A 115,343-nucleotide genomic window follows, 5' to 3' on the forward strand; every position below is an offset into this window, starting at 1 on the left:
TCAGCTAACTTATTACGCACTTCCGACGAGGCGGGAAGATAGATTTTACCCTCGAAGGGTCAAACCCAAACCAAGTAAATACCCCACCAAAAAGAAAAATACCAGTCAGCTTAACTGACTGGCATTAAGCTTAAGCTCCTTTTTATACGTTATAAGCTAATCAATGCGCTTAGTCGGAATAGGCATTGCGCACACATCAACATAATTATGGGCATATACAAACCAAGGTTCGGTACGATTTTTTCGCGCCTCAATCAATTCTCTAAATGATTGCGAGTCTGTTTTCATAACATTAAAGGTGCTTTTATCACGCTTAATATCGGCTAACACCTCAATGTTTTTAATTGGGTTAAATGGCGTGTTAGGAACAGGCTTACGCTGTAAACGATTAAAGTGCTCCATACCTTCAAGCACTCTTCCAAATACAGTAATATTTTTATCAAGGTAGCGCGGACCTTGGCCAATGGTGACAAAAAATTCAGTGCTTGCACTGTTTATCTCATTGCCACGCGCCATGGCAAACACACCGTGGCAATGTACCTGCCAAGTTTGTGTATTAGAGGCGCTTTGTGCGACAGCAAAACCGTTTAAGAACCCCGTTACAGGCGCGTACCCATCACCTTGCAGCTCTGTAATTTTAAGTGGCTGTGTGGTGCTATGGTAAAACTCTGCAGGCACAGTTTTATTAGCCGTTTTAATTGCTTTATTGCCTGAACTGTCGCCACCTTGTGCTACAAACCCTTCAACAAAACGATAAACACGGGTATTTTTATAAAAGCCTTCTCGTGCAAGTTGTTTTATGTGCGCAGTATGTTTAGCTGCAAGCTGTGGGTTAAGCTCAACATAAGCCGCCCCTGTAGGCAGCGTAATTTTTAAAACATTTTGCCTGTCTACATTTCGCCATTCGTGCGCTTTAGCGTGCTTTATTACCTCACTTGCGCTACGGGTTGGGGTTTGTTGAGTGCCCGCGTGTTGCTCTGTGTATTGGGCGCAGCCAGTTAATCCTGTTATTAGTGCTGCTAAATATAATCCTTTCATATAATCCTTATACTGCCTATTTAGTCCCAATCAAACTTATAGAGTAAATCAACATTTTGATTTAAACCACTGGTGATCTCTACATAAAACTGCGAAAGCAGCTGATAGCGAATAGCGACCTCGCTGAGCGAGTCAAATACCCCAACGCTGTATTTAACTTGTAAGCTAGGCGCTACATAGCCCGATATTTCAAGCTTAGTGTTATCGCCAGAGCCCGTTGAACTTAAGCTTACATCAGATAAACCAATGGTTTCGCCAACTTTAGATACAACGCCTTCACTGCGGCTCACCCCTTGTGAGAGCAATAACTGAGTAAGCATAGCATCGCTTGAACTGTCGCCCTCGCCTAGCGGCTGCCCATTAAGTAAATAGGCCAGCGCTTGTGCTTGATCCATTGCCGGCTCAGAAAATACTTTTAAGGTAGGTTGTTCAACGTTACCAGTAAGCGTAACACCAGCCACAACATCGTTTGCTGTGGTGTCTGGATTACGGATGGCTTTAATATTTAAAAATGGTTGCTCAATCGAGCCACTAAACCCTATTTGCCCAGTACTAATAATTAAATCTTGGCCAAAAGCTAAATACGTACCATCGATTAAATTTAGCTCGCCGGTGGCAATTATAGGGGCGCCCTGGCTCATTTTGATGGCTAGATCACCCGCTATTTTCGACTCAAGACCAAACGATTCTATTTTTACATCGTTTTTAACAATCACTTTTAAATTTACATCGTAATCAAACGGCACGTTTTCTGCCGTTTCAGTTTGTTGATCAACAATAATCTCATCGTCACTCACTTGAACGGCGCCCTCTGGCAGCTCTTCAATCATTACCCTGCCATAAGGCACAATCACTTCGCCAGACAGCTTTAATGCATTATTTGCAAGTCCAATGGTTAAATCAGGCGATACTTTAAACGTAACGCCTTGCTGCGCACGTACAAAAAACTGCTCGCCGTTAACGCTTACATTTACCTCAGGCTGCGCACCTTGCCAATCTACGTCGCCAGTTAGGTTGATTTTACCGCCTTGGGTGTCGTTTAAATTACCTTTAATTGTGGCGGTGGTTTTATCAAATAAAATATTTACATTAGATTTTTGCAATACCACCGGCAACTGCTCACCTTCTAAATTGATATCACTGACATTTAGCTCACCATTTAATAGTGGGTCTTGCAAAGTGCCGGCAACTGCCACGTTACCTGTTATATCGCCTTTTAATTGCTCAAGGGTTTCGAGAAATGGATGTAAGTCTGATAGCAATATTTTATCTATATTAAGGTGACCGTTTAATATTTGCTGATTTTGAATATCATCAATATTAATTTCGGTGGCTATTTTACCTAGCACACTTGAGCGTAAATCGGCCTCTAGCTTACCCGTTTGAGAATCAGTGTAAGCACTGACTTTTAGCGTTTCGATGGGTAATCTAAACCGGTCTTCCTCTGAGGTAAGAACAGCAACAAGGTCATCCGCATTTAAATTAGCGCGAAGTGTTTTTAATGCGCCCTCGTTCCAATTTGCAGCAAAGTCGCCGCTTATATCGCCACGCGTACGCATGTTATCTGGTAAAAAGTGTTTAAGCTCTTCAAGCGCTAAATTGCTCAACGTAGCATTAAATTGACCCAAGTTTTTAGTTTGCGCTAGGGTGTTAATACATAGCTCACTTTTGTTTGAGCGCCAGCAATGTGCACTCACATCAAAATCGCTGGTTTGGATATTAAACATCACCGCAATTTTTTTGCTATTACTAAAGCTGAGCTTTTTGTCACTTAGCGTTATATTACTGAGCGAGCCATTCCACACGTCATTATTGAGCTTACCGGTTACTTCAAGCTCAGCAGCGCCTTGCTCTGCATCTATGGCGGCAACCAGCTGATGGTCGGTTTTATCGCCAGTGGCAGTTAGCTCAACACTATTAATTACCTGATCAGCAACCATTGCTGAGCCTACGTTTAAGCTCACATCGGTTTGCCAATCTGCGGCTGTATCGAGCTGGCCTTTAAGGGTGAGTTTATTAACGTTTATGTCGTTATAAATAAAGTTATCGAGTAATAACGATAAATCAACGGCGGGGGTTAAACGGGGTCCTCTAACTTTTAAATCGGCCTTACCGTTTGCAACGAATGGCAGATTAGTTTGCTCATTTCCGGTAAGTGTTACTTTTCCGTCAACCTGCCAGGTGTCGTCAACTTGCCCGCTCAAGGTTAATTTATTGGCCCCGCTACTTAAATACAGGCTGTCTATGTTGGCTTTTAGCGTATTGTTAAGTGTAAAGTTTGAGGCAAATTCAAGCGGTGTTTGGTTCAGTGTACCTGCAAGTTGTGTATTATCCATTTGCAAGTGCCAGTTTTGCCCTTCGCTGTTAAAGCGCCCTTCTAGCTGGCCAGAAATATTACTTGTAAGCGCATCTGTTAAGTATTGTGCTTTTAAGCTATTTAACGAACCGCTGAAATCGGCTTGTATGCCCTTTTGCCAATTAACATTACCTTTAAATGTTGCACTACTGTCATTTGCTTTTAGGCTTAAGGTACTTAACTGCGCTTGGCTAAGCGAGCCGTTTAATTGCGTGTTTAATACTACCGCTGGATAGGCACCTAATTGGCTATGCGCTTTTAAACTTAGCGTGTAATCATCCGCATTACCCGAGGCTGATAAATCAACATTATTTACTTTTAGCTCGTTACTTTGAGCGTCAATCAACCATTGCTCAACTTTACCAGTAAGTTCAAACGGATAATTTTTTTGTTTTAGATTAGCCGTTGCCGTTAGATTTAATGGGTACTGACCAATCGTATGTAAATTTATATTTAAATCAGATAGGTCACCACTTAACGCTAAATTCGCTTGGTGCAAGTCGCTGTTTAACGCTACTTTAGCGTTTAATGGTAAATTACCTGCAAGCTCACTAGTTAACTCTGTATTTAATTGCCATTGTTGGTACTGCGCGCTAAGCGTTTGTAAGTTAACTTTTTCATCTTCTACATTTAATACAAGCGCTATATTTTCGATTGTGTGAGTTTGCTCACCTTGCTCAATATCCACCTTTTTAACGTCAAACTGCTCTACCCGTAAATTAAGGGGCGATGTAAATTCTATATCTGGTAACGCAGGTAGCGCTGTTAGCGCCTGGCCTTGATTAGCCGTTGCTTGATTAGATGAGGCGGGTTGCTCTTTAAGCTTTACCAATACATCACTAATAGTTAGGCTTTTTATTGCTAAGATTGCATCTTCAGCTTTCGCTGCAAGGGTAAAGTTATTTACGGTTACATCAGCACTGGGATGATTTAATACAAATTCGTTTATTGCTACATTTTTAACGGCAATATTAAAGGGAAACGTAATTTTAGCTAATGGCTCTGAGGTGCTCTGTTGTGTGGCTTCGGGTGCATTGCCAAGGGCAAGTCTGATTGACCGCGCACTTACATTTTCAATACATAGGCCATCGCACTGCCACCAAAATAAATCTATTTTAAGCTGCTGCGCTTTAAAATCTGTACTTTGGTTTTTAAAGCTCACATTAAACGGGTTGTTATATAAAAAGCGCCCTTTTTTAATCTCGATATGTAAGCCATCCACCATTTTATTGGCACTATAAGCAATAAATTGATTACCGGGCGCAGTAAATAACAAACAAAATATAATAACGGCAAGCGTGATTAAAACGCCGATGACGGCGGCGGATATTTTTTTAAATACTGACATTAAATTTCTGGCCCTATGGTAATGCTTAAACGTGTGCTTTTACTTTCTTTAGTAAGCCCCCATGCATGGTCTACTTTTACGGGGCCAATGGGTGTTAAATAACGAAAGCCAAAGCCTGCGCCCACTTCAAAGTCGTCCGAAAAATCATTTGTGGCAGTACCGCCATCAACAAATAAAGCGGCGCGCCAATTTTGTGCAAATTGGTAATTGTATTCAATAGTACTGGTTAGTAAGTATTTACCACCAATTAAATCACCGTCTTCATCTTGTGGAGAAATAGACTGATAAGCAAAACCACGTACACTTTGGTCACCACCGGCATAAAAGCGCAGTGAGTAAGGGACGTTTTCAATATTATCGACCAGCATAGCGCCCACGTTTGCTTTTAAAAAAACTAAGTGTTTATCTAAATAGGTTCGCAGCCACGCATGCTGCAGCTGCACCCGCACTAAGTTTGTGGTTGAAAGTACATCATCTAAACCAAACTCGGCCGAAATTAGCCACTGCTCACCCCAATAAGGCGTTGTGCCTCCTTTTGACTTTTTACGGGCATAGCTAATACCGGGCATAAGCATTTCGGTGCTTTCTTCTGGTTCATCACCAATTCGGTATGTTTCTTGGTCACGACGTAAAAAGGCCGTGCGTACCCATTTATCTTCAGTTAACCATTGGCGTTGCAGTTGTCCGGTCAGTATTTCACTGTATATGTCATCGGCAAGTTCATCTTCTAACTTGTAACCCACTGATAAACGCCATAAATCGTCGTTAGGGTCATCTACCGGAATGGTGTACGCCATAGAAATATCTTGCTGTTTCTCAGCTACATTTAAATTGCTTTCGAGGTAATGCCCGTCTTCTGTGATCCAGGGTTTACTCCATTTAAAACGCACTTTCGGGCCCAGCTCGGTATTAAAGCCACCGCCTACTTCGTAGCTATTAGCAGGTTTGTGTAGCACATCAATATTTATAGGCACTTGTCCGTTGGCTCTTGCTGGTATATCGGCATAAATACGCACGCTTGCAAAATACGGTGTGCTTGAGAGCTCAAGGTTATAATCGGCAATTTGTGTGGCTTTATAAGCTTGCCCTTGGGTAAAAGGTGCCAGTGAACGAATGTATTTTTCTGCGGGGGTTTCGCTGGCAATGATTATATTGCCATACGTGTAGCGCACGCCGGTATCTATATTAAATGTAATAACGGCACTGTTTTTTTGCACTGATACCGCAAGCTTTCGGGCTGGCCATTTAGCATCAAAATAGCCTAGCTCTAATAGCATTGACTCTATTTTTTTATGAGCTGAGTCGTACCTGCCATGATTAAGAATATCGCCCTGGGTTAAATTTAAGTTTTTAATAACGTTTTGTAATTGCGAGTCGTTTTTACCCTCACCATTAAGCGTTATATTAATAGCTTCTATGCGCGTTGCAGGGCCGCGCTCTACTTTAACGATAAGCTCTTTATCGTCTTTATCAAACTCAATGTCTACCGTTGGGTTGTAATACCCCAGCGCTTTAATACTGCTTTGCACTTGCTTTTTAGCATAGCGGCGCAAGGTTCTGGTGGGTTTTTCGCCAACCAGTTGTTTTAAATATAGCTCAACGTTACTTTCTAACTCGCCACTAATCCCTTTAATTTCGTAATCTTCAATTACCCTTTGCTCAGCGCTGGCTTGAGTGTTTATAAAAAAAGCTAAAAAAAACACAAAACGTAATAACTGTTTGAACAAGTAAATATCCTTACTTTTTATTCTTTAAAATTTAACCACCAATGAGTTGCATACTACCATAGCCATAATGAGCAACACATTAACTTAATGGTAATCTTGCACCAAATTTCACTCCCTTTTAAAGCCTATAAAGTTAAAATTAATACGCTTTAAAGCAATATTTTGGTTACAATAGTGGCTACGAATACAAAATTAATTTTAAATGAGTTTTTAATGCAATTCCCTGATGATGATAACGGCCAACTTTTAGCCGAAATAGCCGCTGCTGGCGTTGATTTAAGCAAAATGCACCAAATCGATTTTTTCATTTTATTTGAACAACAAGCTGATGCTGAAAAATTTGCCAAAGAAATAATCTCTGATGCATTAGTACAAAGCGCAAACGTTGAAAAATGTAAAGACACAGGCGTGTGGGAAGTGATTACTCATGTACAAATGGTGCCAGAGCACACATTGCTTGGCCAAGCAGAGCAATACCTTGAAAGTATTGCTAACAGTTACAATGGCTATGGCGATGGCTGGGGTTTAATGGACGAAGACGCCGCTTAACAAAAATCAGTTAAGCTTAACCGCTTAACTGATTAGCTTTTCTAAAGTTGCCAGTGTAATCAAATAATTTATCAGATACCTTCCAGCCATACTTTTTACTTTTACGCGCGATAACAAAATCAGGGGGCACTAAATCAAACTGTGCCTTAATAACCTGCTCAGCACTTTTAAATTCAACAGGCGCTTGCCCCTGCCCTAGGCGTTTACCAAACTGTTTATTAAAAATATACTGCCCGCCTTTACTAGCAAGGTTATAGACCTCATCGCAACTTGCACCATCTTCATCAAAGTAGGTTATTTTAATTAAATCATCTTTAAGTTTTACCACTGATAACCCACTACAGCGCAGTACTAACGCATCTTTTAAATTAAGGGCGTTACGTAGCTTGTCGTCGGGGTCGGCCATTACTGCGCCGCAATCATAGCATTTACGAGCTGCTATATCGTTTTGAGCGCCGCATTGTTCGCACTCTTTAAACCTAAACCGATAATCGCATTGCTCTTTATGGCCTTCGTCATCTTCTAATAAACCTTGGCAGCGCCTGCCAAAATGCTCAACTACTTTGCCATCAGCATCGGTTTTTCCCCAAAAAATATTTGCAAACCCACACCCAGGGCAAAGCACTTGAACGGGCTCATTATCGCTATCACCTTTTTTATCGCCCACCTCAGGGTGAAATAAATCAAAGCCGTTGCCTGCGTAATCTATAACTAAGCAGTCTGTTTTTCCTTCATTTAGCCTAAGCCCACGGCCAACAATTTGCTGGTATAAGCTAACCGATTCGGTGGGACGTAAAATAGCGATAAAATCGACATGCGGCGCATCAAATCCGGTGGTTAAAACAGAAATATTAACGAGGTATTTTATGTTTTTTTGTTTAAATTGATTTATTAATTTATCGCGTTCTGCATTGGGAGTATCGCCAGTTATAAGGGCACTTTGCTCTGAGGGTAAATAAGTTAAAATTTCTTGCGCGTGCATCACCGTTGCCGCAAATATCATCACGCCTTGGCGGGTTTCACTGTATTGTATTACCTGCTTCAGTATAGCTTGCGTTGCGCGCTCACTATTTTTTAAAAGCGCATTCATGTCATCAGTCGTATATTGACCAAACGCATTAGTAGCCAAGGAAGAAAAATCATAATGACTAATTGCCGCGTCCACTTCATTTGGCGGCGTTAAGTAATTATGTTTGATCATATACCTGAGCGGTAATTCAAATATACAGTTTTTAAATGGACTTTCTTTATTACCTTTTACAAAACCATGGTAATGATGATGGTATATCCACCCCATTCCTAATCTATAAGGTGTGGCCGTTAAACCCAATACTTTTAACTGAGGATTATATTCTTTGAGCGTATTTATAACCTTTCCATATTGACTTTTTTTATCACCATTTACTCTGTGGCACTCATCAATAATAAGCAAAGAATAATGCTCATTTAATTTATTTAAATTACGCGATAAAGACTGAACACTGGCAAAAGTAACTTGGTGGCTGAGTGATTTTTCTTTTAACCCTGCTGAAAATATACTCGCTTCTAAACCAAAACTTTTATATTTTTGTGCGTTTTGTTCTACCAACTCTTTAACATGTGCAAGCACCAAAATTTTTTGCTTAGCAATTCGCGCAAGCTCTGCAATAACAAGGCTTTTTCCCGCACCGGTAGGCAGTACAATCACGGCAGGATCATTTGTTTTTCGAAAATGTAAAACAGTGCGCTCTACGGCCTCTTGCTGATACGGCCTTAATTTATAGCTCATGAAAATAGTAAATAGAATAACCAGAAATGCAGTTTAACAAATACTAAGCGACTGCGGGGAGTTTAAGGTAAGTTTTGGTCAATTAAATCTCGCGTACAAAGCGTAAGCCTTAGCCTAAGGTTTAGTTATTAAGTTATACGCCATTAAAAAGAGAAGCCGTGGCTTCTCTGTTACTTTATTAAGCTAGGTGCTTTTGTAAATCAACACCTTCAAACGCTTTAGGGCGACGACCACGACCGGTCCATTCAATCACTTCGCCATCTACTTCAATACGATACTTAGCTTTTACTTTAGTACGTTTATCTGCAGTACCGTCTTGTAAATCTTCTAACGTAAGTCCTTTTTCTTTTAAAAGATCCAACACTTCCTGTTTAGCTTGTAGCTGCTCAGTATATTTTGCAATTGCATCAGTGATTAATTGTTGTGCTTTTTCTAGTTCAGTTAATGATGCTGTTTTAATAAAAGATCGAACTTCTTTCATTTATATCTCTCTTGCTTGTTGGAGTTAACTTTTTAGTATCAAAGCAAGTATAAACCCAACAATATATTTTTACCATGAGCAATTTTACTCCATAGCAAAAGGTATAAAAGCAAATACTTTAGCATGAGAAATCAGCATAGAATAAGTATAGTAATGGACTTTAATATCAAATAAAAAATATTTAACCTCTATTAATTTTTTAATAGAGGTTAATAAACTTATAAAGTTAAAGTCTATTTATCAATTTTTACACTACCACGGGTCATCTCTCTCATTGCCTCTTGGCTTAATTTTTCTTGGTAAGCAATTTGTTCAGGTGTTCTACACACTCTTGTTGCAATGTTGCTACCTGTGGTTTTTTCGAGTTTACATATTTTGCCATCGCTTTCACTGGCTTTAAGTGCTGTTGCACTAGTGCAACCTGAAGCTAAAATTACTAATAATACGGTACAAAGATGTTTCATTGTTTATCCTTAATTTAAGTGTGTTGAGGGAGTATGTCATAAGCAATTGTTACTCGTTCCATTTCACTATTTAGGGTATTAGTCCCATGCCAAAAATAGGATGGAAATTGAATAAGTTTGCCTTCCTCTGGTTTTAATGTTGTCTCAGGTAAAAGCTTAGTGTGCATATTAAATCCTGGCTCACCTAGCTTTAACCACCCTTCTTGGTTGGTTGATTCAGATATCAGCGTGGGTATAGATACATAAAATGGTGAACTCATCCAACCTTGGCTGTGATAATGATTTTTATGAAAACCTTTATCTTTCAGAATTACCGACCATGAATCAGTTACTTTAAAATCACCAACATTTCTTTTTAAAAAAGGGTGTTGATTATCTTTTGGAAGCCTTGATAAAAAGCATGACGTTAACTCGTATAGCTCCTGCTTTAGTATTTTTAGTATCGGCAGTTGATAATCAAATAACTTTTCTGCGGTTTGAGAACCATTCACTAAAGATTGCTCTAAAGGATGGTTTTGATAATAATGATACTGTTTTAACGTACCTTTAAGCTCAGTTAAAAAATCATCTATAGAAGCAAAGCCAGAAGGTGTTGCTATTTTCTCCTGCATAACAAATAAATCATAATTGCAGTAATATGAGTACAGCTCGCTTTTTAGTAATCTCAATGCTGTATTTTTAATACACAAGTACTCTTGGTTATATTCGTCTTGATTTAATAACTTATTTATAATGTTCAATGCGTGATCTGGTTTATCTATCGCAATATAGCTTTTGGCTAATTCTATGTACGCGTGATTATTCTTAAACCTATTACTGGCAGCTAAATGGGTCTCTAAAGATTCATCAAATAAGCTGTTTTCACGTTCGTAATCACCCACTATAGAAAACGCTTTTTGTGGGCAATTGCTTTGAGAGAGTATTTGCTTTGCTATTTTGTAAGCCTCAGTTTGCTTACCCGATGTATAAAGCTTTTGTGCAAGCTCAGCTTCCAGTGCAGTATTTTTTCCAGTTATTTTTAAAGCATGGTTATATGAGGATAAAAAACCAGAGTCTGCAGTTTCCCATAGCATTTGGTTTAGCCAATGATGACTGTCTAAATCTAGCGGGTTGATAGTTGTTAGTTCTGTATATATTGCTTTGGCTTTTTTAAACTTCCCGGCTAAGTGATAGCAGCTGGCCATATTTTTTTTAGCTTCAACTAAACCAGGGCTTAATTTTAAGCTTTGCTCAAAAGTTATAATTGCTTTATCCCAAAAGCATAAAGCTTTTAAAGCCAACCCTTTACTATTGAGAATACTAGCATCAGCACCAAAATTGCGAATATAATCATCTGTGAGCCTATCGACCTCAGTAAACTTCTCAAGCTTTAAGTCTGTTTTTATTTTTGCACTGAGAATAACTGCATTTTGAGGGGATAGTGTAAATGCTTTATCAATGTATTCTTTTGCTTTAGTAAATTCATTCTTTTTAAAGTATAAAACAGAGATGTTATAAAGTGCTTCTATATCGTCACTATATATAGTCAATACATTTAAATATTGTTTTATTGACTTATCAGGTTCACCCAACAAGTTATATAATTTTGCTTTATTTACATTTAAATGAAAATGACGTGGACTTAGTTTAATGCCTTTTTCAATCTCGGCTAAACATAATATATAATCTTTTTTCTTTTGGTATGCTATAGATTTTAAGTGATGAAGGTGCGCTACAATACTCGATTCATTACTTTTAATCGAATTAGCAATTTTTAATGCCTTAAGGAAATTATTATTATTAATTTCCTTAAGGATTAAGTTGCTTACATCTTGAAATGACATGCCTTGGCTTTGCATATGTTCTCTTAAATAATAAAAAGGCCGATAATATACCGGCCTTAGCATTAAAGCTTATGCTTAGAATGAAATAGTTGTACCTACAAAGAAGTTACGACCGATGTACTTATACAACGTAGTATCTGTATTGGCATCATCATAATCGCTGTAATATGGAGGCTCTTCATCTGTTAGGTTATCTATACCACCACGTAACGAAACATGCTCGTTAAGTTGGTAAGTACCACTTAGTGTATGTGATACAAACGAGTCAGCTTCTGGTGAATAGTAATCCGCAGGGTCTCCATCAAATAATGCAACTGATTCTGTAACAAGCGAATCTACGTACATCACTTTGTATGAAACAGTCCAATCATCACCGGCTGCGCGTAAGCTTACATTATGTTTCCACTCAGGAATTGAGCCAGAACCACTTGATGCAACACCTACGTAATCTTGAATAGGCTCACCAGCAAACTCTTGTACTTCCCATTTAGAGATGTAAGAAGCTTCCCAATCAGCTCTCCACGCTAAGCCAGCAGCGTCAAAGCTATATTGAGCGTTGAAATCTACGCCCGATAGGTTCCAAGTAGAAAGGTTTTGATCAAGTGATGGAGTACCATCAAAGTTACCCGTTGCATCACGTACAACACCTTCACAAAGTGCAAAAGAACCACCTTGTCCACCTTCTTCACCCGCGCTATAACATTTATCTAGCTTAGTCGTAATACCAACAGAGCTTATTACGTTATCTACTTCAATATCGTAGTAATCAACAGTAAAGCTTAGCCCTTCAATTGGCTCAACAACAAGACCAACTGTAAATGTATCAGCAGTTTCAGGACCTAGGTCTGGGTTACCGCCAACAACCGCACGAAGTTGACCACTGTTTTGTGCAAACGTACCATCTGAAGGAATTAGGCCGGCTGCTGCATCAGAAGCACAGGCTGTTTGGTATCTAGAATCAAAGCCAGCACCACCAAAACCAGTACAAGGGTCTGTATAATTGGTGAAGCTATCTGACTGACCACCGTAAAGCTCACTTACACTTGGTGCGCGAAATGCTGTTGATAATACAGAGCGAAGCATAACTTCATCTGTCATACGCCAAGTTAGACCTAACTTATAAGTAGTATCTGATCCAAACGTATCGTAGTCAAAGTAGCGAAGCGCAGCTTCTAAATCTAAAGACTGAACCAGTGGTAAATCATTCAATAGTGGAACAACAAGCTCTACATATGCTTCGTCAACTTTATAGCCACCAGAAGTTGGCTGTACGGCATTACCTGAACCGATACCTGATGAAGAGAATGCATCTGGTTGATTAAATGCTGATTCTTCACGGTGCTCTAGACCAAATGCAAAGCCAACAACACCAGAAGGCATTTCAAATAAATCACCCGAAATTGAAGCGCCTAAGTGGTGCATTTCTGTACCTGAAGTACCCTGATCGGTGTAACGCAAGTAATCGGCATCTGACTGTGAAAGCGCGCCTTCACCGAAGTAGTTAATACATGGAGCAGATGCATCGTTGCCTGTAACCGTGTAATCACTAGGCGAACCTGTAACCGAGACACCTTCACAGTTTTCATTTACTGACGCTATCATTTTGTCTACGTTAATGTAGTTTTTAGAACGGTCAATAGCGCTATTTCGACCATATGTATAGAACACATTCCAAGCGTATTGATCAGCGATAAAGCCCTCTAAACCAGTTGTAAATTGTGCTGTATTTACTTCTTGCTCAAATACACGGCCACCCATTTCTGACATACGACGCAGTGGTAACATGTCTACATTGTCGCCAGGAGTTGCAAAATCATACAAGCCTGAGAATGGGTAAACTTCTGGATTTTGACTTAATACCCAACTACGACCATCTACACTGTATGTGTAGTTGATAGGTGCTGGTGCCATTTGTTGCGTTGAGGTACGGTTTGTATAGTACGCTTCTGCAAAAAAGTTTAAGTTATCTGCTAATTCATAATTACCTAACACGCTCACATTATAACGAGTTGCAGGCGTAGATAAGTATGAAGCAGAAGAGTAGTTATAGGTATCGTTGCCTTCGCCACTACCCACATATGTGTGATAGCCAGTATCAGTTGATGAACCGTTACCGCCAGGCTCAAACTGAACTCTTCTACCATCATCTAAGATTGCATTCATACCTAAAGAGTTACCAGAACCGGCACAAAAACGCTCACCGCCACTTTCAGCGTATGGACATGCTGAATAATCTCGGTCGCTGGCACGTACAGTACCACGGTCGTAAAAACCAACGTTTACAACAACATTACCTTTATCACTGCTCACACCAAAGGTGCTACTTAAGCTAGCTTCTTCACCGTCACCTTCACCTGTCTCTGCATAGCTGGCATCTAGCTCAAAGCCTTCAAAGTCATCGCGCATGATAATATTAACCACACCAGCAAGAGCATCGGAGCCGTAAACAGCCGATGCACCGTCTTTTAAAACTTCTATGCGTTTTACAGCGCTAAAAGGAATGGCATTAAGATCCACGGTAGAAGATGCACCAGTACCTGAGGCAATCATACGGCGTCCATTAACAAGTACCAATGTACGTGATGAACCCATACCTCTTAAGTTAACAGTTGCATTACCATTACCGCCATTATTTACAGCAGCAGTTAATCCGCCCGACTGAGCGGTAAGGTTTTGTAACGCATCGGAAATATTTGAAATACCCTGAACTTTCATATCTTCAGTAGTAATAATGCTCACTGGAGAAGCGCTTTCAAGATCTGCACGTTTAATTCGTGAACCGGTAACCTCTATACGCTCTACCTTTTCAACTCCCTCTTCAGCAGCAATTGAACTTGCTGAAAATACAGCTGTAGATGCCGTACCAAAAGCAATCGCTAAGCGCACCGCTTTTGAAACTTGGTTATTTAACATTGGATTCTCCCTGAAATAATTTTATTTATATATTTATTATTTTAGCCATTAAATAAATAGCTTAAGAAGTGAAAGTATCGCTTCTTTTGTTAATGTTAGTATCAATATATAAACATAGTCAACATATTAAAAAACAATAATTCACATCAATTTAAATATAATTAATATTAGTTTATTTCGATAAATGGGACAAAAATCAAAATATGAATATACCAATAATCGGCACAATGCATTTTTGAAAATAAACCGTAAAATACCTCTACTTATTTACATTTTTAAAGGTGTTAACAAGATAATTTAAAATTTATAAATGACAAGGTGACCAAGAACAATGTTTAACAAGTCACCAAAAAGTAGAGGAGTCGGGAGCTGCAGCTCGTATGGCCTTTGGAATACCATCAAAGCTGCTAGATTATTAATGTGCAGAACAGAATAAATTTTAGTGATGGGGCTAGCTATTTGCGTCCTTTGTAAAGCGTTCCGATATATTCATTATTAGAGTCAACTAAAGCCTCTTTAAATGTTTTATCCCCTAACAATAACAACTGGCTAATATCCTGAGAGTTTAATGCCGCTTGCTTTAAGTCACTTAACCTAAAGATCAGCCCTTCGAGCTCTTGAGTAAATAATTGATAAGCGCGTTCTAAATCAATTTTTTTATTATTCAAAATAAACTGAAAAAAGTCGGGATACCGTGTTCCATTAACTGCGTGAGAGTGTACTTGCCTTTCAAGCTGGATAAGGTTATTTATTGTTTTTATCAAGCTATTGACCTGAGCATTATCATCTTTTTTCAGCTCATCAATTAGCTGCTTTAAAGGAGTTAACAAGTCACTACGTACACGTACAGCAGACTCCAATATAAGCATATTTGGTTTAACTATATCTGAATCTATTTCGTGGCAAACAATTTGATATAACCCACCTGGTTTTAATACCCTAAATAATTCAGAAATGCTCTTCGAAAGCTCACTGTATTCAATTGCAAATTGAGCCACTATCGCATCAAATTCATTATTTTCAAAAGGTAAGGTCTCTGCACTTACATCTGATAAAATACTAGAGTCAGGCACGCCTGTAACGCTCTTTGCCACTGTTGCTTTATCAATTCCAATAAAGTTCAGCTGATCTTTACTACTATCGTGTATAAGCTGTATCAGTGCGCCATTGCCAGTCCCTATGTCTAATATCTTACACTGTGGACTAAGCTCGCTAGCAAAACCTATCCAGCTCTGCTTGAGCTTGCCTGTATAGTTTTTTTTAATATCCTGCCCAAATGAAGTTAAATACCCTTGAGACCAATACTCACTCCAATAATTTTCCATAAAAAATCCCCATAAAAAAAGGGCTGAATAAATTCAGCCCTATATATCAACCTGTTTCTAATTAATATTAGAAGCTAATTGAGTAGTTTACACGGTAATCACGACCAAAGTTGTTGTAAAGGTCTTGGTTATCCCATGTACCAGCTGAAGAAAGAACTGGGTCTTCATCAGTTAAGTTACTTACTGTAAATGTTACAGCGCCGTAAACACCTGCATTGTAGCTGTAAGTTAAGTTATGGATTAACCAGCTGTCTAAGTCACCTGATTGCTCGTAGAAACCATCACCATCTTCATCAACTTCAGTTTCAGACGTACTTGCTGTGTAAGTAGAGTTCCAAGATACTGTGTGATCATCAAGTGACCAAGAAATTGTTGCTACTGACTTAAGATCAGGTTGGCCAGACCAACCAGCAGTGTCTTGTACAACACCACCCACTTCAGAATCGTATGAAAGTGTTACACTGTTAACATTGTTAAAGCGGAAATCACCAAAATCAGTCTCTACGTTTGCATTAATAGTGAAGTCAAAACCTTCAATTTCAAAACCAGCACCGTTAAAGTAAGAAGTACCCGCTTCAAGTAGCGTACCTGAAGCAGAACGCTTAAGGTAGAAAGTTTCGTTAGACGTATCTGTATCAGCGCCTACTGCAGTGATTAGGCCAGCTGCCTCATCAGATAATAAGCCCTGTAGAGATTTAGACTGTATAACGTTATCAATAGAAAGTTGGAAGTAATCTAACTTAAAGCTTAAGTTGTCGTTTACATCCCACGCCACACCTAAGTTGATGTAATCTGACTCTTCCGCTTCAAGCTCTGAGTTTGCTGTGTAGTACGTATCGTACTGACGTGATGTAGTAGAACCGTTATTATAATCGATTGCAGATTCAGCTGAGAATGTACGTGCTGCGTTAAGTAAATCTAGGCCTGGCGCGCGGAAAGACTCAGAGTATGAACCACGAATCACTACGTTATCAGCAACCTGCCAACGAGCAGATACTGCAGGAGCAAGGTTATCACCGAAGTCAGAGTAATCATCGTAACGAGCTTTTAAGTTTACTTCTACTGTATCAGAAACTGGTAGTACTGATTCGAAGAAGATAGCAGTAACATCACGGTCACCCATTGAAGAGTTACCAGCAGAGCCACCGATTAGGCCAGCTTCAGATTGACCATCGTAAATATCTTCGTAAGTTTGTTCAAAGTACTCAACACCTACGTAGTGAGCAACAGCGCCCCCTGGTAGTTCAAATAAGTCAAAACCTAAACCAGCAAAGTATTGGTCAAAAGTAGAAGCAGAGCTTTGTAACGTAGTCGATTTCATGTTGGCAATGCCTTCATCAGAGCCTAAATCGATATCGTTAGCTTCGTTGTATGCTAAACCGCTGTAAGAAAGGTAGTACTCGCCTACAGATTTGTTATCTGCTTTATTGTGGTGGTAGTAAACTTCCCAAGAAGCGTTGTTCCAATCTAAATCACCACGTAAACCAGCTGTTAAATCTTGGTTGTAATCATCTACGTTACCATCACGTGTACCAATACCTACCCAACGGAATAAACCATATGCACCGTCTTCACCGTATGGGTTATGCGGGTTATCAGCTGCCATGTTTTCCCATGCTGCAGCCGGTGGAGCGTAACGACCAAATGAAGAGTTTTGTACAAACATTGTTTGAGCAAAGAACTCAATGTCGTCTGTTAGCTCGTAGTTAGCACTAACATATAATGTGTTACGGTCAATTGAAGCCGTGTTGTAAGATACATTAGCAAATGCATACATACAGTATTCAGAGCCAGGACCCCAATCTTCGTTTGCATCAACGCGGCGGAAAGTATCTTCACCGTATTCAGAGATTAAATCGTCACATAAAAGTGAAGCTGACGCTGTAGCAAAATCAGGTGAAAGTACAGTAGCGCCGTAGTAAGACCAACCTACAGTATCTGCAGTGTAAGCCTCAATGTCGCCATCACCGTCTAAATCACCAATTTGCGCTTTAGTGTAGTCACGGTCAGCATCTGAAATGCCTTTACGAGATTGGTGGTCAAAAGAGAATGTAATGTTACCTTTATCGCTAGATACACCACCTGTTACAGAAAACTCTGTAGAAGTAGTACCTTCGTCTTGGTCACGGTGACCTGCACCGATGTTAAACGTTAGGCCTTCAAAGTTTTCTTTTAAAATTACGTTAACAACACCTGCCATTGCATCAGAACCATAAATAGAAGATGCACCTTCAGTCATGATATCGATACGTTCAACAGCAGCCATTGGAATAGCATTAAGGTTAGCAGAAGCACCACCTAATGTTGGTGAACCTGGGAAACGGCGGCCATTTAAAAGTACTAAAGTACGACGTGAGCCAGCACCACGTAAATTGATAGTTGCTTGAGATTGTGCTGAGCTACCAGAACGCTCTGAGAACGAACCGAATGAGTTTAATGAACTAGAACGTAGTGCATCTGCAACTGTGTAGTCACCTTCTAGCTTGATATCAGCAGAAGTAATAGATACTACCGGAGAAGCACCCTCTAAATCTGTACGTTTGATACGTGAACCAGTTACTTGGATGCGTTCTACTTTTTCAGCAGACTCTTCTTCTGCAGCAAATGAACTTGACGAAAATGCAGCTGTTGATACTGCACCAAATGCAATCGCTAAGCGAACTGCCTTTGAAACTTTATTATTTAACATTTGATTCTCCCTGGGTCACCACTTGTTAGAAGCGACTATTATTTAATTATTTTTTGTTGTCACAGTTTGTTAACAGCGACTAAACCAAATACTAAACAAAAAATATCTAAAAGCCAACCACTGTTAACCAAATATTAATTAAAAAAGGGTTTTTTATTGTTTTTTAGCTTAGATGAGGAATAACTGTACAAAAATGAAGCTAAAGCGTGGATTGTGCAATCAAAAATTGCATTAATAGGTACAAGTTAGAATAGTTCGAACTGTTTTAGCTCGAAACTATTTACGTTAACGTTAACAAATTGCGTAATCATTTCTAATAGAGGTACAATTTGTTTGTCTATATACAATGGGTAGTCGTAGCTATGCAGCCCTTGATACAGCTCAACACCGTGCGTTGTGTAAACAAATGTAACAAATTCACCTCTTTTTAGCGTAAATTCACTATTTTGTTTCTGAAACTTTTTTACTGCTTGTACATGGGGAGGGATATTTTTTTGATAGTCGGTTAAGTTTTGACCTAAACGTTTTTTAAAAACCAGCAAATGATCAAATTCGCCACGTAAAAGTTTACTAATGTAATCATTTACAAGGTCATTAATTTGCTCTGGTTGCTTAAAAAGGAGGGTAAATAAATCAAATTGAAACTGTTGAGCCAGTTTAGTCCAGTCACTTCTTACGGTTTCTAAGCCTTTAAAAACCAATTTTGATTCATCCGGCTTTATTAACTGCCCCACATAGCGTTTTTTAGACCCCACGCTTTTACCTCTTATGGTGGGTAAAAAGAAGGGGCTATAAAGCGATTCAAACTCTATTTCTAAATGGCTAGTTAAATTATGTTTAGCGTGTATGTTTTGCTGCCACAATGTGTTTATGTGTTTAGCTAACTGTTTACCTATTTTATTACACGCCTCAACACTTAAATCATCCGTTAGTTTTACAAAGGTCGAATCGGTATCTCCGTAAATAACACTATAACCTTGCTCTTCAATCCACTTTTTAGTTTGCAGCATTATCTCATGGCCACGCAAAGTAATAGAGCTTGAGAGTCGAGGGTCATAAAAACGACAGCCTTGTGAGCCTAATACACCATATAAACTGTTCATTATTATTTTAATCGCTTGAGATAGCATTAAATCGTGATTATCTTTTGCCCTTTGGCGCTGTAGCGCTAGGCTTTTTATAAGCGCTGGTAAATGGTGCTGCTCTCTTGAAAATAATGCGTTATTAAACCCTTCAATACTGTTTTCAGGGTTTTCAATTCCTTCTATTAGTCCAAGCGGGTCTATATAAAAGGTTTGCATAATACTGGGATACAGGCTTTTAAAATCAAGCACTATGACATTTTTATACAGCCCCGGTACCGACTCCATAACATAACCACCTGGGCTTTCAAACGTCAGCCCATGGTCGCCCATATTAGGTGCTACATAACCGCTGCGATGTAATAAAGGCAAATACATGTTTACAAAAGCCGCCACTGAGCCGCCGCGTTTTTCCAGCTCAAGGCCTGTTAATTGTGTGCGAATAACAGCAAAATCGAGAAGTTTTAGCTTATCGAATATTTTATTAACGAGTATGCAGTCTTGCCGATTGTAGTTAGCGAGCGCGAGTTTATCCTCATTAAATTGACGAATAATTTCTTGTAAGCTGTTACTAGATTCAATTAATTTAGACTCGCCTAAAATTTCTTTAGCTACATTAGCAAGTGAAAAAGTTTCAAAACTATAAGTGGCATTTTTTAGAGTATCAATGCCATCAATTACACAGCGCCCGGGAATAGAAACCCGTGTAAAATGGCCTTTTCGAACATATAAAGGAAGGTTTCCTCTTCCTAGTAATAGTTTTACCCCCAGTGCCACAGAGCGCTCATAAATAACTGCAAAATCAAACTCAATAACATTCCACCCAATAATAATATCTGGGTCGCACTGCTTAATAAGTGTTACAAGTTGCTGTAATAGTGCAACCTCGTCTGCGCACCATATAATAGTATAACCAATCACTGGTTCGTGATGCTCGGGCTCTCCAATCATAATTACGCAATCTAAACCACAGCCTACCAAGCCAATAGAAAACAACACCCCACTTTCATTGCACTCTATATCAAGTGACAACTTAGAAAGCTCGGGCGTATAATCGGCATTGGTTTTTAATTTAGCATCTAAAATTTCAGTGTAATGTGCATGATCCACTCGTTTACCCGTGATCCACGCCCCGCCTTTAATAAAGCGCTCCATTAAATAGCGCTCAATGGGCCTTATATCATCTTCATAAAGTGTAATACCGCGACTTTTTAACGCTTTGCTCGCGCTATAAAAGTGTTTGAGTGAGTAAAAGTAACAGCCACACATATCTTGCTGCTGAAAATTTTTAAGTGAAAGAGGTTTAATTAAAAAGTTTAGTGATTCGGCAGATAAAATGGCTTGAGCTGCTTTTGTATCTGAGTTTTTTATAAAAAATAGTGCGGTTTCATTCTCAGAAATTGTCTTTATTGGTCCATTATCGGTAGCAAACCAAATTTCATATTGTAAACCCTGAGCGCTATCGTGCGCTTGTGCAGAAAGTACAAAACCAGATGTTAAATACACTATCAATAAACCTTACTTATATTTTGTTTTTCTACTTTAGGGCCATGAACGTTAAGGATTGAAAATTGTTCAACCTCAAAATATAAACAGGCCATAATAGGGAGTAATTTATAAACTTAAAAAATCGCCGCATTAATTTACTAAATTAATTTCATCCTTGCTTGTAGTTACACGGTTATAACTCTAAAATCCATACACTGTAATTATATACATATTTTAGGTTTATCTCCCCATGCTTTCTGACCAACTAAAAAAAACAATTAGGCAAGTACACCAGCATGTGGCTAGTAACCTTACTGATTACCGCCCACGCAGTAGCCAAAACTACCTTGTTGCCGAAATAGCAAAAACACTGGCTGGCGAATACCATAAAAAACAGCGAATATGTGTTATTGAGGCTGGCACAGGGACTGGTAAATCACTTGCTTATTGTTTGGGCGCGTTACCGCTTGCCCTTGCTCAAAAAAAGAAGCTGGTTATATCTACTGCTACCGTGGCCCTACAAGAGCAATTAATAGCAAAAGAGCTGCCTTTTTTTAAAAAACACTCAGGGCTCGACTTTAAGTTTGACCTAGTAAAAGGTAGGCAACGCTATATATGTGCCCATAAATTACATAACGCTGTTAATGGCGATAGCCAAACCCAAATGGAGTTTATGCCCACACTTACCTCGCCGCTAAGTGATATGGAAACGAAATGCTTAAAAGGCCTTTACGATGCCTATGTAAATAAAAAATGGCAAGGCGACAGAGATAGTTGGGCCGACACCATACCCGATAGAGTGTGGAACTTAATCGCATGCGATAAACAAACTTGCCAACGCCAAATGAAAGCCCATCAAACCTGCCCGTTTCAGCTTGCTCGTAATCAGCTTATGCAAATGGATGTGCTTGTTATTAACCATTCACTGCTACTGGCAGATTTGGATTTAGGGGGCGGTAAAATTTTACCCGAACCTGATAACACCATTTATGTAATAGATGAAGCGCACCACCTTGCGCATATTACCCGCGACTTTTCATCGGCAGCGGCCACTATTAAAGGCACCATTGATTGGCTCGATAAGCTCACCAAATTTAGTGGCAAAATGTCTAAGGTATTAGTGGGTCAAAAAGCCATTGGTCAAAATTTCAAATTGTGCGATAGCATTAACGATGCTAATAAAGACTTAAAAGTGGTGCGTGATATTCTCGATAACGCCGACTTTGAATACTCAAAAGACGATACATATCGTTTTGAGCATGGCGAAATACCAAAATCATTGCACAACAAAGCTAAAGATATAAGTGACGCCACACTAGATGCACTACGCTGCTTAAACAAAATGCACGATACCCTCACTCAAGATGTAAGTGATGGCGATATAAAACCTTACGTTGCCGACCCTGTTTTGGCCGAAAGCGGACACTATATAAACCGCTTAGAGCAATTAAATAAGCTGTGGTATAGCTATGCAAATAAAGGCGAAGGCACACCTCACGCAAGGTGGATCAAACGTTTAGAATATAAAAACCATCACGATCACCTATTAAGTGATTGCCCTATCGAAGTTGGCTACTACTTAAAAGACAAACTATGGAATGAATGCGCAGGAGCGGTACTATGCTCGGCAACTTTAAGTGCTCTCGGTTCGTTTGACCACTTTGCCTATGAAAGCGGCTTAGCAAAAGAAGAAGGCGTTAAATTTATTAAAGTGCCCTCACCTTTTGATTACCCTAAACAAGCAACCTTGCGTATCCCGGTAAGTAAAATTGAGCCAACCGACAAAGCATTTAGTGACCATATAGCGCAAACTTTGCCTGAGTACTTAAACACAAAAAAAGCTAATTTGGTGTTGTTTGCCTCGTACTGGCAAATGGACCATGTGGCTAAGTTTCTTAGAACAAAAGGTTTTAACTTATTAGTGCAAGGCGAAATGTCGCGCGAGGCATTATTAAAAAAACACACCCAAAATATTGATAGCGGTAAAGGTAGTATTTTATTTGGTACACAAAGCCTCTCAGAAGGGCTTGATTTACCAGGTAAATATTTAGAAAACTTAATAATTACAAAAATACCGTTTGCAGTACCTACATCACCAATAGAAGAAGCCCAAGCCGAATTTGTACAAAGTAAAGGCGGTAATCCATTTTTGTCTATAACGGTGCCCGATGCAGCAAAGAAATTGGTACAAAGCTGTGGTAGACTGCTGCGAAAAGAGAGCGATGAAGGCCGTATAACCATTCTCGATAGACGCTTAGTTACCAAGCGCTACGGCAAGGCCATGCTCGACACCTTACCACCTTTTAAAAGACAAATAGATTATTAATGTTTGAACTTGCTTTAGATCCCACAACACTGGCAATTTTATGTGCCGCGGCCCTTGCTGCTGGCTTTATTGACGCAATTGCTGGCGGCGGTGGCTTATTAACAGTCCCTGCACTACTCACCGCTGGCTTGCCACCGCATGTAACGCTTGGCACCAACAAGCTTGCGGCAAGCTTTGGCTCATTAACGGCCAGCTACACGTATTATAAAAAAAATCTATTTAGTCCTAAATTTTGGGCAAACTCCATTTTTGCTACAGCCATAGGCGCTGTGATTGGTACGTTAATAGTCGATCACTTAAGTATTGAATTTTTAAATAAGCTTTTGCCTATCATTATTATTATGGTGGCCTGTTATAGCTTGTTTGGTAGTTTAAGCACCACACAGGGCGATGATTTACCAAAAGTAACACCAATACTTAAACTAAAGCAGTGGTTACAGGGCTTAGCGTTAGGTTTTTTTGATGGCGTAGCAGGCCCAGGCGCCGGTACTTTTTGGACCGCATCTAATAGTTTATTTTATAAAATGAGCTTACTGCTTAACTGTGGTTTAGCCCGTTCAATGAACTTTGTATCTAATTTTATATCGCTTATTACCTTTGTGGCACTTGGTCATGTAAACTTTTTATTAGGCCTTATCATGGGCTTTTTTATTATGTTAGGTGCTTGGATTGGCGCTCACTCAGCCATTCGCTTTGGCGGTAAGTTTATTCGGCCTGTTTTTAACACTATGGTTATACTGCTAGCATTAAAACTGATTTACGAGGCTTATTTGTAAATGCAAACACACGCGTTAGATAAATTACGCCAACAAGTTGCTACGCTTAAACAACAAGCTGAGCAATTTGATAGCGCAAAGTTGTTTTCTAAAAACCGCTATATGCAGGCGCAGCCTAGTTTATTTGACCGCGGCGTATTTAGTACTAAAAGCATGAACTTAACTGACTACGTAACAGAAATTGAAGACGAAATTACCAGCTTACCACCCAGTGATCATCGCCATGCTTATGCTTATGCACTCGAGCGCATAGGTAATCAAGTACAAGCTGTATTTAGTGTTATTAAATCGACCCCCATCTGGGCAAAAGAAAACAAAAGCCAGTACAAACCTAGACCCAAAAATACGGTTTATAAGCAAGCCGTAAAAAAAATAATGCAATCGTCGCACGAGCTATACGACGAGCTTAAACAAAACCACGAGTTTGAACGACGCTTAGTGTTAATGATTGAAGAGCGTAAACTACAAATGGAAAAAGCCAGCCCAGCGCAAGCACAAAAACTTAATATGGAAATTTTAACCACGCATGCGCGTTTAGGCCGCTGCCGTAAAGCTATTTCGGCCACCGAAGATAAAATTCAACAAGTCGAAAAACAACAATTACGCTAATGCAGCTTTTTTACCACCCGCTTTACAGTGATTTAACGCTTCCTGAGCGCCACCGTTTTCCTATTCAAAAATACCAAATGCTAAAAGCAGAAATAGAAGGCTTGGGCTTTGGGGCTACACAGTTTAGTACACCAACCAAAGCAACGCCCGAGCAGCTTGCACTGTGCCATAGCCAAGGCTACATAAATGATTTTTTAAACGCCACGCTCAGTAATAAAGCAATTAAAAAAATGGGTTTCCCGTATTCATGCGAATTAGTAGAGCGTACGCTACTTTCAGTTGGGGCAAGTATTCAAGGTAGCGAATACGCACTAAAACATGGTTTTTGCGCTAATTTAAGTGGTGGCTATCATCATGCATATAGCGATTACGGCAGTGGCTTTTGTATTTTTAACGACTTAGCTGTGGCTGGCGCGCATTTAATCAATACAAACCAAGCCGATACCATATTAATATTTGATTGTGATGTACACCAAGGCGATGGCACAGCACAAATTACGCAACATAATAACGCTATAGTTACTTGCTCTATTCACTGCGAGCAAAATTTTCCGCGCTTAAAGCAACACTCCGATTACGACTTCGCCCTACCTGCCAACACATTAGATACCGAGTACTTAATAACGCTAAAACAAGCCCTCGAATTTTGCGTGCGTATTCATAACCCCGACATTATTTTATATAACGCAGGGGCTGATATTTACGAAAAAGACGAGCTAGGGTTATTTAACGTATCGCTTGAAGGGGTTTATGCGCGCGATCATTTTATTGTTAACTACTGCAAAGCCCATAACATCCCGCTCATGTGCGCTTTAGGTGGCGGTTATCAACGTAATTTAAATGCGTTAATTAATGTTCATAAACAACTATTTAAAGCTGCTATCGATTTATTTTAGTGCTTAGTATACACTCAAATAAACGGACTCTATAAAAGGCGCTAGCACGATGCGACTGCACGACGACATACATAACTTTTACGAAAAAATTGTGGTTGAAGAAATCATTAAACGTAAACTAGATAAAGTTTACAGTGAAGATGTAATGGCCGATTTTTGTTGCACGGTACTTAATCAATTGCCGCCACGTTATATTAGATACGATGTAGATATGGCCTTTTATTTACCACAAAGTGAACGTATTCACATGGAAGAGCGCGTACAAACCGCTATAGACGTTGCTATTAGCCAAATTTCAAAAAAGAAAGATTTAGATGACCAGCCCACTTGATAACGCCCCTACACATGTAAAACTGGCAGTAGATTTAATTATGCTTTTGGAGCAGCACGAGGTTGCTCCAGAGGATGTATTAAAAGCGCTCGAAATTGTAAAAAGTGACTTTGAACAAAAACAAGCCACCGCTTAGCATTACTCTTTTGTTTGCACTTCGTATTTAGTCACAGTGCCATCGTGTTTGTTGCAATCAATTTTAATCTCGCCAAACGTGCGTCTTGGGGTTGTTGAGCGACGGCACGTCATTTTTTGTGCTTTACTACCATATTGGCTTATGTACAACGCAACGGTTTCGTCTATTTTAAGCTGTTGCGCCGAAGTGGCCGCGTTATAAAAGGTATTGTATTGCGCCTGCCAACTTTCAACTCCAGCCTCTTTTGCAACGCCTAGCCACCCCATACCCATGTTAGTAGATTGTGTTAAGTACTGCCCTTTTAAAAACATAAACGACAATGTGTATTGCGCGCTTTTATACCCAAGTGCTGCAGGGTCTTTTAGATACATAAAAGCTTGTTTATAATCACCTTTTTTATACGCTTTTATGCCATTGTACTCATGTTTTTTCATGGTTATATCATCGTATAAATTAATAGGCGTAGACCCACAACCACTTAATAAACCCACTCCCATAATTGCTGTGATCAGTAAATATCGGCTCATGACTATTCCTTTTTTATTATTTTTATATGCGAGTACCGAATCTGGCTTACAGTTAATGCAAAGCCTGTTACTCTGTAAATTAATTTGTATAATTAAAATACTATCATGAGCTTAGCAAGTTTACTTCGGTTATTTTTTCTGGCTGCAATTTGGGGCGCGTCATTTTTATTTATGCGAATGGCAGCAAACAGCTTAGGCCCAGCGGTGTTAATAGAGTTTAGAGTTGGCTTTGCCGCACTCACCCTCTTTATTGTGGCGCTGTACTTAAAACGCCGCTTGGCGTTTACTGCGCACACAAAGCACTTTTTTATAATTGGTGCACTTAACTCCGCCCTACCCTTTTTACTGTTTGCTTATGCCGCGCAAACGATTAGCGCCTCTACTTTATCTATTTTAAATTCTACAACGCCCATATGGGGCGCGGTGGTGGGCATTATTTGGAGCAAAACCAAACCGACTAAAAGCATGGTGTTAGGTTTGCTGTTAGGTTTAATAGGCGTGGCCATTTTAGTTGGGCAAAATCATTTTGTATTAAATAGTCAGTCACTTATTGCTATTGCAGCAGCGCTAAGCGCCTCACTGTGTTATGCCATTGCATCCCATTATACAAAAAATGCCCCTAAGCTTGCCCCATTCGATAACGCACACGGCTCTATGTGGGCAGCCAGTTTTATAGTACTGCCCCTTATACTTTTTATGCCAATGCGCGAAGTACCTAGTACCAACGTTATGCTCGGCGTATTAGCACTTGGCGTGGTGTGTACCGCACTTGCTTATATTTTATTTTTTAAACTTATTGACGATATAGGCCCAACCTCAGCTTTAACGGTTACGTTTTTAATTCCGCTATTTGGCATTTTTTGGGGGCATTTAATTTTAGATGAGCAAATAGGGCCAAATACGTTACTCGGCGCATTATTTGTAATTGTGGGCACTATGCTGGTTACTGGTTTTTTACCACGAAAAAAGCACTTAGCTAAAACAAGCTAAGTACTTATATCAAGTGCTTTTACCAAACGCTTACTTTTGAGTCTTTTTGCTTAAGTTTTCAATTAAGTCTTGTGCGCTATAGCTGTTGTCGCTGGGTTTAATGCCTTTGCCCATTTTAATGTCAATCAGGGTGTGTACTTCTTTGCGTTTATCATTGTTGCTCACTTGTACGCCTACGCTATTGCTCGGGCGTACGCGTGTTTCGCAGGTTAATAAACCGCAGTTTCGCTCATATTGCTGGCTGTGTGATGCACTAATAGATGACGCGGGCGCTTGCGATTTAGACTCAACAAAGGTTTCTTTATTTGTTAAAATAAACCAGTCGTAGCCTTGCGCTTGGGTAAGTTCAGCCGCGCGTAACAATGCATAGTCACCGGCATCGGCTACGTTGTTTGACACACTTTTAAACTCGACGCGGTATTGAACGTCACTAATTTTTTGCTCGCTATAACCTTGTGAGCCATTATTAGCTGGGCGGTAGTCGGGTTTAGATGCGCAACCCGCCATAAGTAAAATACTGATAATTAAAATAGATGTTTTCATTATTCACCTCGTTTTATAAAAACTATTATTGGTTTAACTGCCACTTTGCACTAATTGCTTGCTGCTCTTGCGCTCTATCTAGTGGTGCGCCGCTGATCATACTATCTATAACAGCATCTAACTCACTGTTATTAGACGCCGTTTGATATTGCGCGCCATTATCACTTTGCTGCGCGGCTGTTTGCGCTTTAATTTGCCAACCGCTTTGCGCTTTACAAGCAATGCTTGTTTGCGTGGTATTGTTTGAGCTTAGCGCATACTGCCTACAAAGCTCACCTTGCTGATTGTTAAAGCTAAGCTGCGCGCTAAATACTGAGCCATCACTTTGCTTATACTCACCACTACTTAGCTGTGTATCAAGGGCAGAGGCTATGTTACTGGCTACTAAATTTTGCGACTCATTGGGTTGTAAATAACTAGTCATTGCAATACCAAATACCACGGCAACGCTTGCAGCTATTGCTAAGCTTTTATTAGCCGACTGCTTAACCCTTTGCCAAGGCGTTAACGTTACTACATTGCTATTTAACGTGTTTTTTGTCGTTGCTGTATCAAGCTTTGCCACCGTTTTAGCTAATGAGTCACTAAGGGGTGCGTCTTCAATACTTGTTGCGTGCTCTTTTACTCGCATGTCTACTTCGCTTAGCTCTGCAAGTCGCATTACTAGTTCATCATCGGTTTCAAGGGCTTTGCGCACTTGCTCCATTTCGTGCTCGCTTAGCTCTGAGTCTAAAAAGGCGCTAAGTGTTTCGTCGTTAATGTTCATACTTGCTCCTTTTTAAAGTCGGGTTTTATTAAATTATAAAGTGTACTGCGTGCTCGCGATAATTTACTCATTACACTGCCTATAGGTATATCGAGTGTATGTGCTACTTCTTTATAGGCCATGCCCTGCACTGCCACCAGCGATACAATGGCGCGTTGCTCTTCGGGTAATTGCCCAAGTGCTGTATTTACATTTTTAAGCATTTGTTTGTTTTCGAGTGTTTGGTGCTCATTACTTTTAATTGGCTCTGGTAAAACATCGGCCTGGGCCGAATTTTGCCTTACCTTGCGTGAGCGGTATTCGTCTATCCACACATTGCGGCAAATTTTAAACGCCCATTTAGCAGGCTCAACGTCATCCGGAATGCCTTTTACTAATAGTTTTTCAATTGTTATTTGCACTACATCGTCTGCATCTGCTTTACTACCCGTTAGCGAATAGGCAAAACGCCTAAGCATGGGCAATAAGGTTTTTAATGTTTCGTTCATTGATTTTTACCCCTTTTATAAAGAAGACGATTCAAAAAAACATTTATTCCCAAATAATCAAAATAATTTGAATAATGAAATATTTCTATGTGTTAAACGTTAACTACAAGCATGATAAATTTAATAGAAGTAACCCACTATGAATATTAAAAACACACGCGTTAAACACATAATAGCCGCTTCGCTTTGCATATTTAGCGCAACGAGCCCTGCCAAGATAGTGAGAGTCGATCAAGTGCTTGGGCAGTTAAACCCAATAGAGCAGCGTATTGAGCAAACAATAGAGCGAGCACAACGCCTGCCGCTTCCGCCGCCTGTACCACAAGTTTCGATTGATGAACTAAAAGCGCAAATGAGTGAGCCAATTAGCAGCTTACCCAATGTGCTTAACATTAATATAAATAGCCAAAACACCGCATTTGTTGAAGTAGAGCTAGAAAACGGCTTTAGAGCAATAGAGCGCCAATGGTTATTAATGGCCAATAGCCAACAACTTAATACCCTAAAGCAGCAAAATGTAACCATTGTGTCGGTAAAAAATTACAACGCACTTAACATGAGTTTAGTTCGCTTTAACGTGCCCCAAGGTGTTAATTCTAAAAGTGAGTTATTAAAAGCACTTAACTTAGATGAGTCTGCAATACTTGACCGAAACCACATATACCAAGCGCAAAAAGGCGAGCCTACCGCAAAAGTAACATCAAATAACTCTATTGCCTCCTACTGCACACAAAGCGTAAAAATTGGCATGATCGACAGCGCCATTAATACCAAACACAGTGCTTTTAAAAGCACAAATATCACCACGCAAAGCTTTTTACCACAAGGGTTAAGCTCGCCTAATTTACACGGCACCGCCATTGCAGGGCTAATTACAGGTAAAGGCACAAAACTTAACCCGCTTTTAAGCAATGCCAAGCTTTACAGTGCCGAGGTGTTTTATAGGCAATCTGAATATGCACAAGGGGCTACATTATTTGCCATAGTAGAAGCACTTAACTGGCTAGTCAGTAATAAAATACCCGTAATAAATATGAGCCTAACAGGGCCAAATAACGCAGTTTTAGAAGCAAGTATTACTGCAGCAATAAAACAAAACGTGTTAATTGTAGCTGCTGTAGGTAACCAAGGGCCGGCGTCGCAGCCGTTATACCCAGGTGCGTATAAAAGCGTGATAGCGGTAAGTGCTATTGATTCACAAAACCAAATTTATAGATGGTCAAATAAAGGCGATTACATAGACTTTGCAGCCCTTGGTGTAAATGTTGTTACAAGCCAAGGCAATGGAAAATTTGGAAGGGAGTCGGGTACGTCAATGGCAGCGCCGCATGTAAGCGCGGCATTAAGTTGTTTATTGTTAAAACATGGTAATAATAAAACCAAAGCACTTAACGAGCTTACATCGCTGGCCGTCGACTTAGGCGAGCAAGGCAAAGACAACACCTTTGGTTATGGTGCCATTTACCCACCTAAAAGTGCACTTTAACTGATGCCGATAAAACCGATTGCGTATAGGTATTGCTACTAAGCTTTGATTGATAATCGCCATATTCAGCCTCGGCTATGAGTGTTACGTGCTCAAATAAAGCTAGATTATAAAACGCATTAACGACATTTCTTTGCTCATCTCGCGACGGTATTTGCTCAAAAAAATCATCCGTTGTTTGCTCATCGTAATCTTTATTTTGATAACGCCAGCCTGCGCCCACTTTATTCGCTACATTAAAGGCCGTAAATTTGTGCGTAACTTTAGTAGTAAAACCGTAGCCGTTAAAGTCGTATTGGTTGTCGTCGGCGTTTTCTTTATCGGCACTTAGCGCTGCCATTAGCATGGTTTGGCCGTTATTTATAAAATGATAAAGCGCTACATCGCCGCCTACGCCGTCGGCATTACGTGCTTTTGCAGTAGCAAAACGTTTAGCTTTGGTTTTTACACTCATACGCAAGTACGTATGCGGGTTTAAAAAATGGCCATAGTAGGCGCTGGCTTGATTAAAATGTAAAAATGTATCGCCATCTTCATTTGCTTTTGCGCCATCGTAACGAACCCCTAGCTCATGGCTATTAAAGCTATAACTGCCATCTAAACCATATTGATGCAGGTCTAAATCGTATTGATCAAATTCATCGTAGTCTTGTTGTTCAAACTTATAGCTTGAGGTTAATTTAGCGCTTTTGGTTACTTGCCATTTAGCATTAACACCGGCTGCGGTTTTGATGCCGCTGTCGCTTTGCGAGGAAATATCGTCAAGCTCTTGAACAGAGAGCGCCGAGTTACTTAATACCCCAACTTCAGCATCAGCATTTAGCTCAAAGCTACTTTTAAAGGGCTTATTTTGCTCAGCTGTTTTAATGTGGTTAGTTTGTGCAAGCACCGCTTGAGCACTAAAAACACACAATGTGGCGGTTATAACTGCTTTCATATTTATTCTCCAACAGGCCGAATAGGTTTCCCCATTCGGCATTTTGCAAATACGCTTAGGGCGTGTTGATCTTTGATGGTTGAATTTGCAGCAGCATGTTTGGTTTTTAGGCAAGGCAGAGCCTATGAAGTGTGGTTATTCCCCATAAATAGGCGATAACGCAGCATAAATGCCAAACATGCGCTGTCCTTCGGGTTCTGTCTAGGGGCGATAAGCTATTTGTTGCCTACATGGATGCAGATAAAGAGCGAGAGCAAGATGCGGAAGCTTTGCTCAGTTTAATCGCCCCTAGATTGAACAAATTTCAATCTGCAAAGTTCAACACGCTCTAAAGGCCTAGGTCTAAATCGTTAGTAATGTTGGTTACTACTTCACTTGCGGTGCTAAGTGCTACATCGTTACTAATTTGATCAGTAACCACTGCACTCACCTGCCCGCTAACACTTTGCTGTACCGTGCTTTGTAAACTACTAACCGTACTGTCTTGCACACTGGCAATTAAAGATTGCTGAACACTGGTTACTACTTCATTACTGGTATTAATTGCATCACCTACTTGCAGTGCAGAGCTTACTGAGTTTGCAGCCGTATTAGTAATTGCTAATTGGTTTGTAAGCTCACCGGCATTAAGCGCATTATTTGCATCAGCTTGTGTAACTGAATCGGTAGCGCTGCCCACATTTGAAAGTAAAGAGGCATCGGCTGGTGTGTCGGTAGTATCTGGCTGAGCGCCTTGCTCAGAGGTAACAGAAAGTAATGACGACTGGCTCACAGCGGTTGTTAAATTACCCGCCGATGAGGTTAACTGCGTTGTTGTATCAAGCGCTGTATTGGCTGTGGTAGTGCTTGTGGTATTTAAAGACGCGGCCGATGCATTTAATGCTATTTAAAGATGAGCTGGCAGATGCAACTAATGTATTTGCAGGCTCTGCGGCTTCGCTGCTTTCTTGCGCTGGAGTTTGCGTGTTATTCGCCGTCGAATCTGTGTTTTGCGAATCATCAGCCGTTACTTGTGTATCGTTAGATACGTTTGACTCGTTGCTACCACTGGCTGTTAAACCATTTTGTGAAAGCGCAATAGATGTAGATGTTTGTTGCTGCGCCGACGTTGACTGAGATAGTTCAATATCAGCGGCTTGCACTGCACCTGTAAAAGTACACACACCGCTTAACATCATTACGCTTACAATTTTATTTAATTTAGTCATTGTTTTGTCCTCTAGTTTGTCGGATTGACATAAGAAGACGATTTACAAAAACACTTTATTCCAAAAATAAATAAAAAATTATAATAACGTTACTTAATTATTTAAGTTTCATACTCTTAAATATAAATTACTCGTTTACTGCGTAAGCGTTTCACTGTTTTGGATCAGCAGTAACAGCTCGGCAGTGGCGGTAGCATCAGCCAATGCGCGGTGATGGCTGGTTAAATTTAAATTAAAATGCGTACTAAGGTTACCAAGCGAATACGACTTTAAGCCTTTAAACGCTCTGCGCGATTCAACCACGGTGCACATTTTTGGCATTTTAAAAAAGTGCCCTGCAACCTCGCATTCTTTTTTTATAAAACCGTAATCAAAGTTTACGTTATGGGCTACAAAAATACTGCCTGCAAGTTTATCTAGTAGTGGCTTGGCTATATCGGCAAATACAGGCGCGTTGTAAACCATGCCATCGCTTATGCCGGTCAATTTAGTAATAAAGCTTGGGATATGGCGCTGCGGATTAATAAGTGTCGTCCAGGTATCAATTACTTTACCGTGCTGCACTTTAACAATGCCAATTTCGGTAATGCGGTTACCCCCTTTTAAGCCACCCGTGGTTTCTATATCAACCACGCTGTAAATACGGTTAGGATCTACAAACCACTTAACAGCAGCAATATGTACTGTAAAACCTACATTTTTTAAATTATCAATGGTGGTTAATTGGTTGCGCCTAAGCTTATCGCCTGGGGCTTTTACCTCTTCAAAATGTACTTGGCCATTATTAATAACCATTAAGTCGGGGTAGCCGTCTTTTAGCTGTAAATAGTGTTTGCTCATAGCCGTTAAGTGCGCAATTAACGCTTCAAGCGGGCTGTTTAAAATAAGTGCCTCTAGTGGATCTAATAAATTGCTGCGCCATCTAAATAAACCATTGGGCTGCTCAAAATACTGCGCGGCATGTTTACATACCAAATTAAGCAGCGCCTGATTAGTGCTACAGCTTTTTAAACGTGCGTCAATTTGCGTGCTTTGTGCTTCATAAAAATTACCAAGCTGTAAAACTTGCGGGTAAATATCAAATTCATTACACGGCGGGTATGGCGATTCAATAAATAACTCGTGCCAAAATACTAAGCCAAACAAGCTTTGCCATAAGGTGTTTTCGGTATTAAAAACCGTTAACCCTTTTGCACTGTAATGCTCATTTACGCCTTGCTCTACATCGCCTCGGTAAATTTCGTCAATTTCAAGCACACACTGGGTGTCGGCCAGCATGGTACTTAAGCGCGAACGCGTTTGTTTATTAAACTTACGCATTAAAAAGTCATCAGCAAAATACAGTAAATCGTCGGTGAGCGGGTTTTCTATAATTTGCTCTAGCTGCGCTTTAACCCACGCTTTATTACCTAGGCGGTATTGCTCTCTTATTTGAATTTCTTGGGCTTCGGCGTAATCGGTGCAGCCTTCAAGTAAGCTAAAAGCAAGTTCGCTATCGGTATTTTTAAGTTGTTTATACAGCCTAACCAGCAGTTTGTTTTTAATGTCGTGCGCTTGTGCGCCATGCGCCGGTTGCGCCAATACTAAATACGCAAGCTCGGTGTAAGGGGCTTTGTCATCAAAGGTTTCATCTTTTGTATTACCGGCTGTTTTGCCAATGTTTTTAAACGCTAAACGGTAACGATTTAAAACGTAATTAGATTGCGCCTCAGCGAGTGTAATAAAGCGCGATAAGCTCTCGCTGTGCCCTTCGCGGGTAGCGGTTAACCCTAAATCGCGCATAACAAAGCGGTTTTGATGGTTTACATCGCCACTACTTAAGCGCCCTGCAAATAAAAACTCAAAATACTCGTAATAAACTTCACGGTTATTTATCACATATTGGCTATATAAAGGGGCTAAATCATCTGCGCGATCACTAAAAAACTGACACGCAATAGTGACCAACTCCCCTTTAGCTGCGCTTTTCTTAAAGCTTACTTGCTCACTGTAATTACTGAGTAACTCCACCAACATGGGCTTGGTTAAATGCGCTATAAGCTGCTTGTAATGCTGTGCGTTTGGCTCATATAAAATACCCGCTGTTTTTAGCGTATAAATAGCCTGATGCGGCGAAGTTATTTCTTCATAATTGAGCGATTGCGCCTGCACTAAATAAGGCTTGCGCGAATACACACGCGCCAACATGCATTGGCTTTGCTCATCTAGTTGGTTAATTTTACTAATAAATTCACTATGTTTAGGCTCAAGTAAATGCATACATTTACTTGTTACAAACTCAATAAGCTCTCTAAAATGCGCTAAATAGTATTTTGCTGGTAATTCTTTTTTCATAACAACGCCACAACTGTATATAAAAACAGTATCTAGCATTTGTGCTTATTATTCAATCTTAAACTTGTAACTAAAACACGCTATAGTGAGCGTATAAAAGTAAATTTATTAAAAATAAAGGACTTACCATGAGCGCGCCCCCATACGATGTTTTATCACTCAATAACGGCGCAAAAATTATTTTTACGCCCTGCCCTGGTACAAAAACGCAAAACCTAGCGGATTCAATCGCTACATTAAAGGCCGCTGGCACTCACATGCTGTTATCGCTTATGCCGCAAAAGGAGCTTGAAAAAAACAACGTAGAAACAATTAATAGTGAGTGCAATAAGCACGATATAACCTGGCTTCATTTACCAATAAATGACGACGAAGCACCCAAACAGCCTTTTACATCAAGCTGGAACACCCACAAAACCGACATATTACAGGCCATACAACACAAACAAACCATTGCCATACATTGTAAAGGCGGTACAGGCCGCACAGGGTTGGTCGCTGCGCTTATTTTAAATTCGGCAGGTTACACAAAAGAAGAGGTATATAACTTAGTACAAGGCATTCGCTCTAAAGCGCTTACTATAGAGCTGCAAAAAGAATACTTTAATAACTTTGAGGTGTGAGGGAAAAACAGGGGAATATGTTAAAGCTCATTCTTAGTTACCCTTTATAAGCTTAGCCACTTATTAACGGTAACTAATCGTAATTATGTAAACCAAAAAACCTCCAAATAGGAATGAGCCAAAACCTGCAGGCCTAAATCTACTTTTAAATTTTTGAGCAGACCACACAGCAATTAAATACACCTAACTCTCCTAAAAACTAATACCTGCATAGGGTAATACAGTCGGACTTGACTAAAGTTAGCTAAAGAGTAGTGCAACCAAGTACTTTACGCCTCTTAATACTGTTGCTATTAGACTCGCAAGCTCATGTAGTAGAAACGATCATCTTTTCTATCGACTGCAAATCCAATACGGCTATATAACTTAAATGCTGGGCTTAGCTGAAATACTTTGAGGTCTATGAATTTGACGCTGTGTTGTCGAGCTATATCAACTACTTTAGCAATAACGTGAGCACCATAACCTTTGTTTTGATAAGCAGTTTCAATCTGAATATCGCGAAGTTGGCAACGCCCTTCTTCAAACGATAAGCGCACGACACCTATGAGTTGACTCTTACACAAAATATCAAAATTTTTAAGGTTTTTGGTAGCTTGGTAAATGTTTTCTACATCCCAATCTACCGCATACATTTCGTAATAGGGTTTCATATTGTTAAACGTAAACTGTGCGGCAGCCTTTAAGTCTTCAGTAGCAACAATCTCTAGCATCCATCTAGCCTCAAAAAGAATTAATACTCAATAAACTAATTAGCCACTTTAATTGAATAAGCTAAACTGCGCTATAAATTACGCGTGCTAATTGGTTAATTAGTTTTAACCAGCTTTCAGGGGACATATTCAACTTTTAACTTAAAAGAATACTTTGAAAGTTTGAGCAGTTAATAAAAAGCTAACGTAAAACAGCAAAGCTACTAATAGTTAAACGCCCATTAATTGGATCGCGTGCATAATCGTTAGCCGCATTTATATTACCAGAATGCAATAAGTTGCTTGGGTATATAACAACCCGATTTAACTTTGCTTCTACACTGTAAACTTGCTCAAACAAAGATGTACTGCCATTTATATAATGTGGGTTTTTGTGAAGCTTTTGCGCCATGGCTTGCTGCTTAATAGTTTGCCTATATGGCATAAGTCGCTCTTTTGTTATGCGTTCATACCCTAGGGCTCTATGCTTATAAAATGAAGTGCCACCATGCGTTTCATCACATAAAAAGTGCACCATAGCAAGTTGATTCATATTTGGTGTATCAAAATGAGGGAGCATTTGTATTGGCCTTAGCTCATCAGGTTCAGTGCATGCAATTGAAAAAGCAGAAAGTATTACATCAAACTCGCTTTTATCTGTCATATCAAAGTGTGAATTAATAATTGGCGCAAGGTCTTTTAACCGCTCGATATAACTAAGCGGTGCTGCTTTTCTTACTCCTGGATAAAAATCACTTTCTTGTGCGCAAAATGTTTCTCTAGCGTTTTGAGAAAACACAGCAAAATTAATAAGTGCATCTACATTATTTACAAAATCATCAATAACAATAATTGGGGTTTGCTCTTCCCCAACAGTGTGTATCTGTAACACCATATTTTTGTTAAGTGTAAAATCAATCATCGGCTAAATTAAGCACCGCATTTTTACGCTCAATCAATGGGTATATTTGGCCAAGTGAGGTTATAACAGTATAAATAGCGGGTAATAAAGCGCGTTGATGTAAAAGCGTAATTTGATCACTATCAAGTTGTGCGAGTCTTTCTTGATTAATAGTGTATAAGCCGTTTAACTTTGTTTTTTGACTGTTCTGAAACGTTACCTCAAGCGATAATGGCTGCAGTAGCTCATGCTGTAACAAGGTATCTATTAACTTTTTATTGTCTATTTCGCCTTGTAGTAAATGCCCTAAACACTGCTTTATTTTTTTAAAATAACCACTTTCTTCTGCGTTTTGGGTATAAATTGGTTCTAAATCATTCTGGCTTTGCGCTTGGTTATTAATGACTGCTGGGCTATTTAAATTAATACACACAGGGTATTGAGTTTGCTTTGCATGAGTATCACCAACAAAAAATGGCTGACGCTGTAACTGAAGCGGTAAATATACTCCCTGCCACTGCGAGTGCTGATAAAACAAGTTCTCATGTTGCTCAAAGCCTAATAAAGCATTGAGTGTAAACTCCCCTGTTTCTGAATTTTTTGCAAAAACTATAGGCTGCTGAACGGCAATTTGATTAAGTTCTGCCATAACAACAGGGATCATATTAATGTTTTCAGCGTGTGATTGTGCTTTTTGTGTGTCTATTTTTATATGCTGATGAGCACTTTGCTCTAATGCGACTAAATTTTCCATGCGTGTCTCTTTATTGTTTTTATGTGTAAATTTTTAAGCTAAATAGTGCTAAAGCCATGACTCTTAATTTTATTTAACAATTCTCGGTTACTAGGTAAGTTAGTGACTGCTTGGTTTATCATGCTTTTATTTTTATCAAACTGACTTTTAGCAAAATCAGTGTCTTTAAGCATATAGGAAGTTGTGCTGTAGTCACTTTTAAAGCCCATACCATATAAAACATATTGATAACTCGCCGCTGGAAACACCTCATTGTTACTTGTAAAGTCGTGGTCAGCAGGGGCGCGGTATTGCCATAATTTCATTAGATCTTGTAGGCTTTGAGGAATCGTTTTTGGGTCTCTGTTATCACGCCAAAATGCGTTATCGTCACGGGTTGATAAAATATAGTGTAACTTTAAAAAGTCGATTATTTTTTCCCACCTGTAGCTAAACGTCTCATTAAAGCGCTTGGCGGTAATATCCATAATATCGCGGGTGTGGGGGAGTTGTTCGCTTATCATTTGCGCTGACATTTCTACTAATACCAATGCAGAAGCTTCAAGCGGTTCCAAAAAGCCAGCCGAAAGCCCTACCGCAACACAGTTGTTCTGCCAAAAGTGTGAGCGATGGCCACTTTTAATAGGGATTTTTCTAATTGTTAACGACTCTATTTTATCGCCAACATACTCTTTAAGCTTTTCTCGTGCTTGTGCTTCGCTACTGTATTTACTCGAATACACATAACCTATCCCACGGCGGTGTTGTAACCCTATATCCCATATCCAGCCTGCTTCTTGCGCTGTTGAAATTGTGTGAGACGCAATGCTCTCATCTTCATTCTCATAGGGGACTTGCACTGCTAAGGCGGTATCGATAAACAGCACATCATCGCAAGGCATAAAAGGAACCTTATAATGCTCGCCTAATAACAATGATGAAAAACCGGTACAATCGACAAATAAATCACCGCTAATTTCACCTTGTTGCTTTGTGGTAACACTTGCAATATCGCCATTTTTAGCACTATTGACCTGTGTTACATCAGCTAAAAAATGTTTAACGCCAAGCTCCTGCGTACAATGTTTTTGTAAAAAAACGGCAAATTTTGCCGAGTCTAAGTGGTAGGCATAATTGGCTAAGGCAGCATATTCTGGGGTGCGAATTGTTTTAGGAGCAAGCCCTTGCTCACAAATAGCTTCTTGGTAACATACTGCATTAGAAAAAGACGTTGACTCAGCGGTATTATTTAACCAATGCCCTGCCATATCTGTTTTTGAAAAGCCCTGTGGCAAAACTAATGGGTGATAATAAAAATCATCATTGCTGCCATCCACCCATTTGGCAAATTTTGCACCTTGTTTAAAGCTTGCTTCGCACTCACGTATAAAGTCGGTTTCGCTAATACCAAGTGCTATTAATGTACTACGCATGGTAGGCCAAGTGCCTTCACCAACACCTATAATTGGTACATTTGGAGATTCAACTAGCACAACATTAAGGCCATCGGGGGGATTACTTTTATGGTGCGCCGCTAACCGTCCGGCTGTTAGCCAGCCCGCTATACCACCACCAACGACAACCACTGTTTTTATTTTTTTATTTTGCTGGTTCATACTTGTTACCTATAAAGGCATATTTAAAAAGTGGCTATTACTAAATGTAAAAGCCACTTTATTAATTAAAGTTAAAAACTACCGCGAATACCTAACGCAAAACGTCGTCCGCTATCTTCAACCAATAATAATTGATTAGAAAAACGACCACGCTTGTGCACATATTCTTCGGTTAAGTTAATACCTTCAAAAAATACCGATACATTTTCGGTAATGTCATAGCTGCCGCTAGCATCAAGTTGTGCGTAATCTTCCACAATTGTCACACCATCACCATTTAGCTGTGTAAGTGACTGTACGAAGCTATCGCGCCAGTTATAGGCTAAACGCGCTTGAAATGGTCCATTCTCATAAAAGCCAACCACATTATAAGAGTCGCTTAAGCCTGTTAATGCAAATACTTGAGTTATATCTGCAGGGTCTAGCTCTGCATCACTGTCTACAAATGTTGCATTAACCATAAAACCAAAGCCACTGTCAAAACTATGCTGTAAGGCTATTTCCCAGCCATCAACAATCGCAGATTCGCTATTATTTGGTAAGGTGTTTGTAAATACAGCCGTTGAGTCGGCTGCATCAGGGTTATCTACATCGTTACCTGTTGAAGGGTCAGTCAACAATCCGCCACCAGACAATTCAAAGGTTAAATCTTCAGTGGTATTGATAATGAAGTTAGCAACATTCTTTCTAAAGTAACCAGCGGATAAATAACTGGCATCAGCGTAATACCACTCTAATGATAAATCTAAGTTATCAGAGGTAAACGGTTCAAGTTCAGGGTTACCAGAGCTTGATGTTAAATTGCCCCCCTGCCGAGTTGTTTCGATTACAGTTACAGGCGACATACTATCGAGTGTTGGTCGTGTAATTGTTTGTGATACAGCAGCACGTGCTATTAGCTCATCGCTTATTTCAAGCTTTACACTAAAGTTAGGTAAAATCGCTTCGTAATCTGAACTTGCTGAAATATTTTCTACGGCGCCAAAGTTTGCGAGCATTTCCGTTTTATCTAAGATCGTTAAAGCACTAACTGGCTCGTCTGTGCCTTTTACTTCTACATCGGTGCTTTCGTATCTAAAGCCGGCTGTTGCGTATAAAGGCATGCCTGCAAGTTCAGCTTCAAAATCAAATTCTGTATAAAACGAGAAAGTATCTTCAGTTATCTCAAACGACTTATTACGCTTAACTGCATCAAAACTAATAGGCTGACCATTCGCTGCAGCTATTTGCTCAAGGTACGCAAAGTTTGCCTCACCATCATGTGCAAGCCATGACGTTGGCATACGACCGCTGCCGCTCACATCAGATAAAAAGTCATCTCCTGCGTCAAATACAAATTGCGCTAAGCCTTCCATACTTGGGTCATCTGGGTAACCACAAAAAGTACAGTGAATACCAACACCTTCGTTATCCCAACGATCAAGATTTTTTGTTTCAGTTGAATACATAGCACCAAATTTGACCGAAACTAGGCCTGATGTACCATCGTTATGCCAAATGCTATCCCAACGAAACTGATCCACGGTATCTTCTACAGCCCAACCACGGCGTAGCATTACATGTGCTCGGCTATTGGCTGTATCTAAATGGTTTGATACGCCATCAGGTGTAACTGCAGGGTTATAAGCAACACCGTCCAGCTCTTGCTGGCCGCTATAAATGTTAGGGTTAGCAGAGGCAAACTCACTCGCATAAGGTAAAATACCGCCATCCACTTCAAATCGAACTCGGTTAGCATAGCCAATCAACGATAACTGATCCCCGCCACCATTATTAGCCTCACGCTCAGCTTTTGAGTGGCTTAAATCAAACTTCATATTTAAGTTATCGTTTACATGCCAATCAAAGTTTAAACCTAATGCGCTAGAGTTAGTTAAACGATCAAACTTTTTAGCGTGCATATCGGTGGCAAGGCCTACCTCTTGATATAAATCAACCACAGTGCCATTTTCATCAACAGTTGGCCCTGCAGCGCCGCCAAAGCCTTCTAAGTTTGGCGCTGTAAACCAATGCCCATAAGACGTTGTGTCTGCTTCTACATCAAAATCAGAATAGAGCGCATCAGCAGTGATAACTAAATCATCTGAAGGTGCGTACTGTATTACTAAGTTTGCATTGGTACGTGTACGTGTTTCTGTTGTTACTTTATGATCGTAATTACGCGGCGAAAAAATATTACCGGTGTATGCTTGCCCGCTTTGAGTTTGCGGGTTTGGGACGCCCACATTTTCTAACCAGCCGTCTACCTGCGCCTGGTTTAAGCGTGTTTCGCGCTCTTGGCGAGAAACAGCGAACAAAACACCCAATGTGTCATCATTAAATGTATTACTAATTAATCCAGAAATTTCAGGTGTAGTTTCTTCGCTATTTTCATCGTAAATACCCTTAACGCTACCTGCCACTTTAAAACCGCTAATCGCAAATGGTCGCGCAGTATTTACATTTACTGTTGAGCCAATACCACCAGATTGCATAGTGGCTGTTGAGGTTTTAAATACATCTAAGCTTTTAACTAGCTCTGATGCAATAGTATCAAAGCTAAACGCACGGCTTTGATTTTCAGAGGCCATTTGGCGACCATTTACAAGCACAGTATTAAACTGCGGGCCAAAACCACGCACCGTAATAAGCTGCCCTTCACCGCCTGAACGGTCTATTGAAACCCCCGTAATTCGCTGTAAAGACTCAGCTAAATTTGTGTCAGGAAATTTACCAATATCTTCTGCTGAAATGGAGTCGACCACGCCGCCCGCTTCTCTTTTGGCATCCATAGCTCGGCCAAGCGAGCCTCTGATCCCGCGTACTTCAATTATTTCTGGTTCTTGTGCTGCTGTCTCTGCGACTGCAGGGAGCGTTGCCATTGTGCTTAGTACAGCTAGTACAGCACTGGACACGCCATTTTTTTTATAGTTAGCCATGTTGTCAGTTCTCTCGAAACTTGGGTCTATTAAAATAGATATTTGCCCATCTTCGCTAACATGCGGTTGCAACCCTGTGCCATCGAGTAAAATCTGTAATGCGTTTATTATTGAATACTCGCCAGCAATAGTATTTGTTTGTAACTGCTGAATTTTATCCAGCGGAAAAAGCAAAGTAATATCGGCTTGCTCGGCAAAATTTATTAGCGATAAATCGGCCCTTTGTCTTGGAATATTAAACACAGCTTTATCGTTTACAGCGCTCGCTTTTACCTCGGTGGTGAGTAAGCTAAAAACCAGCGCATAAAGCGGTAAACAAAGCGGCAAATGTAAATATTCCTTGTGTATAGTTTTTGTCCACACACAGAACAAAGACGAGTGACTTTTTATTTTCCTCCATAAATTTTTTTTATTTTTTTTTAATAAATTATTTTTTTGACTAGCCATGCTAATTTTTTTATGCCTTTATTATTTTTATTGTTTGCGCTTTTAACTGTATTTTTAAACAATTAAAAATACAGTCCACATTGCAATTTTTTACTTATTAATTAAAAAGTTAAAGTTTCTAAAGTACAGAGCCAGTACTTAGTAAGGTATTTATAATGGCAAAAACTGTAGTACACTTCGCCTTTACATTACAAGCTTTATGCCCTTTGCGGTTAGTGAACATTAAATTTAAAAATAAAAAAACTTATTTATTTTTTAAATTTAATGGCGGATTTTTTCTTACCATTCGTCTTAGTTTGTATTGGCAAAACAATAACAATAATTGCCGTAAACACACACACGAGACACACACTAAATGACGAAAGACACACTTTTTTATAAGGTCTATTTGGCCTCGCGCAAAAGTCTCTCAAATGTAGTTGCACGTATAGTGCCGCCACATGAAATTGAAGATATAGTGCAAGAAACTTATGTGCGAATTTGTCAGATTAAAAACACTGAAAACATAAGCTCACCAAAATCTTTTATTTATAAAACGGCGCGAAATTTAGCGCTCGATTACCAAAAGCAAGCCAATATACGCCTAGTCGATGGGATCGACAACATGGAAGCGTTAGAGCAACTCTTAGCGGAACACCAGCAAGACGAAATGTACGAAAAAGCACTCACCGATAGTGAATTTTCTAATTTTTGTGAAGCCATACGGCTTTTACCCGTGCAGTGCCGTAAAGTGTTTGTATTAAAAAAAGTGTATGGTTATTCGCAGCGAGAAATTGCTGCTCAATTAAACCTTAGTGAAAGTACCGTGGAAAAACATATAGCAACAGGCATGAAACGTTGTACGCAATTTATGCGTCAATCTACAAAAAGTGTTTATGGGCAACCAAATACTTCTTCGCAGCTAAATGCAGGAGGGAGGAATGAGTAATGTTCATCATATAAACGAACGAAACACTAGCGACGATGCGCGCCTTGATAAAGCAAGTGAGTGGCTGGCTAAACTTGATCGTGGACTGTCTAAGCTCGAAGAACAAGCGTTAAAGCAATGGTTGTCACAATCTTATAAAAATGTAGAGGTGTTACTTGAAGTAGCACAGCTGTGGGACAAAATGGACGACCTCAGCCGCTTGTCAGATCTGTTTCCACAAACACCAGTAAAACAAAAACGCCTCCCTGTGTGGTTAGGTGCAACAGCTGCATCTATTTTATTAGCTGTTGCACTTAGCTTTTTTCAAGAAGCGTTTAACTTTTCATTTTTTTACCCGGTTAATCAATCAGCTGTGGTTGCTAAACAGCTTAATTTTCAAACCGACGTAGGTGAAAGTAAGGACATACTGCTTTCTGATAAAAGTAAAATCACCTTAAACACAAATAGCTTTGTTCAAGTGAGGTATACCCAACACACTCGCGTAATAAATTTACTGCGTGGCGAAATTCATATAGACGTAGCTCACGATAAAATGCGCCCTTTAAGTGTTATCGCTGGTGATAAAGTTATTCAGGCTGTTGGTACTGCATTTAATGTAGAAGTAGGTCAAAAGCAAATAGAACTGATTGTGACAGATGGCAAAGTCCTTGTTGCAGAGCAAAGTACCAAACCGTTACCAAATCTTTCCCAAGGGACTAATAAACAAGGTCAGTATTTATCAAATAGTTCAACTTCGGTGTCAAAGGGAGAAAAACTTGATTTAAGCTTCAAAGGTAAAATTGCTAAAGCGGCCGAAAAAGTTGATCCTATGGATGTAGCCGCTAGATTATCGTGGCGTAAAGGTAGCTTAATATTTAGAGGTGAATCACTTGCTGAAGCCATGGCTGAAATCAGCCGCTATACAAATATAGATTTCGAGCTTTCAGAGGATGACCGTCTCAAAAAAGTACAAGTAGCTGGCATGTTCAAAACGGGCGATATTAAAGGACTGCTAGAAGTATTAAACAATAATTTTAATATTGATTATGAAAGAGTTAGCCCAGATAAAATTCGTTTAAAATACGCAGCACCACACGTCTCAATATAGTAAAGTACACAATAATAAAAACCAGGACACACAATTATGACATCACCTCTCTCGCCGAGCAGTAATAGCCCGGCGCGCACATTGGGCACATGCTCTCTTTTTTACGTAATTTTTATCTCTGCAGTGGCTGCTATTGGTGGCTTTTTATTTGGTTTTGACTCGGGTGTTATTAACGGCACAGTGTCGGCACTGGGTAATGCTTTTAATTCAAGCAGTGTAGCTACGGGGTTTAATGTTGCCTCGGTATTATTAGGGTGTGCCGTGGGTGCACTTGCCGCGGGGCCGCTGGCTGATAAGTTTGGTCGCCGTGCAATTATGATCATCACCGCGATTATTTTTGCCATTAGTGCGTTTGGCTCAGGCATTAGCGAAAGCTCGGCCGAGTTTATTTTTTACCGCTTATTTGGTGGCTTAGGTATTGGTGCTGCATCGGTATTAGCGCCAGCTTATATTGCAGAGGTTGCGCCACCGGCCCTTCGTGGTCGTTTAGCTACATTACAACAACTCGCTATTGTATTGGGTTTATTTGCTGCATTTTTAAGTAACTATTTAATTGCTGATGCAGCAGGTAGTGCGCAAAATATTTTAATGCTTGATATAGCCGCTTGGCGCTGGATGTTTTGGGCTGAGCTTGTGCCTGCAATACTGTTTTTAGTGGGTGTGTTGTTTATTCCTGAGTCGCCTCGTTATTTAGTGGCGCAAGGTAAAGTAGACGATGCAAAAACAGTATTTAGTAAAATTTCGAACGACAACGTTGCTGAGCAAATAAGCGATGTTAAAAGCTCCTTACGCAGCGATAAAAAGCCAAGTATTCGCGATTTATTTATTGATGGCAGTAAAAAAGTACACCCGATTGTATTGGCGGGTGTTGCGCTGAGTGTGTTTCAGCAATTTGTAGGTATTAACGTGGTATTTTATTACGGCTCTGAGCTTTGGCAAGCTGCTGGGTTTGATGAGTCGCAATCGTTATTTATAAATGTATTAGCGGGGACGACTAATATTGTATCGACCTTTATTGCTATTGCCCTTGTTGACAAAATTGGCCGTAAACCGCTGCTATTAGTAGGCAGTATTGGTATGTTTATCAGCTTAAGCGCGCTTACTTATATATTTGGCAGCGCAGGCCTTGATGAAGCAGGCAAGCTTGTACTTAGCGATAACATGGGTACGTTTGCGCTTATTATGGCTAATTTATTTGTGGTATTTTTTGGTTTAAGTTGGGGCCCTGTTGTGTGGGTGTTATTAGGCGAAATGTTTAATAACCGTATTCGTGGGGCAGCGCTTGCTGTTGCTGCAAGCGCGCAGTGGATTGCTAACTTTGCCATTACCATGACCTTCCCTATTATGCTGGCTAACATTGGCCTTGCAGGTGCGTACGGCTTTTATGCTTTATCGGCACTTATTAGCATATTTTTTGTGGCTAAATACATTACAGAAACCCGTGGTAAAACACTTGAGTCTATGTAATTAGCCCTGAAAGCGGTGAACCCTTTTCACCGCTTTGTGTTTTTTAGGTAAATGATTGATTTAATATCAGTATTAAACCATCTAATAATTACTGCACTAAACATTGGCTTACCAATCGCGTTCAGTATTCCTTTTTACTATAAGTAATCGATATAAATTCCTTTTTTGAATATAGAAAATTAGCTATTGTCCGCGTTTTCCCACTACGTATGTCTATCAAAATGAAAAATAAGTTAGTATCTGGTTTGGCCCTAACCCTTACTTTAGGTTCGTTTAACGCATTTGCTACCAATGGGTATTTTACTCATGGTTATGGCATGACCCACAAAGGCATGGCGGGTGCGGGTGTTGCGCTATCTGAAGAGTTAATGTCTGGCGCTAATAACCCTGCTACCTTTTTAGCTAATGGCACGCAATTATCTGTGGGCTTAGAGCTTTTTTCGCCTGATCGAAAATACTCAGCATCTGATGTAGATACCTTTTACCCTGACGCATTTTACCTGCAAGCAAAAACCCAAAAAAGTGATAACACTTTATTTGCTATTCCTGAGTTTGCTATTGGCCACCAGCTTAATGACAAAGTAAGTATTGGCTTATTAGTTTATGGTAATGGCGGTATGAACACCGACTACAGCGCCGATTCAGAGCCTGAAGGCACATTTTATGCTGGCACTACGGGTGTTGATTTAAAGCAAATGTTTATTAGCCCAACAATAAGCTACAAACTTAACGAGCAAATACGCCTTGGTGTATCACCAATTTATGCAGTGCAGCAGTTTAAAGCTACAGGCCTTGGAAACTTTGCGCCTTTTTCGTAATCGCCCGAAGCCCTTACAAATAATGGTACCGACACCAGCACAGGCTTAGGTATTCAATTAGGTATTAGCCAAGATATAAACTCGTCATTAAGCTGGGGAGCAAGTTACCGCTCATCAGTATCTATGCAAGAGTTTGATAGCTATAAAGGTTTGTTTGCAGAGCAAGGTGGATTTGATTTACCTAGTTCGCTTCAAATTGGCGCAGCTTATAAAATTACGCCAAACAACCAGCTTGTATTTGATTGGCAAAAAATAAATTACAGTGAAGTAAACAGCATTGCTAACCCGATTGATAATTTAATGTCGGCTCCACTAGGTGCCGATGCAGGCGCAGGTTTTGGTTGGGACGATATGACCATTTATAAACTTGGCTATCAGTGGCAGCGTACAGCAAAACAAAAAATTCGCTTTGGTATTTCGTATACAGAGCAACCTATTCCTTCATCAAACGTTTTACTTAATATTTTAGCGCCAGGTGTGCAAGAATGGCATTTTACTACGGGTTTTAGCCATTCTATTAGTAACACGGTACAATTAAATGCAATGGCTTTTTACTCGCCAGCTAAAAAAGTATCGGGTGCTAACTACTTAGCGCCAAACCAACAAATATCAATTGAAATGGAGCAATCAGGCCTAGGTGTGTCGGTTGCTTGGGGAATATAAAATGGTTACAGAGTTTACGCCAATAGCGGCAGCTATAGGGGGTGCTTTAATAGGAATAGCGTGCGCACTATTACTGGTTTTATACGGAAAAATAGCCGGTATATCAGGCATTGTTAAATCTGTTTTTAATAAGCAAACGGCTGAGTCGCGTTGGAAATTATACTTTATTGCAGGGCTATTATTAGCCGGTATTGCAGTGCGTATATTTGCGCCATCTTTATTAGAAGGTGAGCTGAGCTTATCGCCTGTGCTTATAGTGATAGCTGGGCTACTTGTCGGTATGGGCACCTCATTAGCTAATGGCTGTACAAGTGGCCATGGCGTATGTGGCATGTCGCGTTTTTCTACCCGTTCGTGGGTTTCAACATGTACATTTATGGCCGTGGCTATAATTACAGCAAACCTAGTAGGTTAAAAAAATGACAGCAGTAATTCATGTTATTTTAGGATTTATATTTGGTTTAGGGCTTATCATTAGTGGTATGACAAACCCCGACAAAGTACTTAACTTTTTAAATTTTCAAAATCAATGGGATGGCAGTTTAATTATTGTAATGGCTGTGGCTATGGGAATAATGATGCTGGCATGGTTTTGGGTTGCCAAAAAAGATAAACCACTGCTTGGTGAAACGTTTACTTTAAGTGATGTCAAAAACATTAGCCCTCGGCTAATCACTGGCTCTGTACTGTTTGGTTTGGGCTGGGGATTAAGCGGCATATGCCCAGGCCCGGGCCTTGTGCAACTTACTTCACTTAAAATGGAATTTTGGTTATTTTTTGCAGCCGTACTTGGCGGTATGTGGATAGCTAAAAAAGTATAAATTTAACTTCGAAATATATACGGCCTTAGTCCTTCATTAAAACTGGCAGGTATTAGCTTGCCAGTTTAACGCTATTTAAATAGCCTCTCTTTCCTTGCCTTGGCTAACTATTCATATAGGTACATAACTTGCTGCTTACTCTTTTAAGTTTATAAAAGAGAGGTAAGTAATGTCTGCTACTACTTTTTACAACCTAACAGAGCAACCTTGGGTTGTTATTGCTATTTGTTTAGTTTCTATAACTATAGCTTTGTTTTGTATCCGCTTTTTTATAATGTACTGGCTTAAAAAGTGGACCTCTCACACTAAATTTATATTCGATAGCTTACTTATCGCCTCTATCTCTAAACCGCTCACCCTTTGCACAATTATTGTGCTACTCACCATTATAGAGCAAGGGTTATTAATACAAGGCGAGCCGGTTGCGAGCTATATTTCGTTTTCGACCATTAATATTATTTTGGGCTTAGTGGCTATTATTTTATTTTTTGACCGCTTTTTTGTGGGCACCATTAATTACTACAGCAAAGAGTCGGCGGTAATTTTTAATTCGCAAAGTATTATTAAAGGCATTGTTAGGGTAAGCGTTTTATCGGTCGGGGCTTTAGTGCTGTTAGGCACCTTGGGTATTTCTATTACGCCTATAATTGCCTCGTTAGGTATTACATCATTAGCGGTGGCGCTTGCTCTGCAACCCACCCTTGAAAACTTTTTTTCGGGCGTGCAGCTTGTTATAGATAAACCCATACGGGTGGGGGATTTTATTGAGCTTGAGTCAAAGGAGCAAGGCTTTGTAGAGAAAATTGGTTGGCGCTCTACGTGGGTTAAAATGCTGCCAAATAATATGATTATTATTCCGAATAGTCAGCTTTCTAAATCGCGTGTTATTAATTACTTTTACCCCGAAAAAGAACTGAGTGTACCTGTTGATGTAAGCGTTCACTACAGCTCAGACCTAGAATTTGTAGAGCAAGTAACGCTAGAAGTTGCGCGCCAAGTACTGATTGACCATGAATGGGGGGTTGATGATTACAATACCTTTGTGGTGTATCACACCTTTGATAACTCAAGCATTAACTTTACCGTAATGCTGCGCGCAAAAGAGTACTTTAATCGGTTTTGGGTTAAGTCTGCTTTTATTAAAGCGCTACACAAACGCTATAACCAAGAAGGTATTGTGATCCCCTTCCCTATTACAGCTATTAACACAGCGCAAGAAGCCGCTAATTTTAATAGCGATAAAAAATAAGCGCGAGATAAGCTCGCGCTTAAATTGCTTTAAAATTTATAGGTTACTTGGCCTACTATTTCTCGTGGGCTGCCTGGGAAGTGACCGTTACGCTCACTAAAGCCACTTACTGCGTATTCTTTATCAAATATATTATTAATATTTACGCTTAATAACACATCGTCAAAGCGCGTAGTCCAGCTCATATCAAATACAGTAAAGGGTTTAACTTTTTGGCCATCTTGGCTTATTTGCTCGCTTACGTAATTTGCGCCAAATGCTATAGACGAGTCGATGCTATCAAGCGCAAAACGCGACCATAAACCAGCTTGGTGGCGCGGCGCATTAGCAAAGCGAGAGCCATCACCGTAGGTGCTTGAAATAGTATCACCGGTCACACCTTCAATAACTAGTGTATCGTTGTAGGCGTAGTTAGCGGTTAGCGTCCAGTGCTCGGTTAAATCGCCCACCAGCGTTGTTTCAAATCCGCGGCTTTCTACCTCACCAATATTTAAAAGTGCTGCAATGCCGTCACCCGCGCCCGTGTCGTCTGGGTTACTCATTACTACGTTTTCTTTATTAATTTGGTAAATAGCAAAGGTGCTCATAATTTTGCCATCTAGCCATTGGTTTTTCATACCAATTTCGGTTTGTTTACCGGTTTCTGGGGTTAAGTTGCCCTCGCCTTCTACATCTTCTTGGTCACCCGATGATGCTGGATTAAAGCTTTCTGAGTAATTTATGTATAACGAGGTATTTTCAACAGGTTGGTATGTAACGGCCACGCGCGGTGTTACATCGTTATCTGAGTAACTGTAACCGGTTTCTTTATTTAGCTCTTTAAAATAATCGTAACGCAGGCCGGCAATCACGGTCCATTGCTCGTTAATGCTTACAACATCTTGTACGTATACGCCAAAACGGTCGGATTCAACACCATCGCGGTTCATGTCGGTAAGGTTATAAGTACTTGGGTCGGTTTCGCCGTAATTTAAGTCAAATATGTTTAAGTTAGCCACGCCGTCCGCTTCATAACGGGCGCGTAAGTAATCGTACTCGGTATCGACTATGTGGTAGTCGCCACCAAATAATACTTGGTGTGCTAATTGGCCTTGCTCAAAGCTATAAACAAAGTCGGTGGTTAAGCTTGTTTCTTCGTTGGCGCGGTATTGCTTTCGGTATTCGCGTTTAATGGTTTCGTCATCAATGTTTGCTTCACCATCGCCGTTTACATCTACCCAACTTTGCGACTCATGGTAGGCTTGGTCGCGTTCGTTATCCATGTAACGCAGTGTGCTACTTACAGAAAAATCATCATTAAAGTAATGCTTTAGCTCGGCTTGCAGCACTAACGCTTCCATGTCTTGGTAGTCAAATGCTTCATTTGCGTTGTAACTAGGGTCAACTAAAAAGTTGCCGTTGTCATCTACCGGTACACCACGTAAACGGTTACCGCCTAAGTCTTGCTTAATGTAATCAACAGTGGTGGTTAGTGTGGTTGAATCGGTTAAATCAAATAATAAACCAGCGGTAAACTCACTGTTTTTTGAATCTGCGTTATTACGAAAGCTGTCTTGCTCTTCGTAATAACCACCTACTCTGTATGCCATGGTGTCGGTTAAACCGCCGGTCATATCAAGTGAGGCGCCATGTGTGTTGTAATTGCCAAGCGTTAGTTTTAGCTCTTTACTTTGCGTATAACTTGCCTTTTTAGTCACGTAGTTGATCATACCGCCTGGCTCACCACCACCATATAACGCAGAGGCTGGGCCTTTTAATACTTCTACACGTGCAACATTAAATAATTGTGGTACACCAAAGCCCGAGTACGGGTCGCCGCGTACGCCATCGTAAAATACATCGGCATCGTCTCTAAATCCACGAAAAGTAACGCCCGAATAACTGTACTCACTTACCCCGGCTATTGAGCGGTATAAATCGGTGATATCGCGCGCGGCTTGGTCAATAATAAGCTGCTCGGTTAATACCTGCGCAGATTGCGGTAATTTAATAAGATCTAAATCCGTTTTAGTCCCAATTTTACTTTCGGTTTCTAGGTAAAACTGCTGAGCGCGGCCTGTTACTTCTATTGTTTCAATTTCGTTATTTTGCTCGGCAAATGCCACATTAGAAAAAGCAGAAAAAGACGCAGCAATACTAAGCGCCAAGTATTTTTGGTTAAACATGTTGATCCTGAAAAGAGGTGTATAAAACGCCGCGAATGATAACGACTATCATTACTATATGCAATGCAAATAATTTCATATTCATCCTTATTTTTCGAATTAATCGCAACTAAAATAGGTACTTAAAGACTTTTATGCTCACGTTTTATACATATTCCCTTTGCGCAGTGTTGAACCAAATAAGGAACTCAGATAGTGTGTATTTTTCATACGCTTTATAATAGCAATTCGCATTAATACTTAATCATTTTGTGGGGCTAAACGTGTCGCTACTTGCGTTAAAAAATGCTCATTTACGACTGTATGGATGCAGAAGTTAGGGCAATGCCGAGAACGACTAAATAGCGAATTTTTTGCCTAGCTATAAACACGTTTTTCTAGCATCAAAATAAACCGCTTAATTAAGCGAATTGGTATCAGCCTTTTTATGAGGAGCAAACCATGTTAAACCGACTGTTTTTAGGGGTTATTTTACTCTCGGCCACGGCCGTGGCAAGTGCGAATGACAGCTTAGTACGTTTCCAAAGTAATTACTCTGTTCAAGAAACAGCTAACCGTTTTGAAAAAATAGCCAGTAACAAAGGGATAACCATTTTTGCGCGGGTAGATCATCAAAAAAACGCTCAAAATGTTGATATGGAATTGGCCCCAAGTGAAGTGATTATTTTTGGTAATCCAAAGGTAGGCACACCGTTAATGCAGTGCCAGCAAAGTGTGGCGATAGATTTACCGCAAAAAGTACATATATCTCAAGACAACAATGGCCAAGTTTGGCTTACCTATAACAGCCCCACTTATTTGCAAGAACGCCACAATATAAAAGGCTGCGAAGAAGTACTTAATAAAGTAGCTGTGGTGCTTAATAAGCTTTCTATGGCAGCGGTGGCCAAATAATTAAAGTTATACCAAACCGCAATAATACTTAATTAAGCGAATTGGTATTAATATTAAATAACTTAAAAAAACTCAATAAAAAACCCGTTAGCTAACGGGTTTTTTTATAAAGTTAATAACACTTTTTATCGCGTGTATTAAGACTCAATAGCCAAAAGCTCTACTTCAAAAATAAGCAGTGATGCAGGTGGAATACTGCCCACTCGCTTTTCGCCATAGGCTAATTGGTGCGGTACATAAAATATGTATTTATCGCCTGGGCTCATAAGTTGTAAGCCTTCGGTCCAGCCTTTAATAACTTGATTTAAACCAAAACTTATTGGCGTTTTACGCTCTACTGAGCTGTCAAATACGGTGCCATCTATTAACGTGCCGTGGTAATGCACGTTTACTTTACTAGTAGGGTTAGGTGTATTTTCGCTTTCGCCTTTGTGCAGCACTTTGTACTGTAAGCCTGAGGCGGTTTCTATTACGCCCTCTACTTTTGCGTTAGCGACAAGGTAGTCGGCTTCAATTTGCGCATTAATGCCAGCTTGTTGCTTTGCTTTTTTACTATTTTGAAAAATTAAAAAACAAAATATAGCGATGATCACCGCTAAAATTATATTGATCATTTAGTGTTTTTCCTCATCTTCATCGGCTTCTTTATCTTCTTCGCTATTGCCATTAACTATGTCGGCTATGTCTTTTAAGCGCGCTAAAGCAATACCGTTAACAGAATCCTCTGGGTATTCGCCGTCAATAATATCGCCTGCATCAATATCCATTAATAAGTTAAGTGCTTGGTCTACAGTTTCTACTGCGTAAATATTAAATTTACCGCGCTCAACCGCTTCAAGTATTTCATCATCAAGTACTAAGTTAACTTGGTTAGATTTTGGAATAATAACGCCTTGCTCGCCTGTTAAGCCGCGCATTTTACACAGCTTAAAAAAGCCTTCTATTTTTTCGTTTACACCGCCAATGGCTTGCACATCACCGTGTTGGTTAATAGAGCCTGTAAGGGCAATAGACTGGCTAATAGGCAAACTGGTAATAGCCGATATAAGCGCACATAACTCAGCAAGTGAGGCGCTATCGCCATCTATATACCCGTAGCTTTGCTCTATAGCTATGTTAGCACTTAGCGTTAAGCTAAAATGCTGGGCATATTTGTTACCTAAATAACCGGTAAGTAGCATTACACCTTTTGAGTGAATTGCTTTACCTAGTTCGGCTTCACGCTCAACATCTATTACACCATCGGCGCCGGCATATACGGTGGCGGTTATGCGTGCGGGTGTACCAAACGACGTATCGCCAATGTGCAGCACTGTTAAGCCGTTTACTTTACCAATGGCTTGGCCTTGTGTGGCAATAAGCGTGTGGCCTTCTTTTATATCGCTTAGCATGTTTTCGCTTATTTGGCCGGTGCGGTACTGCTTACCTTCAATGGCTTCATCAATATGATGCGCATCAATCAGTGTTTGCTTATCTTGCTTGGCGTAAAAGCTGGCCTCAGCCACCAGCTCAAGCACATCGGCAAAGCGCGCCGATAATTTATTATGGTGCTCTGCTTGGCGGTAGCTAAATTTAAGTAACCGCGCCATGGCGGCCTCTGTGGTTGTGCATTTTAACTTTTGCTGGCAGTACTCACTCACTTTAGTAATAAATTGGTACTGAAGCTTATCGCTACTTGGTAAATAGTAATCAAAGTCGGCAAGTACTCTAAACAGCTCTGCAAATTCTTCATCGTACTCACCTATGGTGTAATACAAATCGCGCGAGCCTAATAAAATAATTTTTACATCAAGAGGAATTAATTGCGGGCGCAGTGTAAAACTGCTGCCTACTGAGCTGTCTTGATACGGTAGGTCGTTTTTAATTTGGTGCGTTTTAAGCGAAAGCTTTAAACCATCCCACACTTGCGGGTTGGCCATTACTTTTTCGGCATCCATAATTAAGTAACCGCCATTTGCACGGTGCAATGCACCAGGCTGTATAGAGCGATAACTGGTTATAAGCGAGCCTTGCGATGTTGAATACTCAATTTTGCCAAATATATTGCCAAATGTTGGGTTTGGCTCATACACTACAGGTGCGGCATCGTCTTCTTTAAACTCAACTAAAATGTTAGGCGCAAAAAAGTCGGTAAGCATGCCTTTACGGTCAAAATCTTCTTTGCTTTCTTCGCTTTCATCTTCATCGTCTAGCCACTCAAGTACTGCATCAATTATTTCTACGCGAATGTCTTTTAAGTAGCGCAGCACTCCAATATGTGCAGCGTATTTATGCTCTAAGTCTTTTAATAATGGCTTTGTAGCTTGCTCGGCTGTGGCCTTTTTTAGATTACGCTGTTTTTCTTTTGATTCGCGTTTCCAGCGTGGCAGCTCAATCAGCGCTTCAATTAAGGCATCTTCTAGTTTTTCTATTTTTTCAAAAAACTCATCACGAAGCTCTTCATCTAGGGCGGCAAATTCGTTATCGCTTAACTGCCTGCCTTCAACTAAAGGCGCAAAACCTACGGCGTTTTTCTCTTCTATTAGCGCTACGCTTTGCTCAAGCGCCATTTCTTCTACTGCGGTAATAGCGCTGTCGTAAGCGTCGTTAAATTCGCTCTCGATTGACTTTTTTTTGCGTTGATAAGCTGGGTTATCAAACGCTGCCGGAAAGGTGTCGAGTACTTCATCTAAAAATGAGTCTATGTCGTCACTTAACTGCTTGCTTTGCCCTGCTTGCATAAATAGCGCAATTGGCTCGCGGTGGTCGTCGTAATTATTAACATACAACCACTCGTTAGGTGTGGGGCGATCTTTTGCGTGTTGTTTAAGTTTGTCTTTTACGAGTGTAAATCGGCCATGCGCGGCCTCACCCATTACATAAACATTGTAGCCTGGCAGCTCCATCCCAAGTGAAAAGTCGAGCGCACTTTGGGCGCGTTGTTGGCCTATAAAGGTAAGTTGCTCTGGGTATGGATTGCTCATACACGTGCTAACGTGATTAGTAGAAATGCTCGGTGCGAGCTGTGAAACAGATAATGGCAGCAGTTTTTTCGTCATTCTAACTTCTTTTTGTACCAACATACTCGCTGGCTTTGGGCGTATTAAGTGGCCTACAAGCCACTTAATACATATATTTAGGGTTGTAATGCCTTACGGCTAAAATAAATACCATCACATTCAATGCACGGTGTAATTTGTGTAGCGTGATAAATATCAAAACTATGGGTGCAATTCTTACATACTAATGTGCCCATGGCTATCCATTCGCCTGCGTGATACATCCCATTGTGCTTAAAATCTTGGCTAAGGGACTGCCATTCTAGCTGGGTTTTGTCTTCTATGTGTGAAAGCTCATACCATAACGACTCTTTAAGCTCTTGCCATGCAAGCGATTTATAGTGCGATTCGTTTTCTTGAACGTGTTCTATGTCGCGCTGCAAATAACTTTTATAGAGTCCGTATTTTTCTTTGCCTAGGTCTTTAAGTGCTTGCTCAGATTCAACAAATCGGGTCATTGCATCTTTTACTTCGTGATCTTTTACATCTTTTAACCAATTAGTTAAATCGCTAAGCCATGTTTTATAATCTGCCATTTTATACTCCATCAAAATCAAGGGCGTGTTGGCCTTTAACATAGATAAGTATAGGTTAACCTGCACTGAAAGTGAGATTTTAACAAAACCGTGCTTATACGCTGTGATTAGGCTTTTATTTGGGGTATCCTATCGGCAATTTTTTATTAGTTTGCAAGAAGTCTGGAATCATAGATGCAAGAGCAATATAACCCGCAAGACATAGAGTCAAAAGTCCAAAGTTACTGGGAAGAAAACCAGGTATTTAAAGTCACCGAAGATGAGAGCAAAGAAAAGTATTACTGTCTTTCGATGTTCCCATACCCAAGTGGCCGACTGCATATGGGTCATGTGCGTAATTACACCATTGGTGATGTTGTTTCTCGTTTCCAGCGCCTGCAAGGCAAAAACGTAATGCAACCAATGGGTTGGGATGCGTTTGGTTTACCTGCAGAAAACGCCGCTATCAAAAACAAAACAGCGCCAGCTAAGTGGACATACGAAAACATTGATTACATGCGTAACCAACTTAAGCAATTAGGCTTTGGTTACGACTGGGATCGTGAAATAGCCACGTGTCACCCAGAATACTACAAATGGGAACAATGGTTTTTCACTAAGCTGTACGAAAAAGGCTTAGTGTACAAAAAAATGTCAACGGTTAACTGGGATCCGGTTGATCAAACTGTACTTGCTAACGAACAAGTTATAGATGGCCGCGGATGGCGCTCTGGTGCAGTGGTTGAGCAAAAAGAAATTCCACAGTGGTTTATTAAAATTACTGACTACGCACAAGAGCTTTTAGATGACTTAGACAAGTTAGAAGACTGGCCTGAGCAAGTTAAAACCATGCAGCGCAACTGGATTGGTCGCTCTGAAGGGTTAGACATTGAGTTTACGCGTACCGACAACAACGAAAAGTTTAGCGTATACACTACACGTCCAGATACATTTATGGGTGTAACTTACCTAGCCGTTGCCGGTGGCCACCCTATTGCGCAAGAAGCCGCTAAAAACAGCGATGCAATTGCAATGTTTGTTGAAGAATGCAAAAACACCAAAGTTGCCGAAGCAGACATGGCCACTATGGAGAAAAAAGGCATTGCAACAGGCTTTTACGCGACTCACCCATTAACGGGCGAGCAAGTTCCAATTTGGGTTGCTAACTTTGTATTAATGCATTACGGCTCAGGCGCGGTGATGGCAGTACCTGCACACGACCAACGCGACTATGAATTTGCCACAGCATACGGCCTAGACATAAAACAAGTAATTGCACCAGTTGAAGACTCAGAGCTTGAAGTAAATTTAAAAGAAGAAGCATTCACTGAAAAAGGCGTGTTAGTTAATTCTGGCGAATTTGATGGCCTTGATTTTGAAGGCGCATTTAACGCTATTGCCGACAAACTAGAAGCACTGGGTGTGGGTGAGCGTAAAGTTAACTTCCGCTTACGTGATTGGGGTGTTAGCCGCCAGCGTTACTGGGGTTCACCAATCCCAATGCTGAGCGACGAAAACGGTAACGGATTAGCCGCCACCGAAGAAATGCTGCCAGTACGTTTACCAGAAGATGTAGTTATGAATGGCGTTACTTCACCAATCAAAGCAGACCCAGAATGGGCAAAAGCAACGGTAAATGGCGTACCAGCAACACACGAAACAGATACCTTTGACACCTTTATGGAGTCATCTTGGTACTACGCACGTTACTGTAGCCCGCGTCACGACGAAGGCATGCTAGACCCTGCAGCAGCTAACTACTGGTTACCAGTAAACCAATACATAGGTGGTATTGAGCACGCTATTTTACACTTATTGTATTCACGTTTTTTCCATAAGTTATTACGTGATTTTGGTTTAGTAAATTCAGACGAGCCATTCGATCGCTTACTTTGTCAGGGCATGGTACTTGCCGAAACGTTCTACCGTAAAGATGAAAAAGGCGGTGACGTATGGATTTCGCCAAGCGATGTAAATACCGAAACTGACGAAAAAGGCCGCGTAACTAAAGCATGGCACAAAGAAGATGGTGAACCTGTGTTCTCATCGGGCATGAGCAAAATGTCTAAGTCTAAAAACAACGGTATAGACCCACAAGAAGTAATTGCCCAATACGGTGCAGATACTGTGCGTTTATTTATGATGTTTACCGCACCACCAGAGCAAACGCTTGAATGGTCAGACTCAGGTGTAGAAGGCGCGCACCGCTTCTTAAAACGTATTTGGAAATACGCAGTAGATGTGAAAACAGTTGGCTACCAAGCACTTGATAAATCAGCGCTTAGTAACCCACAAAAAGTACTGCGTCGTGAGCTACACAAAGCCATTGCAAAAGTGAGCGATGATATTGAGCGTCGTCAAACGTTTAACACTGCAATTGCTGCCATTATGGAGCTTTCTAATAAGTTATTAAAAGCGCCGTTAAACGATACGCAAGATGTTGCTATTGCTAACGAAGCATTAGAAGCCCTGCTTATTATGCTTGCGCCAATTACGCCGCATTTATCGCACCAGTTATGGCAAGAGCTTGGTAAAGAGGGTGACATTTTAGATGCAGCATGGCCTAAAGTTGACGAGTCTGCCCTTGTTGAAGATGAAAAATTAATCATCGTACAAGTAAACGGCAAACTACGCGCTAAGCTAACTGTAGCCGCCGATGCAACACAAGAGCAGGTAGAAGCACTTGCGTTTGCTGAGTCTAACGTAACTAAATTTACTGATGGCGCAACCATTCGTAAAATTATTTACGTACCGGGTAAACTACTTAACGTGGTAGCTAACTAGATGGTTAGCTTTAACACCCTTAAAAACACATTAGCCTTAGTGCTAATGTGTTTTGTGTTATCCAGCTGTGGCTTTCATTTAAAGAAAGCCTCTAGCCTGCCTGATAACCTTAAAACGCTTACACTTAAAGGTGATGATGAAAAATCATCGTTGTTTTTAAACCTTAAAAAAGAGCTTAAAGCCAGTAACGTAGAACTGACACCTTCGGCTAAAAATGTTGCCCAGCTTTACTTACGCAAAGAAAGCATTGAGCGCCAAACCTTGTCGTTGTTTCAAAATGGTCAGGTGGCTGAATACGAGCTTGCCTACGGAGTAAGTTATGTTGTTAAACGCCCAGGCGAAAAAGCCATTGAAAAACGCTTTGAGCTTTATCGTAACTACCAAGACGACCCCGATCACGCACTTGCAAAAGCAAAAGAGCTTGAGCTGCTTATTAGCGAAATTCGTAAGCAAGCCAGTGGTCGTATTGTTAGAGAGCTGTCGCAACTATAATGCGCTGTTATGCTAATCAGTTACCGAGTGAATTAAATAAAGGTTTAAAACCCTTTTATTTAGTGTTTGGTGAAGAACCGTTTCAAGAAGCGCAATGTGTGCAGCAAATACGCGACACGGCAAAAGCCCAAGGCTTTGATGAGGTAATTAAATTTACCCTAATGCAAGGGTTTGATTGGCAAGAAATTATAGCTCAATATCAAAGCATGTCTTTGTTTAGTGCGCGCACTATAATTGAGCTTGATTTAAACCAACAAAAACCTGGCACCCCAGGTAGTAATACCTTTAAAAAAATAGTCGAGTTAATTAACCCTGATACCATTTTAATTGTAAAAGGGGCTAAAGCCAGCCAAGACGTACAACGTGGCGCTTGGTTTAAAGCGCTCGATAAACACGGTGTATTTGTACCGTGCTACCCGCTTGCAGGGAATCATTTAAAACGCTGGTTAGATGAACAAGTAGCGCGCCTTTCTCTAAATATGCAAAACGAAGCAAAGCTGAGCTTAATTAACGCTACCGAAGGTAATTTGTTAGCGTGTTTTCAGGAGCTCGAAAAGCTCTCGCTACTGCATGGTAATGCCTTAATAACCCAGCAACTTGTGATGCAAGGGCTATTAAATCAAGCCAAGTTTAATATTTTTGATTTAAGTGATGCCCTATTAAATGGCCACGCCAAGCAAGCAATTAAAGTACTTAATAAACTGGCCAGCGATAACACCGAAGTGGTGAGTATTTTATGGGCTATAAATAAAGAACTCACCAGTTTGCTCACTATTCAGCAAGGGCTTTTAAATGGCGAGCCTATCGCACAGTTATTTAAAAAAAATGGTATTTGGAAAAACCAGCAAGGCCCAGTGCAAAATGCAATTAACCGCTTAAATATTAATACCCTTGAGCAAATAAGCAGTGAGCTTGCACTGTTTGATTCAAGCTACAAACAAGGTAACTTAATTGCGCCTTACCAAGCGCTTGCGCATATTTGTATTAAGTTTTGCCAGCCGCTTGATATTCCAATGCCTTGCCACGCACTTAACTAAAGATTTTTAACATGATTGCAATTTTTGGCGGCACCTTCGACCCCGTGCATTTAGGCCACCTAAATATGGCCTCACAGTGTGTAAATACATTTAACTTATCCACGTTGTACTTTATGCCCTGTGCACTTCCCGCGCACAAAGCTGCGCCAGGTATAAGTACAGCGCACCGTATTAATATGCTCAATGCCGCTATTGCCCCTTACCCTCATTTTGCACTTGATTTAAGAGAGCTTAATCGTACTGGGCCTTCTTACTCATTGTTGAGTTTACAAGAGCTAAGAGCTGAGCACCCAGATACGCCAATTCTTTTTTTAATGGGCATGGACTCGTTTAATAACCTCGACAAATGGTATGAATGGCAAGCAATTACACAGCTATGCCATATAGTGGTTTATCATCGCCCGGGGCAAACATGTAACCCAAATAAAGCGCTTAAAAGCTATATCAGTAATGCCCACACTGAAGCGCCACAGCAACTTGCCGCACACTACTTTGGTAAGCTTTATTTTTTACTTGGTGAAACCCTTGATGCTGCCTCAAGCACTATTCGAGAGCAATTAAAAAAAACCAATAAAAATAATGAACTATTACCCGAACCTGTCAGTCACTACATTAAGCAACACCAGCTTTATCAAAGTGATGATTAAAACCCCCTAGCATGTTAAAATGCACGCTATTAAATTTAAAATTGAGACAATACCTTGGATTCGAAACAACTACTTGCCTTTGCACTAGACAAAATTGACGATATGAAAGCACGCGACGTGGTACAACTAGACGTACGTGACAGCTCAGACATTACCGATTACATGGTTGTGTGTTCGGGTACTTCTAAGCGTCATGTGCAATCAATTGCCGATAACGTAGCAAAAGAAGCTCGCCACGCTGGCGAAGAACCTTTAGGTTACGAAGGTCAAGACGAAGGCGAATGGGTACTGGTAGATTTAGGTGATGTAGTTGTACACGTGATGCAAGATCACGCACGTAGCTATTACGATCTAGAAAAACTGTGGGGCTAAGCGCCACTATTTTTTAATTGAGCTTGGAAGTAATACGTGAAAATACAAATGATTGCCGTTGGCACAAAAATGCCAGCGTGGGTAGAAACCGGATTTGCAGAGTACCAACGCCGTTTTCCTAAAGATATGGCGCTTGAGTTAATAGAAATTCCGGCCGGTAAACGCGGTAAAAATGCCGATATTAAACGCATTTTGCACACCGAAGGTGAAAAAACCTTAGCCGCTATTCCAAAAGGCAATCGCATTGTTACCCTAGAGGTAACAGGTAAACCACTTGATACTCACCAGCTTGCTAAAAATATGGAAAAGTGGCAGCTCGATGGCCGCGACGTTAGTTTGCTTATTGGCGGCCCTGAAGGGTTAGCCCCTGAGTGCATTGCCGCCTCTGAGCAAAAATGGTCGTTATCTAACTTAACGTTACCGCACCCTTTAGTGCGTATTATTGTTGCCGAAAGCCTATACCGAGGCTGGAGCTTAAATAACAACCATCCTTATCATCGCGAGTAACGCCTTGTTATGATTAAGCAAAGACCCACAATACGCGACCATTCCGCTGAGGCAAACTTATTTGCACGGCGTGCCTTTGTGGGTTTTATTTTTGTTTTAGGCTTAGTGGCAATTTTGCTTTCTAATCTTTATACCATTCAGGTAGAAGAACATACCGACTATCAAACCCGCTCTAACGATAACCGTATTAAAGTAATTCCTATTGCGCCAAACCGTGGCCTCATTTACGACCGCAACGGTGTACTGCTTGCTGAAAACAAACCCGTTTATAACCTCGAGGTTATTCCTGAAGAGGTCGACGATTTAGCTAAATCGCTTGAGCAAGTTAGCAAAATAATTACGATTACCGAGCAGCAAAAAAAAGACTTTATTGATGATATAAAGCATACGCGTCGTTTTAAGTCGCAAGTACTAAAAGCCCGCTTAGATGAAACCGAAGTGGCCCAATTTGCGGTTAATCAGCATAAATTTCCGGGCTTTAGCATTGAGGCGCGCCTTGCACGCTTTTACCCATATGGCGATACGCTAACCCATGCATTAGGCTACGTTGCAAAACTAAACCGCAAAGAACTTAATAAGTTAGAACAAGAAGACCAAGCCACAAATTACCGCGCTACGCACGATATTGGTAAGCTTGGCATAGAAAAATATTACGAGCAGCTTTTGCATGGCCAAGTCGGCTCTCAACGCGTTGAAGTAAATAACCGCGGCCGTGTTATTCGCACATTAAGTATGACCCCCCCGCAGCCGGGCAGTGATTTAGTGCTTACCTTAGATATAGGTTTACAGCAAATAGCCCAACATGCGCTTAAAGATATGCGCGGCGCGGTTGTAGTAATGGATGCCAAAGATGGCGGCGTATTAGCACTTTATTCAAACCCAAGTTACGACCCTAATTTATTTGTCCATGGTATTAGCAGTAAAGATTATAAAGCACTGCTAAACCCCGACCGCCCTCTAATTAACCGTGCTACTCAAGGGCGCTATGCGCCAGCTTCCACAGTAAAACCGCATATGGCCATACTGGCACTTGAAGAAAACATTGTCAGTGAAAGCACCTCGGTGTGGGATCCTGGTTTTTTTCAAATACCGAATGTTGAACATAAATGGCGCGATTGGAAACGTTGGGGCCACGGCCACGTAGATGTTTACAAAGCAATTGAAGAGTCGTGCGATACTTACTTTTACGATGCGGCATACCGCTTAGGCATAACAAAAATTAGTAATTTTATGGCCCGCTTTGGCTTTGGTGACTTATCGGGAATAGACATACACGAAGAAACCACAGCCATACTGCCCTCAAAAGAGTGGAAAGAAGGCCGCTTTAAAGAGTCGTGGTGGCGTGGCGATACTATTTCAGTGGGGATTGGCCAAGGGTATTGGACTGCCACCCCTATTCAAATTGCTAACGCGACTAACATATTGGTTAATAAAGGCATAAACCACCCGCCGCATTTAGCACAAGTGGCTAAAAAAGAAGACCAAGTGACGCAAATTAATAACGAAGAAAAACCGCCGGTAGTGCTTAATAACCCTGATAACTGGCGTATCGCGCTCGATGCCATGCACAATACCGTAAAAAAAGTAACAGGAACGGCACACCGTGCATTTAAAGGCGCTAATTATGATCCTGCGGGTAAAACAGGCACAGCGCAAGTAGTGAGTATTGCCCAAGGTGAGCGTTACGATGCAAAATCACTAAAGGAGCGCCAACGCGATAACGCGATTTATATTGGATTTGCTCCGTATGACGACCCTAAAATTGTGGTTTCAATTGTGGTAGAAAACACCGGTGGCGGCAGCTCTGTGGGTGCACCTATTGCACGTGAGCTAATGGATTACTATTTTGCAGCAAACCCAATAGAAGTTGCTAGGAATACAGCGCAATGACCGTATTAAACACCCAGCGCTCGATTTGGATGCGCATGCATTTAGACTTACCGTTACTAATTGCCTTATTACTTATGATGGCAGGCAGTATCACCATAGTATATAGCGCAAGCGGCCAAGACTCGGCCATGATGATCCGCCATATCACCCGTATGGGCGGCGCTATTATAGGCATGATAGTGCTTGCACAGTTCTCCCCCGCGACTCTTAAACGCTTAGTGATCCCCCTTTACTGTGTTGGGTTACTCATGTTGGTGGGCGTATTGCTATTTGGCGTGAGCTCAAAAGGCGCTCAGCGCTGGTTAAATTTAGGCATTACTCGCTTTCAGCCCTCAGAACTTATGAAGCTAGCGGTCCCTATGATGGTGGCTTGGTATATTGGCCGTAACCAACTTCCGCCACGTCCATTACACCTAATTATTGGCTTTGTCATCGTGATGCTGCCTACCTTATTAATTAAAGAACAGCCCGATTTAGGCACCTCAATTTTGATTGCCAGCTCAGGAATATTTGTGTTGTTTTTATCGGGTTTAAGCTGGCGTTTAATTGGCTTTTTAAGCTCGATTGTCGCACTGGCAGCATGGCCATTTTGGCACTACGGTATGCACGACTACCAAAAGCAGCGCGTTTTAACGTTTTTAGACCCAGAGAGCGATCCGCTTGGCTCGGGGTATCATATTATTCAATCCAAAATAGCCATCGGCTCAGGTGGTATAGAAGGTAAAGGCTGGTTGCAAGGCACGCAATCACAACTCGAATTTTTACCAGAGCGCCATACCGACTTTATATTTTCGGTATTAAGTGAAGAGTTTGGCTTATTTGGTGTGTGTGTTTTATTAAGCCTGTACTTATTCATTATCGGCCGTGGTTTATACATTGCGGTAAACGCGCAAGATGCGTTTGGTAAATTATTGGCCGGCGCCCTTACCCTCACCTTTTTTGTTTATATTTTTGTAAATATAGGCATGGTATCGGGCTTGTTGCCTGTTGTAGGTGTACCTTTACCCCTTATTAGTTATGGCGGCACCTCTATGGTGACGTTAATGGCCGGATTTGGCATTATTATGTCAATTGCGACAGATAAAAGGATGCTTTTAAAATAATGAATAAGCCTACCCAGCTGTTATTTATTTCAGCCTTAATATTTATGTTAAGCGCATGTAGTAGCGGCTCTAATAGTCGTTATCATATGGAGCACGATGCCGCACCTTTACGCGCGCCAACCGCACTTGAAATGCAAGATGCCGTTGTGGTGGATGTTAAAAAAAGTGCCAGTGCAAGTCGCCCCTACGAGGTATTAGGCAAACGTTATACGCCAATGCTTGATGAAAAAGGGTATACAGAAGAAGGGATCGCTTCGTGGTACGGCCGTAAGTTTCATGGCTACCATACCTCAAACGGTGAAATTTACGATATGTTTGCCATGAGTGCTGCGCATAAAACCTTACCTCTGCCAAGCTTTGTACGCGTTACTAATACTGCCAATAATAAATCGGTGATTGTACGTGTAAACGACCGTGGGCCGTTTCATGATGACAGAATAATAGATCTTTCGTATGCTGCTGCTTATAAATTAGGCTATTACACTCACGGTACAGCCAAGGTTAAGCTAGAGGCGATTACGCTCGACAGCATTCCTGCACGTAAAACATATATACAGGTAGCTGCGGGTAGTACGCTTAGCAATATTGAAGCATTAGCTTCTACATTACGCCTGCAGTATCAAGTACCTACTAATATAGTAAAAGCAGACAACATTTATCGTTTGCATTTGGGCCCGATTAAAGATGCCCAGCATGCACAAGACGTATTAAAAAAATTAAAACAAAACCAATTTCAAAACGCGTTCTTGCTTTACACTCAGTAAGACAAATACCTAAACCACGCCAAAATGTAGGATTCAGCGTTGTATTGGGGCTTAAAATCTAGGTGTTATTTTTTAAATGGCAATCCCTTTTAAAAAATAACAATACAGAAAATCAGCCTCAGTGAAACGCCCTGAAGCGTGGTTTAAAAACGATTTATACTGCGTTATTGATTTGAACAATAGAGTGACTATTATTGACAATCAATGCCTTGTCTATGTTGTTTTTAATTCCAACGACGCTCGCATCTCGGGGTAGTTTGGGTATAAGATGGACTAACGCGAATTTTTAACTTTAACCATTAATGAGTATGATGAAATCAATTAAACATAAAATCCTCAAAGGTGTATGCGGCTTAGTTTGCACAGCCGCCGTATTTTCAGCCAGCGCCCAAATTATTCCGGCTCCACCTCAAATTAATGCAAAAGGTTATTTTTTAGTAGACTTTACAACAGGTAAAGTGATTGCTGAAGGTGAAGCTGATACAAAGCTAGCCCCTGCAAGCTTAACTAAAATGATGACCAGTTATGTAATTGGCACAGAAATTAACGCCGGTAACATTGCACCCACCGATATGGTTACAGTGAGCGAAAAAGCCTGGGCTAAAAACTTCCCTGAATCGTCAAAAATGTTTATTGAAGTAGGCAAGCAAATAAGTGTTGATGAGCTTAACCACGGTATTATTATTCAATCAGGTAATGATGCGTGTGTAGCCATGGCTGAGCACATTGCAGGTAGCGAAAGCGCATTTGCTGATTTAATGAATGCCCATGCCGCTAAATTAGGCATGAGCAACAGCCACTTTATTAATAGCCACGGTTTAGATACAGACGAGCATTACACTACCCCACGTGATATGGCGACCCTAGGCGCTGCACTTATTCGTGATGTACCTGATGAGTACGCACTTTATAAGCAAAAATCGTTTACTTACAACGGTATTAAACAGTACAACCGTAACTCTTTGTTATGGGATGAAAGCCTAGATGTTGATGGTATTAAAACGGGTCACACATCAGAGGCAGGTTACAGCTTAGTAACGTCTGCGACTAAAAACGACATGCGTTTAATTGCGGTTGTTATGGGCACATCAAGCGAGCGCGCACGTAAAGTAGAAAGCAAAAAACTACTTAACTACGGATTTCGCTTTTTTGAAACAATTACACCTTACAAAGCAGGCGACAGCTTTGCAGAACAACGTATTTGGATGGGTAATAAAGAAAATGTATCGTTAGGCATTTTAGAAGATACCCCAATTACCATTCCACGTGGTCAACATAAAAACCTTAAAGCTAACTTTGAGCTAGACAACACGCTTGAAGCACCATTAGCGAAAGGCACTAAAGTAGGTACGTTATTCTTACAACTAGAGGGCGAAGACATTGCACAATACCCACTAGTAACACTTGAAGAAGTGGAAGAAGGCAGCTTCTTTAGCAAAATTTACGACTACTTACGTTTACAAATTATGTAAACGTAAAAATAACCCGACAGTCGTTGGGTTGTTAAACGAAGCGCCTCAGTTATGAGGCGTTTTTTTTTGCTTGAAAAATGCTAGAATGCGCCCCATATAAGCAGGATCACCCTAAACCTGCCAGTCACGCTTAGCGTTATACCAATTCGGTTAATTAAGTAATCTATTTTGAGGCTGGAAAAACGTGTTGATAACTTGGCTAATAAATCGCTATTTAGTTGTTCTGAATGAGCATTTTGTAACGCAGGTAGCAACACGTTTAGCCCCGCAAAATGATTAAGTCTTATTGCGGATTGATATTATCTCACGTAGCCAACATTTTTTGTTTGAGGAGTCACCGTCGTGGTTCAACCTGTTAAAAATACTAAATTTGATGAGTACCTTGAGTACCCATGTCCGTTCACATTTAAAGTTATGGGTTTAGCAAACGTTAACCTTACGGAACAAATTTTAGCTAAATTACAACCTATTGCACCTGGTGACTACGCACCAAAAGTAAAGCCAAGCAGTAAAGGCAATTATGAGTCGGTAACGTTTGTTGCCACAGTGACAAGCGGTAAACACATAGAAGAAATTTACAACGTGATCAGCAACATTGATGACGTACGCCATATGCTTTAAGCCATAGTTGAGACTTGTTGTGAACGAAAACACTTTAATCGTACGCCAACTAGGCCGTCAGCGTTACATGCCAATTTGGCAAAAAATGCAAGCCTATACCGACACCCGTGACGACAGCTCGCCAGATGAAATTTGGCTTGTAGAGCACGAGAGTGTATTTACACAAGGCCAAGCAGGTAAAGATGAGCATTTACTCGCCCCTGGTGACATAGAAGTCATAAAGGTAGACCGTGGCGGGCAAGTTACTTACCATGGCCCCGGCCAACAAATGATGTATGTATTATTTAACTTGCGCCGCTTAAAAATTGGTGTGCGCGAGCTTGTTACATGGCTTGAAGAGTGCATTATTGATACCCTTAATGAGTATGATATAAAAGCCTACGCAAAAGCCGATGCACCCGGTGTATACGTAAACGACAGTAAAATTGCATCATTAGGATTACGTGTTCGTCGTGGTTGCTCGTTTCATGGATTAGCATTAAATGTTAACATGGACTTAAGCCCGTTTTTACGCATCAACCCGTGTGGTTATGCCGGCATGAACATGGTGCAAACGAAAGAATTAAACGGCCCTCAAAACTTAGCACAAGCAGGTGAAGGGCTGGTAAAACACATGATAAAGAAGCTTAATGCAACACAGGTTAAGCATACTGAAGGGTTTGAAAACGAATGAATAAACCAGTCAAAATGGAACCAGGTGTAAAACTACGCGACGCAGAAAAAATGGCGTTGATCCCCGTTAAAGTTTTACCTACAGAAAAAACTGAAATGTTGCGCAAGCCAGAGTGGCTTAAAATTCGCTTACCAAAATCTACCGAGCGTATCGACGGTATAAAACAAGCTATGCGCAAGCACGGCTTACACTCAGTATGTGAAGAGGCCTCGTGCCCTAACCTTTCTGAGTGTTTTAACCACGGTACTGCTACCTTTATGATTTTAGGTGCTATTTGTACTCGTCGTTGCCCATTTTGTGATGTTGCCCATGGTCGCCCATTAAAACCTGATGCAGCAGAGCCTGAAAAGCTTGCACTGACAATTAAAGACATGAAGCTTAGCTACGTGGTTATTACCTCGGTTGACCGTGATGATTTACGTGATGGCGGCGCACAGCATTTTGCCGATTGTATTCGCGAAATCCGTAAGCACAACCCAACTATTACTATTGAGATTTTAGTGCCAGATTTTCGTGGTCGTATGGACCGCGCACTGGAGATTTTAATTGAAACGCCACCTGATGTGTTTAATCACAATCTAGAAACTGCCCCGCGTTTGTACAAGCTTGCGCGCCCAGGTGCCGATTACAAATGGTCGTTAGAATTACTTCGTCGCTTTAAAGAAGCGCACCCAGAGGTAAAAACTAAGTCAGGCTTAATGGTTGGCCTAGGTGAAGAAATTAGTGAAATAGAAGAAGTATTACGTGACCTACGTGCGCATAACGTTGACATGCTTACCGTTGGCCAATACTTACAGCCTTCTAAGCATCACTTGCCGGTTAAACGTTACGTGCCACCAGCGGAATTTGACGCACTAAAAGAATACGCTGATGAAATTGGCTTTACGCATGCTGCCTCTGGCCCATTTGTTCGTTCAAGCTATCACGCTGACCAACAAGCTGCAGGTAAAGAAGTAAAATAATTATTTTTTAAAACGCATTAAAAAAGCCCTTAGCAATTAAATTGCTAAGGGCTTTTTTGTCGGTTTAATTTTTACCACTGCGTTTAAGTATATAATAAAACACAGGTGTAAGTATTAAGCCAAATACCGTTACGCCTATCATGCCAGAAAATACCGCAACGCCCATAGCTTGGCGCATTTCAGAGCCTGCTCCCGATGAAAACACCATAGGTACAACCCCCATAATAAATGCTATTGAGGTCATTAATATTGGGCGTAATCGCAACCGGCTCGCCTCTTTAATGGCATTAAATGCATCCATACCGGTATCTTGCAGCTCTTTTGCAAACTCAACAATTAAAATAGCGTTTTTAGTGGCAAGTCCAAACAACACTATTAAGCCAATTTGGGTGAAAATATTATTATCACCACCATAAATAGCCACACCAATCAGTGCACTTAGCAATGTCATAGGCACAATTAAAATAATAGCGACAGGCAAACGTAAGCTTTCGTACTGCGCTGCTAAAACCAAAAATACAAGCAATACAATAAGTGGAAATACATACATTGAAGTATCGCCCGCTAAAATTTGCTGATAGGTTATGTCTGTCCACTCATACGCAATACCCATTGGCAATGTTTCATCGAGTATTTTTTCTATTGCGGCTTTAGCTTGGTCAGAGCTATACCCTGGTGCGGGTACGCCGTTAACCTCAGCCGTAACATAGCCGTTATAATGCATTACTCTATCTGGCCCTAAACTATGTTCAATACTAAGCACTGCGCCAAGGGGGATCATATCGCCATTTTTATTGCGCACTTTTAATTGCTTAATTTGCTCTACATCTTCCCTGTACGGTGCATCGGCCTGCACATTTACCTGATACGTGCGACCAAATAAATTAAAGTCGTTCACATAAACTGTGCCCAAATAGCCTTGCATTGCTTCAAATAAGGTGTTTATTTCAAGCCCTAAGCTTAGCGCCTTTTTACGGTCTACCTTTACATCTAGCTGCGGTACGTCGGTTGTAAAACTGGTAAACGCATTAGCAAGGGCGGGGTCGGCTTTAGCCTTAGCAATGACTTCATTTGTTACTTGCTGCAAGATGTCAAACCCTAATGAGCCTCTATCTTCAAGCTGCAGCCTAAAGCCACCAATGGTGCCCACTCCCCTTACTGGAGGAGGTGGAAATATAGCAACATTAGCGCCTTTTATTTGACTAAGTTGTTTATTTAAATCTTCCGCTATTTCAGCTGCCGACATGCGCGGGCCCTGCCGATTTGAAAACGGCTCTAACGGTGTAAACATCATCCCCGAACTTGGGTTTATAGATAAACCATTAATGCTTAAACCTGCAAAGGCAACGGCGTCACTAACGCCTGGGTGCGCCCTGATTATCTCTGACATTTGGCGAACCACTGCTTCAGAGCGATCTAGCGATGCTGCATTAGGTAATTGCGCAAAAGCGACGAGATACATTTTATCCTGCGGCGGAACATACCCTGTTGGCGTATTTTCAAACTGCTGCCATGTTAAGGCCAGTAAACCAACGTATAGCACACCAATTATGCCGCCTTTATGCACTATTCGGCCAACGGCTCCTGTGTATTTACCCGAGGCTTTATCGAACATTTTGTTAAAAGGCGCGAATAACCAACGGCCAAATAATTTATTAATGGCACGACTTAACCAATCGTTGTCTTGCCCATGAGGTTTGAGTAATAACGCAGCCAGCGCGGGGCTTAGCGTAAGCGAGTTAATAGCAGAAAGCACTGTTGAAATAGTAATTGTAAGAGCAAATTGACGATAAAATTGCCCTGTTAAACCGCTCATAAACGCAGTAGGAATAAACACCGCAGCAAGCACTAAAGTAGTGGCAATAATAGGCCCTGTTACTTCTTTCATTGCTTGAGTGGTTGCATCAATAGGACTTAATCCCTCACTGATATTCCTTTCAACGTTTTCGACCACAACAATGGCATCATCAACAACAATACCGATTGCTAACACCAAGCCAAATAACGACAACGCATTAAGTGAAAATCCCATTAAATGCATAAAAGCAAAGGTGCCCACTAATGAAATTGGCACTGCCACCAGCGGAATAATAGATGCTCGCCATGTTTGTAAAAACAGCACGATGACCAACACAACTAATAAAACCGCTTCAAATAATGTATCGACTACAGCTTCAATAGAGCCCCTTACAAATACGGTAGGGTCATACACTATTTCATAGCCCATACCCTCTGGAAATAGCGCCGACAGTTCAGCCATTTTAGCGCGCACATCGTCAGAAATTTGTAATGCATTAGAGCCTGGTGCTTGAAAAACAGGCACAGCGGCAATTGATTCATTATTAAGAAGTGGCCTAAGGGTATAACTATCTGCACCTAGCTCTACTCTAGCAACATCTTTTAGCAGTGTAATTTCGCCGTTATCGCCCGTTTTTACGATTATTTCTTCAAATTCATCTTGCTCTATTAAGCGCCCTTCTACATTGATAAGCCATTGAAACTCACTGGTGCCTATGGGTTGTGCGCCTAGGCTTCCTGCCGCAGCTTGCTGATTTTGCGAGCGAATAGCATTGACTACATCACTTGGATTTAAATTGAGCGCCGCTAGTTTGTTAGGCTCTAGCCACACACGCATACTGTAATCGCCTGCGCCGAATACACGTACTTGGCCCACACCATTAATGCGCTTTAGCTCATCTTTTATAAATTGATCGCTATAATTAGACAGGTACAAACTGTCGTATCGCCCTGAAGGCGAAGTTATATGTACCGCGAGGGTAAGGTTCGGTGATGACTTTTCGGTGACCACACCTAGCCTTTGTACTTCCTCTGGTAGGCGAGGTATTGCTCTATTAACCCTATTTTGTACCAAGGTAGTTGCTTCGTCGGGATCGCTCCCTATCGCAAAGGTGACTGTTAATGTCGTGGTGCCGGCAGAGTTTGCAAGCGATGACTGGTACAGCATGCTTTCTACGCCGTTTATCTCTTGTTCAAGCACTGTCGCCACGGTTTCGGCTATTACCTTAGGATTTGCACCTGGGTAGTTAGCTGTAACAACAACCGTGGGGGGGTACTACATCTGGATATTCTGTAATAGGTAACTGCCATATAGCTATGGCACCCCCTATAAAAATAAGAATAGATAAAACCGCTGCAAAAATAGGTCGATGAATAAAAAACTGAGAAAAATTCATTATTACATGCCTATTTCAAGTGTTGGCTCGGCATTGGCTAAGCGGTTTTGATTATCAACCTTTTGCTGCCATGCTTGTAACTCGTTTAAAGTACTTTGCTTTGCCATATTAATTAATTCTGGCTTAATGAGTACGCCAGAGCGCACGCGCTGCAAGCCATTAACTACTATGCGTTCGCCGCTTTTTAAACCTTGTTTAATAACTCGTAGCTCACCCACTTTGTCGCCTAAAGTAATGGCGCGGTATTGCACTTTATTTTGCTCATCAACCGTTAAAACGTATTTATTATTTAAATCGGTACCAATGGCTTTCTCAGCAATTAAAATACCTTGCTCAGTATTGCCCCCTGCTAATTTTAAATGGGCGAATAACCCAGGTAAAAGCGCGCCGTCTTGATTATTAAATACAGCCCGCACGCGTAATGTACCGGTTTGGGTATTTACTTGGTTATCAACAAAATCAAGCTTGCCCCAGTGTTGGTAATCTTGCTCATTCGCTAAACGCATCGCCACAGGTAACGCGGTAGATTGATTGTTATCAAGGTGCGCTTGTTGATAGTTAAGCCATGTTGCTTCATCAATATCAAAATAGGCATAAACCTGCTCTGTAGAGACAATAGAGGTCATTTCAGTTTGCCCTGCACTGACATAGTTGCCCTCGGTAATTAACGCACGAGACACTCGCCCAGAAATAGGCGCTTCTACGCGTGTAAAGGTTTTGTTTAGCTGTGCAAGCTCAAGGGATGCATTACTTTGTGCTACGTAGGCATTTGCCTGGTCAACCTCTGCGCCTCGGGTCTCTAATAACTCTTTAGATATTGATTTACTTTTAAATAGCTCTTTAGCTCGATTAAAATCTTGCTTTGCTAGTTTTAAGCGGCTTTTTGCTTCATCAAGTTGCGCTGTTAGGCGGTTTACTTGTGCATTAAATTCGCGGCTATCAATTAAAAATAAGGTGTCGCCTTTATTTACCAGCTCACCCTCTTCAAATACTGCCGCTTCAATATAACCAGATACGCGAGGACGCAAAGACACTATTTTCGGCGGCTCTAGCCGCCCTGTAAAGCTGTCCCACTCGGTTATTCGCTGACTTATTACTTCGGCCACTTCTACGGACACCCCTTGCGTAGAATCATCATTACATTGAATAGAACTTGGCTTATCGCTGCATGCCCCCAGTATTATCGCTAATAGCGCAATAATAAACGTGTATGTAAATTTATATATAGCTGACATGGTTAACTCTCTTGCTGTACGAGTTGTGTTAAAATCTGCTTATATTATGAACGCGGCAAAAGCATAAAAATAATTATATTATTGTATAAAACACATCACTAAAAATGATGTAAAATAATCTAACATTTAAAATTTTTAACGGTGCTATATGCGTCCTCAAGAGCTTAATTTACTAATGATTTTTGATGCCATCATGACTGAAGGCAGTATCACTCGGGCAGCAGAGCAATTATCGCTGACACAACCTGCGGTATCTAATGCGCTTGCACGTATGCGCGCAGCGTGGGGAGAAGAGTTATTTATAAAAGATGGCCGAAATATTCAACCTACAGCATTTGCTAACAATTTATGGGGGCAAATACAGGGGCCACTTGGATCATTAGAGCATGCTATAAACCAAAGTGAATTTAACCCAGCGACAGCGCAGCGCACTTTTCGTATTTCTGCCGCTGATATATTTGTAGAAATGATATGGGGGCCTCTTCGTAAAATTATTGAGCAGCAGGCCCCAGGCATCAATATCCATGCAATCCCTAATCGGGCGGTAGAGGCTGCCAATGTACTTAAAGACGCCGAAGCCGAACTGGCAATTAATCGCTACACCCTGTCTGAAAACGTTATTAGAGCCGAGCACTTATTAAAGCCTAAATATGTTGTACTTATGCGCCCTGACCACCCGCTTGCTAATGCCCCTTTAAGTATTACTGACTTTGCTAATACAGATCATTTATTAGTTTCAATTACGGGCGATATTTTAGGGCCATCTGATCAAGCACTAAGAGTATTAGGGTTAAAACGCCGAGTAGCGATGACGGTAAATAACGCGGCAAATGTACCTAATATTCTTAAAAATACCGATCTTATTTGTGTCCTCCCATCAATAGCGCTTGAGCAGGAAATATTTACCAATAAGCTCGTGGTTTTAAAAAGCCCTATTGATACGCCACCAACGCCTGTCTCTGTTATTTGGCATAAGCGCCAAGACAACGATGCCGGTTTGCAGTGGATACGCCGCCACATAGTGGCTATTATTCAACAACGTGTAAGTAGCCACGATAAAAAACTAGGCAAATATTTACTGCGCTAAAACGCCTTTTTTAATCACAAAATCAGCAAATCGTACCTGCTCTTCTTCAGCGCGAAGGCTATCGGTTTCGACTATTGAACGATAGACACCCCATTTAGGACGGGCAAAGTCATCATCGCTAAAGCCACGCCACATATCTATGTTTTGCTCGCTAATGCTAAATAGCTCTTCGTTGTCACTTAAGCGGGTTAGGGTCATTTCAAATTGCCCCGCTTCACTAAAAGTAGCTTGTACAAATACCGCTATCCATTCATCAGTAATGAGTGACCAGTCGGTTTCGATAAGGTTTTTATCAAGCCCTGTGCTGTTACCGTTTTCATCAAAGCCTGCGCTATAACGTACTTGCAGCTGATTACCTGTACTGTTTTTTTGTGCACCAGAGAGCGTAATAATAGGTTGGTCATCGTTGCCATTGGTATTGTCGTTGCTATCGTTACGGGCTTTTATTTGGAAAAAGTGACTGAATTTACTACTCAGCTCAAGCTCGCTAGAGACTTTAAACTTCCAACTGTATCGTACGGTTTCGTCTTTAAAGGCAAGCGTTGCGGCGGGCGATTTATCAAAGGCTTTTATTTCGTTGCGCTGGCGGTCGGTTGCGCCCTTATCTTTATCTTGGTCTTCATCACGATGTGCTAAAAACACAAAGTGATTACCTACGATTGAGTCAGTATCTTCAATAATATGCACAATATTTTGATGATTACCGCTATACATATCAGGCGATTCAATTGCACCTTCACTAAACGCATTTTCTATTAATGTATAAGCACTTAGCCCTGTGTTTTCGCCATCGGCATTGAGGGTTGTTTCTTGCGTTACTATAAAATCATCAGAGCCTGCAGTGCCTATAATGCTTATAGACACTGTCGCTTCGGTGCCATCTGCCGATGTGACAGTTATTTCATCAAGTAAGGTTTCGCCTTCGTTTAATGCACTCACAGTGGCATGCTCGCCATTAAGTGTATATGACCAATTACCATCCTCATTTAAGCTAAATAAACCATAAGTTGTGATGTTATTGCTTTGCGTTTTAAATACTGCCTCATTGGCTTGTGCATCCGTTATAGATAGTTCACCTGTAATTGCTATATCGCGGGTATTTTCAATACTTACAGCTGTTTGACCGCTAATTACCGCGGCGCTTTGCGCTACAACCGGTGCATTTACAGGCTCACTTTTTGACCCTGAGCTACCGCACCCTACAGCTAAAATACCCAAAGAACAAACAGAAGAAATTGTTAGCTAAGCTATTTGTAAAAAACAACTTTAAATAAAAGGGTAAAAATAAAATTAGGTTAAAACCAAGTTACTTGAGATAATCCTCAGCGAACCCCTTATTTAGGTTATATATGAAATTATTAGTTCGTAATTTGTCTCGCGCTACCACAGAGCAAGACCTTCGCACGTTGTTTGCAGCACACGGTAAAGTAACTACCTGTAACTTGGTGCTTGATAAAGACACTGGTTTATCAAAAGGTTTTGCCTTTGTAGAAATGCCAAACGACATAGAAAGTAGAAGCGCTATTAAAGCACTTAATCAATTAAGCGTTGATAAAAGCAAAATTCGCGTAAAATACGCAGATGAGTAATTAGTTACTTGCTATATGATTAAAACCAGCTATTTGCTGGTTTTTTACGTTTTAAGGTACGCTATAAAACAGATTGATATCAGCGCGGCGCTTTAAAATATTAAGCGCCTAGGGTGCCGCTTTTTTTATACTAATTGTACCTAACACTACAAAGGATGCAGCTAAAGCAAAAAACATCGCTTGCTGTGCGAGCAAAGCTGCTGCAAAAAATGCTACGCCGCTGCCTATAAACAGGTATCCGCTTTTTTTAGATTGGCTCATTGTGTGTGCTCCATTTATTGTTGTCGATTATTTATATACCCTACACCGGCAATTTTCAATTTTTGAAAAATAGAACTGGCAAGATGATAAATATTCGACTCACATCAGTGCTTCCTTTATATTAAAAGCCAATTTTTAAAACTATTCAGAAAACTATGGCCTCTACTTTTTTTAAAAGCGCTAGCCTAAGCCTGCTAGTCGCTCTCTTTGGTTGCTCTGAACCTGCAAGCGAGCATTCTTCTTTAGAAAATACGCCCGGCGTAAGCCTAAATAACGTTAAACAGCATATAAAAACGCTCGCCTCTGATGACTTTCAAGGTCGCGGCCCACTTACTCATGGTGAAGTAAAAACAGTGGGTTACTTGAGCGAGCAATACGAAGCTATGGGTTTAACTGGGGCGTATAATGGCAAGTTTTTACAGCCGGTAAAAATGGCAATGGTCACGGCCAATCAAAATATGCAATTGCAGGTGGGCGACTTAAAGTTTAAAGCAGGTAACGATTTTACCGCCCGTACAGAGCAATTACAGCCAGTAATAGATGTACGAAACTCTGACATTGTATTTGTGGGCTACGGTATTAATGCCCCCGAATACAACTGGAACGATTACGAAAACATTAATGTTGAAGGTAAAACCGTTATTGTATTGGTAAACGACCCTGGCTTTGCTACACAAAACGATGCGTTATTTACAGGTAACGCTATGACCTACTACGGCCGCTGGACTTACAAATACGAAGAAGCCGCACGCCAAGGTGCCAAAGCGGTATTTATTGTACACGAAACTGCCCCTGCGGCTTACCCTTGGGGCGTGGTTGAAAGCTCAAACACAGGGACTAAATACACCCTGATGGACAATAACCTAAACGCTTCTAAGCTCCCAGTTATGGGCTGGCTAACACTTAATACTACTGAGCAAATTTTTAATGCCGCGCAGCTTAACTATCAAAATTTAAAACAAAAGGCTTTAAGTGATGACTTTAAAGCCACAGCGCTTAATTTAACAGCCAACCTTTCATTTAAAAACGAAGTATCGCATGCCAAGTCACATAACGTAGTTGCGCAAATTACAGGAAGCGACGCCCCTAATGAGTACGTGGTAATAGGTGCTCATTGGGATCATTTTGGTACCAAGCAAACCGACAGCGGCCCTAAAATTTATAACGGCGCAGTGGATAATGCCTCTGGCACAGCGGCCACACTTGAAATTGCCCGCATTATGAATCAAATCCACCAGCAAACACCGTTTAAACGCTCTATTTTATTTGCTAATTTTACCGCAGAAGAAACTGGCCTCATTGGCTCGCAAGAGTTTGCAACCGGTGGCGTTGTGCCCACTAAACAAATGGTCGGGCTATTAAATATTGACGGAATGAATGTGCTAGATGGCACTGATTACATTTTGCAATACGGTAAAGATTTATCCACCCTAGAAAACTACCTAGCAAACGCGGCAAAAGCGCAAGGTCGCGTTGTTAAAATGGACCCTCGCCCGCAAAACGGTTTGTTTTTTAGATCAGATCATTTTTCTTTAGCTAAGCAAGGTGTGCCTAGTTTATTATTTATGAGTCTTGGCGATACCGACCCTGATTACATTGCGCATAAATACCATAAAGAAGCCGACGATTACTCGCCGCAGTGGTCATTAGGTGGCGTAAAGCAAGACATAGAGCTTATTGTTGATATAGCCACGCAGCTTGCTAACAATGGCGATTGGCCTACATGGACGAGTGCCTCAGACTTTAAAGCAAAGCGCGAGCAAGATAAGCCGCATTAGTAGGTAAAGTTTAAAGCTAAATAATAATCATACCAATCGCATTAAAATCCTCCTACTTGGAGGATTTTAATTTTGAGCGCGCCCGCATTAGTAAGGTTTCGGCTTTTGCTCCTAAATACACATAAATAGCCAAGGCTATTAAAAGCCCTACCACCGCAAGCATCATCGCAATGGCCGGTAATAAGTATTCATCCTGCCCCAACGCTGCCTTAAACATGGTTAATAGCGCCTCAATAGATATTGCAATTAGCACGGTAGATATAAACCGAGTAATTGTGCGCCGTGTAGAAGAGTGCCTAAATATATCCTTATGCATTAAAATCTCTTCTTCGAGAATGGTCTTTCCTAAATCAAACACGGCCAACGCTAAAGTAATATATATAATAATGCTAAAGGGCTCGAGGGGATCAGACGCTGAGTCAAAGTGGGTTAATAATGCATATATATCGTTAAATACTATGCCCAGTAAAAAGAGTACCAAAGTAAATAAACACGCCACAATCACCCCATAACCCGCTTTAAAATAAGGCGAAATACCGGCACGCGCGCTGTCTCCCATTACAAACTCAATTAACTGGGTTAAGCATACGTCTAACACTAAATAATGCTGCTGGTTAATTGGCTTTTTTAACTCTTTAATAGCCGAAATACATAAATGATTCGTTGCGATAGAAATATACGGATCGGTAAAGCACACCGAATCGGTTTGTTTAGATTGTAAAAAGTAAGGGCGCTCACTTAAATCTTGCTGATTGCCTTGCTCGGCTAATTTTTTATAGGCACGCTTAAAGCAAACGTTATTGCCTTGCTGAAGCCCAGATTCGTTTAAACAATATTGCAGCTCTAAAAAGGGATATTGCTTTACTAAAAAACGCGTATCTCGATTTTTGTTAAGCCCATCTTCAATACTCATTAAAATAGAGTCAAGCAAGCTGTGTATTACTTGCTCATACTCATGGTAGCGCTCAACACTACTTATATAACTCATTCGCGCCATAATTGTGTACTCACTCAGTTGCTATAGCGTTAACTAAGCAAGTTTAAAACCAAGTGTAAAAAGTGTTTTTATTCATAAGGTTAAAGTTTTAACTTGCGCTCATTTGCACCTCTTTGGTGAAAAAGCCGTTATGCTTGCGCCATACACAAAAAAAGCAGCTAAGTAAATGTTACTTAACTGCTTTGTGAGTATGACCTGATAAATTTTAAGCGCGTAAAACTACGCCATAAAATTATTGTACTTTAGAAAACTCTTGCTGTGAAAGCTCACCATTTTTATCTGTATCGAGCTTATCAAACAACCGTGCTAACTGTGCGTTGGCTTGTGCTTCTGTTTTGCTAATTACGCCATCACCATTGGCATCAAAACTGTTGAAGTCGACCGCGGCAAACGCCGCTGATGAAGAGGCAAGTGCTAGAAATGCGATAAATTTTTTCATAATCATTTCCTTAGGCTAAGTGCTTGGCAAAGGGGAAGAAATCCTTTTCTGAGATCCATAAAGGGAGAATCGGTTATTTGTATTCAAAAAAATCGTTTTCGGTTAGGCCATTTCGGCTTTGCATATTTAATTGCTGCATTATTTGTTCTGCTGATTGATCACTTTGGTTTGTTAAACCACCTTCGCCTTGCATAGGTGTTTTAAACTCTGTATTTGCCAATACCACCGATGATGACACCAAGGTGATAAGTACAAGTGTTGTTTTCAGCTTAGTCATAATGTAATCCTTCAATAATATGCATTACCTGTATAAATTTGCACTGAGGTGGTTACAATTCACTTCCTTGTTATTCTTTTTAATAGGCTCCCTTGCCTATTTAGGTTGTCTTTGGCAACTCAGAATCATGCTTACACCACAGCGCATTAATCGTCTACGCTTGTAAAACCTCTGCTTTAAAAAGTTTACCGCTAGTGTTGGTATCAAACTTTGCAAATGTGCCAGAAAATACTAGCGCTATTGCAAGCAAAGTCGGGTATCGCTTTTACATATCGATTCCTTCGCTATGCGTTTATAATAAAATGCCCTATGTATTACACTGTCCTTGTTATTCTTTATGGTAAGCTCCCTTGCCTACTTAGGTTGTCTTTGGCAACTCAGAATTAACGTGCCACTGGGCGTTAACTACTCAAAGCACTCCCTTATGCTTTGTCGAACTCACTCTTAGATAGCTCGTTGTTTTTGTCAGTATCAAGTTTTGTAAACTGACTCATTAATTCAGCATCCGCAGATGCTTCTAACGGGCTTAATGTGCCACTGCCATCTTTATCGAGTGTGTCAAAATCTGTTACTGCAAAAGCCGCTGATGAAGAGGCTAAAGCCATTAATACCAATGTTGATTGTGCCTTTTTCATAATGAAATCCTTCATAGGGTTAGGGGAGTAGCCAATTGGCGTTACCCACGTTTTGCTTAATACAGCTTAGCTATTACAACTTCAGTGCCATGTTTTATTTTTACTTAATAAACAACGAGTTATACAATAAGTATATGAAAAAATTAAGTTTCGAGGGGTATTTTTGTTGCTTTTTAGCAACAGCTAGATGAGCCACTTAAAATAAACTATTAAAATCAGCAGTTTATGATTTATAAAAAAGCCACACATGAGCTAAAAGCTAACTAAAAACATAATGTGGGAAAGTTTTAGAATAAACTAAAGCTGAACAGCTTAATTAAAACAATTAAACGTCATAAAACCTAAAACATAACCAATTGAAATATATTGATATTTAAAAAATATTTAGCGTTTATTTTTTAAAAGCATGGCAAGCCTGTAAAAAACAGGCATTTGTTGCCAAATGGCGAATTTAGTAAAAGGCAGGAATTAAAAAGGGAGCGCATTGCATTTAGTTGGGCATAACAAATTGGCGTTTTTAAAGTATAAAAACAATTTAACTACTTCCAGCCTTGACGCCATTTTTGTGTGTCTTTTAAATCTCGCCAGCGTATTTGGTACTGATTTTTAGAAAATACCGACTCGGTAATGCATTCAATTACATTACTCTCTTCATCGTATTCTACTTCTACAATGATAAAGTGTTTTTCTTTGTTGATAGCTGGAGTGGCAGTCCACTTACTGTTTAGTAATTTTTTAGGGTTTAAGTTATTCATTAAATAATCTAGTGTGCTTAATTAACACTAATACGACATAACCCGTTGTTTAGCTCAACATAAAGTTAGGCCGTATTAATGTTACTTCATCAACTCACTGGTTACTCAGCGATTAACTTACCTTTATACATTTTCATTTGGCAATGAAAGTCGTACTCACCTGCTTTTAGTGCAGGCAAAGTGATTTTATTATCTCCCATTGCAAGGCTTTCACTTACATCAAGCTGCGGGAACACCATAGTTTCGGCGCACGGTGCACTGTCTTTTCTATCAAATGTAAGTGTTACTTTTTTATTGGCCGCCACCTTTATATGACTTGGTTGATAAACGCCGTTATCTACCACTATAGTTTGCGTATTATCATTACTGTGTATTTGCTTTGGCTTATAAAGCCAAAACCAATAAATAATGGCCACTATTAATACTGCACCAAGTAAATTTATCATAAACATTATCGACTCCTTAGCGCTTATTGGGTTTATAAAAACGTAAGCGATTGGCATTGGTGACTACTGTCAGTGATGAAAGCGCCATAGCTGCGCCCGCCACTACTGGGTTTAGCAGTACACCAATAAACGGATACAACACACCGGCTGCAATAGGGATGCCCGCAACGTTATAAATAAAGGCACCAAACAAGTTTTGTTTAATGTTTTTAATTGTTGCGCTGCTAATGGCAATAGCATCGGCAAGGCCATGAAGTGAGCCACGCATTAAAGTAATATCGGCGCTTTCTATGGCTACATCTGTACCTGTGCCAATTGCAAAACCGACATCTGCTTTAGCAAGCGCGGGGGCATCATTGATCCCATCACCCGTCATGCCTACAATCTCGCCTTGCTGTTGACGTTTAGTAACTTCGTTTACTTTATCCTCTGGCAACACTTCTGCGATAAAATCATCAATACCGACTTTTTTAGCTACAGCGTGTGCGGTCGCTTTATTATCGCCAGTTAGCATTACTAGATGAATACCTTCATTTTGCAGGCGCTTAATTGCCTGTACTGAGTCTTCTTTTAGCGGGTCCGCTACCGCAATTAAGGCCATTAGTTGGTTATTACAGGCAAAGTACATCGGGGTTTTTGCATCATTTGCAAAGCTGTGTGCTTGCTCAGTAGCGTCATCAACTGCAATCTCGTATTTATCCATAAGCGCTTTATTACCAAATAACAGTGTTTGCTCATTCACCGTTCCACTTACACCTTTACCGGTAATGGCATCAAAGTCGGTAACTTTACTCAAGGTTACGTTTTGTTTTTTAGCGTACTGTGTAATCGCCTCCGCAAGTGGGTGCTCAGAGCTACTCTCTAGGCTTGCCACTAATTGCATTACGTTATTTTCATCTACGTTATTAAACGTTACAACATCTGTTACTTGTGGTGCACCTTGGGTGATGGTGCCGGTTTTATCTAAAATCATGGTAGTAATTTTAGAGGTAGTTTGCAGTGACTCGCCATTGCGAATTAATATGCCAAACTCGGCGGCTTTACCTATCCCCACCATTACCGACATAGGCGTTGCTAAACCCAGCGCACACGGGCATGCAATAATCAGCACGGTGGTTAACGCTACCACTGCATAAGCAATTGAAGGGGCTGGGCCAAAATTCAACCATGCAAGGGCTGCTAGTATCGCAATTATCATTACTGTGGGCACAAAAATGCCCGATATAACATCGGCTAATCGCCCTATTGAAGGCTTAGAGTTTTGCGCGCGTTTTACCATATTAATGATATTGGCAAGGGTTGTTTCTTGGCCTATATGTGTGGCTTCAAATAATAATGTACCACTTTTATTAATGCTGCCGGCAACCACTTTTTCGCCAGCTTGTTTACTCACAGGCATAGGCTCACCCGTGAGCATAGATTCATCTAATCTGCTGCTACCTTCGAGCACATCACCATCTACCGGGATTTTTTCGCCTGGGCGTACCCTTACATGGTCGCCCTTTTGCACATCACTAATGTCTATATCTTGCTCTGCGCCATCGCGTATTACACGGGCTGTTTTTGCTTGTAAGCCAATTAAACGCTTAATAGCCTGCGAAGTACGTCCACGCGCTTTCACTTCAAAAGCCAGACCTAAACTAATTAACCCAATTATCATTGAAGAAGCTTCAAAATAAACGTGCCTTGCAACCTCAGGTAGTAAGCTAGGCGCAAGTACAACAAACATTGAATATAACCACGCAGTGCCCGTTCCCAAAGCAATAAGCGTATCCATGTTAGCACCATGATTTTTAAATGACTGCCAAGCACCTTTATAAAATTGCTTACCTGCTACAGCCATAACGACAAACGTGATAATACCGACCACACCCCATGCAATTCGCTGGCTAGTGGTTGTTACGCTCATATCAAAAATAAGCCCATAAATCATAAGCGGTACGCCCACACCTAAAGCCAGCATCATGTTGCGCATTAGCTTTTTGTAATGTGCCTCGTCTGACTTGGCTTTTTCATCAAGCGCATCTTGCTCTGATGTGTTATCCATAGGTTTTGCGCCGTAACCTATATTTTCAACGGCGCTAATTAATGTGCTTTGCTGCGCGCTGCCCTCTACTCGTACCGTGCGATCTGCAAAGTTCATTTCGACATTGTTTGCGCCTTGCACACTATTGAGGGCTTTTTCTATTTTGGCTACACAACTGCCACAATTAGCACCTTCAATAATAAAGTTTTGCTCTGTTGTTTTACTGCTACTCATTGCACATCTCCGCTTTTATTTGGCTCAACAAGTGGGTCAACAAACGTCTCTATTAAGCTACACACATCACTTGCAACAGCGCCGTCTGCCGATGTTTCCCACTGTTTTAACGCCGCTTGCATACGCACTCGTAATTTAAGGGTTTCTTGAAACAAGGCTTCGGTTTCTTCTAAACGTTTTGCAATAATTTGCCGTGTAAGTGGGCATGGGCAATGCCCTTGTTCTGACTCGCCAATGATATGCTGTATATCTTTTAGGGAAAACCCGAGCTTTCGGGCGCCTATAATAAACTGTAAACGTTGGCGGTCTGCTTTTGTATATTGTTGATAACCATTACTTTGGCTACGTATGGGCGTTAAAAGGCCTATTCGTGTGTAATGACGAACTGTATCAGGCGTTACACCCATTAACTTCGCTAATTGCTTAACATACATAATTTAGCCCCCTTAGATTTTAGAGCTCAATTGTAAACCTATGTGTGACACACAGGTCAATAGAGGGGAGCATTAAAGCATAATTTAAATTTACTGGAGCTGATAAAATAAAAGCGCGCTAATGAGCACGCTTAAAAAGAGGCAGAGAGATTAATTTTCTTGTTGGCGAGAGGCTTTTAGCTCTTCACTTAGCTCTCCGGCTATTTGCTGAATTTTTGGCATTGCATCTTGCACTAGGCTTTGCGACATTTGCATAGACTCTTGCATTACTACGGGCATTTTTTGGAGAATTTTTTGCCCTGTTTCAGTTTTATAAAACGCCAACATGTCGGCAATTTCTTGCTCGTTAAAATGTTTGTCGTAAACGTTAACCATCATCGGCTGCATTTTTTTCCAGCTCATTTCGGTTTTAAGTACGTTGGTCATATCTGCGTAGTATTTATCAAAAATAGCTTGCTCAGAGGGCTTAACACCCATTTGTGCAGACATATTTTTCATCATGCCTTCAACTTGCCCGTACATAGAGTCAACCATAGCATCCATGTTCATCACGTTTATCAGCTCATCTATTTTTTGCTGCTTAGTTGCCTCGTCAGCCAATACGCTGCCAGAAAATATAAGTAACGAAAGTAATAGTGCCTTAGCCATTGTCATATCCTTAAATATAAAAAGTAAGACCATACTCACATGATTAATATCAATCCGCAATAATACTTACTCATTTTGCAGGGCTAAACGTGTCGCTACTTACGTTAAAAAATGCTCATTCTGAACAACTAAATAGCTAATTTTTTTACTAAATTATCAACACGTTTTACCAGCCTCAGAATAAATTACTTAATTATGCGAACGGGTATAAAATAGTTTGTAAATGTGTAAATCCATACTAAAAAGGCCAAATAAAACATGTTTATTTGGCCTTTTTATCAGTGCACTGGGGCTAATCGTCTTCTACGTTATCGAGCCCTTTTGTGCCTTCCTTTGCTTTAAGCTTATGATGAATCGCTGATTTTATTAACATATACCCACTAATAGGGGCAGTAATTAATAAAAACACGGTAATTAAAATCTCTTTTACGCTTATGGTGTGCACCGACGTTGCAAAAAACACCATTGCAGCAATTAATATGCTAGCCATACCCAGTGTTGTTGCTTTAGTAGGGCCGTGTAAGCGCATGTAAAAATCAGGTAATTTAATTAAGCCCAGCGATCCTATTAAAATAAATAGACCACCAAAAAGCAGTAATATTGATACAACCCACTCGCTTATCATTTTAATATCCTATTCAATTAAATCGCCGCGTAGTAAATACTTACAAACTGCAACAGTACTTATAAAGCCAAGCATCGCGATTAATAACGCGGCTTCAAAGTACAAACCAGTGCCCATACTAATACTGTATAAAATAATTAACGCGATAACATTAATGTACATAGTATCTAGGGCTAAAACTCTATCAGGCACTGAGGGGCCAATAATTAATCGCCATAGGTTTAACAGTAACGATAAACCAATCATGGCAAATACAATAAGTAATACAGTATCTAACATTGAAATATCTCCTTTAGGGGAGCTTCGTAGCGCTGTTTAATTTGTTTAATAAGTGCCTCTTCATCTTTTAAATCAAGCACATGTATAAGTAAATAGCGCTGTTTAGGCTTTTCGCCTTCATCTAGTGACTCAGGAATAGGATATACCTCGGCACTTACTGTACCAGGTGTAAGAGATACACAACTGGCAAGAATTGTAATGGGCATATCGTGTATTAAATCTATAGGCACTTTAACAAAAGCAGGGCGTAACTTTTTAGCTGGGCCAACGATTAATAAGGCTACCTGCAAATTAGCAACCACTATATCGTAAAGTACAATGAGTAATTGTTTTAGTGCCAAACCTGGTTTTAGTATTAAGGGTTGCGGATCACGTAATGAAACACTTAATAGCGGTATAAATATCGCAAAAAAAGTAGCTAATACTATATGCCCTGCGGATACACTATTATTAAGCAACAACCAAATTAAGAATAAAAACAAACTACGAAACGGCGTTGGCAACCAACGATAACGGGCTTGTAACCTCATTACTCACCTCCCTTCATAACTGCATTAATGCCACCACTTATATCATGCAATTGCGTAGCAGCATTGACCATGTATTCACTTATTGGTCCGCCAAAAACAACTAACAAAGGTGAGCACGCAAGTAGCCCTACAATTATCATCACTTGTAATGGGTGAGCATTTTCGCCCTCGGCGCTTTCTGTTTTATTGCCTTTTCTTTCCCAAAACATACTTGTACCAGCACGAGAAAGTGCAACTAATAAAACAAAACTAGCAATTAAATAGACAGGCCAAAATAGTAAGGCTTGCTCGCTATTTAAGGTTGTTTTGAGGATCCAAACTTTTCCAACAAACCCCGATAGCGGCGGCATACCTACTACGGTTAATGCAGCAATTACAAAGCATGCTCCCAATAAGTAAGGTTGGTTTACGGCTCGTCCGGCAACCAGTCTATCCCCTACTTTGCCCCTTTGTGTGGCAATTAAATCAGCTAATAAAAATAGTGCAGCGCTGACTAATGTGGAGTGTACTAAATAATAAAGCAGTGCAGCTGTTGCAGTGACGTTTTGCAGTGCAATTAGAGCGACTAACGTCCCTACTGATACAACAACTAAATTTGCCGTTAACTTACGTAAATCTTGCGCAGCCATTACGCCAATTGCACCAACCACTATAGTAGCAATGGCTAAGCCCCATAACCACGATTGCGCCATATGTTCAAGCTCACCGGCTTGCTCACCAAAAATAACGGTATAAACGCGCAGCATGGCGTATACACCCACCTTGGTCATAATAGCAAATAAAGCGGCAACCACAGGCTTTGCACTGGCATAAGTATTTGGTAGCCACAAGTGCAAAGGGAGCAATGCGGCTTTTAAAGCAAATACAACTAACAGCAGTAAGCCGCCGGCCTTCGCCAAATAGACATCATCGCCAGTCAACAGGGCTACTTTTTGCGTCATATCAGCGATGTTTAATGTACCCAGTACGCCGTATAAAATACCTAAACCAATTAAAAATACGCTCGAGCCAACCAAATTTAATATTACATATTGGAGCGCTGCACGGGTATTTTGTTTATCTCCGGCATGCATAAGTAGTGAGTATGAGGCAATCAACAACACCTCAAAAAATACAAATACATTAAATAAGTCACCCGTTAAAAATGCCCCATTAACACCTAATATTAAAAAATGAACTAATGGATGAAAAAAGTTTCCTTTTGCATCATCGCCGGCACAGCCATATAAAATGACTCCCATTCCTAAAAAGGATGTGAGTGCAACCAATAAAGTAGAAAGCATATCGGCAACAAGCACTATGCCAAAAGGAGCAGACCAATTACCAATAGCGTATACATTGATACCACTGTTATATACATGGATTAACAGCAATGCACTAACAACAAATGTGATCACCGCCATAATTGATGAGGCAATACGGCGAATACGTAAACTTTTACCACAGGGTGGCAAAAGCAATATTACCGCTGCCAACATGGGTAATAAAATAGGCAAAGAGGTTAAATGTTGAATCATTTTTGCTCCTTGCTATCGGCTGCACTTTTGATGATTTGCCCATCAACATGATCGCTTCCTAAATCGGCTCTACCACGTATAGCTAAAATAACCACAAACGCAGTCATTGCAAACCCTATCACTATTGCAGTAAGTACTAGTGCTTGAGGTAAAGGGTCGGCATATTCAGCCCCTGTGCCAAGCACAACCGCTTTATTTATGGTTAAGCGACCCGCAGAAAACAAAAATAAGTTAACGGCATAGGAAATCATAGTAAGGCCAAGCACTACCGGGAACGTACGGGCTCTTAGCAGTAAAAACACACCACAACTAACTAATACACCAACGCAAGATGCGTATAATAGCTCCATTAAATATTTACCTCTTTTTTCTGGGTATCTGCTGTCATGTTGCCAAGGCTTGCTAATATCATTAACGTGGCTCCAACCACTGTTAAATAAACGCCTAAATCAAACACAATTGCGCTTGCAAGTTCTGTTTTGCCAATAAATGGGATATCGAAATAATCAAACCACGTAGTTAAAAACGGCCGTTCAAAGAACCAGCTACCGACTCCAGTAAACAAGGCAATACCGATACCTGATGCAATAATTTTACGGTAGTTGACTGCAAAGCGCTCGCTTATCCAAGCTGAGCCATGAGCCATATACTGCAATATAAAGGCAATTGATGTTACTAACCCTGCAATAAAGCCGCCGCCAGGTAAGTTATGACCACGTAAGAAAATATAAGCCGATACTAATAATGCAAGCGGTAATAAGCTATGCGAAATACTGGCAAGTAGTATAGGGTGGCGCTCGCGTGCCCATGGGCGCCCTTCACCATCACTAGCTGGCATGAACAATGGAATACGAGAAAGCACTTTAAATATACCCAACGCTGCAATACCCAATACGGTTATTTCGCCTAGGGTGTCAAAGCCCCTAAAATCAACCAAAATAACGTTTACTACATTGGTACCGCCACCTCCTGTTTTGGCATTGGCTATGAAAAAATCTGATATGGATTCGAGTGGGCGTGTAAGTAATGCATAACATATACTTGCCACCACAACACCTAATGTTGAGGCTATCCCTAAATCTCTGAGTACTCGTAACGAGCTAGACTCTTTAGGCGTATGTTGTGGTAAGAAAAACAACGCCAACATTAATAAAATAACGGTTGCTACTTCTACCGTTAATTGCGTAAGTGCTAAGTCGGGCGCAGAAAAACGCGTAAACGCCACCGACACCATAAGTCCTACAATAGAAATCATTAGTAACGCAACTACGCGTGAGCGATGCCAAATAACGGTAGCAAAAGCACCTATAATCAGTAGGCCTGCACCTATTGCGTTATGCACATCAACCGGAATACGCGGCATACTGCCCGCTAATTGTTGCATTTCAAATAATGGCCAACCGGCACATAATAATACCACCGCCAGCATTACAAAAATGTAGCGTTGCAATGAGCCGTTTTCGATAGTGCTTACCCTGCTTTGGCACCAATTAATAACTTTAAGCACAATTAGCTCAAAGGTTTTTTTAGCATTAAGTGGCGGTAATGATGCTTGAAATTGAAATAGGTATTTACGATTTATATAAATAAACAAACCACCCACTACTGCCATGGCGCTCATTAATAGCGGTAAGTTAAAACCATGCCATATAGCCAGTTCGTACTCTGGTACCTTTTGACCAAGTACAGCCAAAGACGCAGCAGATAAAATGCCATCGACTGAAAAATGCGGGAACAAACCAACCAGCACACACAGCACAACCAGTACTTCAATAGGGAGTCGCATGTAACGCGGAGCCTCATGCGGCTGGCGTGGTAAATCAATTGGTTCGCCATTAAAAAATACATCGTGAATAAAACGCGATGAATAAGCCACCGATAACGCCCCTGCAATAGTGGCTAACACCGGGATTAACCACGACATAGAGCCAAGCACTTGCTGATGTAAGGTTTCGGCAAAAAACATTTCTTTAGATAAAAAGCCGTTAAGCAATGGCACACCCGCCATTGAAGCAGCCGCAACCATGGCAAGTGTGGCCGTATACGGTAAATACCGCCACATACCATTAAGCTTACGCATATCACGAGTGCCAGTTTCATGGTCAATTATACCTGCTGCCATAAATAGCGAGGCTTTAAACGTGGCATGATTAATAATATGGAATATTGCCGCCACAGTAGAGAGCTCAGTATCTAGGCCCAATAACAGGGTAATTAACCCTAAATGGCTAATGGTTGAGTACGCTAACAGGCCCTTTAAATCGTGTTTAAATAAGGCGATATAAGCGCCAAATAAAAGCGTTGTTAAACCGGTTAAACCAACCAGTAAAAACCAAGTATCTGTACCTGAAAGTACTGGGTGAAAACGCGCTAATAAAAATATACCTGCTTTTACCATAGTCGCAGAGTGTAAATACGCGCTAACAGGGGTTGGGGCTGCCATAGCGTGAGGTAGCCAAAAATGAAATGGAAACTGTGCCGATTTAGTAAATGCACCTAGCAAAACTAATACCAGTGCTGTTTCGTATAAATCATGTGATTGAACAATTGCCTTGCTAGCTAAAATTACATCTAGGTCGTAACTGCCAACGATATCGGCCACTAACATTAAACCTGCCAGCAATGCTAAGCCACCGGCACCGGTAACAGCTAGCGCCATGCGAGCGCCCTTTCGTGCTTCTGTTTTATGCCACCAATAGCTAATTAATAAAAACGAGCTAATGCTGGTCAATTCCCAAAACAGCCAAAGCTGAATAACATTGTTAGACATAACAATGCCCAGCATTGCGGTCATAAACAGCAATAAGTAACTATAGAGCTTAGCTAAGGAGTCGTTTTTGCTCAGATAATAACGTGCGTAGGTAATTACCAGTATGCCTATGCCTAAAATCATAAACATAAACAGTAAGCTCAAGCCATCAAGACGAAATGATAAGTCCAGTCCAACAGCGGGGATCCACGTTACAGCATAACGAATCGTTTCACCTGCCAAAATAGCGGGGGTGTGGTATAGCGTAATACCTAATGCTGCTAAAGGGGCAAGTACAGTGACAGCTGCAGCTTGCGTACGGGATAGTTTGCCGGTGCATGAAGAAATAACACTGCCAATTAAGGATAACAAAGGTATCCAGAGCAAAGTCATAATGTAGGGCCTTTTATAATCATAAGTTTATCCTTACGTTTTATACATCACGAAAAGATGCTTTTACTGTCTGTTTTTAAACGACATTAATACGTACAGTTATACTTATAAACGGCCATTTTGTCTATAGATAGCAAGCCTAATCGATTTAAATTTAATCAAGCTGAGCGGTTTTAGCAGCATTGATTTGATCAACCCACAAAGCCCTGTACCGCTTTGATAAACCGAGTTGTTGATACTGCATAATTGACCATTGCTTAGTTGGCTTATATGCCACGCCGCCTTGCTGGCAACTTAAGCTTTTGTGCCATCCATTTGGCGCAGCCTCACCTTGCGATATATATAAATTTGGGGCTACGTATCCTTGGCGTTTACACAACCAGCGCTGTTTAGAAATAGGCAGCGTATATTCATCTTCAAAACCACTAAAGTGCATTAGCTCATGCAAAAATACATTATAGTTTGCTTGGGTACTTAGCTGCATTTTTTTACCTGTTACATTGGCGCTGCCGCTCGTACCCATAATTACAGTGTAGTCATAGCCGTTAGTAGACTGCGCTTTTAAGTACGCCTTTTGCCATAGGCAATTAGCCATGCCCGAAGTGGTAGCGCAGTCAATTGCGCCCCCAGCGTAAACCGGTTTACTTAAGCAATACGCCCCGCTTTGCGGCTCAGGTTTTTTATTATACTGCGCGGCAAAACTTGATAACTTAAACAAGGCTTCTCTATTTACACCTAATAGCAGCACATTGTAACTACAGCTATTGTTAATCGGCGGGCGTGTATTTAACGCTGCAAAACCAAGCTGATGTAAAAAGGAAGGCGAAACTTGCTCATAGTCACTCCCTTTGTGCAGCGCTAAGTGGTTAAATGCTGCGCCTTTAGGCAGTAAGTTTTGAGCTAACAATAGTTGAAGGTCATTCCAGCGACCTTGCTTTAAAAGAGCATGCGCGAGTTGTTGGCGCTTGTTATGCCCAACATGCTCAATACTTTGTAGCCAAAATAACTTTGCTTGTTCGTTTTTGCTTGCATTAATCAGTTTTAAAGAATAATTGTACTGGGCTGATGGGATATTTTTACGCGCTAAAAAGCCTAATGTCAGCTCGGGAAGATGCGCAATATTATTTGAAAAGTAACGGGGAAATTGCCAATAACTTTGCAGTGGATTAGCCTGAGCGTGAAGTACATGCCAAAAGCTAATGCTGCTTAACTGGTTGCTAGAGCCTGCAATAAACAGGCTAAATAGCAAACCAATCAGATAACACGGGTATTTAACTAGCGTCTGCACCAGCCATAAGCTCAAGCTCTAAACGTGCATATTTGTATTCAATAAACTCATGCACATTAGTGGATAATGCCAACCTAAAGTAATCAGCAGCTAAAAACTGCTCACCGGCTGCTTGATGCATTTTGGCTAAATAAAAGTACGCCTCGCACAAGCGCTGTGCGTATTCTTGCTCTGACTTAACACCCTCGCTAATACCCGATAAAAACGTATGTTCACTCATATCGCCGGTATAAAGCGAAATTAGCTGATACGCCCATTGCGATTCATCAAGGGCTGCAGCATTTGTTTTAAGAGCCGCTAATGCTTGTTGTTTATCCTCTTGCGACTGTGCAAGGTAAAGCCATAAAACACGGTAAGGATCGTTGGGTGAACGCGCTAAAAACTCATCAAAGTCACTTTGCGCTAGGTTTGCTCTTTCACCATAATACAGTGCAATACCACGGTTTAAATAAGCGTATTCATGCTCTTCATTAAGCTCAAGGGCTGAGTCAAAAAACTCATACGCTTTTTCGTATTGCTGCATTAACGTGTGCTGAATACCTAAAAAGTTATACACCTCAGCTAAATCAGGCTTTAGTTTTATAGCGCGGTTAAAATCAATGCGCGATAACGTGGTCATTCCTAAGCTATCAAATAATACCCCACGGTCATAATAAAGCTTAGCTTGTTGCTCGGTACTTAAATCGGCTCGATTTAATAGCTCAGAGTAACGTGCAATCGCAATTTCACTTCTAAAGTCAGATGCAAGGGGTGCAGTAAAAGGCACATTAACAATCGGCGTAGGTTTTGATTCAGTCGTGGTTTGGCAAGCGCTTAAAGACAAAATAGCAAAAGATGCCAAAGCTAAATGTTTGAGTATCATTAAAATCCTTAATACCAAGATATATCGCAATAAAAATAAGACAGACCTTGTCTAATAAGGTTTCATTAAAGCATAAAAAAAGGGGCTAAACAGCCCCTTTTTTATTATCCCGCGTATATTAACGGGTTAAAGTTTAGCAATTATGCGTCTTTCGACTCATCAGCTGCAGGTGCTGCTGATTCCATTGCTTCTTTAATGCTTAGACGTACACGGCCTTGACGGTCTACTTCTAGTACTTTAACTTTAACTTCTTGACCTTCACTTAAGTGGTCAGTTACGTTGTTAACACGCTCTGTGCTGATTTGAGAAATATGCACTAGGCCATCTTTACCAGGAAGAATGTTTACAAACGCACCAAAGTCAACAATACGTACAACTTTACCAGTGTAGATAGTACCTACTTCTAGTTCTGCTGTTAATTGCTCAATACGTGTAATTGCGTTTTGCGCGCTTTCACCGTCTGTTGCAGCAATCTTAATTGTACCGTCGTCTTCAATTTCAATTGTTGTGCCTGTCTCTTCAGTAAGTTGACGGATTGTAGCGCCACCTTTACCGATTACTTCAGCAATCTTCTTAGCAGGAATTTGCATAGTGTAGATGCGAGGAGCAAACATTGATAATTCTTCAGAAGGAGCAGAAATCGCTTCATCCATCACACCTAGAATGTGTAAACGTGCAGCTTTTGCTTGTTTAAGCGCAATTTGCATGATTTCTTGTGTGATACCTTCAATCTTGATATCCATTTGTAGTGCAGTGATACCGTTAGTAGTACCTGCTACTTTAAAGTCCATGTCACCTAAGTGATCTTCATCACCTAAGATATCTGAAAGAACAACAAACTTCTCATCTTCTTTCACAAGACCCATCGCGATACCCGCAACAGATGCTTTAATTGGTACACCCGCGTTCATAAGAGCTAGTGACGTACCACAAACAGATGCCATTGAAGATGAACCGTTAGATTCAGTGATTTCAGATACAACACGAATTGAGTAAGGGAACTCAGTAAGTGTAGGCATTACAGCAGAAATACCACGCTTAGCTAGGTTACCGTGACCAATTTCACGACGCTTAGGAGAACCTACAAAACCAGTTTCACCTACACAGAATGGAGGGAAGTTGTAGTTAAGCATAAAGTGGTTTTTGTGAGTACCCGTTAAATCATCGATTAACTGAGAATCACGTTCTGTACCAAGTGTAGCTGTAACTAATGCTTGAGTTTCACCACGAGTAAAGATTGCAGAACCGTGAGTACGTGGTAATACGCCTGTCATTACGTCTAATGCACGGATCATGTCTGGTTCGCGACCATCGATACGTTTTTCACCAGCAGTGATGCGGCCACGTACAATTTTCTTCTCTAAAGAACCAAATACTTTACCTACTTCTTGCTTATCAAGTGTTTCATCTTCAGCAAGCTCGCTTGTAAGCGCTTCAATTACAGCGTCTTTTGCTGCAGTTAATGCTTCTTTACGCGCTACTTTATCGGTAATACGGTAAGCTTCACCTACTTTATCAGCAGCAAGTTCAGCTACTTTTTCTTCAAGCGATATGTTTTTCTCAGGTGCAGACCAATCCCATGTAGGCTTACCCGCTTCTGCTTTAAATTCGTTAATTGCGTTGATAATAGCTTGAGATTGCTCATGGCCGTATACAACCGCACCTAGCATTACGTCTTCAGCTAGTACGTCAGCTTCTGATTCAACCATTAGTACTGCGTTATCAGTACCTGCAACTACTAAATCAAGTTGGCTTTCTTCAAGCTCTTTTAGTGTTGGGTTAAGTACATACTCACCGTTGATGTAACCAACGCGTGACGCACCAATTGGGCCGCTAAATGGGATACCAGAGATAGCAAGTGCTGCTGATGTACCAATCATCGCAACCATATCTGGTTGGATTTCAGGGTTTACAGATACAACGGTTGCAATAACTTGTACTTCGTTTACGAAACCATTTGGGAAAAGTGGACGAATTGGACGGTCAATAAGACGTGCAATAAGTGTTTCGCCATCGTTAGGACGACCTTCACGCTTTAAGAAACCACCCGGGATACGACCCGCAGCGTACATACGCTCTTGGTAGTTAACTGTTAGTGGGAAAAAGTCTTGACCAGGTTGAGCTTCACGCTTACCAACGACAGTAACTAATACTGACGTGTCGCCGATGCTTGCTAATACTGCGCCGTCTGCTTGACGTGCGATTGCACCTGTCTCTAGGGTAACTGTGTGTTGACCTAGTTGAAATTCTTTAATAATTGCTTGCACTTAAAATATTCCTTAAATGTTTTTATATTTCATTAATAAGTGTCATTAAAAGGGCCAATTACAGTACATAATTGTATTCAGTTGGAAATCAATTAAGTACTACAATTGGCAAAATTTTTAATGACTACAGATAACCTATTTATCTACGCGCATAGTATATACCAAAGCGACGTAAATTTCGAGCCTACCCAAAGATAAAACGTAAACGCTTTTCCCACATTATTTTTTAATTGTTTTATCGCAAAGCGTTTAATTAAGCGTGTAATTTTTAGCTATTAAAAACCTTTAGATAGCTAGGTGAATAATTCGCTATTAAATTGTTCTTAAAGATAATTTTAACGCAGTGGTTGCAAGCGTTGCCTAACCTTAATTGTTAAGTGCTAGCACAAGGTTGGTGTTATTTATATTGCAGGGAGATTAAGTTAACGATGGAGTGTGAAGCTTTAAATTTAGGCACAAAAAAAGGAGCTATAAAGCTCCTTTTCTCGTAATCAAGTTCTTAGCGACGTAGGCCAAGCTCTTGGATTAACGCAGTATAACGCGAGATATCTTTACCTTTAAGGTAATCAAGCAATTTACGGCGAGTACTTACTTTACGAAGCAGACCACGACGTGAGTGGAAGTCATGCTTGTGGTCAGCAAAGTGACCTTGAAGCTTGTTGATATCAAAAGTAAGTAAAGCTACTTGTACTTCAGGTGAACCAGTGTCGCCTTCAGCACGTGCAAATTTAGCAATGATATCGATTTTTTCTTGATTGCTTAGTGACATAATAACTCCAAAAGTTAAATTTAATAGGTGCTTTAGCCGATCACTAATTCAGCCAAAACGATTAAGCGGGCGTATTCTACCAACTATGAGAATAACTACAAGTTAAAGTTTACTCGGGTTGCTGATTAGACAAGCCACGCTTTGATTTTAAATGCCCGTCAGGGTTGCGCTCACCGGTGCCAATAAATACACCATCAGCCAAGACTTTTATCGCCCCTTCGGGTAAATCAGTGCCTAGTACGACTGCTTGGCCATGGCTAAACGAAACACCCTGCTCTTTGCTAATTTCTACAACGGGTAAATCAACCAATGCACTATCCATTGGCAATAGTAATTCATCAAGGTATGTAGAAGGGGCAACCTCTTCTTCTTTGGCCTTGCCTAATAAGCTTTCAAGGTGCTCAAGCGATACCATTTTATCTTTAGGGTAATGGCCAACCGCTGAGCGATGCAGCATAATAACATGTGCGCCACAGCCTAGGTTTTCGCCTAAATCATCAACAATGGTACGAATGTACGTCCCTTTAGATACATGGGCGGTCATTTGTACTTCGTTATTTGCTTCATCAAACTCATCAAGCGTTAAGCTAAACACGTTTATTTTTCGGCATTTACGCGGTACTTCAATGCCTTCACGCGCGTATTTATATAAAGGCTTACCTTCATATTTAAGCGCTGAGTACATTGATGGATACTGATCTGACTCGCCTAAAAACTTTTCAATTTCTGCAGCTAACTGTTCAGTGGTAACGTTTACATCACGGGTTTCAACCACTTCGCCATCTGAATCAGAGGTAGTTGTACGCTCACCTAGCTTTGCTCTTACCACATAGGTTTTATCTGTATCGAGCAAAAATTGGGTAAACTTGGTCGCTTCACCAAAGCAAATAGGTAACATGCCAGTGGCCAGTGGGTCTAGCGCACCGGTATGGCCAGCTTTTTGGGCAAAATAAATACCTTTAGCTTGCTGTAGGGCTTTGTTCGATGAAATGCCTTGAGGTTTGTTTAACAACAAAATACCATCAATCGGACGGCCTTTACTGCGTCTTGCCATTAGTCTTTAGTGCCTTCTTCGCTATCAGTTTCATCATCAACATGTTTAGCGTTATCTTCGCGAATAACTGAGTCCACTAAGTTAGAGATACGCATCCCTTCCATTAATGAGTTATCTACTACAAATTTAAGCTCAGGCATTATACGAGCACGGATACGCTTACCCAGTAACGAGCGGATATAGCCCGTTGCTTCGTTAAGTATTTTTGCGCTTTCTTTTGCTTTGTTTTCATCTTCGGTATTAAACACCGTAATAAAAACTTTTGCGTAAGATAAATCGCGCGATACTTCTACCGCAGACACTGTCACCATGCCTAAGCGCGGATCTTTAATTTCGCGTTGTAAAATTACAGCAATTTCTTTTTGAATTTGCTGAGCAACACGATCAGTGCGAGAAAATTCTCTCATGATTGTTTTCCTAAAATCATAACTTACTGAATTAAAATAATAAGTTAATTAAATAATGGATACAGAAATGGGGGCAAAGCCCCCATTTACAATCTTAGTTTACGAGCAATTAAAGTGTACGTTGTACTTCAACTGTTTCGAATACTTCGATTTGGTCACCAACGCGAACATCGTTATAGTTCTTAACGCCGATACCACATTCCATGCCGTTACGAACATCTTGAACGTCATCTTTAAAGCGACGTAGTGACTCAAGCTCACCTTCGTAAATAACCACGTTATCACGTAGTACACGAATAGGTGCGCTGCGTTTAATAGTACCTTCAGTAACCATACAACCAGCAATTGCGCCAATTTTTGGAGACTTAAACACGTCACGTACTTCAGCAAGACCAATAATCTCTTGCTTAAACTCAGGAGCAAGCATACCAGACATGGCTTGCTTAACTTCTTCGATTAGCGCGTAGATTACGCTGTAGTAGCGAAGGTCTAAGTTTTCAGTATCAATCACTTTACGTGCAGATGCATCGGCACGAACGTTGAAGCCAACTACGATTGCGTTAGATGCAGCAGCAAGTGTTGCATCAGTTTCGGTGATACCACCTACGCCAGAACCAACAATCTTCACTTTTACTTCATCAGTAGAAAGCTTAGTTAGTGAGTCTGAAATTGCTTCGATTGAACCTTGAACGTCTGCTTTAAGTACCACGTTAACTTCTGATACATCGCCTTCAGCCATGTTAGTAAACATGTTTTCAAGCTTCGCTTTTTGCTGACGAGCCAATTTAACGTCGCGGAATTTACCTTGACGGTATAAAGCAACTTCACGCGCTTTACGCTCATCTTTAACAACAGTCGCTTCATCACCTGCAGCCGGAATACCAGATAGTCCTAAAATCTCAACAGGAATAGAAGGACCTGCTGATTTAATGTCTTTACCGTTTTCGTCTTTCATTGCACGAACACGGCCGTATTCAAGACCACACAGTACGATATCACCTTGGTTAAGGGTACCTGATTGAACTAAGATAGAAGCAACCGGACCACGTCCTTTATCAAGACGAGATTCAATTACAACACCTGCTGCCATACCTTCTGATGGAGCACGAAGCTCTAAAAGCTCAGATTGCATAAGAACAGCTTCTAGTAAGTCATCAATACCTAAGCCTGTTTTAGCTGAGATATGAACGTACTGCGTATCGCCGCCCCAATCTTCAGGGATAACGTCTAGCTGAGCTAGCTCGTTTTTAACGCGATCTGGATCTGCGCCTTCTTTATCCATTTTGTTTACAGCAATGATTAAAGGAACGCCAGCTGCGCGAGCATGCTGTACCGCTTCTTTAGTTTGTGGCATTACACCATCGTCTGCTGCAACCACTAGGATTACGATATCTGTCGCTTTAGCACCACGTGCACGCATTGATGTAAACGCGGCGTGACCTGGTGTATCTAAGAAAGTGATCATGTTGCCGTTAGTTTCAACGTGGTATGCACCAATGTGCTGTGTAATACCACCGGCTTCGCCTGATGCAACTTTAGCTGAACGAATGTAATCAAGCGTTGATGTTTTACCATGGTCAACGTGACCCATTACAGTTACTACTGGCGCACGCGGCTCAGACTTACCATCTTCATGACGGTCATTTAGTACTGTTTGCTCTAATTCGTTTTCTTTAACGATGATAACTTTGTGACCCATTTCTTCAGCAACAAGTTGTGCTGTTTCTTGGTCAATCACTTGGTTAATGGTAACCATGTCACCCATTTTCATCATTGTTTTAACAACTTCAGCGCCTTTAACAGCCATGCGCGATGCAAGCTCAGCTACTGTAATTGTTTCGCTAATACGCACTTCATTTTTAACATCTGCAGTTGGTTTTTGGAAACCATGTTGCAATGATGTAGGTGCTTTTAGCTTGCCTTTACGGCCTTTAGCGCCTGCAAATTTATCTTTTGCTGGGGCTTTTTTCTTTTTCTTCGCGCGGCGTGAACCTTGCTCATCACGTGCATCGGCAACATCTTCTGCCTCACGTGCATAAGTAGAAGTCGTAAGATGGTGATCCGCGGTTTCTTCGCGTTTCTTACGTTCTTCTTCTTCTTTTTTCCAGCGAGCTTCATTTTCTTCAGCTAGCTTTCTTGCCTCTTCTGCTTGACGTTTCGCTTCTTCTTCAGCTTTCTTCAATGCGGCCTCTTCTGCTTCTTTCTGCAGACGCTCAGCTTCGATGCGATCTTTCTCAGACTTAGCACTTTGCTCTGGGGTCATCTGCTGTTGTTTAGCTTTACGCTCTGCATCTGCTTTGCGTTTAGCTTCTTCTTTGGCTTTACGATCAGCGTCTTCTTTTGCTTTACGTTCTGCCTCTTGTTTCGCTTTTAATTCAGCGGCTTCTTGTGCAGCTTTTTGCTGCTCTTCGATACGCGCTTTTTCTTCAGCGGCTAGACGTTGCTGTTCTTGCTCTTGCTCCATTGCGCTCTTTTTCACGTAAGTACGTGTTTTGCGAACTTCAACTTGAACAGCTTTTGCCTTACCCGTAGAGCCCGTTACACTTAATGTGCTTTTGCTCTTACGTTGTAAAGTCATACGTGCTGGGCCATCTGAACCAGTACCACCGTGCGATTTGCTTAAGTGATCAAGTAACTGTGCTTTTTCAGCTTCAGTTACATTATCACCTGCTTTTTTAGTGATACCCGCTTGTGAAAATTGCTGAAGCAATTTATCAACAGTTGTACCTATATCGCCGGCTAGTTTTTCAACATTTACTTCTGCCATAGTGTGTAATACCTCCGTTAATAAATTACTCGTCTGCGAACCAACAAATATTACGTGCAGCCATAATTAGCTCACCTGCTTTTTCAGGTGTTAGCTCTGTAATATCTACCAATTCATCAATACCTTGCTCAGCTAAGTCTTCAAGTGTAATTACACCTTTGCTTGCCATAACAAATGCTAGATGACGCTCTAAGCCTTCAAGCGCAAGTAAGTCTTCAGCAGGCTCTACACCTTCTAAGCTTTCTTCCGTTTTAAGCGCTTTAGTGGTTAATGCATCTTTTGCACGTGAGCGCAGTAAATCAACCGTTTCTTCATCTAGGCCGTCGATTTCTAAAAACTCAGAAGCCGGCACATACGCTACTTCTTCAAGTGTTGAGAAACCTTCGTTGATAAGTAATGATGCAAATTCATCATCAATATCTAAGTTTTCAGTAAATAAGTTAATTAACTTATCTGACTCTGCTTCGTTTTTAGCGCGCATGTCTTCAACAGTCATTACGTTTAGTTCCCAGCCAGTTAATTGGCTTGCTAAACGAACATTTTGACCATTGCGACCAATTGCTTGTGCTAGGTTATCAGCTTCTACAGCGATATCCATTGAATGAGTGTCTTCATCCATTACGATTGAAGCTACTTCAGCCGGTGCCATTGCGTTAATAACAAACTGCGCTGGGTTGTCATCGTAAAGTACGATATCAACACGCTCGCCACCAAGTTCTGATGATACAGCTTGAACACGTGCACCACGCATACCAACACACGCACCTACTGGGTCAATACGCTTGTCGTTAGATTTTACGGCGATTTTAGCGCGTGAACCCGGATCGCGTGCTGCAGCACGAAGCTCAATCATTTCTTCGCCAATCTCTGGCACCTCAATGCGGAATAATTCCATCAGCATTTCTGATTTTGAACGCGTTACAAATAACTGTGCGCCGCGAGCTTCAGGTTTAACTTCGTAAAGAAGACCACGGATACGATCTCCTGGACGGAAGTTTTCACGTGGCAGCATATCGTCACGGTAAATAACCGCTTCTGCGTTGTTGCCTAAATCAAGTACGATTGCATCACGTGTTGCTTTTTTAACGACACCTGTTACTAGCTCGCCTTCTTGATCTTTATAAGCTTCTACAACTAAAGCGCGCTCAGCTTCACGTACTTTTTGTACGATAACTTGCTTTGCCATTTGTGTAGTTATGCGGTCGAATTTGATAGATTCAATCTGTTCTTCAACATAATCACCCAGTTGCAAGTCAGGTTCTTCAACTTGAGCTGCTTCTAATGTGATTTCGCTGTAAGGGTTTTCTAAAGAACCATCTTCTTGAACTTCTGCAATCTGCCAACGACGGAACGTGTCGTAATCACCGGTTTTACGGTCGATTGATACACGTACTTCAATTTCGCCATCGTGTTTTTTCTTTGTCGCTGTTGCTAGAGCGAACTCTAACGCTTCAAAAATCTTTTCTTTTGGAACCGCTTTCTCATTGGAAACGGCTTCAGCAACCAATAATATCTCTTTTGCCATGGGTAATGCCTCGCTTGCCCTATTCCTTCGCACTCGAATTAAAACTTTGCGATGATGTTCGCACGTTCGATATTGCTAAGCATGATTAAGTGCTCTTCGCCATCGCTTTTAAGTGTGATCATATCACTACTAACTGCTACTAAGTCGCCTTTAAAATTACGGCGACCGTCTTGTGGAAGCTTAGTACGCACGCGTACTTCCTCTCCTTGCGCCTTCTCGTAGTGATCTTGTTTGAATAATGGACGATCAACACCAGGAGACGATACTTCCAAATCATATTCGTTTGTAATTGGGTCTTCGACGTCTAAAATCGCACTAATTTGGCGACTCGCATCCGCACAATTATCAACAGATATTCCATCCTCATGGTCAATATAAACCCTTAAGGTAGAATGGCGGCCTGCTTGCACAAACTCAAGACCATGTAATTCAAAGCCTAACATTTCTACTGCAGGCGTAAGCATGGTTAATAAATCTTGCTCAAGTTTTGTCACGAAAATCCTCCATACAAACAAAAAAAGGGCTTATAGCCCTAAAATACTGAGTTTAAGTTTTGATTTAATGACAAAGCCATAAATCAATGGTGCAGATACAACAACGCCCCGAACCAAGCGGGGCGTCACACCAATAAAGCATAAAACTGTGTGGCCTCAGGCCAAGCTTGGCTGCGGGTCATTACACTGACCAAATTAAACTACATTAGCTTAAACGCAAAACGCGCATTACTTAGAATGCGCGATATAGAATTAGTAAGGATATACCTACTATAAAAATTGGTTGCGGGAGCCGGATTTGAACCGACGACCTTCGGGTTATGAGCCCGACGAGCTACCAGGCTGCTCCATCCCGCGCCAATAGATATTAAACCTAAAATTCAATATTGCTGTTAGTGGTTAATCAACCGCTAAACAATGGCGGCTATTATAAGGATATACGGGGTAATTAGCAACCATAATAACTAATAAGTTTGATAAAATCAGTGAACCCCCATTTTAAGCTTCACCAGTATGTACTATGATTATGCAGACGTTAAAATGGTAATCGTAACGTCACTAATATGTACGTAAAAAGCCGTATATTCATAAATAAAATATCTAAAATTCATAAAACTGATACAATTTTGTGCTTTTTACGTTTAGATTACGTGCGATATTTGAGCAACGCACTATACTAAAAGCTCACCGATGTGGATAAAAATAAAAATTACAAAATTTAATGAGATTGCTAATGAATACTTATCAGCCACAGTTAATTAAAAGTTTGCATATAGTTAAGCCAAACTTTCATGCGTTTACCGCGCGCTTTCATGCAAAGCTTGAAGAGTCAAATATAACAATGCAGTACCCAAGTGCTGCTTATTTTAACGAAAAAAGTTATATTTTATATTGTGTTTTAGAACGTATAGTTAGGCATTTAGATAACCCATCTTCTGTTGCCCCATTTTTAACCTTTCACTTGCAATACTTAAAAAAGATGGGCGTTACACCAAAAGAAATATCGCTACTGTGCGATGCCTTTTACGATACCTTAAACGAGCACTTAGGGCGTTTATTCACCGCACAAACACAATTTGCTTGGCAAAAAGCGCTTCGTTATTTTGAAAGTTTTGCTAATACAACCTTGTTTAACAAAACAAATGTTATTTCGCTTGAGCAAAAAATCACTCAACTTCGCTCAAGTAAGCTTTAAGTAACACACGCCTTAGCTTTTATGCACGTATGAGCAAACTACCTAGATCCACGTTGTCGCTTTTTACGTACAACTAAATTTAGGTGGTTTATGGCTCATTATAAAGTGTTGCGCCTAATTTTAGGTGATCAACTTAATGCTTCGCATTCGTGGTTTAAAGAAAAAGAGCCTGATACGCTTTATTTAATTGCCGAGTTAAAACAAGAAACCAATTACGTTAAGCACCATGTGCAAAAGTTATGTGCTTTTTTTTATGCGATGGAGCGTTTTGCTACAGCTTTACAAAGCGCGGATTACAGCACACTTCACCTTACCCTAGATGATACCCACCAAGACAAAACCTTACCTGATTTACTCACGCGCATAGCTAAACAGTATCGTTGCAGTGAAATACATTATCAATACCCTGATGAATTTCGTCTCAAAGCACAGCTAAGTAAATTTAAAAAAGAGTCTGGTTTTCGCGTTAAAGCCTATGACACTGAGCATTTTATGCTGCCATTTGAACGTATTAACGAGCGGTTTGAAAAAAACAAACATGTGACTATGGAGCACTTTTATCGTGCTATGCGCAAGCAATACACTATTCTTATGGACGGGAGTAGCCCGCAAGGAGGTCAATGGAACTTTGATAGTAATAACAGAAACAAATTTAAAAAAGCAGATTTAAACGCTATCCCCCCGCCAAAATTATTTAATAACGATGTAAGCTCTATCATTAGCAGACTTAAAAAACATAACGTAAATTACTTTGGTGAAATAAATCCTCAGCAGCTGCCATGGCCGCTCACTCGCAAACAAGCCAAAACGTGTTTAGAGTATTTTTGTACCCACCTGCTAAAAAATTTCGGCCAGTTTCAAGATGCAATGACCGACCAAGTTACAAATAACGCCAGCTTGTACCATAGCCGTTTATCATTTGCTTTAAACGCCAAGTTAATCCACCCGCTGTACGTTATTAGGCGTGTAATTGACGAATTTAATGCTCACCCCGACACAATTTCGATTTCTCAAGTAGAGGGCTTTGTTAGGCAAATCCTAGGTTGGCGTGAATATGTTCGCTGTATATATTGGACAAACATGCCCGACTATGCACAAAAAAACCAATTACAGGCCAACCAGTCGTTACCAGGGTACTTTTGGCAGGGTAATGTAAAAATGAACTGTTTAAGCCATGCATTAACGCAGAGCTTAGACACCGCATACGCTCATCATATTCAAAGATTAATGATCATTGGTAATTTTTGCTTATTAACAGGCATCGACCCTAATAAAGTCGACCAGTGGTATTTAGGGGTTTATATTGATGCCATTGAATGGGTTGAAATGCCTAACACCCGTGGCATGAGCCAATTTGCAGATGATGCCATTATTGCCACTAAACCTTATGCAGCCAGTGGTAATTACATCAATAAAATGAGCGATTACTGCAAAAACTGTCATTATGATGTTAAGCAAAAAGTAGGTGAGAAGGCGTGTCCTTACAACAGCTTATATTGGCAATTTATGGATAAACACCGCGCATTACTTGAAAAAAACCCACGCATTGGCATGGTTTATAGAAACTGGGATAAACAAACGCCCCAACTTCAACAGCAGACCTTAGCCCAAGCAAATTATTATTTAACGCATATAAACGAGTTATAAAAACGAAAAAGCCGCCTCAGTTGAGGCGGCTACAATCAGGGAAAATGTTTATTAGCGATTATTTACCTTCGATTAGGTTTCCACCGCCAATTTCAATTTTACGAGGTTTAAGTGCTTCTGGGATTTCGCGCTCCAGGTCAATGCTAAGCAGACCGTTGGCTAAATCGGCACCGAGTACTTTTACATGATCCCCAAGTTGAAACTTACGCTCAAAGTTACGTTCAGCAATACCTTGATGAATAAACTTGCGCTCTTCATTTTCATCTTTGTTTGGTTTAGTGCCTGCAACTTTTAAAGTGTTGTTCTCTGACTCAATGGTCAGTTCATTTTCACTAAAACCAGCAACGGCCATAGTGATTCTGTATTTGTCTTTATCTAGTGCTTCGATATTATAAGGAGGAAAGCTAGGCTGCTTGTCTGTACGAGCTGCCGCATCCATTAAAGATGCTAAATGATCAAAGCCGATGAATGAACGATAAAGTGGTGATAAGTCTACTGTACGCATAATAATATCCTCATATTTAAGCGATATAATGTTGTTACTTTTCGTTTGAACAAGTACAACATAATTAAATTAATAATATAAATTTCAATAACTTCTGTATTTTTTTGGGACCCATCAGGCGTCCTCACTAAACTATTTATGGGCAGTAAAATAGTTTTCAAGTAATTAAATTAAAAAAAGTGAAAAAAATAAAAAAGGGCACAAAAATGTGCCCTCTTCGTATATTCATCAAATTACTCAATACACGTTACTTAATAAAAGTACCGCGAATTGGGTAGTCGTTTTCGCGTGAAAATTTAATACCGCCTAGCAGCTGTTTAAGGCTTGGGCGAACAAATGGACTATTTGATTTATCAAGCATCTGTACTTGGTTGTCTTCGTTTAAAACAATAATACAAGGCTCAGCAAAAGGGTGATCTGTTTCAGCATCACTGCGCGGTTCACTAATGTATAAGCCTAAATCAGTCATTTGCTCAATGGTTAAATTGTAATAAAGAGGGAAATTTACGTCTATTTTTTCAAGATGCTTTTTAAGCTGCTCTTCGCTATCGCCACTTACTGCTACGACTTCTACACCTGCGCTGGCAAAATCGTCATGCATTGTTGCAAGCTCGTTGAGTTGCTCGGTACATTTAGGGCAATGCTGGCCTCTGTACACCACTATCATTTTCCAAGGTTTGTCGCTTACGCGGTCAACTAAATTCACGTCATTGTTATCTAAATCGCTTACCACTAAAGGCTGCATTACACTCGCTGGCTGTAAATTAACGTTACTCATTGTGATCTCCTTTTACTATTAAACTTAGGGTGTAGTAATAGAGCTTAGGGTATCTTTGTTTATTTCAACCATGAAAATGTAACTGAGAACGAAATGACAGGCGACTCGCTTTTATTAAGTAGCCTTGTTTAATGTGATTAGGAGAATTATAAGCTGTAAGCAGAATAATAAAATGTTAGATAAAACAGGGACCTTGCTCTTTTTAAGTAGCATTAGCACAGAATAAACACCAAGAAGATGTGAGTAAGAAACGTAAAGCTAACTCCAACCTTTTATTTTTCTGTAAATAGTCGAGGCGCTTACGCCTAAATAGGCCGCAGCAAGTGGAATGTTATCATCGCATACAGCTATTGCCGACTCTATTGCCCTTTTTTCAACCTGCCAAAGGGGCTCTATGTCGTGTACGCCCATAAGCGAGTTAGTTTGTATTTGCTCTGCAGATTGAGACGAGCTGGTATTTTTGATTGGAATAGCAGAATTAACACCAAATGAGCTTGGCAACATATCTAACTCAACTACGTCACCCTCGTTGATAACAACGATATTTTCGATAACATTTTGCAGCTCACGGATATTACCTGGCCAATCGTAGTTACAAAAAAGGTTTTCAACTTCTTTTGAAAAGCGATGGAATAACTTAGCGTTACTTTCACTTTTTTGCTTTAAAATCTGCTTTGCAAGCAACATTATATCGCCAGCTCGCTCGCGTAGCGGAGGTAACTTTACAGGAATAACATTAAGCCTATAGTATAAATCTTCTCTAAAACGCCCTTCGGCAACTTCAACTACAGGGCTTCTATTTGTTGCACACACTAGCCTTACATTACTGTGTAAAACCTCGCTACTACCTACCCGATTAAACGCACCCGTTTGTAAAAAACGCAATAACTTAGCCTGTAGGTTGAGCTCCATTTCACACAGCTCATCTAAAAATAAAGTACCACCGTTTGCAACTTCTACAGCCCCTTCCTGTCACTTAGCGCTCCGCTAAAGGCCCCTTTTACATGGCCAAAAAACTCTGACTCAAATAACTCTCCTGGAATAGCAGCACAGTTAATTGCAATAAATGGCCCTTCACTTCGTGGGCTAGTGTCGTGCAAAGTTTGCGCGCACACCTCTTTACCTGTGCCACTCTCACCTGTAATAAAAACACATGCTTTGCTTCGCGCTGCACTATCTAAAAGCCTAAACACCGTTTGCATTGCTAACGATTCACCAATAAACCCAGAAGTGTTTTGCGCTTTTTGTTCTTGAATTTTAACTGCAGGAGGTGCTTTTTGCGAAAGCGCGCTATCTACGGCGCTCACTAAGCGCTGGCCTGAAAACGGTTTTTCTAAAAAATCAAAACCACCTAAACGCATTGCCTCTACTGCAACATCAATAGAGCTATTTGAGGTGATCATGACTACGTTAGCGGGCTTTTCTTGCTTTTTAACAAACTGCAGCACTTCTAAGCCACTAATATCGGGTAAACAAACATCTTGGACAATGACATCAGGCATCATCTCTTTTATACCTACCAAGGCAGAGTAGCCATCGGTAAAGTGTTTACATTCGTGCCCTGCTTGCTCTAATTGACTCGCATAAAAAGCCCCGCTTGCAATGCTGTCTTCTACTATATAAACCAGTGATTTTTTTTGAGAATCGTTCATGGCAGAGCCTTTTAAGTAATATTATTAGCAATAACTTGGTATGCAGCGTGGGTTTTTTCTAGATTATGTTGAACGATCTGAGCAGCGTGAATATTTTCATCAATGGTGACGGGGGGTAATCATGTAATTGACTGGCAAGGGCTGCCAAAGTTAATGCGCCATATAGCGCCGCAGAATTTTTAAGTACGTGCATTATATCTTTAATATTATCTTCACCTTGCTCATCAATTGCATTTTTAAGACGAACTCGCATTTCTTCTAATTCATTAATAAATAAGTTTACCAGCCTTACTAAAGTGAGTGAGCCAACATCTTGCTCTAATTGCGCTAGCACATGAGCTTGAGTGATGGTGTTATCAATATATTCTTCAGGTATTGGCATATTAGGCCTTTATTTATTATTGTGATACAAAGCTTTTATACTTTTAGAGTAAGTCGTTTTTCGCATTTTGCAAATCTAAACATTAAGTTAAGTGTACATTTTTACCCATGTCGCCGTATTATTAGCTAAACTACATGGTCTTCCGAGTAAGTAACCTTGTGCTACATCACACCCTAGCTGCTCTAATATTTGTAATTGCTCGCGCTGTTCAATCCCCTCAGCAATGGTTTCTAACCCGAGTCTTTGCGCCATAGCAATAATTGCACTACACAGAGTAAAGTCTTCATTGTTCGTTGTAATGCCACTTATAAAGCTGCGATCTATTTTTAGCCCATCAATATTAAACTGCCTTAAAAGGCCTAAAGATGCATAGCCCGTTCCAAAATCGTCTAGCCAAATTTTTACCCCTTCTTTATGAAAATGCTCAAATGTTTTAGCAATACGCTGCGGACTTTTTATTAATGCTGTTTCTGTTAATTCTACTTTTATGGCTGCGGGGTCTATTTGATACTTGTCAAGTAAGCTCATTACTTTAGAAAACACATCCCCTTCAATAATTTGTACCGGCGAAATATTCAATGAAATAGTTATATCATTCATACCTATTTTTCTCATTTGGCTTAAATCGCTTAGGGTTTGCTTAAAAATCCAATCACCTAAATCTAAAATCATACCTGACTGTTCTACATGCGGAATAAATTCATCTGGGCCAACAACACCATAGCGTGAAGATTCGCAGCGCACTAATGATTCAAAGCCAACTAATTGCCCACTTGTTAAAGATACAAGCGGCTGGTACACCATATTAAAACAATGGTTTTTCATTGCATGAGCCATAATTTGCTCAAGATCATGCCAGCGTGCAATGTTGACCGTATTGATAGGCTCTAAACTTTTAAAAGCATTCATAAATTTCTCCACAAATAAGGGCTCACCGTAAGCTTGTTACATAAATTGCAAATTACAGACCAAAACGAGCCGTCAAAAACAAAAAATAAATATATAAAATTCAATTGGTTAAAGTCGGGTTGTTAGTCTAAAATTATTGATATATATATTTGCATTTTGCAAATCACACTGACACGCAAGCTGATTTAAAGTGGGAGCAGGAGTAAGCGATGGTTTGGGTATAAAGTGGCTTTAAAAATAAAAAGGCTGACCTAATTGCTTAGAGTCAGCCGAAATAAATACTAAAGGAGAAGTATTGTTTAGTTGTTTAAACCTTGTGTGCCTGATTGGGCAGATTGCTCATCTATGTTTTGAGCGTAGTTTAATGTGTTGCTTTCAATAGTGGCATTATCTAAATCACTATTGCTAAATTTATTGGTGAACATCTCGGTATTACCTTTATTAACAGGTTCAATAGTAACGGTGCCTCGCAGTGCTGTTGCACCAACAATAACAGCTGCAACAACAATAATAGACAGCACCATCAACTCTAGAGTAAGAACAAAAGACATTTTTTTGGTTGCTGTTTAACTTTAGTATTAGTTTGCATAATGGACACCCTTAAAATTTATTTAACTACTTAGCAAATTTATATCAATGATAACTTCGCTCTACTTGGTGTTTATATCGCGAAAGCCATGCCAAAATAAATTTAATGATGATGAAAAATTTAAGTCCTTATAAATCAATGGGTAAATGAATTACCTTGATAGGGATAATAAAAAATAGCTGAGCGGATATTTGCATTATGAGATTTCAATTTCATTTTGATTTGCAAAATGCAAACCAATTTAAAAATAACCATTAAGAACCAACCTACACAACCCAATCAATTAAAAAGGATTAGTATTTAAGCATTATTTACAGTTTTGCTTAATACATTAAGGCTTTTTAGGCAGTAAAAGTAATTGACTACGCATTACTCAATCGCCACCGCTTTTTTGAGAAAACAGTCAACTTTAACCTTTTGAGGTTAAATTTTTGCTAAACCCACTATTTATGTTTATTTACTTAACAAATTAAAAATTTAATCGCAAATACCTTAAGGCCATCTATAACTATTTACCTAAAAGCACGGTTGCATTGCTTGTTACTTTAATAACGACCAAATTTCGTTAATGCGCTCTAACTTAGAGTGTTTAGCATCATTAAGTTTTGGTAAGTATTGATTTAAGAGCAAATTGAGTTTTTCGCTAATAATTGGTTTAGCTAAATAGTCATTCATTCCTGCTTTAATAAAACGCTCTTTATCTCCATGAATCGCATTCGCTGTTAACGCTATAATAGGGGTGACAATAGCTAACTCTCTGATTTTTTTAGTGGCAGAAATACCGTCTAAAATTGGCATTTGAATATCCATAAATATTAAATCTATTGTTTGCGTTTTAACTTTTTCAATCGCCTCTTGCCCATTACTGGCTATTTTAACTAAGCACCCTTGCTGCTCTAAAAATTGCTGAATCACAATTTGGTTATTTTTATTGTCTTCAACCACAAGTACGTGCGTACCTTTGAATGGCTGAGCATTAATAGTGGTTGTGTTTAGTGTAGTTTCTTTTTTATTAGTAAAAATAATATCAAGATGAAAAAGCTCTTCCTCAAGCGCAGCAATCGCTCTGGGTAAATGCGAAGGCTTAAAAGGCCCATTAAACATCAACATACCAGAGCTCGGCGCCTCTGTTTTTTGGTTTTTACCCAGTAGGTCTATGAGTAATAAACACGGTGTATTTAGGCTCTTGTAACTTTTTAAAAATTGTTGCGCTGCGTCTAAATCGGCTTTATTAATGGTAACAATAGCGTCGGACGTATTGATACTGTCTAGCTTTTCGATGTTTTCAAGGCGTGAAAAATCTATCGAATGGCGAGTAAGCATATGCTCTATCGCCGTGTTTAATTGCAAGTTTTTACTAATCACACACACATAGGGCTTTTTAGTTCTGGCTGAAAAGCCTTCTCTTTGCACCTGCTCGCTTGTATCTATTAATAAAGGGTAATTCACAATAAACTCACTCCCTTTACCAAACTGCGAGTTAACAGTAATGCTGCCCCCTGCAGCATCACATATTTGCTTACATATGGCTAAACCTAAGCCACTGCCGCCATATTCCCGAGTGATAGAGTTATCCGATTGTATAAACGGCTTAAACATACTCTCGAGCTTGTTTTGCGCAATGCCTATTCCTGTATCTTTAAAGCTAAGCTGCAACGTAAATTTATTATTTTCAAACTCAACACACTGTGCTGTCACTATAAGTGAACCCTTTTGAGTAAACTTAATGGCATTTGAGAGTAAATTTATTGCAATTTGTCTAATACGACCATGATCGCCCACCACCTGCGCAGGAACATCAGGGTGCAGATCAAAAATAAGTTCGAGGCCTTTTTGCACGGCGCTTTCACTTACAATATCAATAGCCTCTTCTAAGCAAATATCGAGGCTAAATGGCTGATTATCTATTGAGATTGCTTGCGCTTCAAAGCGTGAGTAGGTCAGCACGTCATCTAAAATACTCAATAATGCATCTGAACTTGTTTTAATCATTTGGGTGTAACGTTTTTGATCTGTTGTAAGCCCAGTGTCGTGTAAGATATCTGCACAGCCAATCACTGCATTTAAAGGTGTGCGTATTTCATGGCTTATATTGGCCATAAAGCGACTTTTAGACTCAGCCAACGATTCAGCCTGGTGCTTAGCATCTAAGAGTATTTGTTCAGCTATCACACGTTCTTGAATATCAACCACGGTCGCCGCTATAGACGTTAAGTGTGTGCCATTAAATGAGGTAATGGGTGTGAGGGTCATTTCAACCCAATTTGGCTCATTAAGCGCGTTGGTTAACCTAATATCCAAACGTTTAACTTCTCGATTGCCACTACTGTAGCCTGTAAGAGCTGTGTTTAGCTTTTCCACATCCTCACCCATTACAAAATTAGCAATGGGTAAGCCAAGGTGTTTATTTATGTCTGTTTGGAAAAAATCTTGCCATGCTTTGTTCATAAACAATAACCCGCCCTGCGCATCTAACCTCAATACAATATCAGGGATGTTATCGACCACAAAGTGGTAGTTATATTCTATTTCAGCCATGGCTTGTTCAGCTTTTACACGCTGGGTAATGTTGGTTTCTATGGCTATAAAATGCTTAACATTACCGTAATCATCTTTTACAGGGGTAGCATCAATAGCAACCCAGTATTCGTTTTTATTTTTATCATAATTAACGGTTTCTATTTGAAAAGGCTCGGCATTTTTAATCGCTTTAGCCATTAACTGGCGCGACTCTAGGCTTGTTTTAGGCCCTTGCAACAGTTTACCGGGGCTAAGCCCGATGACTTCTTCACATTTATAACTAGTAAGCGTTTCAAAGCTTTTATTAACCCATTCTATTTTGCCAAATCGGTCGGTAATTATAACTAAATTATTGGTGTGGCTTGCCACTAAAGAAAGTCGCTTAGCGTACTCTTGTTGCTGGGTGAGTAAATATTGGTAGTCTTTATGTCGTTGAATGTCATGCAACGAACCAATAAACCCGCCGCTATCGTCGCAAGCCAAGCGCATTTCAAACCAGTTAGTAAGGCCGTCATTATTTTTTACTTGCAGCTCTATACTGGCACTAAAAACGCCTTCAAAAATAGACTCAATATACGCTGACAGCTTTAACGAGTCTTTGGTCTCTAACAGTGATGTGATTTTTTTACCTATGAGCATGGCCGGCGTAAAACCCAACTTATTAAGCCATGCTTCGTTCACGTAGCTAAACACTAAATGTTTATCACATTCAAATACACATTCATCAAGTAAGGCAAGTAACTTAGTTTGCCTGCGGGTGTTTGCAGAAAGCTGCTCTATTAGCGCGTAATGAACTTGTACTTGTAGCTCGTCTTTTTCTTCCATATGCGCCTCATTCATTTACTAGTTCTGTGTGGCTGCACACCTTGGCATAAAGCGGAAAAACCTCTTCACAGTAAAATGATTGCTCAAACGGCGTTCTGCTTGATGTGCAGTCATTAAGTACCGTCACATTAAAGCCAAGCTCTACCGCAGAACGCGCGGTAGAGTCAATACAAATAGAGGTCACCGTGCCTGCTAAAACAATGTTATTGATGCCATTTTTATTAAGCACATTTGCAAGCTCTGTATGAGTAAACGCATTTAACCCGCGTTTACCGGGTATTTGCATAATACGTTTGCCATATTTATCAAACACTTTAATGCCTTGAGCACCATAAGAGTCGGCTTTAAAAGCCCCTACTTCGGCAATCACTTTTAAAATACCAATTGGGTTTTTAAGCTCGCTATAATCTTGTGTAAAGTGAATAGGCGTACTGAGCACTAATGCAAATTTATCTATGTATTTGTCAAGCAGCGCTA

Annotated in this window: 98 protein-coding genes, 1 tRNA gene and 3 pseudogenes (1 of these 102 running past the window's edge); 36 read left to right on the forward strand and 66 right to left on the reverse strand. The window is 40.5% G+C overall.

From position 1 onward, the window contains the following. Window positions 1-156: 156 nt before the first annotated feature. From PSI06_RS00005 to PSI06_RS00015, 3 genes are read right to left on the reverse strand one after another with little or no spacing between them, the layout of a single operon-like run. Entirely contained in the window at window positions 157-1,038 is an 882-nt protein-coding gene (locus tag PSI06_RS00005) for a peptidylprolyl isomerase (protein WP_273602968.1), read from the reverse strand. A 20-nt stretch (window positions 1,039-1,058) separates the two neighbouring features. Continuing rightward, window positions 1,059-4,742 carry an autotransporter assembly complex protein TamB gene (gene tamB, locus PSI06_RS00010; RefSeq protein ID WP_273602967.1) on the reverse strand — a complete coding sequence of 1,228 codons (3,684 nt, stop codon included), beginning with the start codon at window positions 4,740-4,742 and terminating at the stop codon, window positions 1,059-1,061. After that, window positions 4,742-6,445: an autotransporter assembly complex protein TamA gene (locus PSI06_RS00015; protein WP_407073065.1), complete on the reverse strand. Its 1,704-nt coding sequence runs from the start codon at window positions 6,443-6,445 to the stop codon at window positions 4,742-4,744. The genes tamB and PSI06_RS00015 overlap by 1 nt, the downstream gene beginning before the upstream one ends. Window positions 6,446-6,682: 237 nt before the next feature. Here PSI06_RS00015 and PSI06_RS00020 point away from each other — a divergent pair, with 237 nt between their 5' ends. Beyond that, window positions 6,683-7,018 carry a ribonuclease E inhibitor RraB gene (locus tag PSI06_RS00020; protein WP_024033700.1) on the forward strand — a complete coding sequence of 112 codons (336 nt, stop codon included), beginning with the start codon at window positions 6,683-6,685 and terminating at the stop codon, window positions 7,016-7,018. A 16-nt stretch (window positions 7,019-7,034) separates the two neighbouring features. On the opposite strand, the gene PSI06_RS00025 is transcribed toward PSI06_RS00020, so the two are convergent. The 8 genes from PSI06_RS00025 to PSI06_RS00060 form a co-directional block, all read right to left on the reverse strand. Continuing rightward, window positions 7,035-8,786, reverse strand: coding sequence for a DEAD/DEAH box helicase (locus PSI06_RS00025; RefSeq protein ID WP_273602965.1), 1,752 nt, complete (start codon window positions 8,784-8,786; stop codon window positions 7,035-7,037). Window positions 8,787-8,964: 178 nt separating this feature from the next. Then, the gene (locus PSI06_RS00030; protein ID WP_004585960.1) at window positions 8,965-9,267 is read right to left on the reverse strand and encodes an H-NS histone family protein; all 303 of its coding nucleotides are present in this window, start codon (window positions 9,265-9,267) and stop codon (window positions 8,965-8,967) included. A gap of 233 nt (window positions 9,268-9,500) precedes the next feature. Then, a complete protein-coding gene (locus PSI06_RS00035) occupies window positions 9,501-9,731 on the reverse strand; it encodes a hypothetical protein (protein WP_273602964.1) in 231 nt (76 codons plus the stop codon). Between the two features lie 14 nt (window positions 9,732-9,745). Next, a complete protein-coding gene (locus tag PSI06_RS00040; RefSeq protein ID WP_273604964.1) occupies window positions 9,746-11,569 on the reverse strand; it encodes a putative 2OG-Fe(II) oxygenase in 1,824 nt (607 codons plus the stop codon). Window positions 11,570-11,629: 60 nt separating this feature from the next. Continuing rightward, on the reverse strand, window positions 11,630-14,467 hold the full coding sequence (locus PSI06_RS00045) for a TonB-dependent receptor (RefSeq protein ID WP_138684593.1): 2,838 nt from the start codon (window positions 14,465-14,467) through the stop codon (window positions 11,630-11,632). A 455-nt stretch (window positions 14,468-14,922) separates the two neighbouring features. Then, complete coding sequence (locus PSI06_RS00050; RefSeq protein WP_273602962.1) at window positions 14,923-15,792, reverse strand: class I SAM-dependent methyltransferase; 870 nt, start codon at window positions 15,790-15,792, stop codon at window positions 14,923-14,925. A 67-nt stretch (window positions 15,793-15,859) separates the two neighbouring features. Continuing rightward, complete coding sequence (locus tag PSI06_RS00055; protein ID WP_273604965.1) at window positions 15,860-18,481, reverse strand: TonB-dependent receptor domain-containing protein; 2,622 nt, start codon at window positions 18,479-18,481, stop codon at window positions 15,860-15,862. 245 nt (window positions 18,482-18,726) lie between these two features. Then, entirely contained in the window at window positions 18,727-21,069 is a 2,343-nt protein-coding gene (locus PSI06_RS00060; RefSeq protein ID WP_273602960.1) for a DNA polymerase II, read from the reverse strand. Between the two features lie 232 nt (window positions 21,070-21,301). On the opposite strand from PSI06_RS00060, the gene dinG reads away from it, so the two are divergent. From dinG to rsmS, 6 genes are read left to right on the forward strand one after another with little or no spacing between them, the layout of a single operon-like run. Then, complete coding sequence (gene dinG / locus PSI06_RS00065; protein ID WP_273602959.1) at window positions 21,302-23,377, forward strand: ATP-dependent DNA helicase DinG; 2,076 nt, start codon at window positions 21,302-21,304, stop codon at window positions 23,375-23,377. Then, window positions 23,377-24,153: a TSUP family transporter gene (locus PSI06_RS00070; RefSeq protein WP_264390608.1), complete on the forward strand. Its 777-nt coding sequence runs from the start codon at window positions 23,377-23,379 to the stop codon at window positions 24,151-24,153. The genes dinG and PSI06_RS00070 overlap by 1 nt, the downstream gene beginning before the upstream one ends. Beyond that, on the forward strand, window positions 24,154-24,762 hold the full coding sequence (locus PSI06_RS00075; RefSeq protein ID WP_024033711.1) for a primosomal replication protein: 609 nt from the start codon (window positions 24,154-24,156) through the stop codon (window positions 24,760-24,762). It abuts the gene before it with no gap. Further along, a complete protein-coding gene (locus PSI06_RS00080; RefSeq protein WP_273602958.1) occupies window positions 24,762-25,658 on the forward strand; it encodes a histone deacetylase family protein in 897 nt (298 codons plus the stop codon). The genes PSI06_RS00075 and PSI06_RS00080 overlap by 1 nt, the downstream gene beginning before the upstream one ends. A 49-nt stretch (window positions 25,659-25,707) precedes the next feature. Then, window positions 25,708-25,989: a late competence development ComFB family protein gene (locus PSI06_RS00085; protein ID WP_004585951.1), complete on the forward strand. Its 282-nt coding sequence runs from the start codon at window positions 25,708-25,710 to the stop codon at window positions 25,987-25,989. Further along, window positions 25,973-26,125 (forward strand): pleiotropic regulatory protein RsmS, encoded by a 153-nt coding sequence (gene rsmS / locus PSI06_RS00090; RefSeq protein WP_024033713.1) that lies wholly within the window; start codon window positions 25,973-25,975, stop codon window positions 26,123-26,125. Before PSI06_RS00085 ends, rsmS begins: the two co-directional genes overlap by 17 nt. A 2-nt stretch (window positions 26,126-26,127) precedes the next feature. Here the strand turns inward: rsmS and PSI06_RS00095 are convergent, their stop codons facing one another. Beyond that, window positions 26,128-26,652 carry a hypothetical protein gene (locus PSI06_RS00095; protein ID WP_024033714.1) on the reverse strand — a complete coding sequence of 175 codons (525 nt, stop codon included), beginning with the start codon at window positions 26,650-26,652 and terminating at the stop codon, window positions 26,128-26,130. Between the two features lie 105 nt (window positions 26,653-26,757). Here PSI06_RS00095 and PSI06_RS00100 point away from each other — a divergent pair, with 105 nt between their 5' ends. Continuing rightward, on the forward strand, window positions 26,758-27,642 hold the full coding sequence (locus PSI06_RS00100) for a DMT family transporter (protein WP_004585948.1): 885 nt from the start codon (window positions 26,758-26,760) through the stop codon (window positions 27,640-27,642). A gap of 30 nt (window positions 27,643-27,672) precedes the next feature. On the opposite strand, the gene PSI06_RS00105 is transcribed toward PSI06_RS00100, so the two are convergent. The 3 genes from PSI06_RS00105 to PSI06_RS00115 are packed head-to-tail and all read right to left on the reverse strand — an operon-like array spanning window position 27,673 to window position 29,439. After that, on the reverse strand, window positions 27,673-28,185 hold the full coding sequence (locus tag PSI06_RS00105) for a CC0125/CC1285 family lipoprotein (RefSeq protein WP_273602957.1): 513 nt from the start codon (window positions 28,183-28,185) through the stop codon (window positions 27,673-27,675). Window positions 28,186-28,210: 25 nt separating this feature from the next. Continuing rightward, complete coding sequence (locus PSI06_RS00110; RefSeq protein WP_273602956.1) at window positions 28,211-28,951, reverse strand: hypothetical protein; 741 nt, start codon at window positions 28,949-28,951, stop codon at window positions 28,211-28,213. Further along, window positions 28,948-29,439: an RNA polymerase sigma factor gene (locus PSI06_RS00115; RefSeq protein ID WP_273602955.1), complete on the reverse strand. Its 492-nt coding sequence runs from the start codon at window positions 29,437-29,439 to the stop codon at window positions 28,948-28,950. The genes PSI06_RS00110 and PSI06_RS00115 overlap by 4 nt, the downstream gene beginning before the upstream one ends. 139 nt (window positions 29,440-29,578) lie before the next feature. Here PSI06_RS00115 and PSI06_RS00120 point away from each other — a divergent pair, with 139 nt between their 5' ends. Then, the gene (locus PSI06_RS00120; protein WP_273602954.1) at window positions 29,579-30,925 is read left to right on the forward strand and encodes a S8 family serine peptidase; all 1,347 of its coding nucleotides are present in this window, start codon (window positions 29,579-29,581) and stop codon (window positions 30,923-30,925) included. On the opposite strand, the gene PSI06_RS00125 is transcribed toward PSI06_RS00120, so the two are convergent. From PSI06_RS00125 to PSI06_RS00140, 4 genes are all read right to left on the reverse strand, one after another. Continuing rightward, window positions 30,909-31,862 (reverse strand): hypothetical protein, encoded by a 954-nt coding sequence (locus PSI06_RS00125; protein WP_273602953.1) that lies wholly within the window; start codon window positions 31,860-31,862, stop codon window positions 30,909-30,911. The two genes, PSI06_RS00120 and PSI06_RS00125, sit on opposite strands and share 17 nt — an antisense overlap. Before the next feature lie 328 nt (window positions 31,863-32,190). Continuing rightward, window positions 32,191-32,634: a hypothetical protein gene (locus PSI06_RS00130; protein WP_273602952.1), complete on the reverse strand. Its 444-nt coding sequence runs from the start codon at window positions 32,632-32,634 to the stop codon at window positions 32,191-32,193. A gap of 46 nt (window positions 32,635-32,680) precedes the next feature. Then, the gene (locus PSI06_RS00135; RefSeq protein WP_273602951.1) at window positions 32,681-33,070 is read right to left on the reverse strand and encodes a hypothetical protein; all 390 of its coding nucleotides are present in this window, start codon (window positions 33,068-33,070) and stop codon (window positions 32,681-32,683) included. Between the two features lie 135 nt (window positions 33,071-33,205). Further along, window positions 33,206-35,443, reverse strand: a complete 2,238-nt coding sequence (locus PSI06_RS00140) for an exonuclease domain-containing protein (RefSeq protein ID WP_273602950.1) — start codon at window positions 35,441-35,443, stop codon at window positions 33,206-33,208. Window positions 35,444-35,532: 89 nt separating this feature from the next. On the opposite strand from PSI06_RS00140, the gene PSI06_RS00145 reads away from it, so the two are divergent. Continuing rightward, window positions 35,533-36,027 carry a phosphatase domain-containing protein gene (locus PSI06_RS00145; protein WP_273602949.1) on the forward strand — a complete coding sequence of 165 codons (495 nt, stop codon included), beginning with the start codon at window positions 35,533-35,535 and terminating at the stop codon, window positions 36,025-36,027. Between the two features lie 293 nt (window positions 36,028-36,320). On the opposite strand, the gene PSI06_RS00150 is transcribed toward PSI06_RS00145, so the two are convergent. The 5 genes from PSI06_RS00150 to PSI06_RS00170 form a co-directional block, all read right to left on the reverse strand. Next, a complete protein-coding gene (locus tag PSI06_RS00150) occupies window positions 36,321-36,740 on the reverse strand; it encodes a GNAT family N-acetyltransferase (protein ID WP_273602948.1) in 420 nt (139 codons plus the stop codon). 181 nt (window positions 36,741-36,921) lie between these two features. Further along, window positions 36,922-37,614 carry a DUF6445 family protein gene (locus tag PSI06_RS00155; protein ID WP_273604966.1) on the reverse strand — a complete coding sequence of 231 codons (693 nt, stop codon included), beginning with the start codon at window positions 37,612-37,614 and terminating at the stop codon, window positions 36,922-36,924. A gap of 19 nt (window positions 37,615-37,633) precedes the next feature. Further along, the gene (locus tag PSI06_RS00160) at window positions 37,634-38,374 is read right to left on the reverse strand and encodes a SapC family protein (RefSeq protein ID WP_064386765.1); all 741 of its coding nucleotides are present in this window, start codon (window positions 38,372-38,374) and stop codon (window positions 37,634-37,636) included. Between the two features lie 38 nt (window positions 38,375-38,412). Continuing rightward, a complete protein-coding gene (locus tag PSI06_RS00165; RefSeq protein WP_273602946.1) occupies window positions 38,413-39,969 on the reverse strand; it encodes a tryptophan halogenase family protein in 1,557 nt (518 codons plus the stop codon). Window positions 39,970-40,040: 71 nt separating this feature from the next. Then, window positions 40,041-43,334 carry a TonB-dependent receptor gene (locus tag PSI06_RS00170; protein WP_273602945.1) on the reverse strand — a complete coding sequence of 1,098 codons (3,294 nt, stop codon included), beginning with the start codon at window positions 43,332-43,334 and terminating at the stop codon, window positions 40,041-40,043. 355 nt (window positions 43,335-43,689) lie between these two features. Between PSI06_RS00170 and PSI06_RS00175 the strand changes: the two genes are divergently transcribed. The 7 genes and pseudogenes from PSI06_RS00175 (at window position 43,690) to PSI06_RS00205 (ending at window position 50,367) form a co-directional block, all read left to right on the forward strand. After that, a complete protein-coding gene (locus tag PSI06_RS00175; protein ID WP_024033745.1) occupies window positions 43,690-44,262 on the forward strand; it encodes an RNA polymerase sigma factor in 573 nt (190 codons plus the stop codon). Beyond that, the gene (locus PSI06_RS00180; RefSeq protein WP_248451025.1) at window positions 44,255-45,349 is read left to right on the forward strand and encodes a FecR family protein; all 1,095 of its coding nucleotides are present in this window, start codon (window positions 44,255-44,257) and stop codon (window positions 45,347-45,349) included. The genes PSI06_RS00175 and PSI06_RS00180 overlap by 8 nt, the downstream gene beginning before the upstream one ends. A gap of 36 nt (window positions 45,350-45,385) precedes the next feature. Continuing rightward, a complete protein-coding gene (locus PSI06_RS00185; RefSeq protein ID WP_273602944.1) occupies window positions 45,386-46,816 on the forward strand; it encodes a sugar porter family MFS transporter in 1,431 nt (476 codons plus the stop codon). Window positions 46,817-47,037: 221 nt separating this feature from the next. After that, a pseudogene (locus tag PSI06_RS00190) lies at window positions 47,038-48,297 on the forward strand (OmpP1/FadL family transporter). A 1-nt stretch (window position 48,298) separates the two neighbouring features. Next, the gene (locus PSI06_RS00195) at window positions 48,299-48,712 is read left to right on the forward strand and encodes a YeeE/YedE family protein (RefSeq protein ID WP_024033749.1); all 414 of its coding nucleotides are present in this window, start codon (window positions 48,299-48,301) and stop codon (window positions 48,710-48,712) included. Between the two features lie 4 nt (window positions 48,713-48,716). After that, entirely contained in the window at window positions 48,717-49,118 is a 402-nt protein-coding gene (locus PSI06_RS00200; RefSeq protein WP_029772173.1) for a DUF6691 family protein, read from the forward strand. A 169-nt stretch (window positions 49,119-49,287) separates the two neighbouring features. Further along, entirely contained in the window at window positions 49,288-50,367 is a 1,080-nt protein-coding gene (locus PSI06_RS00205) for a mechanosensitive ion channel family protein (RefSeq protein WP_273602943.1), read from the forward strand. 29 nt (window positions 50,368-50,396) lie between these two features. Here PSI06_RS00205 and PSI06_RS00210 read toward each other — a convergent pair whose 3' ends face one another. Next, window positions 50,397-52,532 (reverse strand): TonB-dependent siderophore receptor, encoded by a 2,136-nt coding sequence (locus tag PSI06_RS00210; protein ID WP_273602942.1) that lies wholly within the window; start codon window positions 52,530-52,532, stop codon window positions 50,397-50,399. A 441-nt stretch (window positions 52,533-52,973) separates the two neighbouring features. Between PSI06_RS00210 and PSI06_RS00215 the strand changes: the two genes are divergently transcribed. Continuing rightward, complete coding sequence (locus PSI06_RS00215) at window positions 52,974-53,426, forward strand: DUF302 domain-containing protein (RefSeq protein WP_273602941.1); 453 nt, start codon at window positions 52,974-52,976, stop codon at window positions 53,424-53,426. Between the two features lie 137 nt (window positions 53,427-53,563). Here the strand turns inward: PSI06_RS00215 and PSI06_RS00220 are convergent, their stop codons facing one another. From PSI06_RS00220 to PSI06_RS00230, 3 genes are all read right to left on the reverse strand, one after another. Then, window positions 53,564-54,040: an FKBP-type peptidyl-prolyl cis-trans isomerase gene (locus PSI06_RS00220; RefSeq protein ID WP_029772177.1), complete on the reverse strand. Its 477-nt coding sequence runs from the start codon at window positions 54,038-54,040 to the stop codon at window positions 53,564-53,566. After that, the gene (locus PSI06_RS00225; protein WP_273602940.1) at window positions 54,041-56,464 is read right to left on the reverse strand and encodes a Lon protease family protein; all 2,424 of its coding nucleotides are present in this window, start codon (window positions 56,462-56,464) and stop codon (window positions 54,041-54,043) included. Window positions 56,465-56,541: 77 nt separating this feature from the next. Then, a complete protein-coding gene (locus tag PSI06_RS00230) occupies window positions 56,542-57,000 on the reverse strand; it encodes a zinc ribbon-containing protein (RefSeq protein WP_273602939.1) in 459 nt (152 codons plus the stop codon). A gap of 174 nt (window positions 57,001-57,174) precedes the next feature. On the opposite strand from PSI06_RS00230, the gene leuS reads away from it, so the two are divergent. From leuS to lipA, 13 genes are all read left to right on the forward strand, one after another. After that, window positions 57,175-59,763, forward strand: coding sequence for a leucine--tRNA ligase (leuS, locus tag PSI06_RS00235; protein WP_273602938.1), 2,589 nt, complete (start codon window positions 57,175-57,177; stop codon window positions 59,761-59,763). Beyond that, complete coding sequence (locus PSI06_RS00240; RefSeq protein ID WP_024033758.1) at window positions 59,764-60,255, forward strand: LPS-assembly lipoprotein LptE; 492 nt, start codon at window positions 59,764-59,766, stop codon at window positions 60,253-60,255. Continuing rightward, window positions 60,255-61,292 carry a DNA polymerase III subunit delta gene (holA, locus tag PSI06_RS00245; protein WP_273602937.1) on the forward strand — a complete coding sequence of 346 codons (1,038 nt, stop codon included), beginning with the start codon at window positions 60,255-60,257 and terminating at the stop codon, window positions 61,290-61,292. Before PSI06_RS00240 ends, holA begins: the two co-directional genes overlap by 1 nt. 11 nt (window positions 61,293-61,303) lie before the next feature. After that, window positions 61,304-61,939 carry a nicotinate-nucleotide adenylyltransferase gene (nadD, locus tag PSI06_RS00250; protein ID WP_273602936.1) on the forward strand — a complete coding sequence of 212 codons (636 nt, stop codon included), beginning with the start codon at window positions 61,304-61,306 and terminating at the stop codon, window positions 61,937-61,939. A 54-nt stretch (window positions 61,940-61,993) separates the two neighbouring features. After that, window positions 61,994-62,311 carry a ribosome silencing factor gene (gene rsfS, locus PSI06_RS00255; RefSeq protein ID WP_024033760.1) on the forward strand — a complete coding sequence of 106 codons (318 nt, stop codon included), beginning with the start codon at window positions 61,994-61,996 and terminating at the stop codon, window positions 62,309-62,311. Between the two features lie 36 nt (window positions 62,312-62,347). Beyond that, window positions 62,348-62,818: a 23S rRNA (pseudouridine(1915)-N(3))-methyltransferase RlmH gene (rlmH, locus tag PSI06_RS00260; RefSeq protein WP_004585918.1), complete on the forward strand. Its 471-nt coding sequence runs from the start codon at window positions 62,348-62,350 to the stop codon at window positions 62,816-62,818. Window positions 62,819-62,827: 9 nt separating this feature from the next. Then, the gene (gene mrdA, locus PSI06_RS00265; RefSeq protein ID WP_004585917.1) at window positions 62,828-64,708 is read left to right on the forward strand and encodes a penicillin-binding protein 2; all 1,881 of its coding nucleotides are present in this window, start codon (window positions 62,828-62,830) and stop codon (window positions 64,706-64,708) included. Continuing rightward, a complete protein-coding gene (gene rodA, locus PSI06_RS00270) occupies window positions 64,705-65,811 on the forward strand; it encodes a rod shape-determining protein RodA (protein WP_054982218.1) in 1,107 nt (368 codons plus the stop codon). The genes mrdA and rodA overlap by 4 nt, the downstream gene beginning before the upstream one ends. After that, a complete protein-coding gene (locus tag PSI06_RS00275) occupies window positions 65,811-66,575 on the forward strand; it encodes a septal ring lytic transglycosylase RlpA family protein (protein ID WP_054982217.1) in 765 nt (254 codons plus the stop codon). The genes rodA and PSI06_RS00275 overlap by 1 nt, the downstream gene beginning before the upstream one ends. 311 nt (window positions 66,576-66,886) lie before the next feature. After that, window positions 66,887-68,047, forward strand: coding sequence for a serine hydrolase (locus PSI06_RS00280; RefSeq protein WP_004585914.1), 1,161 nt, complete (start codon window positions 66,887-66,889; stop codon window positions 68,045-68,047). Window positions 68,048-68,389: 342 nt separating this feature from the next. Next, the gene (gene ybeD, locus PSI06_RS00285) at window positions 68,390-68,668 is read left to right on the forward strand and encodes a DUF493 family protein YbeD (protein WP_024033764.1); all 279 of its coding nucleotides are present in this window, start codon (window positions 68,390-68,392) and stop codon (window positions 68,666-68,668) included. 19 nt (window positions 68,669-68,687) lie between these two features. Beyond that, complete coding sequence (lipB, locus tag PSI06_RS00290) at window positions 68,688-69,341, forward strand: lipoyl(octanoyl) transferase LipB (protein ID WP_004585912.1); 654 nt, start codon at window positions 68,688-68,690, stop codon at window positions 69,339-69,341. Next, window positions 69,338-70,303: a lipoyl synthase gene (lipA, locus tag PSI06_RS00295; protein ID WP_004585911.1), complete on the forward strand. Its 966-nt coding sequence runs from the start codon at window positions 69,338-69,340 to the stop codon at window positions 70,301-70,303. Before lipB ends, lipA begins: the two co-directional genes overlap by 4 nt. A 64-nt stretch (window positions 70,304-70,367) precedes the next feature. On the opposite strand, the pseudogene PSI06_RS00300 reads toward lipA, so the two are convergent. Together PSI06_RS00300 and PSI06_RS00305 are read right to left on the reverse strand one after the other, a co-directional pair. Continuing rightward, a pseudogene (locus PSI06_RS00300) lies at window positions 70,368-73,497 on the reverse strand (efflux RND transporter permease subunit). 2 nt (window positions 73,498-73,499) lie between these two features. Beyond that, window positions 73,500-74,732 carry an efflux RND transporter periplasmic adaptor subunit gene (locus PSI06_RS00305; RefSeq protein ID WP_273602935.1) on the reverse strand — a complete coding sequence of 411 codons (1,233 nt, stop codon included), beginning with the start codon at window positions 74,730-74,732 and terminating at the stop codon, window positions 73,500-73,502. Between the two features lie 148 nt (window positions 74,733-74,880). Between PSI06_RS00305 and PSI06_RS00310 the strand changes: the two genes are divergently transcribed. Beyond that, complete coding sequence (locus PSI06_RS00310) at window positions 74,881-75,819, forward strand: LysR family transcriptional regulator (RefSeq protein WP_096042013.1); 939 nt, start codon at window positions 74,881-74,883, stop codon at window positions 75,817-75,819. Here the strand turns inward: PSI06_RS00310 and PSI06_RS00315 are convergent. Continuing rightward, a complete protein-coding gene (locus PSI06_RS00315; protein WP_407073064.1) occupies window positions 75,808-77,037 on the reverse strand; it encodes a VCBS domain-containing protein in 1,230 nt (409 codons plus the stop codon). The genes PSI06_RS00310 and PSI06_RS00315 overlap by 12 nt on opposite strands. Window positions 77,038-77,168: 131 nt before the next feature. On the opposite strand from PSI06_RS00315, the gene PSI06_RS00320 reads away from it, so the two are divergent. Then, the gene (locus PSI06_RS00320; RefSeq protein WP_024033770.1) at window positions 77,169-77,408 is read left to right on the forward strand and encodes an RNA recognition motif domain-containing protein; all 240 of its coding nucleotides are present in this window, start codon (window positions 77,169-77,171) and stop codon (window positions 77,406-77,408) included. Window positions 77,409-77,516: 108 nt separating this feature from the next. On the opposite strand, the gene PSI06_RS00325 is transcribed toward PSI06_RS00320, so the two are convergent. Continuing rightward, window positions 77,517-77,669: a hypothetical protein gene (locus PSI06_RS00325; protein WP_171046485.1), complete on the reverse strand. Its 153-nt coding sequence runs from the start codon at window positions 77,667-77,669 to the stop codon at window positions 77,517-77,519. A 155-nt stretch (window positions 77,670-77,824) separates the two neighbouring features. On the opposite strand from PSI06_RS00325, the gene PSI06_RS00330 reads away from it, so the two are divergent. After that, window positions 77,825-79,447, forward strand: a complete 1,623-nt coding sequence (locus PSI06_RS00330; RefSeq protein ID WP_273602934.1) for a M28 family metallopeptidase — start codon at window positions 77,825-77,827, stop codon at window positions 79,445-79,447. Between the two features lie 52 nt (window positions 79,448-79,499). On the opposite strand, the gene PSI06_RS00335 is transcribed toward PSI06_RS00330, so the two are convergent. The 25 genes from PSI06_RS00335 to PSI06_RS00455 form a co-directional block, all read right to left on the reverse strand. Then, the gene (locus PSI06_RS00335) at window positions 79,500-80,444 is read right to left on the reverse strand and encodes an EAL-associated domain-containing protein (protein WP_273602933.1); all 945 of its coding nucleotides are present in this window, start codon (window positions 80,442-80,444) and stop codon (window positions 79,500-79,502) included. Between the two features lie 232 nt (window positions 80,445-80,676). After that, window positions 80,677-80,883, reverse strand: a complete 207-nt coding sequence (locus tag PSI06_RS00340; RefSeq protein ID WP_273602932.1) for an EF-hand domain-containing protein — start codon at window positions 80,881-80,883, stop codon at window positions 80,677-80,679. A 73-nt stretch (window positions 80,884-80,956) separates the two neighbouring features. Then, a complete protein-coding gene (locus tag PSI06_RS00345; RefSeq protein ID WP_024033777.1) occupies window positions 80,957-81,160 on the reverse strand; it encodes a hypothetical protein in 204 nt (67 codons plus the stop codon). 422 nt (window positions 81,161-81,582) lie between these two features. Next, window positions 81,583-81,795, reverse strand: a complete 213-nt coding sequence (locus tag PSI06_RS00350) for a calmodulin-like protein (RefSeq protein WP_004585903.1) — start codon at window positions 81,793-81,795, stop codon at window positions 81,583-81,585. A gap of 539 nt (window positions 81,796-82,334) precedes the next feature. Continuing rightward, complete coding sequence (locus tag PSI06_RS00355) at window positions 82,335-82,550, reverse strand: TIGR02450 family Trp-rich protein (protein ID WP_273602931.1); 216 nt, start codon at window positions 82,548-82,550, stop codon at window positions 82,335-82,337. A gap of 101 nt (window positions 82,551-82,651) precedes the next feature. Then, entirely contained in the window at window positions 82,652-83,002 is a 351-nt protein-coding gene (locus PSI06_RS00360) for a cupredoxin domain-containing protein (protein ID WP_273588963.1), read from the reverse strand. Window positions 83,003-83,012: 10 nt separating this feature from the next. Continuing rightward, window positions 83,013-85,256: a heavy metal translocating P-type ATPase gene (locus PSI06_RS00365; protein WP_273602930.1), complete on the reverse strand. Its 2,244-nt coding sequence runs from the start codon at window positions 85,254-85,256 to the stop codon at window positions 83,013-83,015. Next, entirely contained in the window at window positions 85,253-85,690 is a 438-nt protein-coding gene (locus PSI06_RS00370) for a MerR family transcriptional regulator (RefSeq protein ID WP_273602929.1), read from the reverse strand. Before PSI06_RS00370 ends, PSI06_RS00365 begins: the two co-directional genes overlap by 4 nt. A gap of 150 nt (window positions 85,691-85,840) precedes the next feature. Continuing rightward, window positions 85,841-86,338 (reverse strand): DUF2059 domain-containing protein, encoded by a 498-nt coding sequence (locus tag PSI06_RS00375; RefSeq protein ID WP_054982209.1) that lies wholly within the window; start codon window positions 86,336-86,338, stop codon window positions 85,841-85,843. A 292-nt stretch (window positions 86,339-86,630) separates the two neighbouring features. Further along, complete coding sequence (locus PSI06_RS00380; RefSeq protein ID WP_004585897.1) at window positions 86,631-86,963, reverse strand: Na+/H+ antiporter subunit G; 333 nt, start codon at window positions 86,961-86,963, stop codon at window positions 86,631-86,633. Between the two features lie 9 nt (window positions 86,964-86,972). Continuing rightward, a complete protein-coding gene (locus PSI06_RS00385; RefSeq protein WP_004585896.1) occupies window positions 86,973-87,242 on the reverse strand; it encodes a K+/H+ antiporter subunit F in 270 nt (89 codons plus the stop codon). Then, window positions 87,236-87,772 (reverse strand): Na+/H+ antiporter subunit E, encoded by a 537-nt coding sequence (locus PSI06_RS00390; protein WP_055253050.1) that lies wholly within the window; start codon window positions 87,770-87,772, stop codon window positions 87,236-87,238. The genes PSI06_RS00385 and PSI06_RS00390 overlap by 7 nt, the downstream gene beginning before the upstream one ends. After that, a complete protein-coding gene (locus tag PSI06_RS00395; protein ID WP_273602928.1) occupies window positions 87,772-89,289 on the reverse strand; it encodes a monovalent cation/H+ antiporter subunit D in 1,518 nt (505 codons plus the stop codon). The genes PSI06_RS00390 and PSI06_RS00395 overlap by 1 nt, the downstream gene beginning before the upstream one ends. After that, window positions 89,286-89,639: a Na+/H+ antiporter subunit C gene (locus PSI06_RS00400; protein WP_004585893.1), complete on the reverse strand. Its 354-nt coding sequence runs from the start codon at window positions 89,637-89,639 to the stop codon at window positions 89,286-89,288. Before PSI06_RS00400 ends, PSI06_RS00395 begins: the two co-directional genes overlap by 4 nt. Continuing rightward, on the reverse strand, window positions 89,639-92,431 hold the full coding sequence (locus PSI06_RS00405; RefSeq protein ID WP_273602927.1) for a monovalent cation/H+ antiporter subunit A: 2,793 nt from the start codon (window positions 92,429-92,431) through the stop codon (window positions 89,639-89,641). The genes PSI06_RS00400 and PSI06_RS00405 overlap by 1 nt, the downstream gene beginning before the upstream one ends. Before the next feature lie 154 nt (window positions 92,432-92,585). After that, the gene (locus PSI06_RS00410; RefSeq protein WP_273602926.1) at window positions 92,586-93,719 is read right to left on the reverse strand and encodes a hypothetical protein; all 1,134 of its coding nucleotides are present in this window, start codon (window positions 93,717-93,719) and stop codon (window positions 92,586-92,588) included. Next, a complete protein-coding gene (gene nlpI / locus PSI06_RS00415; protein WP_029773956.1) occupies window positions 93,703-94,581 on the reverse strand; it encodes a lipoprotein NlpI in 879 nt (292 codons plus the stop codon). The genes PSI06_RS00410 and nlpI overlap by 17 nt, the downstream gene beginning before the upstream one ends. Window positions 94,582-94,721: 140 nt before the next feature. After that, the gene (pnp, locus tag PSI06_RS00420; protein WP_273602925.1) at window positions 94,722-96,848 is read right to left on the reverse strand and encodes a polyribonucleotide nucleotidyltransferase; all 2,127 of its coding nucleotides are present in this window, start codon (window positions 96,846-96,848) and stop codon (window positions 94,722-94,724) included. A 499-nt stretch (window positions 96,849-97,347) separates the two neighbouring features. Then, the gene (gene rpsO, locus PSI06_RS00425) at window positions 97,348-97,617 is read right to left on the reverse strand and encodes a 30S ribosomal protein S15 (protein ID WP_004585888.1); all 270 of its coding nucleotides are present in this window, start codon (window positions 97,615-97,617) and stop codon (window positions 97,348-97,350) included. A gap of 109 nt (window positions 97,618-97,726) precedes the next feature. Continuing rightward, on the reverse strand, window positions 97,727-98,671 hold the full coding sequence (gene truB / locus PSI06_RS00430; RefSeq protein ID WP_273602924.1) for a tRNA pseudouridine(55) synthase TruB: 945 nt from the start codon (window positions 98,669-98,671) through the stop codon (window positions 97,727-97,729). Further along, entirely contained in the window at window positions 98,671-99,078 is a 408-nt protein-coding gene (gene rbfA / locus PSI06_RS00435) for a 30S ribosome-binding factor RbfA (RefSeq protein ID WP_004585886.1), read from the reverse strand. The genes truB and rbfA overlap by 1 nt, the downstream gene beginning before the upstream one ends. A gap of 109 nt (window positions 99,079-99,187) precedes the next feature. Continuing rightward, window positions 99,188-101,845 (reverse strand): translation initiation factor IF-2, encoded by a 2,658-nt coding sequence (gene infB, locus PSI06_RS00440; RefSeq protein ID WP_004585885.1) that lies wholly within the window; start codon window positions 101,843-101,845, stop codon window positions 99,188-99,190. A gap of 25 nt (window positions 101,846-101,870) precedes the next feature. Next, window positions 101,871-103,370, reverse strand: a complete 1,500-nt coding sequence (gene nusA / locus PSI06_RS00445) for a transcription termination factor NusA (RefSeq protein WP_273602923.1) — start codon at window positions 103,368-103,370, stop codon at window positions 101,871-101,873. Window positions 103,371-103,408: 38 nt separating this feature from the next. After that, window positions 103,409-103,864: a ribosome maturation factor RimP gene (gene rimP, locus PSI06_RS00450; protein ID WP_004585883.1), complete on the reverse strand. Its 456-nt coding sequence runs from the start codon at window positions 103,862-103,864 to the stop codon at window positions 103,409-103,411. Window positions 103,865-104,144: 280 nt separating this feature from the next. Next, window positions 104,145-104,221, reverse strand: a tRNA-Met gene (locus PSI06_RS00455). A 376-nt stretch (window positions 104,222-104,597) separates the two neighbouring features. Between PSI06_RS00455 and PSI06_RS00460 the strand changes: the two genes are divergently transcribed. Both PSI06_RS00460 and PSI06_RS00465 read left to right on the forward strand, forming a co-directional pair. Continuing rightward, on the forward strand, window positions 104,598-105,059 hold the full coding sequence (locus PSI06_RS00460; RefSeq protein ID WP_121637199.1) for a globin: 462 nt from the start codon (window positions 104,598-104,600) through the stop codon (window positions 105,057-105,059). A 90-nt stretch (window positions 105,060-105,149) separates the two neighbouring features. Next, a complete protein-coding gene (locus tag PSI06_RS00465; protein ID WP_273602922.1) occupies window positions 105,150-106,706 on the forward strand; it encodes a cryptochrome/photolyase family protein in 1,557 nt (518 codons plus the stop codon). 58 nt (window positions 106,707-106,764) lie between these two features. On the opposite strand, the gene PSI06_RS00470 is transcribed toward PSI06_RS00465, so the two are convergent. From PSI06_RS00470 to PSI06_RS00505, 9 genes and pseudogenes are all read right to left on the reverse strand, one after another. Further along, window positions 106,765-107,211 (reverse strand): Hsp20 family protein, encoded by a 447-nt coding sequence (locus PSI06_RS00470; RefSeq protein WP_004585880.1) that lies wholly within the window; start codon window positions 107,209-107,211, stop codon window positions 106,765-106,767. Window positions 107,212-107,458: 247 nt separating this feature from the next. Then, window positions 107,459-107,989 carry a peroxiredoxin-like family protein gene (locus tag PSI06_RS00475; protein ID WP_064386792.1) on the reverse strand — a complete coding sequence of 177 codons (531 nt, stop codon included), beginning with the start codon at window positions 107,987-107,989 and terminating at the stop codon, window positions 107,459-107,461. 258 nt (window positions 107,990-108,247) lie between these two features. Further along, window positions 108,248-108,676 carry a helix-turn-helix domain-containing protein gene (locus PSI06_RS21445; protein ID WP_353936432.1) on the reverse strand — a complete coding sequence of 143 codons (429 nt, stop codon included), beginning with the start codon at window positions 108,674-108,676 and terminating at the stop codon, window positions 108,248-108,250. 38 nt (window positions 108,677-108,714) lie between these two features. Next, window positions 108,715-109,641: pseudogene (locus tag PSI06_RS21450) on the reverse strand (sigma-54-dependent transcriptional regulator); the annotation flags it as partial. Window positions 109,642-109,699: 58 nt separating this feature from the next. Beyond that, complete coding sequence (locus PSI06_RS00485) at window positions 109,700-110,023, reverse strand: Hpt domain-containing protein (RefSeq protein ID WP_273602921.1); 324 nt, start codon at window positions 110,021-110,023, stop codon at window positions 109,700-109,702. An 87-nt stretch (window positions 110,024-110,110) separates the two neighbouring features. Further along, complete coding sequence (locus PSI06_RS00490; protein WP_273602920.1) at window positions 110,111-110,932, reverse strand: putative bifunctional diguanylate cyclase/phosphodiesterase; 822 nt, start codon at window positions 110,930-110,932, stop codon at window positions 110,111-110,113. 299 nt (window positions 110,933-111,231) lie between these two features. Continuing rightward, a complete protein-coding gene (locus PSI06_RS00495) occupies window positions 111,232-111,483 on the reverse strand; it encodes a hypothetical protein (RefSeq protein WP_273602919.1) in 252 nt (83 codons plus the stop codon). Between the two features lie 578 nt (window positions 111,484-112,061). Further along, window positions 112,062-114,881, reverse strand: a complete 2,820-nt coding sequence (locus PSI06_RS00500) for a PAS domain-containing protein (RefSeq protein WP_273604967.1) — start codon at window positions 114,879-114,881, stop codon at window positions 112,062-112,064. Next, window positions 114,874-115,343 carry the 3' portion of a cysteine hydrolase family protein gene (locus PSI06_RS00505; RefSeq protein ID WP_273602917.1) on the reverse strand. The gene runs 127 nt beyond the window's last position, so 470 of the gene's 597 nt are visible here — the last part of the coding sequence; the start codon falls outside the window, past its right edge — the gene reads right to left on this strand; the stop codon is at window positions 114,874-114,876. The genes PSI06_RS00500 and PSI06_RS00505 overlap by 8 nt, the downstream gene beginning before the upstream one ends.

This window comes from Pseudoalteromonas sp. GABNS16E (assembly GCF_028598715.1).
Classification (GTDB): Bacteria; Pseudomonadota; Gammaproteobacteria; order Enterobacterales; family Alteromonadaceae; genus Pseudoalteromonas; species Pseudoalteromonas atlantica.

Bases quoted from the DNA above. Each gene is read 5' to 3' on its own strand.
- lipA (WP_004585911.1), top strand. From the start codon at position 69,338: ATGAATAAACCAGTCAAAATGGAACCAGGTGTAAAACTACGCGACGCA.
- PSI06_RS21445 (WP_353936432.1), bottom strand. From the start codon at position 108,676: ATGTTGCTTGCAAAGCAGATTTTAAAGCAAAAAAGTGAAAGTAACGCT.
- PSI06_RS00045 (WP_138684593.1), bottom strand. From the start codon at position 14,467: ATGTTAAATAACCAAGTTTCAAAAGCGGTGCGCTTAGCGATTGCTTTT.
- rpsO (WP_004585888.1), bottom strand. From the start codon at position 97,617: ATGTCACTAAGCAATCAAGAAAAAATCGATATCATTGCTAAATTTGCA.
- PSI06_RS00275 (WP_054982217.1), top strand. From the start codon at position 65,811: ATGAATAAGCCTACCCAGCTGTTATTTATTTCAGCCTTAATATTTATG.
- PSI06_RS00305 (WP_273602935.1), bottom strand. From the start codon at position 74,732: ATGTCAGCTATATATAAATTTACATACACGTTTATTATTGCGCTATTA.
- holA (WP_273602937.1), top strand. From the start codon at position 60,255: ATGCGCTGTTATGCTAATCAGTTACCGAGTGAATTAAATAAAGGTTTA.
- PSI06_RS00345 (WP_024033777.1), bottom strand. From the start codon at position 81,160: ATGACTAAGCTGAAAACAACACTTGTACTTATCACCTTGGTGTCATCA.
- PSI06_RS00490 (WP_273602920.1), bottom strand. From the start codon at position 110,932: ATGAATGCTTTTAAAAGTTTAGAGCCTATCAATACGGTCAACATTGCA.
- PSI06_RS00310 (WP_096042013.1), top strand. From the start codon at position 74,881: ATGCGTCCTCAAGAGCTTAATTTACTAATGATTTTTGATGCCATCATG.
- infB (WP_004585885.1), bottom strand. From the start codon at position 101,845: ATGGCAGAAGTAAATGTTGAAAAACTAGCCGGCGATATAGGTACAACT.
- dinG (WP_273602959.1), top strand. From the start codon at position 21,302: ATGCTTTCTGACCAACTAAAAAAAACAATTAGGCAAGTACACCAGCAT.
- PSI06_RS00340 (WP_273602932.1), bottom strand. From the start codon at position 80,883: ATGAAAAAATTTATCGCATTTCTAGCACTTGCCTCTTCATCAGCGGCG.
- PSI06_RS00170 (WP_273602945.1), bottom strand. From the start codon at position 43,334: ATGGCTAGTCAAAAAAATAATTTATTAAAAAAAAATAAAAAAAATTTA.
- PSI06_RS00325 (WP_171046485.1), bottom strand. From the start codon at position 77,669: ATGAGCCAATCTAAAAAAAGCGGATACCTGTTTATAGGCAGCGGCGTA.
- PSI06_RS00500 (WP_273604967.1), bottom strand. From the start codon at position 114,881: ATGAATGAGGCGCATATGGAAGAAAAAGACGAGCTACAAGTACAAGTT.
- PSI06_RS00200 (WP_029772173.1), top strand. From the start codon at position 48,717: ATGACAGCAGTAATTCATGTTATTTTAGGATTTATATTTGGTTTAGGG.
- PSI06_RS00145 (WP_273602949.1), top strand. From the start codon at position 35,533: ATGAGCGCGCCCCCATACGATGTTTTATCACTCAATAACGGCGCAAAA.
- PSI06_RS00155 (WP_273604966.1), bottom strand. From the start codon at position 37,614: ATGGTGTTACAGATACACACTGTTGGGGAAGAGCAAACCCCAATTATT.
- PSI06_RS00360 (WP_273588963.1), bottom strand. From the start codon at position 83,002: ATGTTTATGATAAATTTACTTGGTGCAGTATTAATAGTGGCCATTATT.
- PSI06_RS00485 (WP_273602921.1), bottom strand. From the start codon at position 110,023: ATGCCAATACCTGAAGAATATATTGATAACACCATCACTCAAGCTCAT.
- PSI06_RS00135 (WP_273602951.1), bottom strand. From the start codon at position 33,070: ATGACTAAATTAAATAAAATTGTAAGCGTAATGATGTTAAGCGGTGTG.
- PSI06_RS00405 (WP_273602927.1), bottom strand. From the start codon at position 92,431: ATGACTTTGCTCTGGATACCTTTGTTATCCTTAATTGGCAGTGTTATT.
- PSI06_RS00225 (WP_273602940.1), bottom strand. From the start codon at position 56,464: ATGACGAAAAAACTGCTGCCATTATCTGTTTCACAGCTCGCACCGAGC.
- PSI06_RS00375 (WP_054982209.1), bottom strand. From the start codon at position 86,338: ATGGCTAAGGCACTATTACTTTCGTTACTTATATTTTCTGGCAGCGTA.
- PSI06_RS00210 (WP_273602942.1), bottom strand. From the start codon at position 52,532: ATGTTTAACCAAAAATACTTGGCGCTTAGTATTGCTGCGTCTTTTTCT.
- PSI06_RS00185 (WP_273602944.1), top strand. From the start codon at position 45,386: ATGACATCACCTCTCTCGCCGAGCAGTAATAGCCCGGCGCGCACATTG.
- PSI06_RS00495 (WP_273602919.1), bottom strand. From the start codon at position 111,483: ATGTCTTTTGTTCTTACTCTAGAGTTGATGGTGCTGTCTATTATTGTT.
- PSI06_RS00215 (WP_273602941.1), top strand. From the start codon at position 52,974: ATGTTAAACCGACTGTTTTTAGGGGTTATTTTACTCTCGGCCACGGCC.
- tamB (WP_273602967.1), bottom strand. From the start codon at position 4,742: ATGTCAGTATTTAAAAAAATATCCGCCGCCGTCATCGGCGTTTTAATC.
- PSI06_RS00195 (WP_024033749.1), top strand. From the start codon at position 48,299: ATGGTTACAGAGTTTACGCCAATAGCGGCAGCTATAGGGGGTGCTTTA.
- PSI06_RS00370 (WP_273602929.1), bottom strand. From the start codon at position 85,690: ATGTATGTTAAGCAATTAGCGAAGTTAATGGGTGTAACGCCTGATACA.
- PSI06_RS00330 (WP_273602934.1), top strand. From the start codon at position 77,825: ATGGCCTCTACTTTTTTTAAAAGCGCTAGCCTAAGCCTGCTAGTCGCT.
- PSI06_RS00140 (WP_273602950.1), bottom strand. From the start codon at position 35,443: ATGCTAGATACTGTTTTTATATACAGTTGTGGCGTTGTTATGAAAAAA.
- PSI06_RS00055 (WP_273604965.1), bottom strand. From the start codon at position 18,481: ATGTTAAATAATAAAGTTTCAAAGGCAGTTCGCTTAGCGATTGCATTT.
- PSI06_RS00110 (WP_273602956.1), bottom strand. From the start codon at position 28,951: ATGAACATTAACGACGAAACACTTAGCGCCTTTTTAGACTCAGAGCTA.
- mrdA (WP_004585917.1), top strand. From the start codon at position 62,828: ATGATTAAGCAAAGACCCACAATACGCGACCATTCCGCTGAGGCAAAC.
- PSI06_RS00355 (WP_273602931.1), bottom strand. From the start codon at position 82,550: ATGAATAACTTAAACCCTAAAAAATTACTAAACAGTAAGTGGACTGCC.
- truB (WP_273602924.1), bottom strand. From the start codon at position 98,671: ATGGCAAGACGCAGTAAAGGCCGTCCGATTGATGGTATTTTGTTGTTA.
- PSI06_RS00465 (WP_273602922.1), top strand. From the start codon at position 105,150: ATGGCTCATTATAAAGTGTTGCGCCTAATTTTAGGTGATCAACTTAAT.
- nusA (WP_273602923.1), bottom strand. From the start codon at position 103,370: ATGGCAAAAGAGATATTATTGGTTGCTGAAGCCGTTTCCAATGAGAAA.
- PSI06_RS00470 (WP_004585880.1), bottom strand. From the start codon at position 107,211: ATGCGTACAGTAGACTTATCACCACTTTATCGTTCATTCATCGGCTTT.
- PSI06_RS00320 (WP_024033770.1), top strand. From the start codon at position 77,169: ATGAAATTATTAGTTCGTAATTTGTCTCGCGCTACCACAGAGCAAGAC.
- PSI06_RS00085 (WP_004585951.1), top strand. From the start codon at position 25,708: ATGCGACTGCACGACGACATACATAACTTTTACGAAAAAATTGTGGTT.
- PSI06_RS00240 (WP_024033758.1), top strand. From the start codon at position 59,764: ATGGTTAGCTTTAACACCCTTAAAAACACATTAGCCTTAGTGCTAATG.
- PSI06_RS00025 (WP_273602965.1), bottom strand. From the start codon at position 8,786: ATGAGCTATAAATTAAGGCCGTATCAGCAAGAGGCCGTAGAGCGCACT.
- PSI06_RS00075 (WP_024033711.1), top strand. From the start codon at position 24,154: ATGCAAACACACGCGTTAGATAAATTACGCCAACAAGTTGCTACGCTT.
- PSI06_RS00070 (WP_264390608.1), top strand. From the start codon at position 23,377: ATGTTTGAACTTGCTTTAGATCCCACAACACTGGCAATTTTATGTGCC.
- PSI06_RS00165 (WP_273602946.1), bottom strand. From the start codon at position 39,969: ATGAACCAGCAAAATAAAAAAATAAAAACAGTGGTTGTCGTTGGTGGT.
- nlpI (WP_029773956.1), bottom strand. From the start codon at position 94,581: ATGATACTCAAACATTTAGCTTTGGCATCTTTTGCTATTTTGTCTTTA.
- PSI06_RS00040 (WP_273604964.1), bottom strand. From the start codon at position 11,569: ATGCAAAGCCAAGGCATGTCATTTCAAGATGTAAGCAACTTAATCCTT.
- PSI06_RS00205 (WP_273602943.1), top strand. From the start codon at position 49,288: ATGTCTGCTACTACTTTTTACAACCTAACAGAGCAACCTTGGGTTGTT.
- PSI06_RS00020 (WP_024033700.1), top strand. From the start codon at position 6,683: ATGCAATTCCCTGATGATGATAACGGCCAACTTTTAGCCGAAATAGCC.
- PSI06_RS00220 (WP_029772177.1), bottom strand. From the start codon at position 54,040: ATGATCAATATAATTTTAGCGGTGATCATCGCTATATTTTGTTTTTTA.
- PSI06_RS00365 (WP_273602930.1), bottom strand. From the start codon at position 85,256: ATGAGTAGCAGTAAAACAACAGAGCAAAACTTTATTATTGAAGGTGCT.
- PSI06_RS00460 (WP_121637199.1), top strand. From the start codon at position 104,598: ATGAATACTTATCAGCCACAGTTAATTAAAAGTTTGCATATAGTTAAG.
- PSI06_RS00005 (WP_273602968.1), bottom strand. From the start codon at position 1,038: ATGAAAGGATTATATTTAGCAGCACTAATAACAGGATTAACTGGCTGC.
- PSI06_RS00390 (WP_055253050.1), bottom strand. From the start codon at position 87,772: ATGAGGTTACAAGCCCGTTATCGTTGGTTGCCAACGCCGTTTCGTAGT.
- PSI06_RS00230 (WP_273602939.1), bottom strand. From the start codon at position 57,000: ATGGCAGATTATAAAACATGGCTTAGCGATTTAACTAATTGGTTAAAA.
- PSI06_RS00120 (WP_273602954.1), top strand. From the start codon at position 29,579: ATGAATATTAAAAACACACGCGTTAAACACATAATAGCCGCTTCGCTT.
- PSI06_RS00395 (WP_273602928.1), bottom strand. From the start codon at position 89,289: ATGATTCAACATTTAACCTCTTTGCCTATTTTATTACCCATGTTGGCA.
- PSI06_RS00175 (WP_024033745.1), top strand. From the start codon at position 43,690: ATGACGAAAGACACACTTTTTTATAAGGTCTATTTGGCCTCGCGCAAA.
- PSI06_RS00385 (WP_004585896.1), bottom strand. From the start codon at position 87,242: ATGTTAGATACTGTATTACTTATTGTATTTGCCATGATTGGTTTATCG.
- PSI06_RS00475 (WP_064386792.1), bottom strand. From the start codon at position 107,989: ATGAGTAACGTTAATTTACAGCCAGCGAGTGTAATGCAGCCTTTAGTG.
- PSI06_RS00035 (WP_273602964.1), bottom strand. From the start codon at position 9,731: ATGAAACATCTTTGTACCGTATTATTAGTAATTTTAGCTTCAGGTTGC.
- PSI06_RS00050 (WP_273602962.1), bottom strand. From the start codon at position 15,792: ATGGAAAATTATTGGAGTGAGTATTGGTCTCAAGGGTATTTAACTTCA.
- PSI06_RS00115 (WP_273602955.1), bottom strand. From the start codon at position 29,439: ATGAACGAAACATTAAAAACCTTATTGCCCATGCTTAGGCGTTTTGCC.
- PSI06_RS00400 (WP_004585893.1), bottom strand. From the start codon at position 89,639: ATGGAGCTATTATACGCATCTTGCGTTGGTGTATTAGTTAGTTGTGGT.
- PSI06_RS00100 (WP_004585948.1), top strand. From the start codon at position 26,758: ATGAGCTTAGCAAGTTTACTTCGGTTATTTTTTCTGGCTGCAATTTGG.
- PSI06_RS00150 (WP_273602948.1), bottom strand. From the start codon at position 36,740: ATGCTAGAGATTGTTGCTACTGAAGACTTAAAGGCTGCCGCACAGTTT.
- PSI06_RS00335 (WP_273602933.1), bottom strand. From the start codon at position 80,444: ATGGCGCGAATGAGTTATATAAGTAGTGTTGAGCGCTACCATGAGTAT.
- PSI06_RS00350 (WP_004585903.1), bottom strand. From the start codon at position 81,795: ATGAAAAAGGCACAATCAACATTGGTATTAATGGCTTTAGCCTCTTCA.
- nadD (WP_273602936.1), top strand. From the start codon at position 61,304: ATGATTGCAATTTTTGGCGGCACCTTCGACCCCGTGCATTTAGGCCAC.
- PSI06_RS00280 (WP_004585914.1), top strand. From the start codon at position 66,887: ATGAAATCAATTAAACATAAAATCCTCAAAGGTGTATGCGGCTTAGTT.
- PSI06_RS00125 (WP_273602953.1), bottom strand. From the start codon at position 31,862: ATGAAAGCAGTTATAACCGCCACATTGTGTGTTTTTAGTGCTCAAGCG.
- PSI06_RS00105 (WP_273602957.1), bottom strand. From the start codon at position 28,185: ATGAAAACATCTATTTTAATTATCAGTATTTTACTTATGGCGGGTTGC.
- rsmS (WP_024033713.1), top strand. From the start codon at position 25,973: ATGACCAGCCCACTTGATAACGCCCCTACACATGTAAAACTGGCAGTA.
- leuS (WP_273602938.1), top strand. From the start codon at position 57,175: ATGCAAGAGCAATATAACCCGCAAGACATAGAGTCAAAAGTCCAAAGT.
- PSI06_RS00030 (WP_004585960.1), bottom strand. From the start codon at position 9,267: ATGAAAGAAGTTCGATCTTTTATTAAAACAGCATCATTAACTGAACTA.
- PSI06_RS00080 (WP_273602958.1), top strand. From the start codon at position 24,762: ATGCAGCTTTTTTACCACCCGCTTTACAGTGATTTAACGCTTCCTGAG.
- PSI06_RS00160 (WP_064386765.1), bottom strand. From the start codon at position 38,374: ATGGAAAATTTAGTCGCATTAGAGCAAAGTGCTCATCAGCATATAAAA.
- PSI06_RS00095 (WP_024033714.1), bottom strand. From the start codon at position 26,652: ATGAGCCGATATTTACTGATCACAGCAATTATGGGAGTGGGTTTATTA.
- PSI06_RS00380 (WP_004585897.1), bottom strand. From the start codon at position 86,963: ATGATAAGCGAGTGGGTTGTATCAATATTACTGCTTTTTGGTGGTCTA.
- rbfA (WP_004585886.1), bottom strand. From the start codon at position 99,078: ATGAGAGAATTTTCTCGCACTGATCGTGTTGCTCAGCAAATTCAAAAA.
- rodA (WP_054982218.1), top strand. From the start codon at position 64,705: ATGACCGTATTAAACACCCAGCGCTCGATTTGGATGCGCATGCATTTA.
- PSI06_RS00180 (WP_248451025.1), top strand. From the start codon at position 44,255: ATGAGTAATGTTCATCATATAAACGAACGAAACACTAGCGACGATGCG.